The 115,343-nt window shown below is 45.0% G+C and carries 86 protein-coding genes, 1 pseudogene and 1 riboswitch (1 of these 88 running past the window's edge); of the genes and pseudogenes, 76 read left to right on the top strand and 11 right to left on the bottom strand.

Annotated elements, in window-relative coordinates:
- A protein-coding gene (locus HQN88_RS28980) for an aromatic ring-hydroxylating dioxygenase subunit alpha (protein ID WP_173119072.1) crosses the window boundary here: on the top strand, positions 1–464 show its 3' portion. It extends 514 nt beyond the left edge of the window; the window shows 464 of its 978 coding nt (coding positions 515–978); its start codon lies beyond the left edge, outside the window; the stop codon is at positions 462–464.
- A 126-nt stretch (positions 465–590) separates the two neighbouring features.
- Here the strand turns inward: HQN88_RS28980 and HQN88_RS28975 are convergent, their stop codons facing one another.
- The gene (locus tag HQN88_RS28975) at positions 591–791 is read right to left on the bottom strand and encodes a hypothetical protein (protein ID WP_056612737.1); all 201 of its coding nucleotides are present in this window, start codon (positions 789–791) and stop codon (positions 591–593) included.
- Positions 792–868: 77 nt separating this feature from the next.
- Here HQN88_RS28975 and HQN88_RS28970 point away from each other — a divergent pair, with 77 nt between their 5' ends.
- The 11 genes from HQN88_RS28970 to HQN88_RS28920 all read left to right on the top strand — a co-directional run bounded on the left by HQN88_RS28970 (position 869) and on the right by HQN88_RS28920 (position 15,686).
- Positions 869–3,175, top strand: a complete 2,307-nt coding sequence (locus HQN88_RS28970; protein ID WP_173119071.1) for an ATP-binding protein — start codon at positions 869–871, stop codon at positions 3,173–3,175.
- Positions 3,172–3,804 (top strand): response regulator transcription factor, encoded by a 633-nt coding sequence (locus HQN88_RS28965; protein WP_173119070.1) that lies wholly within the window; start codon positions 3,172–3,174, stop codon positions 3,802–3,804. The genes HQN88_RS28970 and HQN88_RS28965 overlap by 4 nt, the downstream gene beginning before the upstream one ends.
- A gap of 15 nt (positions 3,805–3,819) precedes the next feature.
- Complete coding sequence (locus HQN88_RS28960; protein WP_173119069.1) at positions 3,820–4,758, top strand: polyprenyl synthetase family protein; 939 nt, start codon at positions 3,820–3,822, stop codon at positions 4,756–4,758.
- A 640-nt stretch (positions 4,759–5,398) separates the two neighbouring features.
- Positions 5,399–6,895 carry a response regulator transcription factor gene (locus HQN88_RS28955; protein ID WP_173119068.1) on the top strand — a complete coding sequence of 499 codons (1,497 nt, stop codon included), beginning with the start codon at positions 5,399–5,401 and terminating at the stop codon, positions 6,893–6,895.
- 1 nt (position 6,896) lies between these two features.
- Positions 6,897–8,639 (top strand): sensor histidine kinase, encoded by a 1,743-nt coding sequence (locus HQN88_RS28950; RefSeq protein WP_173119066.1) that lies wholly within the window; start codon positions 6,897–6,899, stop codon positions 8,637–8,639.
- A gap of 166 nt (positions 8,640–8,805) precedes the next feature.
- Positions 8,806–9,723 carry an ABC transporter permease gene (locus HQN88_RS28945; protein WP_173119064.1) on the top strand — a complete coding sequence of 306 codons (918 nt, stop codon included), beginning with the start codon at positions 8,806–8,808 and terminating at the stop codon, positions 9,721–9,723.
- Positions 9,724–9,841: 118 nt separating this feature from the next.
- Positions 9,842–10,723: a carbohydrate ABC transporter permease gene (locus HQN88_RS28940; protein ID WP_173119062.1), complete on the top strand. Its 882-nt coding sequence runs from the start codon at positions 9,842–9,844 to the stop codon at positions 10,721–10,723.
- A 56-nt stretch (positions 10,724–10,779) separates the two neighbouring features.
- Positions 10,780–12,408: an extracellular solute-binding protein gene (locus HQN88_RS28935; RefSeq protein ID WP_173119060.1), complete on the top strand. Its 1,629-nt coding sequence runs from the start codon at positions 10,780–10,782 to the stop codon at positions 12,406–12,408.
- A gap of 101 nt (positions 12,409–12,509) precedes the next feature.
- Positions 12,510–14,048 (top strand): ABC transporter substrate-binding protein, encoded by a 1,539-nt coding sequence (locus HQN88_RS28930; RefSeq protein ID WP_173119058.1) that lies wholly within the window; start codon positions 12,510–12,512, stop codon positions 14,046–14,048.
- Entirely contained in the window at positions 14,045–15,013 is a 969-nt protein-coding gene (locus HQN88_RS28925; protein ID WP_173119056.1) for a pectinesterase family protein, read from the top strand. Before HQN88_RS28930 ends, HQN88_RS28925 begins: the two co-directional genes overlap by 4 nt.
- 400 nt (positions 15,014–15,413) lie before the next feature.
- Positions 15,414–15,686, top strand: a complete 273-nt coding sequence (locus tag HQN88_RS28920) for a Fur family transcriptional regulator (RefSeq protein ID WP_173119054.1) — start codon at positions 15,414–15,416, stop codon at positions 15,684–15,686.
- 18 nt (positions 15,687–15,704) lie between these two features.
- Here the strand turns inward: HQN88_RS28920 and HQN88_RS28915 are convergent, their stop codons facing one another.
- Both HQN88_RS28915 and HQN88_RS28910 read right to left on the bottom strand, forming a co-directional pair.
- Positions 15,705–16,265 (bottom strand): YdeI/OmpD-associated family protein, encoded by a 561-nt coding sequence (locus HQN88_RS28915; protein ID WP_173119052.1) that lies wholly within the window; start codon positions 16,263–16,265, stop codon positions 15,705–15,707.
- Between the two features lie 9 nt (positions 16,266–16,274).
- A complete protein-coding gene (locus tag HQN88_RS28910; protein ID WP_173119050.1) occupies positions 16,275–16,724 on the bottom strand; it encodes a VOC family protein in 450 nt (149 codons plus the stop codon).
- 362 nt (positions 16,725–17,086) lie between these two features.
- A riboswitch (purine riboswitch) is annotated at positions 17,087–17,188 on the top strand.
- 134 nt (positions 17,189–17,322) lie between these two features.
- On the opposite strand from HQN88_RS28910, the gene purE reads away from it, so the two are divergent.
- The 12 genes from purE to purD all read left to right on the top strand — a co-directional run bounded on the left by purE (position 17,323) and on the right by purD (position 31,109).
- Positions 17,323–17,808 carry a 5-(carboxyamino)imidazole ribonucleotide mutase gene (gene purE, locus HQN88_RS28905; RefSeq protein WP_056612763.1) on the top strand — a complete coding sequence of 162 codons (486 nt, stop codon included), beginning with the start codon at positions 17,323–17,325 and terminating at the stop codon, positions 17,806–17,808.
- Positions 17,805–18,977, top strand: coding sequence for a 5-(carboxyamino)imidazole ribonucleotide synthase (gene purK / locus HQN88_RS28900; protein WP_173119048.1), 1,173 nt, complete (start codon positions 17,805–17,807; stop codon positions 18,975–18,977). The genes purE and purK overlap by 4 nt, the downstream gene beginning before the upstream one ends.
- Positions 18,978–19,003: 26 nt before the next feature.
- Positions 19,004–20,299, top strand: a complete 1,296-nt coding sequence (gene purB, locus HQN88_RS28895; protein ID WP_056612767.1) for an adenylosuccinate lyase — start codon at positions 19,004–19,006, stop codon at positions 20,297–20,299.
- Positions 20,300–20,363: 64 nt separating this feature from the next.
- On the top strand, positions 20,364–21,245 hold the full coding sequence (locus HQN88_RS28890) for a phosphoribosylaminoimidazolesuccinocarboxamide synthase (RefSeq protein WP_173119090.1): 882 nt from the start codon (positions 20,364–20,366) through the stop codon (positions 21,243–21,245).
- 26 nt (positions 21,246–21,271) lie between these two features.
- Complete coding sequence (purS, locus tag HQN88_RS28885; RefSeq protein ID WP_028556672.1) at positions 21,272–21,511, top strand: phosphoribosylformylglycinamidine synthase subunit PurS; 240 nt, start codon at positions 21,272–21,274, stop codon at positions 21,509–21,511.
- Positions 21,512–21,547: 36 nt separating this feature from the next.
- A complete protein-coding gene (gene purQ, locus HQN88_RS28880; protein ID WP_056612769.1) occupies positions 21,548–22,243 on the top strand; it encodes a phosphoribosylformylglycinamidine synthase subunit PurQ in 696 nt (231 codons plus the stop codon).
- Positions 22,221–24,464 carry a phosphoribosylformylglycinamidine synthase subunit PurL gene (gene purL / locus HQN88_RS28875; RefSeq protein WP_173119046.1) on the top strand — a complete coding sequence of 748 codons (2,244 nt, stop codon included), beginning with the start codon at positions 22,221–22,223 and terminating at the stop codon, positions 24,462–24,464. Before purQ ends, purL begins: the two co-directional genes overlap by 23 nt.
- Positions 24,449–25,981: an amidophosphoribosyltransferase gene (gene purF, locus HQN88_RS28870; RefSeq protein WP_173119044.1), complete on the top strand. Its 1,533-nt coding sequence runs from the start codon at positions 24,449–24,451 to the stop codon at positions 25,979–25,981. The genes purL and purF overlap by 16 nt, the downstream gene beginning before the upstream one ends.
- Positions 25,982–26,050: 69 nt before the next feature.
- Positions 26,051–27,091 (top strand): phosphoribosylformylglycinamidine cyclo-ligase, encoded by a 1,041-nt coding sequence (purM, locus tag HQN88_RS28865; protein ID WP_173119042.1) that lies wholly within the window; start codon positions 26,051–26,053, stop codon positions 27,089–27,091.
- The gene (gene purN, locus HQN88_RS28860; protein WP_173119040.1) at positions 27,091–27,702 is read left to right on the top strand and encodes a phosphoribosylglycinamide formyltransferase; all 612 of its coding nucleotides are present in this window, start codon (positions 27,091–27,093) and stop codon (positions 27,700–27,702) included. The genes purM and purN overlap by 1 nt, the downstream gene beginning before the upstream one ends.
- A gap of 526 nt (positions 27,703–28,228) precedes the next feature.
- Positions 28,229–29,776, top strand: a complete 1,548-nt coding sequence (gene purH, locus HQN88_RS28855) for a bifunctional phosphoribosylaminoimidazolecarboxamide formyltransferase/IMP cyclohydrolase (protein ID WP_173119038.1) — start codon at positions 28,229–28,231, stop codon at positions 29,774–29,776.
- Positions 29,777–29,843: 67 nt separating this feature from the next.
- Positions 29,844–31,109, top strand: a complete 1,266-nt coding sequence (gene purD / locus HQN88_RS28850; RefSeq protein WP_173119036.1) for a phosphoribosylamine--glycine ligase — start codon at positions 29,844–29,846, stop codon at positions 31,107–31,109.
- A 283-nt stretch (positions 31,110–31,392) separates the two neighbouring features.
- On the opposite strand, the gene HQN88_RS38195 is transcribed toward purD, so the two are convergent.
- A complete protein-coding gene (locus tag HQN88_RS38195; RefSeq protein WP_274318906.1) occupies positions 31,393–31,521 on the bottom strand; it encodes a hypothetical protein in 129 nt (42 codons plus the stop codon).
- Positions 31,522–31,615: 94 nt separating this feature from the next.
- On the opposite strand from HQN88_RS38195, the gene HQN88_RS28845 reads away from it, so the two are divergent.
- Both HQN88_RS28845 and HQN88_RS28840 read left to right on the top strand, forming a co-directional pair.
- Complete coding sequence (locus tag HQN88_RS28845) at positions 31,616–32,533, top strand: N-acetylmuramoyl-L-alanine amidase family protein (RefSeq protein WP_173119034.1); 918 nt, start codon at positions 31,616–31,618, stop codon at positions 32,531–32,533.
- 94 nt (positions 32,534–32,627) lie between these two features.
- Positions 32,628–33,425, top strand: a complete 798-nt coding sequence (locus HQN88_RS28840) for a DODA-type extradiol aromatic ring-opening family dioxygenase (RefSeq protein WP_173119031.1) — start codon at positions 32,628–32,630, stop codon at positions 33,423–33,425.
- Between the two features lie 72 nt (positions 33,426–33,497).
- On the opposite strand, the gene HQN88_RS28835 is transcribed toward HQN88_RS28840, so the two are convergent.
- The gene (locus HQN88_RS28835) at positions 33,498–33,911 is read right to left on the bottom strand and encodes a thiol-disulfide oxidoreductase DCC family protein (RefSeq protein ID WP_173119029.1); all 414 of its coding nucleotides are present in this window, start codon (positions 33,909–33,911) and stop codon (positions 33,498–33,500) included.
- Positions 33,912–34,161: 250 nt separating this feature from the next.
- Here HQN88_RS28835 and HQN88_RS28830 point away from each other — a divergent pair.
- The 9 genes and pseudogenes from HQN88_RS28830 to HQN88_RS28795 all read left to right on the top strand — a co-directional run.
- Positions 34,162–35,298 (top strand): annotated as a pseudogene (locus HQN88_RS28830) (MBL fold metallo-hydrolase); the annotation flags it as partial.
- Complete coding sequence (locus tag HQN88_RS37905; RefSeq protein ID WP_338118545.1) at positions 35,272–35,637, top strand: rhodanese-like domain-containing protein; 366 nt, start codon at positions 35,272–35,274, stop codon at positions 35,635–35,637. The pseudogene HQN88_RS28830 and the gene HQN88_RS37905, both read left to right, overlap by 27 nt.
- A 15-nt stretch (positions 35,638–35,652) precedes the next feature.
- Positions 35,653–35,877 (top strand): sulfurtransferase TusA family protein, encoded by a 225-nt coding sequence (locus HQN88_RS28825; RefSeq protein ID WP_173119025.1) that lies wholly within the window; start codon positions 35,653–35,655, stop codon positions 35,875–35,877.
- Between the two features lie 5 nt (positions 35,878–35,882).
- Entirely contained in the window at positions 35,883–36,371 is a 489-nt protein-coding gene (locus HQN88_RS28820; protein ID WP_173119023.1) for a DsrE/DsrF/DrsH-like family protein, read from the top strand.
- Positions 36,372–36,469: 98 nt separating this feature from the next.
- Positions 36,470–36,730 carry a metal-sensitive transcriptional regulator gene (locus tag HQN88_RS28815; protein WP_173119021.1) on the top strand — a complete coding sequence of 87 codons (261 nt, stop codon included), beginning with the start codon at positions 36,470–36,472 and terminating at the stop codon, positions 36,728–36,730.
- Positions 36,731–36,757: 27 nt separating this feature from the next.
- Positions 36,758–37,159, top strand: coding sequence for a rhodanese-like domain-containing protein (locus tag HQN88_RS28810; protein ID WP_173119019.1), 402 nt, complete (start codon positions 36,758–36,760; stop codon positions 37,157–37,159).
- 213 nt (positions 37,160–37,372) lie between these two features.
- Positions 37,373–42,994: a fibronectin type III domain-containing protein gene (locus tag HQN88_RS28805; protein ID WP_173119017.1), complete on the top strand. Its 5,622-nt coding sequence runs from the start codon at positions 37,373–37,375 to the stop codon at positions 42,992–42,994.
- Positions 42,995–43,158: 164 nt separating this feature from the next.
- Complete coding sequence (locus HQN88_RS28800; protein ID WP_173119015.1) at positions 43,159–44,238, top strand: DUF3048 domain-containing protein; 1,080 nt, start codon at positions 43,159–43,161, stop codon at positions 44,236–44,238.
- A gap of 91 nt (positions 44,239–44,329) precedes the next feature.
- Positions 44,330–45,733 carry an ABC transporter substrate-binding protein gene (locus tag HQN88_RS28795; protein ID WP_173119013.1) on the top strand — a complete coding sequence of 468 codons (1,404 nt, stop codon included), beginning with the start codon at positions 44,330–44,332 and terminating at the stop codon, positions 45,731–45,733.
- Positions 45,734–46,985: 1,252 nt separating this feature from the next.
- On the opposite strand, the gene HQN88_RS28790 is transcribed toward HQN88_RS28795, so the two are convergent.
- On the bottom strand, positions 46,986–49,151 hold the full coding sequence (locus HQN88_RS28790; RefSeq protein ID WP_173119011.1) for a helix-turn-helix domain-containing protein: 2,166 nt from the start codon (positions 49,149–49,151) through the stop codon (positions 46,986–46,988).
- A 307-nt stretch (positions 49,152–49,458) separates the two neighbouring features.
- On the opposite strand from HQN88_RS28790, the gene HQN88_RS28785 reads away from it, so the two are divergent.
- Complete coding sequence (locus tag HQN88_RS28785; RefSeq protein ID WP_173119009.1) at positions 49,459–50,628, top strand: HupE/UreJ family protein; 1,170 nt, start codon at positions 49,459–49,461, stop codon at positions 50,626–50,628.
- Positions 50,629–50,674: 46 nt separating this feature from the next.
- A complete protein-coding gene (locus tag HQN88_RS38490) occupies positions 50,675–56,737 on the top strand; it encodes an S-layer homology domain-containing protein (RefSeq protein WP_173119007.1) in 6,063 nt (2,020 codons plus the stop codon).
- A gap of 102 nt (positions 56,738–56,839) precedes the next feature.
- Here HQN88_RS38490 and HQN88_RS37410 read toward each other — a convergent pair whose 3' ends face one another.
- Positions 56,840–57,481 carry an aminotransferase gene (locus tag HQN88_RS37410; RefSeq protein ID WP_216855867.1) on the bottom strand — a complete coding sequence of 214 codons (642 nt, stop codon included), beginning with the start codon at positions 57,479–57,481 and terminating at the stop codon, positions 56,840–56,842.
- A gap of 238 nt (positions 57,482–57,719) precedes the next feature.
- On the opposite strand from HQN88_RS37410, the gene HQN88_RS28770 reads away from it, so the two are divergent.
- The 15 genes from HQN88_RS28770 (at position 57,720) to HQN88_RS28700 (ending at position 81,261) form a co-directional block, all read left to right on the top strand.
- The gene (locus tag HQN88_RS28770) at positions 57,720–58,010 is read left to right on the top strand and encodes a YerC/YecD family TrpR-related protein (protein WP_056612830.1); all 291 of its coding nucleotides are present in this window, start codon (positions 57,720–57,722) and stop codon (positions 58,008–58,010) included.
- A gap of 139 nt (positions 58,011–58,149) precedes the next feature.
- The gene (locus HQN88_RS28765; RefSeq protein ID WP_173119005.1) at positions 58,150–58,932 is read left to right on the top strand and encodes a sirohydrochlorin chelatase; all 783 of its coding nucleotides are present in this window, start codon (positions 58,150–58,152) and stop codon (positions 58,930–58,932) included.
- A 1-nt stretch (position 58,933) separates the two neighbouring features.
- Positions 58,934–59,914 (top strand): diacylglycerol kinase, encoded by a 981-nt coding sequence (locus tag HQN88_RS28760; RefSeq protein ID WP_173119003.1) that lies wholly within the window; start codon positions 58,934–58,936, stop codon positions 59,912–59,914.
- Between the two features lie 203 nt (positions 59,915–60,117).
- Complete coding sequence (rlmD, locus tag HQN88_RS28755) at positions 60,118–61,548, top strand: 23S rRNA (uracil(1939)-C(5))-methyltransferase RlmD (protein ID WP_246320514.1); 1,431 nt, start codon at positions 60,118–60,120, stop codon at positions 61,546–61,548.
- Between the two features lie 246 nt (positions 61,549–61,794).
- The gene (locus tag HQN88_RS28750; RefSeq protein ID WP_173118999.1) at positions 61,795–63,036 is read left to right on the top strand and encodes a DNA cytosine methyltransferase; all 1,242 of its coding nucleotides are present in this window, start codon (positions 61,795–61,797) and stop codon (positions 63,034–63,036) included.
- Positions 63,023–65,233: an ATP-binding protein gene (locus HQN88_RS38190; protein WP_173118997.1), complete on the top strand. Its 2,211-nt coding sequence runs from the start codon at positions 63,023–63,025 to the stop codon at positions 65,231–65,233. Before HQN88_RS28750 ends, HQN88_RS38190 begins: the two co-directional genes overlap by 14 nt.
- 1,560 nt (positions 65,234–66,793) lie before the next feature.
- On the top strand, positions 66,794–68,764 hold the full coding sequence (locus HQN88_RS28740; protein WP_246320513.1) for an McrB family protein: 1,971 nt from the start codon (positions 66,794–66,796) through the stop codon (positions 68,762–68,764).
- A complete protein-coding gene (locus HQN88_RS28735; protein WP_173118995.1) occupies positions 68,736–71,141 on the top strand; it encodes a restriction endonuclease-like protein in 2,406 nt (801 codons plus the stop codon). The genes HQN88_RS28740 and HQN88_RS28735 overlap by 29 nt, the downstream gene beginning before the upstream one ends.
- Positions 71,142–71,157: 16 nt before the next feature.
- A complete protein-coding gene (locus HQN88_RS28730; protein ID WP_173118993.1) occupies positions 71,158–71,487 on the top strand; it encodes a nucleotide pyrophosphohydrolase in 330 nt (109 codons plus the stop codon).
- A 19-nt stretch (positions 71,488–71,506) separates the two neighbouring features.
- Complete coding sequence (locus tag HQN88_RS28725) at positions 71,507–73,474, top strand: DUF2075 domain-containing protein (protein WP_173118991.1); 1,968 nt, start codon at positions 71,507–71,509, stop codon at positions 73,472–73,474.
- Positions 73,475–73,639: 165 nt separating this feature from the next.
- Positions 73,640–76,402 carry an AAA domain-containing protein gene (locus HQN88_RS28720; RefSeq protein WP_173118989.1) on the top strand — a complete coding sequence of 921 codons (2,763 nt, stop codon included), beginning with the start codon at positions 73,640–73,642 and terminating at the stop codon, positions 76,400–76,402.
- Between the two features lie 127 nt (positions 76,403–76,529).
- A complete protein-coding gene (locus tag HQN88_RS28715) occupies positions 76,530–77,426 on the top strand; it encodes a hypothetical protein (RefSeq protein ID WP_173118987.1) in 897 nt (298 codons plus the stop codon).
- Positions 77,427–78,012: 586 nt separating this feature from the next.
- Positions 78,013–79,056, top strand: a complete 1,044-nt coding sequence (locus tag HQN88_RS28710) for a DUF262 domain-containing protein (RefSeq protein WP_173118985.1) — start codon at positions 78,013–78,015, stop codon at positions 79,054–79,056.
- A complete protein-coding gene (locus HQN88_RS28705; RefSeq protein ID WP_173118983.1) occupies positions 79,053–80,357 on the top strand; it encodes a DUF3696 domain-containing protein in 1,305 nt (434 codons plus the stop codon). The genes HQN88_RS28710 and HQN88_RS28705 overlap by 4 nt, the downstream gene beginning before the upstream one ends.
- A 4-nt stretch (positions 80,358–80,361) precedes the next feature.
- Positions 80,362–81,261 (top strand): hypothetical protein, encoded by a 900-nt coding sequence (locus HQN88_RS28700; protein ID WP_173118981.1) that lies wholly within the window; start codon positions 80,362–80,364, stop codon positions 81,259–81,261.
- A 317-nt stretch (positions 81,262–81,578) separates the two neighbouring features.
- Here HQN88_RS28700 and HQN88_RS28695 read toward each other — a convergent pair whose 3' ends face one another.
- Entirely contained in the window at positions 81,579–81,911 is a 333-nt protein-coding gene (locus HQN88_RS28695; protein WP_173118979.1) for a helix-turn-helix domain-containing protein, read from the bottom strand.
- Between the two features lie 255 nt (positions 81,912–82,166).
- Here HQN88_RS28695 and HQN88_RS28690 point away from each other — a divergent pair, with 255 nt between their 5' ends.
- The 19 genes from HQN88_RS28690 (at position 82,167) to HQN88_RS28600 (ending at position 105,668) form a co-directional block, all read left to right on the top strand.
- Positions 82,167–82,457 (top strand): hypothetical protein, encoded by a 291-nt coding sequence (locus HQN88_RS28690; RefSeq protein WP_173118977.1) that lies wholly within the window; start codon positions 82,167–82,169, stop codon positions 82,455–82,457.
- 366 nt (positions 82,458–82,823) lie between these two features.
- Positions 82,824–85,061 carry a hypothetical protein gene (locus HQN88_RS28685; protein ID WP_173118975.1) on the top strand — a complete coding sequence of 746 codons (2,238 nt, stop codon included), beginning with the start codon at positions 82,824–82,826 and terminating at the stop codon, positions 85,059–85,061.
- Between the two features lie 19 nt (positions 85,062–85,080).
- On the top strand, positions 85,081–86,250 hold the full coding sequence (locus tag HQN88_RS28680; RefSeq protein ID WP_173118973.1) for a HEAT repeat domain-containing protein: 1,170 nt from the start codon (positions 85,081–85,083) through the stop codon (positions 86,248–86,250).
- 15 nt (positions 86,251–86,265) lie between these two features.
- Positions 86,266–87,714, top strand: a complete 1,449-nt coding sequence (locus HQN88_RS28675; protein ID WP_173118971.1) for a glycosyltransferase family 2 protein — start codon at positions 86,266–86,268, stop codon at positions 87,712–87,714.
- 18 nt (positions 87,715–87,732) lie between these two features.
- Complete coding sequence (locus HQN88_RS28670) at positions 87,733–88,548, top strand: response regulator (RefSeq protein WP_173118969.1); 816 nt, start codon at positions 87,733–87,735, stop codon at positions 88,546–88,548.
- Positions 88,549–88,579: 31 nt separating this feature from the next.
- Positions 88,580–89,935: a nucleotide sugar dehydrogenase gene (locus HQN88_RS28665; protein ID WP_173118967.1), complete on the top strand. Its 1,356-nt coding sequence runs from the start codon at positions 88,580–88,582 to the stop codon at positions 89,933–89,935.
- A gap of 32 nt (positions 89,936–89,967) precedes the next feature.
- Positions 89,968–91,797 carry a glutamine--fructose-6-phosphate transaminase (isomerizing) gene (gene glmS / locus HQN88_RS28660; RefSeq protein WP_173118965.1) on the top strand — a complete coding sequence of 610 codons (1,830 nt, stop codon included), beginning with the start codon at positions 89,968–89,970 and terminating at the stop codon, positions 91,795–91,797.
- Positions 91,798–91,822: 25 nt separating this feature from the next.
- Positions 91,823–92,584, top strand: coding sequence for an NTP transferase domain-containing protein (locus tag HQN88_RS28655; protein WP_173118963.1), 762 nt, complete (start codon positions 91,823–91,825; stop codon positions 92,582–92,584).
- 24 nt (positions 92,585–92,608) lie between these two features.
- The gene (gene glmM, locus HQN88_RS28650; RefSeq protein WP_173118961.1) at positions 92,609–93,967 is read left to right on the top strand and encodes a phosphoglucosamine mutase; all 1,359 of its coding nucleotides are present in this window, start codon (positions 92,609–92,611) and stop codon (positions 93,965–93,967) included.
- The gene (locus tag HQN88_RS28645) at positions 93,948–95,252 is read left to right on the top strand and encodes a copper amine oxidase N-terminal domain-containing protein (protein WP_173118959.1); all 1,305 of its coding nucleotides are present in this window, start codon (positions 93,948–93,950) and stop codon (positions 95,250–95,252) included. Before glmM ends, HQN88_RS28645 begins: the two co-directional genes overlap by 20 nt.
- Before the next feature lie 17 nt (positions 95,253–95,269).
- Positions 95,270–96,148, top strand: coding sequence for a hypothetical protein (locus tag HQN88_RS28640; RefSeq protein ID WP_173118957.1), 879 nt, complete (start codon positions 95,270–95,272; stop codon positions 96,146–96,148).
- A 524-nt stretch (positions 96,149–96,672) separates the two neighbouring features.
- Positions 96,673–97,374: a response regulator transcription factor gene (locus HQN88_RS28635; RefSeq protein ID WP_173119088.1), complete on the top strand. Its 702-nt coding sequence runs from the start codon at positions 96,673–96,675 to the stop codon at positions 97,372–97,374.
- Entirely contained in the window at positions 97,365–98,837 is a 1,473-nt protein-coding gene (locus HQN88_RS28630) for a sensor histidine kinase (RefSeq protein WP_173118955.1), read from the top strand. The genes HQN88_RS28635 and HQN88_RS28630 overlap by 10 nt, the downstream gene beginning before the upstream one ends.
- Before the next feature lie 146 nt (positions 98,838–98,983).
- On the top strand, positions 98,984–99,724 hold the full coding sequence (locus HQN88_RS28625; protein ID WP_173118953.1) for a Fic family protein: 741 nt from the start codon (positions 98,984–98,986) through the stop codon (positions 99,722–99,724).
- 399 nt (positions 99,725–100,123) lie between these two features.
- On the top strand, positions 100,124–101,047 hold the full coding sequence (gene cysD, locus HQN88_RS28620) for a sulfate adenylyltransferase subunit CysD (RefSeq protein WP_173118951.1): 924 nt from the start codon (positions 100,124–100,126) through the stop codon (positions 101,045–101,047).
- Between the two features lies 1 nt (position 101,048).
- The gene (locus HQN88_RS28615) at positions 101,049–102,788 is read left to right on the top strand and encodes a GTP-binding protein (protein WP_173118949.1); all 1,740 of its coding nucleotides are present in this window, start codon (positions 101,049–101,051) and stop codon (positions 102,786–102,788) included.
- 173 nt (positions 102,789–102,961) lie between these two features.
- The gene (locus HQN88_RS28610) at positions 102,962–104,203 is read left to right on the top strand and encodes a carbohydrate-binding domain-containing protein (protein ID WP_173118947.1); all 1,242 of its coding nucleotides are present in this window, start codon (positions 102,962–102,964) and stop codon (positions 104,201–104,203) included.
- Positions 104,204–104,304: 101 nt separating this feature from the next.
- On the top strand, positions 104,305–105,015 hold the full coding sequence (locus tag HQN88_RS28605; protein ID WP_173118945.1) for an alpha/beta fold hydrolase: 711 nt from the start codon (positions 104,305–104,307) through the stop codon (positions 105,013–105,015).
- The gene (locus tag HQN88_RS28600; protein WP_173118943.1) at positions 105,012–105,668 is read left to right on the top strand and encodes a M48 family metallopeptidase; all 657 of its coding nucleotides are present in this window, start codon (positions 105,012–105,014) and stop codon (positions 105,666–105,668) included. The genes HQN88_RS28605 and HQN88_RS28600 overlap by 4 nt, the downstream gene beginning before the upstream one ends.
- A 79-nt stretch (positions 105,669–105,747) precedes the next feature.
- On the opposite strand, the gene HQN88_RS28595 is transcribed toward HQN88_RS28600, so the two are convergent.
- On the bottom strand, positions 105,748–106,434 hold the full coding sequence (locus HQN88_RS28595; RefSeq protein WP_173118941.1) for a response regulator transcription factor: 687 nt from the start codon (positions 106,432–106,434) through the stop codon (positions 105,748–105,750).
- Positions 106,435–106,452: 18 nt separating this feature from the next.
- Positions 106,453–107,598, bottom strand: coding sequence for a sensor histidine kinase (locus tag HQN88_RS28590; protein ID WP_173118939.1), 1,146 nt, complete (start codon positions 107,596–107,598; stop codon positions 106,453–106,455).
- Positions 107,599–107,896: 298 nt separating this feature from the next.
- On the opposite strand from HQN88_RS28590, the gene HQN88_RS28585 reads away from it, so the two are divergent.
- The 4 genes from HQN88_RS28585 (at position 107,897) to HQN88_RS28570 (ending at position 111,167) form a co-directional block, all read left to right on the top strand.
- Positions 107,897–108,250: a helix-turn-helix transcriptional regulator gene (locus HQN88_RS28585; RefSeq protein WP_173118937.1), complete on the top strand. Its 354-nt coding sequence runs from the start codon at positions 107,897–107,899 to the stop codon at positions 108,248–108,250.
- 179 nt (positions 108,251–108,429) lie between these two features.
- Complete coding sequence (locus tag HQN88_RS28580; RefSeq protein WP_173118935.1) at positions 108,430–110,040, top strand: glycosyl hydrolase family 18 protein; 1,611 nt, start codon at positions 108,430–108,432, stop codon at positions 110,038–110,040.
- Between the two features lie 108 nt (positions 110,041–110,148).
- On the top strand, positions 110,149–110,460 hold the full coding sequence (locus tag HQN88_RS28575) for a DUF1806 family protein (RefSeq protein ID WP_173118933.1): 312 nt from the start codon (positions 110,149–110,151) through the stop codon (positions 110,458–110,460).
- A complete protein-coding gene (locus HQN88_RS28570; RefSeq protein ID WP_173118931.1) occupies positions 110,457–111,167 on the top strand; it encodes a PIG-L family deacetylase in 711 nt (236 codons plus the stop codon). The genes HQN88_RS28575 and HQN88_RS28570 overlap by 4 nt, the downstream gene beginning before the upstream one ends.
- A 21-nt stretch (positions 111,168–111,188) precedes the next feature.
- On the opposite strand, the gene HQN88_RS28565 is transcribed toward HQN88_RS28570, so the two are convergent.
- Positions 111,189–112,349, bottom strand: a complete 1,161-nt coding sequence (locus tag HQN88_RS28565) for an acyl-CoA dehydrogenase family protein (RefSeq protein WP_173118929.1) — start codon at positions 112,347–112,349, stop codon at positions 111,189–111,191.
- Between the two features lie 550 nt (positions 112,350–112,899).
- On the opposite strand from HQN88_RS28565, the gene HQN88_RS28560 reads away from it, so the two are divergent.
- Positions 112,900–115,047, top strand: a complete 2,148-nt coding sequence (locus tag HQN88_RS28560; RefSeq protein ID WP_173118927.1) for an ABC transporter transmembrane domain-containing protein — start codon at positions 112,900–112,902, stop codon at positions 115,045–115,047.
- The last annotated feature ends 296 nt before the right edge of the window (positions 115,048–115,343 follow it).

Genomic DNA, 115,343 nt, shown 5'->3' with positions numbered 1-115,343 from the left:
ATAGTGACTTTGCTGAGATTAATGATTATCGCGTGTTGGAAGAAGACGGCGTTCTGCGTTCCGAAGAAATCATTGTATATCAACCGGATGCGGATGGGACAGGGCGCGGGGTGAACAGTCGTTATGTGTATGAGGTGTTCGGACCTTTATGTGTAGCTTTTACGAAGAGAGACGACGTATCCGATCATATTTTTCGGCTGTTTCTGATGGTGCTGCCGGTTACGGAGCAGACTAGCGTGGCTTATATGCTAAAGCAAAGAAACTATGCGTATGACGAACTCGATGAGGTGTTCATCCAATTCCAAGACAGGCTCATTGAGCAGGATCGGATCATGGTTGAGAACCAGAAGCCGGAGCTGCTGCCGCTAGATTTGCAAGCCGAGCTTCATTTGAAATGCGATCGTTTGAGCATTGCTTACCGCAAACGCCTGCGCGAGTTAGGGGTCACCTTCGGGACGGCCTAGCGAGAATTGTCGGATCTGGGAAGAGTAGTGCGAATGACATGCATACGAATTAAAAAAAGGATTGTATAATTAGCATGTGGCTAATATGCAATCCTTTTTTGTATTTGGTAAAATAAGACTACTAGATTACCACCAATAGTTAGAAGGCTCATTAGCATTTTGTTTTCTTGTGTCTGAAGGGGTTGTGAATGTTTTGATAAGTGCAGCTGTTTCTTCAGCAGATAGAGGTTGAGCCACCATAAAGGAATCTGCCTGCTTGCGCAGTTCTGCGCGCTTCACTGCTTGTACGGAACGTTGCAATTCTGGGTTTAATTGGATAATTGCCATTGTTTTAGCTCCCTCTTTTTTAATAATAGTTTACAAGAGTGATTATAGCAAAATATTGGAATTTAGGGGAGAGTAAATTGAAACTAGCAGCGAAAATATATGTGAGTATTTCTATGGTACTCTTCATTTCCTTGCAAATTTGGTGTTCGTTTGTAACCTTCCATTTTCCCTATAATGGTATCTACTTGGACACGGCTCGTACAGACGAATGGATCGTCAGTAAACTTGAGGCAAATAGCACGAATGATAAGATTCATATCGGCGATAAAGTCGTTGCGATTGATGGGAATCCACCAGGTGAATGGTCGACCGTCAAGCGTTGGAATGTGGTTGAGAAGGCCAACACAGTTGTGATTTGGCGAGATGGCGTTGTAGAATCTATCGATTTAAGGACTAGCCGACCAGCCCTGTTCGATATCGTTTCGCTCGCGGAGGAATTCGTCTGTCTATTCATGTGCGTATTATTATTGGTGAGGGAAAGTCGTTCACCTTCCGCACGATTGCTAGCTTTCTCGTTTCTTAGCGCGGCCCTAATCTTTATGAGTTTAGGCGCATCCATGCGGGGAGATTTAATAGGCAAGTTAATGATTGCTAGTTCGATGATGGTGCTGCCCATTGTTTTCCTACATTTTCTCGTGGTGTTCTTCAAAGAAAAGGGAGATATGGAGCTGCCCAAGGGTCACTTTAAATATTTATACGGGATAGCTTTGCTTGCATTTGTATTGCGAGGTTTATACTTCTTCCCTTCAATGGCATTCGTATATCAGCATGACGGATCGGTCACCATGGGATTCTTCATTATCGTTATTTCCTTAAATATTTCCCTATTGGCAACGTTGTTTGTGAAGGTTAGGAAAGCACAGACACCGCTTGCTGGTATTATCAAAAGTGTGTTTTACTCATTACTCATTTCGTTTCTGCCTATTATCTGTCTCTCCTTCATCCCACAGCTCATTATTGGAGATTGGATATTCGATCCTATTTATACCAGCTGGCTATTATTAATATTTCCGATTACGTTCTCCTATTTAATAGCTTCCGATCAGTTATACGATATTGGCCTTGTCGTACGGCGTGTTGTATTTGCTGCTCTTATGGCGGTTGTGCCCGTCAGCTTGTTTACAGGAGCTTTTGCCATTATTTTTCATGGGGAAACGAATGGGAAGCAAATTTTATTCGTATTCCTCGGCGCAATCTTCCTTCTTTCAGCGATGTTGTATGCAGCCGAATATTGGACGACGAGGTTAGAGCCCTATTTGTTCCCAAGAAAATACATATTGCAGTCGGCGCTCAAAAAGATTTCTAAAAATCTGGGGACCATTTCCAGTTTTCGCGATTTGAAGGATATCATCCTTGTCGATATTGTTGGCACCTTGCAAGTGACGGGCGGTGCGATTGTTTTTCGGCATAAAAACGATATTGAAATTATTTGCGAAGGCGAAGTCGATACGGCAGAAATCCAGCGATTGGTGAATTCATCTGCCATTCTCGATCATCCCTATTACACATTCTTGGAAATGAACTGCCATGAGGAATACACGAGCTATCTCATCGTGACACGGAAGAAGACGAACACGCGAATCGCGAAGGAAGAGTGGCAGTGGTTGCAACTAATCACCTCGTACTTGGAAGTAAGTATGGAAAATGTGTATCTGATTCGTAAGTTAACGGGCAGACTTCAGCAAATGGTTTCCCATCTTCCGCAGGAAGAACATCTCTGGTTACGGAAGGTGATGTTCGAGCTGCAGGAGGAGGAACGTGTTCGCATTGCCACGGATCTTCATGATACGACGATGCAGGATTTATTTTTCCTCAAGCGAAGATTAACTTCATTGGCTGAGAAACCTTCGATGCGTCAAGAGGATCGCGAACAGCTGAACAGCATGAACAACTTTGTGGAAATGATCAATGCCAGCTTGCGTCAGAGCTGCTTCGAATTGAATCCTCATTTATTGAAAGAGGTAGGGTTGAAGCAAACCTTGAAGACGTTCGTTGAGAAGGAATCCTATACGACGCCATTCGAGATTTCCTTCCGGGCTGAGCAAATTTCTGAAATTGAAGGCAAGGATTTATCGGCCAAAAGGCATATTTTCCGAATTGTACAAGAATTACTTAACAATGCTAAGAAACATTCGCAGGCGGCTAATGTCAGCTTTCATCTGTGGGAAGAAGATCATTTCTTTTATTTAAGTTATCGGGATGATGGCGTAGGGTTCCTTGTGAAGGAAGAGGTAGCCGTTGAGATCGCCGCTTCGGGCATGGGGCTTGCTTATATGAGAAGCCGTGTGCTGCATGTAGGCGGAAGCTTTGAACTGGAGACCGCCGAGGGGGAAGGGACCCATATCTTAATCACAATACCAACTGAGGAAGTGATGTCAGCATGAGTGAGATCGTCAAAACATTAGTGGTCGATGACCATCCCTTATTCGCGCGGGCGACGAAAACGTTGCTTGATGAGATAGATCGTATCGAGGTTGTCGGGGTTGTTAGTAATGCTAAGGAATGCTTGGAGTATGTGAAGCTGCATCAGCCTGGGCTCGTATTTCTAGACTATCAGCTTCCGGATCAGACGGGCACAGAGGTTGCCGCACAGCTTAAGCAACTCTATCCGCATATCCATGTTGTTATTTTTACCGGCATCGAGCTAGCAGGTATTTATAATAAACTAATTGAGATGAAAGTAAGCGGTGTACTGTCCAAAGAGTCGACGGAGCGGACGATTAAGAATATGGTGTATTGTATTTTAGATGGGTATACGATGATTCCGCTGTCCTTTTTCAACCAGATGCAATTCCATGAGGCCGATGCGGGAGAAGAATGTGAACTGCAAGAGGAAGAAGTGCTCATGATGAACATGCTGGTGAAAGGGGCTACTCACGAACAAATTGCGGAGCGGATTTTCATGAGCAAGCGTACGGTTGATAATTATTTGCGTAAAATTTATGACAAATGGGGCGCGAAATCAAGGACAGAGGCTTTGGAGAAGTTTATCAAAAGTAAATATTACACCTGAAAGTAGGCACTTTACATGCAGGACATTCAGCAGCACATGGCACGGATGATGGATGATTATATGTTTGATGAGGATTTGAAAACGCTGCTGAGATCATGTATGTCAGATAACGAGACCTCGAGTCTGTCTTGGGCCAAAGTCACGCTGTGCACACACGCTATGCTAGGTGGGGGTTCCCCTGACATCTATCGCCGAGCGGCATTGACGGAGTTAGTTGTTCTTATCCTGGATATCGTTGATGATCTGCAGGATCAGGATAGCGATAGTAAGCCTTGGATGCGCGTGGACACGGCGAGTGCGTTGAATGCTGTTTTAGCGCTAATGATCGGTGTAATAGGTGAATTGGGTAGAATGAATGCAAGCGGAACGATGTTGGTCGAAATTAGCAAAATTATTGCTAGGTCGATTAATGGTCAGCATAAAGATGTGATGAATGCGGTTTCGACTGTCGATGATTACTTATGGATGACCCAAGAGAAATCGGGTTCCTTATTCCGTCTTGCTTGCTTCCTAGGTTATGCAGATACAGCATCTACAGAAGGAACGATAGATCAGCTGCATCAGATCGCCGATTGTGTGGGGCTTCTCCACCAGATTCAGAATGATGTGCGCGATCTCGTTCGCTATGATGAGAAAAGTGACCTAATGGCGAAGAAGCGGACGCTGCCCATTCTGTATCTACTCTCCATTGAAGATGAGGAGTTCTCACCTGTGAAGGCTTACTATAGAGGAGAAATGTCGGCTGTACTTTTTGCGGAAAAGGAAGACGTCGTGAAACAGTTGATTCAGGACTCCGGCTGCTTGGAGTACGCACGTATTGTTCAATCGGTGTGCACGCAGAAGGCGGAGGAGATATGGGCCGATCTGCCTGCGTTGTCCCCATGGAAGGAAGAGTTTCGGTCGCTCACGTGGGGCGATTTCATAAAGCTGGGTGTAGAAGTGGAGCAGGCATAGTGCCTGCTCTTTTCTCATCTACAAAGCAGAATAGCGAGATGCTGTGTGACACGCTAGATACGAGTAAAGAAGTAGGAGTAGGAGTAGAAGTAGAAGTAGAAGTAGAAGTAGAAGTAGAAGTAGAAGTAGAAGGAGTATGAGTAACTGGGATGGATTGCTGAGTCAGAATGTTGAGTAAAATGGGGGCTTTTCTTAATATCTCTTGAGCGACGCTCGAGCCTCAGACGAATAAATGGATTTTATGTAGTTAAATATTTGAATTAACTAATCAAATGCAGTGTAGATGGAAAATATACAGTTAATTACATATATTTTTACTTAAATAAACAAAACAGATGATTTTAACTACATATTTTCCAGTTGAATCGAGATTTTGAGTGAAATTCTCGTAAATAGCTGTATATTTTCCAGTTAATGCACTCTAACAACGCAAGAGCGCTGAGCTTACGAGTACGCGTGTGAGACTATGCGTGTGTGGGGAGCGCCGACACCAAGTACGTATGTAAGAACTGCGTAGGTGAGATGTATGTACGGGTACACCATAAAAATATGATATGGATCGCAAAAATGTTGAATTTTAATCAGAAGCGCTCATCTGATAGAATTTAGATGGAGTTGGTTTTGGAAGGGAGGAAGCGCTTTGTTTCAGATCCTCATCGTGGATGACGAGCATATTGAAAGAGAAGGAATTAAGCGATTAATCCACAAATATAAACTGCCCCTAGCTGTGTTAGAAGCTGAAAATGGGGAAGAAGCCTTAGAGATGCTAGCATCGCATCCAATCGATATTGTATTAACTGATATCAAGATGCCATTTATGGATGGCCTTACTTTGTGTGAGCGGGCACGGGCGCAGTTCCCAGAGTTGAAAATTATAATTTTCAGCGCTTATGGGGAGTTTGAGTATGCACAAAGAGCGATTCATTATCAGATCGCTTCCTACCTGCTGAAGCCCATTGATGTGAGTGACTTCCAAAGAGCCTTTCATGAGGTCATTGCGCTCTGTCATAAGGATCAAGAGCAAGAAAAGGAAGAACTGTTTTTAGAGATCCTTCATACTGGGCAAGCTTCTTCATCGCTCACTCGTAAGTTAGATCTTCTGGGGCTTCATTTTAGTCAGATGTCGGTTCAATTGATTTTAATTGATTACAGTTCGTCGGTGTTTGACGTAGAGCACGATTTGCTGCCAGAGAGGTTCCAGACCGTCATTCAGGGGCCATTCGATTATGTGAATTTGAATGAAAGTCAGAGCTTAGTCTGTATACGATGGGATCATGCGGTGCGTAAGGAAGATCTTGAGTCGTTAGGCAGCAGACTGAAAGCAAGCATTGCGGACTCCTACAACGAAACATTTACGATGGTCATTTCAAGACTAATTCATACAGGAGATGGGTTGGCTCCAGAGTTTAAGCTCATGGAGAGTGTGCTGGACTATAAGTTTTTCTTTCATGAAAGCACAGTGCTATATACGGACGAAAGTCAGGGGCAAGAAGAAATAGCGAGTACAATCCCTAAACTGATGGAAACCCTCTATTGGCATTTGGAAGTCAAAGATGAATTCGGTCTTCGCCAAGGCGTCGAGTTATTCTTTAAGACAATAGATGGGAGTGGGCAGCACTCCGCGATATACGTGAAGTATATGTGTACAGAGCTGGCGAAGAAAATATGGGAAACCGCAGGGAAGACAGACGTCCACGCTTTTAAGTCGATTGTTGAGGTTATATTCGGATGTAAGTCACTAGCGGAGCTGAAGGCACAAATACATGCCGTTCTCGGATTATTGGATGGTGATACGGAAGTTCATAATCCAGAATTCAGTAAGAAAGTGATTAAGGACATCCGGAAATTGATTGAAGACAACTACATGTCGGATATCAGCCTGCAATGGATTGCAGAGAAGGTGTTTCTTACACAAACCTATGTGAGCTACCTGTTTAAGCGGGAAGTCGGGCAAACATTTGTTAAATATATAACGACGATTCGGATGCATAAGGCTGAGGGGCTGTTGAGGGATACGCATTTAACGATTGCGGACATTAGTCAGCAGGTCGGGTATATGAATACATCTTATTTCTGCAAAACGTTTAAACAGGTTCATGGGCAAAGTCCGGCCAAATTCCGAGAAGGAACGAGCTGATATGAGAACTTTCCTAGCTTATTTCCAAAACTTAAGATTTAAGCAAAAGCTGTTTATTTCCTATATGGTCGTTTCCATTATACCGGTTGTCGTATTGGGGATGTTTTCCTATCACCAAGCAAGCTCTTTCCTGCTCCAACAGGCGAAACAGAATTTGGATGGAGCGATTAGTCAAATCGCAGAAACGATTAACTATCGCGCGAAGCAGCATGAAGCGATTATTAATTCCATCACACAAAATGTAGTATTTAAGCGCATCTTTATTAGTAATGACGGTGATTTTCCTGTCTTGTATCGGGATTATGTGGATCCGTTTTTCAGTAACATTCTTGATTTTAATCAGGATATCTTACAAATATCGGTGTTTACCGAGAATCAGTCTATTCTGCGTGGTGAATATATTCTGCCGCTCGAATTGACAGCGGATCTGAAGTGGGCGAATCAGCGAATGAATTCGAAAGGAACACAGTGGAACATTAAGAATGGCAAGCTCTTCGCTACAAGGCCGTTCATAAGTGAAGAGGGAGTGCAGTTAGGGAAGGCACCAGCAGTGTTGTTCCTGAGCATTGATGCCGATAGCTTGTTTCAGGGCTTGGATGATATTCAAACGAAGGCCTATGGCATCTTGGTTTTAGATAAAGATGGTAATCAAATCCTATCAAAAAATATACAAATGAGCCGATCGCTTCCCATTGCTTCGCTGCCATCCAACCAGTTAATGGAGCGTATCGGTTCATTCTCTATGCAGGCAACGGATTACATGTACATCACAGCGGATATGGCTGAGCCAGGCTGGAAGCTTGTCTATTTTACACCTAAGAACGGGATTTCGGTGGATGCAAGAAGCATTGTGAGTGCGACAGCCCTGATCGTCTTGGTTTGTTTAGCTGGACTGCTGCTTATCATCTGGATGTTCTCCAATACCTTCGTCAAACGGATTATTAAGCTCAATAAGAAGATGATGATCGTCGAAAATGGCAATCTGAAGATTGACGTATCTAGTCAGTCAAGAGATGAAATTGGACAATTGACGAATAGGTTCGGCAATATGCTAGTCAATATTAACACCTTAATAGAAGAAGTGTATCAGAGTAAAATCACGCAGAAAGAGGCGGAGCTCAAGGCGCTGCAGACGCAGATTAATCCCCATTTTCTATATAACACCTTATCGATTATTAATTGGAAGGCGTTAGAGATTGATGCGATGGAAATTAGTCAGATCACGAATACGGTTTCACGCTTCTATCGCACGGTTCTGAACAAGGGGAGAGATTTCATCCCTGTCCGAAATGAATTGGAGAATGCCAAAGATTATATGCATATTCAAAGTATCATGCATAATTATCGCTTTGATTTCATTTGCGACGTAGAGGAAGCGTTGTTGCGATACGACATGATTAATCTTATTTTTCAGCCGATACTAGAAAATGCATTAGAGCATGGTATTGATAAGCTCCGTAAGGGGAGTGCGCGAGGCTGTATTACCCTGCGAGGTTACAGGTCGGGGGATGACCTGGAGTTCTGCATCGAGGATAACGGGCCAGGGATGAGTAAGAAGTTGGCGGAAGAAGTTATTCAACTAAGCTCAGTCGGGTATGGGTTAAAAAATGTACACGATCGCATCCAGATTCGCTTTGGTCAAGGCTATGGCTTGCGAATTGAAAGTGAGCTTGGACACGGCACCTGCGTATTTCTGAATTTTCCAGCCTATACGGCGGAGGGATATTCCAGGGTTGAAGAATAGTAGATGAAGCAACACCTATGAAGTCGGCGTGAAGACACCCGAACTGAATAGGTGTTTTTTTTTGCGTAAAAAAGTGTTACATATCGCAAAAATGTTGGATATTTGCAAAGTCAGCCATGCGCTAAAATTACGTTATTGGATGATTGATTGAAAGGAGCTGGAGTTATTGGGGGATAAGAAACCGCCGCTGATCAAGCTGATACGCAGAGATAAACTGCTTCTGCTGATGTTTTTACCGGTATTTCTGTATTATTTCATATTTTGTTACTTGCCAATGCCGGGGATCCTCATTGCTTTTAAAAACTTTACACCGGGACATGGTGTATTCGGAGGCGAGTGGGTTGGCCTTAGATGGTTGGACCAGTTTGTACATTCCCGTTATTTCTGGCGACTGCTGAGGAACACCTTCTTGCTCGCGTTCTATCCGCTAGTCATCGGATTCTCAATTCCTATTCTTTTTGCCATATGTGTTGTTGAAATTAAAAATGGCTTCTTCAAGCGTTTTGCCCAGACGGTGACCTACCTGCCGCACTTTATCTCAACGGTTGTTATCGCAGGGATGATCATTAACTTCCTTTCGCCGACAGACGGTATCGTGAATACGCTATTGGCTTCCATGGGCATGGCCAAAATTAATTTCATGATGGCGCCCGAATGGTTCCGATCCATTTTTACGGTATCAGGTATCTGGCAAAGCTTTGGTTTCAGCTCGATTATCTATATCGCGGCTATTATGGGGATCGACCAAGAAATGTACGATTCCGGAAAGATTGATGGCGTTAACAAATTTCAAGAGGTATGGCATCTCACACTGCCAAGCTTAAAGCCTACGATTGTGATTCTGTTCCTGCTCTCCATCGGCGGCATTATGAGTGTGAACTTCGAAAAGGTGTATCTGCTCTATAACGGTGCCACGTATGAAACCGCTGATGTGATCTCGACCTATGTATACAGGCAAGGGATAGAGTCACAGAACTTTGGTTTTGCTACAGCAGTGGGGCTATTCAATTCCATTATCAGTTTCATTCTAGTATATGCGGCCAACCAAGCGAGTCGTCGTGTGAACGATATGTCTTTGTGGTAGCAGCGGCTTGAAATAAACGGCAACGCCGTCCTCTCAGAACGTGTGCGTTTATCCAAAAATATAGCCGACTTATCATGTGAAACATATAAATTCTTATATTTCAAGAAAGGAGGCCTTCATGGTTAAATCATGGACGGACCGGAGTTTTTATGTCATCGTGTACAGTCTTGTCGCGCTAGCGATAGTTGTGACCTTGTATCCCTTCATTTATGTGGTGAGCATCTCAATGAGCTCGGTAGAAGCCATAGACAATAAGTTAGTCACGTTCTTACCGGTTGATCTGAATTTCGATGGGTACAAAATGGTGCTCGGCTACTCCGAGTTATGGAAGTCTTATTACAACACCATTTGGTATACCGTCGTGGGGACGGTCTTTAATCTGGTGGCCACATGCTTAGCGGCCTATCCGCTTTCGAGGAAGGCATTCTTCCTTCGAAGAAAGCTCAATTTCTACATCGCATTCACGATGTACTTCTCTGGCGGGTTGATTCCCATTTACATGGTGATCACGGAATTAGGGCTCTACAACACGAGATGGGCGATGATTCTGCCTGTACTTGTAAGCACCTTTAACGTCATGATCTTGCGCTCAGCCTTCGAGAATATTCCGAACGAAATATTTGAGAGTGCGAATATGGATGGAGCTAAGGATTTCACCTTACTGTTCCGTATTGCGATACCGCTTACAAAACCGACGCTTGCGGTTCTTACGCTGTATTATGCGATCGCGCACTGGAATGACTTCTTCAATGCCCTTCTGTACCTAGGGAAGGCGGAGTTGCAACCGCTGCAAATTTTTCTCCGAAGGGTGCTCATTATGGCCTCGCCTGAAATTATGCAGAAAATGGGAGGCGAGACAGCGGCGAAGGCACTTGCGGTTTCGACGCTGCAAGTTCGCTATGTTTCCATTGTTGTCAGCATTTTGCCGATTATTACGATCTATCCGTTCATCCAAAAGTATTTCGTTCGTGGTATCACGCTAGGTGCAGTCAAAGGGTAGCGATACTCTAGCTGGATAGATAAGTGGGCTTTATACATTGAGGGAGGTTTTCGTATATGAAAAAAACACTTAAAACAACGGCAAGTTTGTCTCTGATTACGGCCTTATTCGCTATGGTAGCTGCAGGTTGTACAAGTGAGGGGAGTTCAGAACCTACGTCTAGCGCCGGAGTGGCAACGCTTAAACCAGATGCGAGTGCAGCGGCAGCGCCAGCAGGCTTTACCTACACAGGTAAAGGGCCAATCACCGATAAAGCAGGATCGCTCAAAATTCTTGCAACGAACGCCTGGACGAACAATGTCGACCTGAACCAAGCTCCAATTGTCCAAGAATTGAGTAAACGAGCAGGTGTTACAGTCAATTGGGAGCTGCTTCCGCCATCGACCTATCAGGATGCGATTAGTCCGCGACTTGCCGCAGGAGCCGATCTCCCCGATGTGATCTATCAGTTGGATCAGGATCAGACGATGAAGAATATTCAAGGAGGCTTGTTCAAACCTCTGAACGATTATATCGATAAGTATGGGGTCAACATCAAGAAGCTGTTCGAGAAATACCCTGCGTTGAAAGCAAGCTTAACGACACCAGACGGGAAGATTTACTATCTGCCTCAGCTGGCCGTAACCAAGAACTATATGCCTACTTTTATGGTGAACGTAAGATGGCTAGAAAAGCTAAATCTTAAAGAGCCAACAACGCTCGATGAATTTACGGATATGCTGCGTAAGTTCAAAGCGAATGACCCGAATGGCAATGGCAAGCAGGATGAAATCCCATTCTCGGTTGCGCCTAATCAACTAGCGAATGCATTTGGACCCGTATTCGGATTGGATTTAGCCAATAACTTCTATGCAGACAAGGACGGTAAGGTACATTACTCGTACTATGAGCCGAACTATAAGGAATATTTAACCTACTTAAATAGTTTGTACAAAGAGGGATTACTAGAGTCGGATTTCGCCAGCGTCACAGCGGATCAGATTACCTCGAAATTCTCGCAAAACATAACAGGCGTTACATTTAACTTTAGCTGGTATACCTCGATGGTGTACAGTAAGCTGTTCAAGGATTACGATCCTACACAGCCGCTCATAAAAGGGATCGCCCCATTCAAAGGGCCGCATGGTGATCAATTCTATATTGGACGGAACCCCATCACTGGTATATTCGGCGTTTCGAAGAATGCGAAGGATCCGGAGCTGGCGTTCAAATTCTTGGACTATGCGAGCAGTGAAGAATCCAAGGAGATGTATGCGTGGGGACTGCAAGGACAAACGTTTGAGGTAGTTGACGGCAAGAAACAATTTACGGAAAAAGGGAAGGATAATGATTTTATCCAAAAATTCGGTATCAACCCAACGAATTTGCCAATCGAGCAATCTGTCGATGCAACGGATGTACTGGTAGCGCCATGGCATGCTAAGATTGATAAAGAGATGGAGAAGTATATCAAAGCACCGTTCCCATTCGTTTACGCGCTGAAAGCAGAGGCAGACAAAGAGAACACGGTCATGCCGGATATTACGACCTACGTGAATGAAATGAACATTAAGTTTATTACCGGCAAGGAAAGCTTGGATAAATTCGATAGCTATATCAAGTCATTGAAAAGCATGGGTGTTGATGATGTCATAAAAGGTAGACAAGCGCAATATGACCGTTATCTCACGGCCAGTAAGAAATAATAAATAACGATTGTCGTTTGTGTAACTAGCACAGCAGCCGTGGAAATGGCTGCTGTGCTTATCCATTTGCGGCGACGAATCCCAAAAAGGACGGTTTCAGGATGAAAAGATCCACCTATATGTTACTGTTCATCGTGATGTGTACTTCGATTGTTGTGTTCATGATGGTTGGCAGGGAACGAGAGCCAGATTCGACGTCGGCAACGTCACACACGAACAACGCGGGGCAAGGTCTAGCGCCCACCACCTTACATATATTGTTTCCTTTGGAGAAACCCGTTGCCCAAGATGAAGTTATTCAAGCAGTGGAGACTAAGCTAGCAAAGGATGGCTTGCCGATCAAGCTTAAATTTACCTATATCCCGTATGATCAGTACTGGAATAAGCTGTGGCTGAATGCGGCAAGCGGTGAGCCTTATGATATTGCTTTATCGGCGTATTCAAATATAGCGGATTTAGTTTCCAAGAAAGTCTTAGCACCCTTGGATGATGCGCTACGCGATTATGGTCATGCAATAGTAAACAGCACACCGGATTATGCATTTCAAGGGGTAACGATTAACGGGCATATCTATGGTATCCCCCGTGTGATGCCTATTGCTGAGTTTCAGAGCTTCCTGCAAATAAGAGGCGATCTAAGAAAGAAATATGGTTTACCGGAGATTAGAACGGTGGCCGATATGGATACGTATTTGGAGACGATTCATCAAAAAGAACGGATGATTACGCCCTATTTTTATGACACGGGTCGGTTTTTGCTTCGAGAATATGGGGATGTCGCTTTTTTTGCGGGAGGTTACTTGAATGCTCCTGTGTATATTGATCCGGCGGATCCACAACTTAAGGTCAGAAATACGTATGAGTCTGATTTCTTCGTTCACATCATGGAGAAGATGCATGAATGGCAAGAGAAGGGCTACATTCCCTATGGTCCATCAGACACCTCGAAGTATCCGGATCCAGAGCTTGCTTTTAACTCAGGTAAAGTGGCGGCAACGTGGAGCGTTGTCATGAAGCAAACCGAGCGAATTGATGCGTTCAAAGCGATGCTTCCAGAGGGGGAACTGGAGAATGTGTATTTGCATCCCGAGAAGCCGAAGTACTTATACACAGGTGCTGACAATATACTTTCTGTATTTTCAACAAGCCAGCATGTGAATGAGTCCGTTGCCTTCCTAAATTGGCTGAGAAGCAGCCAAGAGAACTACGATCTGTTCACCTATGGGATCAAGGATGTCAATTACAAACTGAAGGACGACGCCATCGTCTATGACGGTATTGCGCCAGAGCATCAATATAATCCGATTAGCTGGACCTGGAATGACATTCGGTTTGCTCGGTTTAGTACGCATATATCGCCTGCATATAGGAAAGTGCTGCGAGACTGGGATAAGGAAGCTATCGTTTCCCCGACGCTCGGCTTTGTTCCTGATCTGGCTCCAATTAAATCGGAGATTGCTCAACTCAATGTCATCATTACGGAGTATTTACCGATTTTGTATGATGCCAAAGTGGATTGGACAACAACGATGGCCAGCTTCAGAACCAAATTAAAGGATGCGGGCATGAATCATGTTATGTCGGAAATTCAACGTCAGTTTGATACTTACCGCGCTAGTAGAAAGGGTGAAAAGTCATGATTACCGTTGCAGCAGATGGGAGCGGCGACTTCCTTAGTATCCAAGAGGCTGTGGATCAAATCCCCATGGAGAAACGAGAGCCCACAATCATTCACATTAAGAGTGGTGTTTATAAAGAGAAGTTATATATCGATAAGCCATGGATAACGTTGGTTGGCGAAGGAGCGGAAACGACCGTAATCTCATATGACGATTATGCGAAAAAGGTGTTTCCGAGCGGAGAACCTTACCACACGTTTCATTCTTACACGGCTTACATAGGCGGGGATCATGTGACGGTTGAGGGCGTTACGATCGAGAATACAGCGGGAAGCGGGGAGATTGTGGGACAGGCCTTGGCAGCTTATGTCGATGGGGACTGCGTCGCCTTTCGCGATTGCCGATTTCTCGGGCATCAGGACACGCTGTTCACAGGGCCTTTGCCACCGAAACCGCGAGATCGCGCCAGTTTTGGCGGTCCAAGGGAGGATGCCCCGAGACGCCCAGTGAGGCAGTATTACGAACGCTGCTATGTGGAGGGGGACGTTGATTTCATTTTTGGCTCGGCGACTGCTGTGTTTCAGGATTGTGAGATTGTCTCCTTGGGACGCGGCTGGATTACAGCTGCCTCTACCCCGGAGGATGTTCAGTATGGTTATGTGTTTCTCAGATGTAAGCTGACCGGTGATGCGCCTGAGCAGTCCGTTGGTTTAGGAAGGCCGTGGCGGAATTATGCGAAGACAGCGTTCGTAGATTGCTGGGTAGGAGCGCATATTAAAGCAGCGGGTTGGGATCGATGGAATGAACAGGAACCTGTAGATGAGGTTAGGTACATGGAGTATGGAAGTGTGGGTCCGGGGGCTGTAACTAGCGGGCGCGCTGAGTGGGAAAGCGAGTTGAACGTACAGGAAGCGGGTAGACTGACAGCTCAGCGAGTTCTTGCAGGCGATGATGGTTGGGATCCGGCAATCCGCAGCGGGGGATAAGACAATCCAAGTGGCTTATTGATCGTTTAGCTGCCGATTCGGATTAATTAAGCAAGATTGGGGTGCTTATTCTTTGTTAACACAGTTGAAACTTCACGTTATTGATGGAATAAGCACGCTTGAAGGTCTTATCTCGCCAAATAAGCACATAGTTGAATAAATTAGCAAGTTTAGCTTGTTTATTGCCGTCAGGAGGATAGCTCTTGGCGGTTTTTCATTGTATAAGAAAGGTTGTTGATAACGATTCTCGACAAAATGAAATAAATACTATATAATAATAATTACAAATAAGGAGCATGACTTACGGCGAGCATGAACGCGATATTACATTTATGTTCAGCAATCGAACCGTAAGTGGCTGCACATCATACAATGAAAAATGAAAGAGGAGGTTACCCTAATGGTCAAACATGATCTGAATCAAGCTTTACAACGGATGCGGGCTAGAAATATCCCTTTAACTCCGCAGCGGCAAGCGTTACTTACGTATCTTTATGCGCAGGAAAGTTACACGACGGTGAAAGACATTTGCGAGGCAATGGTCGGTGAGTATCCGCATGTGAACGCGATGACAGTGAACAGCTCTCTGCACGTTTTTAAACAGCTGGGATTAGTGAATGAGTTGACAGTTGGCGGAGCTTCCTTACGATATGAAGCAGCTATTTGCTCGTAAGTGAATTCTAGTACGGGATTAGTACGCGAGTAGTCGGCCATTATCATGCCATTGTCCATATATTTTATTGAGACGGGTATGTTCAATGAACTTGGTTAATCGATTCTGATATAACGTTACATCGTTCCGTACAGATTGAATATTGTCGAGTTTCACTCTCACGTAGAGATCTGGCAAGGACTGAAAATGGCCATACAGCACTTCGTCCTGACGTAGTTGGTTTAAGATATCTTCATCTATGACGAATGATGCGGTGTTCATATCGGGCAGTACTCGATGCCCTGATTCAGTCATGAACCCTAATTTATCTAAACGTCGGACTCGTTCTTTATTGAGCTCTGTCCATTTACTCTTTTTTTTCCTAGGCGAGAATCGTTGCGCAGTGTGGGTGTCATCTACTTTTTTAGTTGTGCTATCGATCCAGCCGAAGCATAAGGCCTCTTCAACGAAATCAATGTAACTCATGGAAGTGCGATGAGTAGGAACTAACCAACAATAATTTTCAGTGCTGTGATGGTTGGCTAGCCACTCCCGCCATTCTTGTCGCGTCTGTACGTGTACTATGTTATCTATAATCATAATGACTAGTCACTCCCGATTTGTGGCATTCATTATTTTGGCATTCACTATTTCTAAATAGTGAGCATTGTACATAATGCCCAACACGTTTCCAAAGGGATCTGTGACGGAGGCTGTGATGAATCCCTCCCCGCGGTGTACAAGTGGTTCGTACTCGACTGCTCCCATAGCTTTCAAATTCGTAAGCGTGGCTTCAATATTATCAACATGCCAGTACATGATAGCTCCACCAAGGCTGGTCGATGCATGCGGATGGGCAAAGCGGCGATCGATCAGACCTAGTTCATGCTGGTAGTCGCCAAGACGAAATTCGGCATAGACCAGTTGACCATCGGGTCCCGATTTTTCGAAGTAAGGTTTAATGCCCAACAGCTCAGAGTACCATGCCTGTGCAGCCCCCACATCATCAGCCCAATAACTAATGGTTGCAAAACCTCTTAATGTTTGCTTTGTATTCATTGTATAATCCCTCCTCATATATGAAGTATTGGTGCTATATGAGTATTGTAAACGGTACACACTGACAACTATATGTCAGTGTGTTTATTTCATTTTTAAATATTCAAAGTGCGTGATTGTCGAAAAATATGAAAGTTCGTTAACGAAGTGATTTGGATGTCTAGGAACAACGGAGGATTTCATATAGAAGTGTTGAGAAACGGTTGAGAAACGCATCTTTCCTCATGAACAGGTAAAAGCTAGAAAATGTGCCTAAAAAGCGAACTATTTAAAAGAAATAAGAGAAAATCGTTCGTTTTTTCAAATTGACATGGCACGTTAGTTGGTAGTAAACTAGGAAAGCGGGAAATGAAGCCGCACTAATTGAAAATGTCGAAACAACTCGTATAAAATCAGGAATAAGGCCTGGAAGTATCTACCCAAAAACCATGAATTTTTGGACTACGAGGAAGCGAATGAGGGGAACCATAGGAAATGATGGTCTTTTTGCATTCGGTTCTTTTGCTGTCCAGCGTATAGAATCGTGAATTCTAGCTCTGGGCATTTTTTATTATTAAATGAAGATTTTAAAAAGTCGGCTTTCAGAAAGAGGTTTGTGATGACGGTACGTGTTGGTGTAATTATGGGAAGCCAGTCGGATTGGGAAACGATGAAGCACGCTTGTGATATGTTGGACGAACTGGGTATAGCGTATGAGAAGAAGGTTGTCTCCGCGCATAGAACGCCCGATCTAATGTTTGACTATGCAGCATCGGCTATCGAACGCGGGCTACAAGTCATTATTGCTGGAGCAGGCGGTGCGGCGCATTTACCAGGAATGGTAGCTGCCAAAACTGAGCTACCGGTTATTGGTGTTCCAGTCAAAACGTCCACGTTGAATGGTATGGACTCTCTGCTCTCTATTGTACAAATGCCAGGCGGCATTCCGGTTGCTACAGTTGCGATCGGCCATGCGGGTGCTACGAACGCAGGCTTGCTCGCTGCGCAGATTCTGGGCGCTTTTGATCCAGAGATCCAAGCGAAAGTGAAAGCACGCCGCGCGCGTATTACGCAAACGGTGCTAGAAAGCAGTGACCAGCTATGAGCGAGGTATCCAGCGGTAAGGTAATCCAGCCAGGAGGCACAATCGGCATTCTTGGCGGCGGGCAATTAGGGCGCATGCTTACGCTAGCCGGACGCAACATGGGATATCGCTTCGTAGCGCTCGATCCGACAGAGGACGCACCTTGCGGCCAAGTCGCGGATCAGATTCAAGCGGACTTCGACGATGTGGAAGCAGCCAGAAGGCTTGCCGCACGTTCGGACGTAATCACATACGAATTCGAAAACGTCGACGCACACGTCACCAACATCTTGATGGAAGAGTCCTATGTTCCACAAGGCAGTCAACTTTTATACACGACTCAGCACCGTCTTCGCGAGAAAAGAGCGATTGAAGCGGCAGGCGTTCCAGTAGCGCCTTATGCAGAGATCACAAGCGAAGCGGAGCTGCGGGAAGCAGCCGAGCGCTTCGGTACGCCATGCGTACTCAAAACCGCTACAGGCGGTTATGACGGCAAAGGGCAATGGGTGCTTCGCTCCTTAGATGAGGTCGCCGAAGCTTATGAAACCTTAAGCCGGGCCAAAACCGAGCTGGTTCTCGAACAATTCATTCATTTTGACAAGGAATTATCCGTTATTGCAGCTAGAAGTCCACGCGGCGAGGTAAAGGCATTTCCTGCTGCTGAAAATATACATGTACATAATATTCTGCACGAATCCATCGTGCCGGCACGTATTCCTGTGCCCGTGCAGAAGGCAGCCGAAGAACTCGCGATTCGCATCGCGGAGTCGCTCGGTGTGATTGGGTTGATCGCGGTTGAGCTATTCCTGACGAAGGATGGCCAGTTATACGTCAATGAGTTGGCGCCGCGCCCTCACAATTCCGGCCACTATACGATGGAAGCTTGCCGGACTTCTCAGTTCGAGCAGCACGTACGCGCAATCTGCAATTTGCCGCTAGGTTCAACAGAACTGATTACACCTGTGGTCATGGTCAACTTGCTAGGTGAGCACATTGCGCCGCTGCATGATCAACTTGCTGAGCCGGGCTTCTTAGAAAATGAAGCATTAGGCGTCTCTGCCAAACTTCATTTGTACGGCAAGAAAGAGGCGAAAGTGAAACGCAAGATGGGTCATATCAACCTTTTAACAGATGATGTTGAGAAAGCATTGACTTGGATAGAACAGACAGGCATTTGGGAAAGTAAGTAAATGAAACTCATTGGAGGAACGGAAACATGATTGAACGTTATACACGCCCTGAAATGGCACGCATTTGGACAGAAGAAAATAAATTTAACGCTTGGTTGGAAGTTGAAATTCTTTCTTGCGAAGCTTGGTCAGAGCTAGGTGTTATTCCGAAAGAAGATGTAAAAGTATTGCGCGAAAAAGCAAGCTTTAACATCGATCGTATTTATGAAATCGAGCAAGAGACGCGTCATGACGTGATCGCCTTCACAAGAGCGGTTTCCGAGACATTAGGGCCTGAGCGTAAATGGGTTCACTACGGCTTAACATCAACGGACGTTGTAGATACAGCACTTGGTTACTTGCTGCGTCAAGCGAACGAAATTTTGGACAAAGACATCCAGAACTTCATCGAAATCCTTCGCAATAAAGCGATTGAGCATAGAGATACAGCGATGATGGGTAGAACGCATGGTGTTCATGCAGAGCCAACGACGTTTGGTTTGAAAATGGCGCTATGGTACGAGGAAATGAAGCGTAACCTGGAGCGTTTCCGCTTTGCCGCTGATGGCGTGCAATTCGGTAAAATCTCTGGAGCAGTAGGAACATATGCAAACATCGATCCGTTCGTTGAAGAGTATGTATGTGGCAAGCTTGGAACAAAAGCAGCGCCAATCTCCACACAAACATTGCAACGTGACCGTCACGCTGAATACATGGCTACATTGGCACTAGTAGCAACATCCCTTGATAAATTTGCTACGGAAATTCGCGCACTTCAAAAGAGTGAGTTCCGCGAAGTTGAAGAGCCGTTTGCTAAGGGTCAAAAAGGCTCCTCCGCAATGCCGCACAAACGTAACCCAATCGGTTGCGAAAGCATTTCCGGTCTATCTCGCGTAATTCGTGGACACATGGTGTCGGCTTACGAGAACGTAACGCTTTGGCATGAGCGCGACATTTCGCACTCCTCCGTAGAGCGTATTATTTTACCGGATGCAACACAGTTGTTGAACTACATGTTGAACCGTCTGGGTAACATCATCAAGAACCTGACAGTGTTCCCAGAGAACATGAAACGCAACATGCGCAGCACGTACGATGTTCCATTCTCCGGCCGCGTCATGACGAAGCTGATCGACAAAGGCTTTGCTCGTGAGCAAGCGTACGATACCGTACAGCCGAGAGCGATGCAAGCATGGGAAGAGCAACGCTCCTTCCGCGAAATCGTTGAGAATGCATCGGTGATCACCGAGGTGTTAAGCCCAGAAGAAATCGCAGATTGCTTCGATCCAAGCTGGCATTTGAAACATGTAAGCACGATCTTTGACCGTCTTGGTTTGAACTAGAAGTTAGTGAACGAACAGATAGATTTGAAGGGGAAAGGGTGTGGAATTCGTGGCAAACGCAAGCGTGATCGTAGATACAGCTGAGGAAATGATTAATGCGCCTCTGGTGCACAAAGGCAAAGTACGTGAGTTGTATGATCTTGGCGATAGTTTTTTGATCGTGGTAACGGATCGGATTTCGGCTTTTGATTACATTTTGAAGCCTGGCGTTCCAGATAAAGGGTATGTACTCAATGCCCTGAGCAAGTACTGGTTCGGCATTACTAGCGGTTATATGAACAATCACATCATTCATACAGATGTTGAGAAGCTTCATGCCATTATTCCAAGTGCAGCGGATCGGGAGCTTTTGAAAGAGCGTATCATCGTGGCGAAAAAGGCAGAGCGTATCTCCATCGAGTGCGTGGTACGCGGCTACATTACGGGGAATGGCTGGAGACAGTACGCAAGTACTGGCGAAATCAATGGCCGCAAATTGCCTGAAGGATTGCGCAAGAACGAGCGTTTGAACGATCCGATTTTCACACCTGCAGCGAAAAACGATGTGGGTCACGATGAGGATATTTCTATTGAACAAATGATCGAGCTTGTTGGCGAAGAGCTGACGTATGCTCTGCAAGAGCGCAGCATTATGCTGTACACGTTGGCGCATAGCATCTGCGAGCAAAAAGGCATCATTTTGGCCGATACGAAGTTTGAATTCGGTTTTTATGCGGGTGAACTTATTATTATTGATGAGATCTTTACGCCGGATTCTTCCCGTTACTGGTCACAAGATAAATACGCCTTGGATGTCGAGATCGATTCCATGGACAAAGAGCCTGTTCGCACGTACTTAGCGGGATCAGGTTGGGATAAAAATAGTGAACCGGACGAGCTTCCAGCCTCTGTTGTGGAAGAGACTTCGAACCGATATAAAGAAATTTTGCACCGCTTGGTTGATTAAAAATAACGCTGAGGAGCGATTTCACGATGAAAGCAACAGTCTATGTAACGATTAAACAGAACGTATTGGACGTGCAAGGAACGGCAGTACAAGGAGCACTTCACTCCATGGGCTTCGAAGAAGTTGGCAAAGTGCGCATCGGTAAATACTTGGAGCTTGAACTTGGTACAACAGACAGAGCAGAAGCAGAAGCACGCGTGAAAGCAATGTGCGAGAAGTTACTAGCAAACACAGTTATCGAAGACTACCGTTACGAATTGGTGTAATCAACCATTAACGCACAACTTTTAGGAGGAAAAACCATGAATTTTGCGGTTCTTGTGTTCCCGGGATCGAATTGCGATATCGACTTGTACAAAGCGATTGAAGACACAATTGGTCAACCTGTTGACTATGTATGGCATACGGACGGTGACTTGTCCAAATACGATTGTATCCTAGTACCAGGAGGATTCTCTTACGGGGATTACCTGCGTTGTGGAGCAATTGCTCAGTTCACAAACGTAATGAAAGCTGTCGTGAAAGCTGCGGAAGAAGGCAAATACATTCTAGGTATTTGTAACGGATTCCAAGTGTTGACGGAAGCTCGCTTATTGCCAGGCGCATTGCTTCGCAATAACGGCATGAAATTCCGCTGTCACCAAGCGGTTCTGAAAGTTGAAAACAACACAACGGCGTTCACACGTGATTATGCCGAAGGTGAATTGATCAACATTCCGATCGCTCACGGTGAAGGCAACTACTACTGTGACGATGCTACACTAAAAGAATTGCAAGAAAACAACCAAATCGTGTTCCGTTATGAAGCGGGCAACAACCCGAACGGATCACTTGATGATATCGCAGGAATCAGCAACAAAGCAGGGAACGTAGTGGGTATGATGCCCCATCCAGAGCGCGCCATTCATGAGATTCTAGGCTCCGCAGACGGTAAGAAAATGTTCACATCAATTCTAAGTGCTTGGAGGGAAAAACATGACGCAGCAGCTATCCGCTAAGGAACCATCTCCGGAACAAATCGCGGAACAGAAGATTTACAAGCAAATGGGCGTAACCGACGAGGAGTTTGCTAAGATTTGTGGTTTCCTTGGACGTACTCCGAACTATGTAGAAATCGGCGTATTCAGCGTAATGTGGTCCGAGCATTGTTCTTACAAAAATTCCAAACCTGTTCTTCGCAAATTCCCAGTTACAGGACCTCGCGTTCTCATGGGACCTGGTGAAGGTGCAGGGATTGTAGATATCGGGGACAACCAAGCGGTTGTTTTCAAAATCGAAAGTCATAACCACCCTTCCGCTATCGAGCCTTACCAAGGCGCAGCGACAGGTGTGGGCGGTATTATTCGTGATATTTTCTCCATGGGTGCACGACCAGTTGCTCTACTTAACTCCTTGCGTTTCGGTAAATTGGAAAATGACCGCGTGAAGTACTTGTTCGAGCACGTTGTTTCCGGTATCGCTGGATACGGTAACTGTATCGGGATTCCGACAGTTGGCGGCGAAGTGATGTTCGACGAGAGTTACGAAGGAAACCCGCTTGTTAACGCAATGTGCGTGGGTCTTATCGACCACGACATGATCCAACGCGGTGTTGCCAAAGGTGTTGGCAACCCAGTCTTCTACGTAGGCCCAGCAACAGGCCGCGACGGTATCCACGGTGCGACATTCGCATCCGAGGAATTGACAGCTGAATCCGAAGCGAAGCGTCCAGCGGTACAAGTTGGCGATCCGTTCATGGAAAAGCTAGTGCTAGAAGCTTGTTTAGAGTTAATCGATTCCGGCATCGTGCTTGGAATTCAAGATATGGGTGCAGCGGGACTTACTTGTTCCTCCGCTGAGATGGCAAGTAAAGCAGGTAACGGCATGGAGTTGTACCTGGATGAAGTTCCACAACGTGAAGAAGGCATGACAGCGTATGAAATGATGTTGTCTGAGTCCCAAGAGCGTATGCTATTCGTTGTTGAGCCGAAGGATGAGGCGCAAGCTAAGGGCATCTTCGAACGTTGGGGCTTGCACTGTGCGAAAGTCGGTAAAGTTACTGACGACGGCTTCTTGAAGCTAATCCACCACGGTGAAGTCGTGGCGAACATGCCTGTAGGCGCACTCGTTGACGAGTGCCCAGTTTACAATAAGCCAAGCAAAGTGCCGGCTTATTATGAAGCAAGCGCAGCGATTGACACAACGCGTTACCCAGAGGTAACGAAGTTGACGGAAGCGCTGAAATCCGTACTCGCATCCCCGACGGTAGCGAGCAAAGAGTGGGTTTACAACCAATATGACTACATGGTTCGTACAGAAACAGCTGTGCGTCCAGGTTCAGACGCAGCAGTAGTAACAATCCGCGGCACGCGCAAAGGTCTTGCGATGACAACGGACTGTAACGGACGCTACGTGTACTTGGATCCAGAAGTGGGCGGACGTATCGCCGTATCCGAAGCAGCGCGTAACGTTGTTTGTTCCGGTGCTGAGCCGCTTGCTGTGACAGACAACCTGAATTTCGGTTCCCCGGACAAGCCAGAAATATTCTGGCAGTTGGAGAAATCCACTGACGGTATGGCAGAAGCTTGCCGCTTCTTGGATACGCCGGTTATCGGCGGTAACGTTTCTCTTTACAACGAGAACGCCAAAGGCGCGATCTACCCTACACCAGTTATCGGGATGGTTGGACTTGTTCATGACATCGATCACATCACGACACAGAATTTCAAAAACGAAGGCGACATCATTATCCTGCTAGGCGAGACGAAAGCTGAGCTCGGCGGCAGTGAATTCCAATATGTGATTCACGGTGTAACCGAAGGCCGTCCTCCTGAGTTGGACTTGGCAACTGAAAAACGCCTGCAAAACGCAGTACTCAAAGCGATTCAAGAAGGTCTTGTTGCATCTGCGCATGACTTGTCTGAAGGCGGATTGGCTGTAGCACTTGCAGAAAGCTGTATTAGCGGAAACATCGGCGCAGAAGTTAATGTAGCGTCCGATCTTCGTCCAGATTTCGCATTGTTCAGTGAATCGCAATCACGTATCGTACTTAGCGCTACACCAGACAAAGCCGATGCCCTTAAGCATTGGATCGCTTCCCAAGGTGTACCTTATCAAGAAATCGGAAAAGTAACAGGTTCTTACCTCACTGTGAAAATCAATGACGAACAGCGTCTCCAGTCTCCTGTAAACGAGCTGGCGAAAGTCTGGAAGGATGCGATTCCATGTCTAATGGCGTGAAACAATCCAAGGCCCTGAAGCTTCCTGTTGCACCATTGGAACAACTTGCGAATGGTCAGCATGAGCTTTGGACAGGTGACTATTACAACGAAGGTATTGGCGGCCAAGGCGGATTGTTCGATAAGCTGAACGAAGAGTGCGGGGTGTTCGGGGTGTACGGTCATCCCGACGCTTCCTCCCTGTGTTATTACGGATTGCATGCTCTTCAGCATCGTGGACAGGAAAGTGCCGGCATTTGTACAGTGGATGAAGGCAAATTTAATTATTACCGTGGCATGGGACTTGCGAAGGAAGTTTTTACAAATGATAATTTGCATCCACTTACGGGTTCAACGGCTATCGCTCATGTTCGTTACTCAACAGCAGGCGAAAGCAAGTTGGCGAATGCACAGCCGCTCGTGTTCAAATACCGTGAGGGCGATCTAGCGATTGCGACGAACGGGAACCTTGATAATGCCAACATTATCAAACGTGAGCTGGAGCGTAAGGGTTCCATTTTCCAAACAACAAGTGATACTGAGGTTATGGCGCATCTGATTGCTCGTTCCGAGCATGATGATATCGTTGACGCTGTGAAAGATGCGATGAATCAAGTCATCGGCGGCTTTGCATTCCTTATTATTACGAAAGATAAATTGATTGCTGCGCTTGATCCGAACGGCTTACGTCCGTTCATGATCGGCCGACTCGGAGATGCTTACTTATTCGCGTCCGAGACATGTGCATTTGATGCGGTTGGGGCAACCTATTTCCGTGATGTACAGCCTGGGGAGATCATTGTAATTGATCGTGACGGCTTCCGTTCCGAGCAGTTTACAGAAGGCGGCAAGCGCGCGATTTGTGCGATGGAATACATCTACTTTGCTCGTCCAGACAGCGACATCGACACGGTCAATATTCACTCCGCTCGTAAACGGATGGGTAAACGCTTGGCGATGGAAGCCTTCGTGGATGCGGACATTGTAACCGGCGTGCCGGATTCCAGTATTTCAGCTGCGATTGGCTTTGCGGAACAAACGGGAATTCCTTATGAGTTGGGTCTGATCAAGAACCGCTACACAGGCCGGACGTTCATCATTCCAAGCCAAGAGCTTCGTGAGCAAGGTGTCAAAATGAAACTGAGCGCCGTTCGGAAAGTGGTCGAAGGCAAGCGTGTCGTGATGATCGATGACTCCATCGTTCGTGGGACAACGTCCTTACGCATCGTCAACCTGCTTCGTGAAGCAGGAGCAACGGAAGTTCACGTGCGGATTTCTTCGCCGCCTTTTATGAACCCTTGTTACTACGGGATTGATACACCGGACCGCAAAGAGCTTATCGCGGCGATGAATTCGATCGAGGAAATTCGCAAGGCAATCAACGCGGATTCGCTTCATTTTTTAACGAAAGATGGATTGTTGGATTCAATCGGTCAAGGTTCCGCAGGGAAAGCAAGCGGATATTGTACAGCTTGCTTCGACAACAGCTACCCAACGGAAATCGTTGATGTGACGAAGGTTGGCTGTGCTTGTGATTAACAGCAAAAGAGAGAAAACGGGGGTCTAACGACCTCCCCCATATATAGACAAACTAAGGAGTGTTGGTCAGTGTCGGATGCTTATAAAAAGGCTGGCGTCGATATCGCGGCGGGGAACGAAGCAGTAGAACGGATGAAAAAGCACGTTAAACGGACATTCCGTCCTGAAGTGTTAACAGATCTCGGTGGCTTCGGCGGGCTGTTCAGCTTGAACAAAGACAAGTATGAGGAGCCTGTACTCGTATCGGGTACGGACGGCGTGGGCACGAAGCTGAAGATTGCTTTTGCCATGGATAAGCATGATACGATTGGGATCGACGCGGTTGCCATGTGTGTGAACGATATTATCGTTCAAGGCGCAGAGCCATTGTTTTTCCTCGACTATCTCGCTTGTGACAAAGTCATTCCAGAGAAAATTGAAGCGATTATTAAAGGGATCGCCGACGGTTGTGCGCAATCAGGTTGCTCACTAATCGGTGGTGAAACGGCGGAAATGCCGGGCATGTATGCTGAAGGGGAGTATGACATTGCTGGCTTTACGGTTGGAATCGTCGACAAGAAAAAGATTATCGACGGAACAACGATCCGTCCTGGAGATGTCGTGCTAGGGCTAGCTTCAAGCGGTGTGCACAGTAACGGGTTCTCGCTTGTGCGTAAGCTTTTGCTTGAAGATAACGGTTATACCCTTCAAGGGCATGTAGAAGAGCTTGGCGATAAGCTTGGTAACGTGTTGCTTGAACCAACGAAGCTGTATGTGAAGCCTGTCCTAGCTATGTTGGAAGACGTAGCGATCAAAGGTATGGCGCATATCACAGGCGGCGGTTTCATCGAAAATATCCCGCGCGTTCTGCCAGATGGCGTAAACGTGGATATCCAATACGGATCATGGCCGATCCTTCCGATTTTCTCCTTGATGCAGCGTGTAGGCAACATCACGAACAATGATATGTTCCGCACGTTCAACATGGGAATCGGGATGGTTGTCATTGTAGCGGCTGACGATGCTGAGAAAGCCATTGCTGCAGCGGAAGCGCAAGGCGAGAAAGCTTACCGTTTAGGTGTTGTTACTGAAGGCGAGCGTGTAGTTACGTTCCAAGGAGCTGACGTCTAATGCAGCCTTATCGCATTGCGGTTATGGCTTCAGGCAGCGGCTCGAATTTTCAGGCTATTGTGGATCAGGTACAGAAGGGGAAGCTTGATGTCAGCATCGAGCTTCTTGTCTGTGATCGCCCAAAGGCATTCGTTGTTGAGCGTGCCAAGGAAGCAAAGGTGCCTGTGTTTGCCTTCAACCCGAAGGAGTACGAAAGCCGCGAGGCGTATGAGACGCTGATCTTGAAAGAGCTGCAGGACCGCCAGGTTGATCTGGTCGTGATGGCAGGCTACATGCGGATTATTACGAATGTGCTGGTTGAGCCTTACTTTGGGCGGATGATTAACATTCATCCATCTTTGTTGCCATCGTTCCCCGGCGTCCGCGCTGTGGAACAGGCGGTTGAGTATGGCGTGAAGCAGACAGGCGTCACGGTGCATTTTGTTGATGGCGGGCTGGACTCCGGCCCGATCATTGCCCAGCGTGCCGTGGAGATCCACGAGCACGAGACGGCGGATTCGCTCACGGAGCGAATCCATGCGGCTGAGCACGTGCTGCTGCCGCAGGTTGTGCGGTGGCTGCGCGAGGGCCGCGTGAGCTTGGACGGCCGCAGGGTTAGCGTGCGGAAGTAGGGGGTTAGCGTAGCCTCCCGCGAAGCTGTAGCGGTGAAAAACACGCTTACAGCGTCGTGCCGAACCGAATAGTGCCGTTGACCGAGCTGTAGCGGTGAAAAACACGCTTACAGCGTCGTGCCGAACCGAATAGTGCCGTTGACCGAGCTGTAGCGGTGAAAAACGCGCTTACAGCGTCGTGCCGAGCCGAATAGTGCCGTTGACCGAGCTGTAGCGGTGAAAAACGCGCTTACAGCGTCGTGCCGAGCCGAATAGTGCCGTTGACCGAGCTGTAGCGGTGAAAAACGCGCTTGCAGCGTCGCGAAGAACTGAGCCGTTCAAGGGGAAGGTTTAATCCCCCGAGGGTTTAACTTGTCGCGTTCCTTCAACTGTTGCTTTTTAGGACAATCGTTGTTCGTCGAGGAACTTGGAGTAGCTGATGATCTGAAATCCCTCATTGAAGGATTCAATTTTGCACTCATTTTTATATTTTTTTCAGCCTTTTCACTCATTCACATACAATCCCATTCCCTAAGGAGGAAGCATAGTGGCAATCAAAAGAGCACTGATCTCCGTTTTCGATAAAACGGGCATCGTTGAATTCGCGAGCGAGCTGTCAAAGCTGGGCGTTGAGATCATTTCCACAGGTGGTACGCTTAGTTTGTTAAAGGATAAAGGGGTACCGGTTATCGGTATTTCGGAGGTTACAGGGTTCCCGGAAATCATGGACGGCCGTGTGAAAACACTTCACCCGAACGTGCATGGCGGACTTTTGGCTGTTCGTGACAACGAAGAGCACCAAGCGAGCATGAAAGAGCTTGGCCTGGAGTACATTGATCTTGTTGTCGTGAATTTGTATCCTTTTGCAGAGACGATTGCGAAGCCTGACGTGACTTACGAAGATGCGATCGAGAACATCGATATCGGTGGACCTACCATGCTTCGTTCCGCAGCGAAAAACCATGCTTTCGTTTCCGTTATCGTTGACACTAACGACTACGCGAAAGTTCTGGAAGAAGTGCAAGAGACTGGTGACACAACGCTGGCAACGCGTAAACGTCTTGCAGCAAAAGTGTTCCGTCACACAGGCGCTTACGATGCTTTGATTGGTGACTATTTGACTGGCCTCCAAGGCGAGCCTTACCCAGAGCGTTACACAGTAACGTATGAAAAAATGCAAGAGCTTCGCTACGGCGAGAACCCGCACCAAAGCGCAGCGTTTTACCGCACGCCGAATGCGGCTGCTGGCAACATCACAACGGCTGAACAATTACACGGTAAAGAATTATCGTACAACAATATTAATGACGCTAACACAGCGCTACAGATCGTAAAAGAGTTCAGCGAGCCTGCAGTTGTTGCCGTTAAGCACATGAACCCTTGCGGCGTAGGTATCGGTACGAATGTGCTTGAAGCTTACACGAAAGCGTACAATGCAGATCCGACTTCCATCTTCGGTGGGATCGTGGCTGCAAACCGTGCGATCGACGAAGCGACTGCACAATTGTTGCATGAGATCTTCTTGGAGATCGTTATCGCGCCAGATTTTACACCAGAAGCCCTTGAGATTCTGGCTAAAAAGAAAAACATCCGCTTACTCAAAGTAGCCGGTTTGGATACCATTGCTGGTCGTGAGTCCCAGCCCGTGATTACAACTGTTGAAGGCGGCATGCTAGTACAAGCTAGCGACGCTCGTCAACTGACAGAAGCTGATCTGAAAGTCGTTTCCGAGCGTCAACCGACAGCGGAAGAGATGAAGCAATTGCTTTTCGCATGGAAAGTCGTTAAGCACGTTAAATCTAACGCCATCGTACTTGTGGCTGACGATATGACTGTGGGCGTAGGTGCGGGTCAAATGAACCGTGTCGGCGCAGCGAAAATCGCGATCGAGCAAGCTGGCGACAAGTCGAAGGGTTCCGTCCTTTCGTCCGATGCGTTCTTCCCGATGGGCGATACACTCGAAATGGCAGCAAAAGCAGGCATCACAGCAGTGATTCAGCCAGGCGGCTCCATCAAAGACGAAGAATCTATTCGTGTAGCGAACGAAAATGGCATTGCAATGGTCATGACAGGCGTTCGTCACTTTAAACACTAAAACAATTGAGAATGCTCACGATTCGTAAGTGGACCGTGGGCATTCCCCATGAGAGGGGTTTCCAAAGATGCGTGTATTAGTTATTGGACGTGGCGGACGCGAGCATGCCATTGTATGGGCACTAAGCAAAAGCCCAAAAATCAGCAAACTGTTCTGCGCACCAGGAAACGGCGGGATTGCCGGTTTAGCGGAATGCGTGCCGATCACGGAGCTTCAATTCGAAGAGATCAGCTCATTTGCGAAGGAGCAAGCGATTGACTTGGTTATGGTTGCGCCTGATGATCCATTAGCGGCAGGTTTGGTCGATCATTTGGAGTCAAAAGGAATCGAAGCATTCGGCCCTCGCGCCAACGCAGCGATCATTGAAGGCAGCAAAGTGTTCATGAAGCAGCTGCTCAAAAAATACAGCATTCCTACGGCGACTTACGAGTCATTCGACGCGTATGAGCCGGCACTTGCTTACTTGCGCTCGCAAACGGCGCCAATCGTGATTAAAGCAGACGGCTTAGCCGCTGGTAAAGGTGTTACGGTTGCCCAAACGATGGAAGAAGCGGAAGCTGCGTTGAAAGACATCATGGTTGGGCAGGTTTTTGGGGCATCGGCAGGCGCGAGCGTCGTGATCGAGGAGTTCCTGACAGGACAAGAGATGTCCTTGTTGGCTTTCGTTGATGGTTCGACTGTGCGTTTGATGGTGCCTTCGCAGGATCATAAGCCGGTTTTTGATAACGATAAAGGACCGAACACAGGCGGAATGGGAACATACTCCCCACTTCCACATATTCCTGAGTCCATCGTGCAAGAAGCACTTGTGAACATCGTTCAGCCTACGGCTGATGCGATGGTGGCAGAAGGCCGTCCGTTCAAAGGCGTGCTGTATGCGGGTCTGATTTTGACGCCTAACGGTGTGAAAACAATTGAGTTCAACGCACGCTTCGGTGACCCGGAGACGCAGGTGATTTTGCCGCGATTGAAAACGGATTTGCTGGATATTTTCCTAGCGATCAACAACGGCACGTTGGCTGAGCAGTCGATCGAGTGGAGCGAACAAGCGGCAGTATGCGTGATCGTAGCTTCACCTGGTTACCCTGGACCGTATCCGAAAGGATTGCCGATTACTGGCTTAGATCAAGTGCAGGATGCGCTTGTGTTCCACGCGGGTACAGCAGTTGATGAGAACGGGCAAATCGTCACCAATGGTGGACGTGTGCTTGGTATCACGGGCCTTGGCAAGGACATCGTAGAAGCTCGTCAGAAGGCTTATGCGGACGCGGATCGGATTCATTTTGAAGGTAAGCATTACCGGACGGATATTGCGATGAAGGCATTGAAATAGATTGTAGGAACAACAAAACACAGTCCTCTTAGAAGCGAATACCCGATTGTGGGCGTGCGCGTGGGGGCTGTGTTTATTTCATGTCAGGGGGATTGGCGGGATAACTGGATTTCATGCAGCTGATTTGGTAGGAATCTCGCATTTTAGACGAATAGCTGGATTTCCTCCATCTAATTTAAGCAGTTTCAGCCTAATTGGGCAAAATGATCAGAAATAACTGTAGATTTTCCATCTAAGTCCGATAATAAGAGGGATGGCTGAGAAATAGCTGTAGGTTATCCAGTTACTTCTTATCCCAACCGCGAATATATTTACTCCTGTTCTTGTAGACGAAATAACACGCCAATAAAGCAAGAACAATTAATGAAATGGACAGCCAGTGATCAGTGAAATATTGCCAAAGTGCTTGCATAAAGAACCTCCCAAATGTGGAGAAGCATGGTAGGTTTAGTTTCGTGAATGAGGGCTGTTTTTATACAGAGCATAGATAAGAAGGGGAATTGCCGATGTTTGATAAAAGAATGCTGATACTCTCCACGATCATATCGCTGGTTGGGGTATTGGCTGGATGTGGAGATAAGCAGCCAGTACCTGTGGCGTTGCCTACAACGGAGGCTGTGCAAAGTGATTCGCCGCAGGCAACAGCAGCGCAGGCAACGGCTGCGCCCTTGGAGGTGAAAGCAACAGCTACGCCTTCGCCAACAGCGGCTCCGACACCTGTCGCAACGCCAGAAACGAAGCCAACACCAACGAAGACGCCAGCTCCAACCACGTTGCCGAGTGTCTCTAAGAGCAATAAGCTTGTGATGATCGACCCTGGACATCAACGGGTTGGTAATAACGCACCTGAGCAAGTCGGGCCAGATACGCGGGAAACGAAGGCTAAGGTCAGCTCCGGCACAGTTGGGGTACGTACGAAGAAACCAGAGTATGTACTCAATCTGGAGGTGTCCGTGTTGCTTAAAGCAGAGCTAGCTCGACGGGGAATCAACGTTACAATGACGCGCGAGACGCATGATGTGGATATTAGCAACAAGCAGCGTGCGGATATGGCGAATGAGGCAGGAGCGGCGCTGGTTGTACGGATTCATGCAGATGGTGACGCCTCGGCAAGTACGAAGGGGTTTTCGGTGCTGTATCCGTCAGCTGCGCAACCAGCTGTGAAGCCTATCGCAGCGGAAAGTAAGCAGGCCGCTAGTTTGCTCCTAGCCGGCTTGCAGCAAGCGACAGGCCAGAAGGGACGCGGGCTTTCGGCGCGAGATGATCTGAGCGGCTTCAATTGGTCGAAGGTACCCGTCGTGCTCGTGGAGATAGGGTTCATGACGAATCCGGAAGAGGACGAGCTCATGTCGGAAGCGGCGTATCAGCAGAAGCTTGCATTCGGGATCGCGGATGGGATTGAGCAGTTTGTGAACGGTAAGTGAGAGTTGTAACGGATCGCAACATGGTTTTATTTTCACAGATTCGAGAATAATGTAGATAATTGGCACTGATTAGGTTGTGAGAGGAGGTGTTGCTGTGCTGCCGGCATTTTTTATTGCGCATGGCTCACCGAGTTTGGCGATTGAGCAGCATGCGTATACGGAGTTTTTGCACAGACTTGTGATGTCGCTTCCAAAGCCAAAAGCTATCGTTGTGTTCAGTGCACACTGGGAAAGCGCTGTTCAGAAGATCAGCTCGGCTGTCGAGCCTGAGATGATGTACGATTTCTCAGGTTACCCCGAAGAACTTTATGACATTAACTATCCGGCCAAAGGAGATCTTACCTTAAGCCTTCATATCCAGCAGTTGTTTCAGCAAGAAGGCATACGCTGTGAGCTGAATGACAGGCGAGGCTTGGATCACGGAGCGTGGGCGCCGCTCTCCATTATGTATCCCCATGCGCAGATCCCGGTTGTGACACTTTCGGTTAACCCACGGTTAACACCTGAGGAGCATTACCGAATTGGTGCCGCTTTAAGCTCTTTGCGGGATGAGCAGGTGCTGATCATTGGCAGTGGCGGAACGGTTCACAATCTACGAAAGCTGGATGATAATAATCCAGTACCGCAACTGTGGGCCGTGGAGTTCGATGAGTGGCTAGAGGAGCAGCTCGAAACGTGGAACTTGGAGGCGCTGATTCGCTACGACGAGCGAGCGCCGCATGCGCGGGAGGCGGTGCCGACGCCGGAGCATTTTGTGCCATTGCTAGTCGCGATGGGAGCAGGAGATGCTACACGAAGCGCGAAGCTGTTGCACCATAGCTTCCAGATGGGCACCCTGAGCCTATGCTGCTGGATGTTCGGCAGTCTACGTATACGTAAGCAAGAGACATAAGTTCGTTGTTGTTCGAAGGCCTGCGAATGCTGCAGGTTTTTTTGTCGTTATGGTTGATGGCATGAGGCCGGATCAATCCAGAAACCGCCCCTTATGCTCCGGCTTCGGCAGCATGCAATGGTCAGTCTTGCCGAACCAGCGATAGCGGTTGCGTGCGACGAAGCTGTATCCGAGATTGCGGATCGGAGCTGGAATCACAATCGCCGCGTAGGCGAGTGGCCATGCACCTCGCAAGCGCCGTGCAATGCGCAAAGCAGCTGAGCTGCGCGTATAAGTGCGGCCGTTTTCAATCAGCACAATGGTGCTGAGTTGATCTAGCGGCAGCTTGTGCTCGGCGAGCAGGCGTTGTCCCGTCTCCGACTGAAGAGAAGCGAAGTGAAACACGCCCTTCGGGTCGTTTCGCAGGATGAATTGCACCGCGCTGCTGCAGAGCAGGCAAACCCCGTCGAACAAAATGACAGCGTGACGATCAATATGAATAGACATAGGTGTCTCCTTTGGTCCACACATTTGTTGGAGGAAGCTACTCCTAATTATACGACGTTCAGACGAATGAGCAACAGAGACGAGGCGGGGTTGACGAAAAGTGGATGAGGTTGTATAGTCTATAGATACCCATAGGGGTATGGGTAATTAGACGTGTATGGGTTATGTGTTAGATTCTTTTTTTGCTCATTTATATACCCTATAGGGTATCGGTTTTAGCGTAAAGATACTCACTAACGGAGGGATTACGATGGATCAAACCCAATTGCAAGGCATAGAAGCCGCTCAACTAGCTCTTAAAGTACTGAATCAGGAACCTATTTTTATTCTGGATGTTCGGAATGAAAGCGACTTTGCGGATTGGCGCGTGGAAGGCAAGGATGTTCAGACGCTGAACAAACCTTATTACGAACTGATCGATGGCGTGGATGATATTCTCGATACAATCCCGAGCGAACGAGAGGTGCTGGTCGTCTGTGCGAAAGAAGGATCTTCCATTTTCGTAGCGGAGCAATTGATCGAGGCAGGCAGGACCAACGTTTCGTACCTCATCGGTGGTATGAAGTCATGGAGTGAGCAGCTCACACCTGTGAAAATCGGAGATCTGAACGATGGCGGAGAGATTTATCAATTCATCCGTATAGGCAAGGGCTGCTTGTCTTACATGGTCCTTTCACAAGGAGAAGCCGCGGTGATTGATGCGGTTCGGATGACGGATGTATTTGAACAATTTGCCCAGGAAAAGAACGTAACGATTACACATACCCTTGATACCCATCTCCATGCGGATCATATATCAGGCGGGCGACAGCTGGCGGCGGCAACTAACGGTTCCTATTGGCTCCCAGCTAAGGATGCGACAGAGGTAGAATTCCATTACGAAAAGCTCGAAGAAGGCAACAATTTGATCATTGGCCAAACGGAAATCAGCATCCAGCCGATCTACTCGCCAGGCCATACCATCGGAAGCACATCATTCTTAATTGATGGTCAGTACTTGTTGTCGGGGGATATTTTATTCGTGAACTCCATTGGCCGGCCTGATCTAGCTGGTAAAGCAGAAGATTGGGTCTCCGATCTGAGAACAACGCTATATGAGCGTTATCGAGCACTATCCGAAGATTTGATCGTGCTTCCCGCCCATTTTGGCAAGGTGACAGAATTAGGTGAAGGTGGGCGCGTATCCGCGCGGCTTGGTGATTTGTTTAGGCAGAATCCAGGACTCCAAATCGAAGATGCAGCGGTATTTAGACGCATGGTTACGGAGAACTTGCCACCACAGCCGAATGCGTATGTGGAGATCAGACAGGCCAATATGGGCAAAATCCATCCGACACAGGAAGAGCAGCGGGAGATGGAGATAGGGCCGAATCGTTGTGCTGTTCATGATGGCGTATCAGATGCCCAGGAGAAATTCCCTTTTACCATCACGAATGATGAGATTGGAGCCAAGCTTGCTGCTGGGGAGAAACTTCATATCCTAGATGTCCGTGAGCCGGCTGAATTTGCTAGTGGTCATATGCCTGGTGCGATGTCGATGCCGCTTGGCGAGCTAGAGAAGAGACTGTCGCAGCTCGAAACGGATCGCACATATTATCTGATTTGCCGAACAGGAAGTCGCAGCGATAGAGCCTGCCATATCTTAGCGGAGCGAGGCTTTCCAAACATAAAAAACGTAACGCCTGGCATGTTGCAATGGACTTTTGATATCGAAACTAAAAATTAAATGGAGGTTATTAAGATGGTTAATATAATTGTGGATGCGAAAGGTTTGGCATGTCCGATGCCGATTGTGAAAGCCAAAAAAGGGATGGATACGCTGGAAGCAGGACAAATTATGGAGCTGTTGACGACGGATAAGGGATCGATGAAGGATTTTCAGGCATGGGTAGGCAAAACCAAACATGAGCTGTTGGAAGCGAAAGAAGATCAGGGTGTATTTACGTTTATCGTGAGGAAAGGATGAGCAGAATGGCGGATAGGGACACCAAGGAAAAAACAACGATTGTGCTCTTTAGCGGGGAACTGGACAAAGCGATTGCTGCTTTTATCATTGCAAATGGGGCGGCCGCCTATGATCACGAGGTTACGATTTTCTTCACCTTCTGGGGGCTCAACACACTGCGTAAAGATCAGAAAATAGCTGTAAAGAAAGGTTTTATCGAGCGAATGTTCGGTAAAATGATGCCACGCGGTGCAGATAAACTAGGTTTGTCCAAAATGAACTTCGGCGGCATGGGGCCGCAAATGATCAAGCATGTGATGAAAAAGCATAATGCACTTTCGCTTCCTCAATTGATTGAGCTAGCCCAAGAGCAAGGCATCCGTTTAGTCGCGTGCACGATGACGATGGATTTACTCGGGTTGCAGGAGGAGGAGCTGCTGGATGGGGTTGAACATGCGGGAGTTGCTGCTTATTTAGGCGATGCGACGGATGCGAAAGTGAACTTATTTATTTAGTTGGCGGGGCAGAATACCGGGACAGGATTTCATATTGTTTTCAACGGAAACATGGGCAATAATATACCTATACAGGTATAGGGAAGGGAAGGCTGTCTATGCAATACGATGATGATGTGAAAAAGCGTTTAAAACGCATGGAAGGCCAGATTCGTGGTATTTTACGGATGATGGAGGAAGAACAGGACTGTAAAGATGTCGTGAGTCAAATTTCTGCTGTCCGCAGCGCTGCCGATAAAGCGATCGCCACCATCGTGGCTGTCAACTTGGAGAACTGTATTAAAGAGGAACAGGAAGCGGGCAGAGACACAAGTAAGATCGTGAAGCAAGCTGTAGAATTGTTAGTTAAAAGCAGATAAAGACATGCTACAGGAAAGAGGCAGATTATGGATAGTAATATGATTTTCAATATCGTGGCACTCGGTTTTATCGTGTTTTTCTTCTATTCCCGGTTTGCAGGTGTCAAAGGGCTGCGCAATCTATCATCCGATCAATTTCAAGAGGCCATGGACAAGGACAAGCATGTTCTCATTGACGTGCGTGAGCCCGGTGAAGTGAAGCAAGGCTACATCCCAGGAGCGGTGAATATCCCATTGTCCTCGATGGGAAGAAGATTAAGCGAGATTCCGAAGGATCGTCCCATCTATTTGTATTGCCGAAGTGGCATGAGGAGTAAACAAGCTGCGAGAGTTCTTCGGAAAAATGGGTTCAGCGAGTTGTCCCATCTGAAGGGCGGTATGATGGCGTGGAAGGGCAGTTTGACGCAGCAAAGCAGCGGTGGGGCATAAAAAGGAATAGCATAGGGTAAAGCTGGCAGCGATAAATTCGTTGTCGGCTTTTTTTTTGCCAAAATAGATAAAATCGGATAACGATGTATAAATCGTCTCGTATCTTTGACGACCGGATTCGTCCTATATTTATCCATGTAATCCATCCATAAAGGGAAGTGAGTAACGAGTAGCGCAGTGGTTAGGCAAAATGAAATCGAGGAGGATATATTTATGAGGAAAACCGTTATATGGTTGTTACTTTGCACCATGTTGGTTGCATTGTTTCCAACGATGTCAACGCGCGTTCAGGCAGCAAGTTTTCTTAATGTGCTTAATCCCGGGTTCGAAGAAACAACGGTGAGTCAATCGAAACTGATACCGACGAATTGGACCACATCCTTATGGAGTAGAACGACACCCGTGGATACAAGCGTAACGACAGCCGTGTACAGCAGCGGGACAAAATCACTTTCAATTAGTGCAACGGATGCTGGAGCTGCTGGTTGGACATCCAAAGCGATTCCGGTTGACGGCAGTGCTCAAACGATCAAAACCACAGTGAAAGTGAAGAAGTCGGGAGATTATGCCGGCAATAATCCTTGGGTTTTTATCAGCTATGGAAATAGTGGTACTTTCCTGGGAATAAGCTCATCCAACATGACCACCGTAAGCAGCACAGAATGGACAGAGATCACGTTAACGGTCAACAGCAGTCAGTTTCCTGCGGGGACGAATATGCTCTGGTTGAACTTGGCGACATCGAAAGCAGGCAGTGCAAGCAACGCCGGAACACTCTATTACGACGATGTAACGATGGAACTGCTGGATATGGAGGCGCCAACAGCTCCAACTAATCTTGCCATTACGGGTCAAACGGCGACGAGTGTTACTCTTGCATGGAACGCCTCAACGGATAACGTTGGCATTCAAGGGTACGAAGTTTACAACGGTACAACGCTGATTGGATCCACGACAGGGTTAACGTATTCCGTAAGCGCTCTCAACGCGGGTACCAATTATACGTTTACTGTAAAAGGGAAAGATGCGGCGGGCAATCTATCTGTGTCCAGCAACGCTGTAAGTCTGAGCACGCCGATTGTAGTAAGCATCGCCAATCCTGGGTTTGAGATCACGACGCCAAGTGGAAATAAGCTTGTTCCTGTCAATTGGAATTCGAACTTATGGTCGCGAACGACGCCGGTGGATACAGGGGTAACGACGCTTGAGGCCAATAGCGGAACTAACGCCATGTATATCAGCGCAGTGGATGCAGGAGCCGCAGGTTGGGTATCCAAGACGATGACAATTGATAATAACATGCAAATCAAAGCGACGGTGAAGGTCAAGAAGTCGGCCGATTATGTCGGCAATGATCCGTGGGTTTTCTTCAGTTATGCGAAAAATGGATCCTTTCTTGGCACCGTAGTTGCGCCAAGTGTGGCACTGAGCAGTACGGAATGGAGAGAGATTTCAGTGACTTTGAATACGGCTACCCTGCCGACAGGCACGAATAACTTGCAGTTGAATCTAGCGACGCTGCGTGGCGGCAGTGCTAGCCAACAAGGGACGCTGTATTATGATGACGCTACGATTGAATTAATTCCAGACACGGCAGCGCCAAGCGCGCCAACGAATCTCCACGCCGTAGGTCAGACGGCAGGAAGTGTTGATTTGGCTTGGAACGCCTCGACCGATAATATCGGGGTGACGGGTTACAATATTTATAAAGACACGGCGTTGGTGGGGACTGTGACTGGTTTAACTTTTACGGCAAGTGGCCTGATCGCAGCCAATAGTTATACGTTTACGGTGAAAGCCTTCGATGCTGCGGGGAATGTGTCCCCAGCAAGTCAGGCCTTTGTGACTAACGATACGCAGCCGCCGACAGTGCCAACTAACTTAACGGCATCCGACATTAAGATGAAGAGTATCACGCTCACCTGGGACCCGTCAACCGACAATGGGGGCGTAACAGGCTACGAGATTAACGATGGTACGAAGCTAGTAGCAACCGTCACCGGGGTGACCTATACGGTTACAGGCCTCGAAGCCTATAGTGGATATGCGTTTACGGTGAAAGCGAGAGATGGTTCGGGCAATGCATCGTCTGCGAGCAATGCTGTCAATGTGCTTACGTCGAGCTATTATGATGTAGCGAATCCTGGTTTCGAAGAAACGAAGACAAGCGGAATGAAACTTGTTCCTGTTAGTTGGAGTTCTACCTCATGGAGCGGGGCAAGCGGAGTCGATATGGGCAGTACTTCGGCAACGGTCAATAGCGGTTCGAACGCGGTATATATCAACTCGACAAGTACGGGAGCAGCAGGGTTTTCATCCAAAATGATCCCGATTGACAGCGGAATGCAAACCATTAAGATTTCGGTAAAAGCCAAGAAATCGGCTGAATATGCAGGGAATGGCTCTTGGGTGTTCATCAGCTACTTTAAGGATGGTACCTTCCTCGGCACGGCTGAGGCTAACACGCCAACTTTGAGCAGCACGGTGTGGACGGATATTTCATTTACGATAGATAATAGTCAGTTTCCGGTAGGAACGAATCAAGTTCAGTTGAATGTAGCGACAACGAAATTAAAGGACGTCCCGAATACAGGAACAATTTATTACGACGACGTCAGCATGCAGTCCGTTGAATATTTCCCGCTGAAGGCAGAAGCTTATGCAAACTGGTGGAAGATCGGCCAGAATGTGGTGTTCAAGGCGGTCCCAGATCAGTTGCCCCTTTCCGTGCAAACGTTGACGGGGACGGTTTATGATACGGATAACCAGGTTGTTGGGCAAGTTACGGTAGATCGATCAACGTTACTGACAACGGGATGGAGTTGGACACCTAGCCACGAAGGGTACTACGAAATCGCCTTTGACTATACGAAACAAGGGATTACGGGAACGCTTCCGCTCCAACAATCGTACCGGATCTTTTCTAATCCGAAGAAAACGGCAGCAGAATTTGTACGTAATCGAACGTCCGTGGCTGTCGTAGAAAGTCAGTCCATAAGCAAAGCGGATCGTAATCCGCTGTTTGGATTCAGTAATGGTTTTAGTGATTTAAGGGCGATAGAACTCGCAGATTTAATTGGTTTTGACTTTGCGAGAATTCATACGATCCCATGGGGAGGGCAATTCGGCGATACGAACATGGCCATTGAAAAGAGTCGTGGTGTGTTTAATTGGGCAGGACTTGATGAACATGTCAATAAATTGCAAAGCGTTGGCATGGACATCATCGGCAACATTGTATTTACACCGAAGTGGGCATCTTCCTCGGAAGATACAACCATTTATATCGGCGTTCCTGGTTATGCTGCTTATGCCCCAACCGACATGAATGATTTTGCTAATTTCCTGCGGGCGCTTGTCGCGCGGTATGGCGATCGGATTTCCACATGGGAAATATGGAATGAACCTCATTTGAAAGGCGGAAGTATTTTCTGGCATGATACACCAGAGAAGTTCGTGGAGTTACTACGTACGGGTTATGAGACGATTAAAAGTGTTCAGCCGAATTCCGAGATTTGGATCGGAGGCATGGGAGGCCATCGCTATTTGCCTTTCTATAATGAATTGCTGCGTCTTGGCGGAGCTAATTATTTTGATAAGTTGGCGCTTCATGGGAAGCTACCGGATCCCAAAGAGTACCAAGCTTATGATCAAAGGTACAATGTACCTTCAAAGACGTGGGTGTCTTCGGAGAGCCATGCAGGGCTCATCAATGCTTCGGAAACAACATCTATCCAATCAGAGCCGGTAATTGCAAGAAAGATGCTGTACGACTATATGTACCAGATGAAGAATGGGGTCGAACAAATCGCTTACTTTGACATGGTTAATAATACGGAAATCGAAGCGATCCCATTCGCCAATGCCGAAGGTTGGTTTACGGAATCCTCTGGATTATTCCGTAAGAAACCGAAGCTTGAACCAAGACTCGGTTCTGTGGTCATGCATCGATTTATCGAGACATTGGGGAATGATATTGTCTACAAAGGTGAGTATGCGCTAAGCGGAAATCAGAAAGCCGTCTATTTCGAAAGTGAAGGATCGCCGATTCTCGTCGTATGGTCCGAGGATGAGAATGCGGGTGCAATTGCTCCAGCACTTGCCAGTGCTTTTACAAGCAACACTGTCGTTCGCGATTGGACCGGCGGTACAGAGGCAGCAGATCCTACGCTGCAAGTGAAACCGAACAAAATGTATTACATCAGTAACGTGAATGCCTCTTATCTTGCTGGATTGACTTCGACGCAAGATGTCCTATTGTCTGACTATGAAAAAGCCGAACAAAACACCAATGTTCCCATCGCAGCTGGCAGTAAGAGCAATTTGTTTGACCGTACCACAGGTGCGTTGAGCACGGATATCCATTGGATTAACGACAATTGGGAATTCAAAAGCTTGACTTCCGAACAACCCACAGGGTTTGCAGCTCGAGCTGCCGTGGGGGCAGCCAATGATGGATTCGATCTCGTCATAGAAGTATCGGACGCCACCTTCGTACCTAACGATTCCAAAGGTAATTATTATATCGGTGACAGTATTCAATTTGGCCTTGATACATCAGGCGTCGGCATGGTCGGGGCGCAAGTGGAATTCCAAGCCGCATTGACGGCTAACGGTCCTGTCGTCTACAAGGGGACTGCGCCTTATATTGGCGGAGATTTGCCATCCAACTGGACGCCAGCGGGTCAGTTCGTTCAGAACGGAAGCATGCTCGTCGACAGTTCCCAAAGCGGCAAGAAAATCTATAAGGTTCATCTTGCTTGGTCAGAACTATATCCCTACATGCTAGATACGACGAAACCAATCTTTGTCTCGCTGCTTGTCAATAATAACAATGGCAACGGTCGACTCGGATATTTGGAGTGGGCTAGTGGGATTGGCGGTACGAAAAACGTAAGTCAATACGGTAAAATCGTGTTGCAGGATCCGCCACCCGTGGATGATGAGGTACGTGTCCAATTTAAAAACAGCAGCGGAAATGCTATCAGTGGCGGTGTCGTATCCTACTATGACGAGGGATGGAAAGAGTTCGGCGTCACGAATGCTTCTGGAATCGTAAGCAAGTCGTTGCCGGATAAAGCGTATACGTTTGCTATGACCTATGAAGGCACGTATACAGAGAAAGTTCAAAACACAGGAACAGATCCCGTGGTCGCCTTTCAGACCGTTAATGTGAAGGTGCAGTTAAAGGATAGTCTCGGCAATCCGCTGAATAGTGGTGCGGCGAGTTATTATGCAGGGAGTTGGCGGACCTTCGGGAACATAGCTGGCGGGGAAATTCGTAAGGAATTGCTACCGGGCTCGTATACCTTTTCCATGAATTACGAGGGAACGATCAAGGAAAAGGTGCAAAATATCGGAGCAGACCCTGTGGTTATTTTCCAGACGGTTAGCGCGAATGTACAGTTGAAGGATAGTCTGGGTAATCCGCTGGATGGAGGTGCCGTTAGCTACTACGCAGGGAGTTGGCGGACCTTCGGTACTACGGTTGGCGGCGAGATTCACAAGGAATTGCTGCCTGGCTCTTATACCTTTTCAATGACTTATGAGGGAGGGATTAAGGAAAAGCTGCAAAACATCGGAGCCGACCCCGTGGTTACCTTCCAGACGGTCAACGTGAATGTTCAGTTAAAAGATAGTCTGGGTAATCCGCTTAATGGTGGTGCTGTTAGTTATTATGCAGGGAGTTGGCGGACCTTCGGTACTACGGTTGGCGGCGAGATTCACAAGGAGCTACTTCCTGGCGTTTATACGTTCGGCCTGTCCTATGGTGGCGTGTATAAGGAAATTGTAGGGAACACCTCGTTGAACCCGGCTGTAAGTTTCCAAATGTGATTATGAAAAACTGGACCACGCGAAAGCGTAGGTTCAGTTTTTTGCTTGGTGGTTAATTTTAGATATAGACGAACTCGAGTCACTCTGCTAGCTTCTATTCCCTAACTATCTAGCATATACTTCTCAGAGATCGATAGTCCACGAGAAGAAGAGGTGCAGCCCCTTTGAAAACACTTCCGTTAATCCGTAAAAGAACACTTAGCACATGGCTCATACTTGGATGCTCTGTCCTGACCTTTGCTGGTTGTAGTGATGCGACTCCTGTGATATCAACGGCCACCCCGGAAACCGTCCCCGTGACGACTACGGTCAGCCCAACGTCTGCGACGCAGCCTACTCCAACGGTGGAAGCGCAGCTCCCTTTCAAATTCCCGTTAACGGGCTTGCCAGCCGATCACGAAGTGAAGACCCGTCCTTATATGGTTATGGTCGAAAATGCGCCGCAAGCCCGGCCTCAAACCGGCCTCGATCAGGCTGACATCGTCTATGAAATCCTTGCCGAGGGCGAAATCACTAGATTCGTCTCGGTGTTCCAGAGCCAAGCTGCTGAAGCGATCGGTCCCGTGCGCAGCATTCGCCCTTATTTTGTAGAGATCGGGGATGCGCTGGATGCTATTATTGTACATGCTGGCTGGAGCCAGGATGCGATGGATATGATGGCAGGCCGCAATCTGGCCCATCTTGATGAGGTCTATGGCGATGGCGCCTACTATTGGCGCTCGACGGAACGCAAGGCACCGCACAATCTCTATACCTCTGTGGATAAAATGAAAAAAGGTGCCGAGGCGCGCAAGTTCCGCACCGAGTGGAACGGGCCTTTGCTCACATTCGCCAAGGCAGGACAAGGCAAACTTGCGGGCGCAGCCGTTCATTATATTCAAATTCCTTATCTCATGGGGTATTTTGCTTCGTATGATTATGATGCTGCCAAGGGTGTTTATATGCGTTCGATGGAAGGGAAACAGCATCTCGACAAGGAAACGGGCAAGCAGCTGCAGACCAAGAACCTGCTTGTCTTAGAGAGCAAGCATCAGATCATCGACAAAGAAGGGCGCCGGATTGTAGATGTCTTCGGGCCGAACAAGGGGATGATCTTCCAAGAGGGCATGTCCCAAGCGATCACGTGGGAACGCAAGAACGGTATGCTCCGCGCCTATGCCAGCGATGGCAAGGAAGTGCCGTTGCTGCCAGGCAACACGTGGGTGCAGATCGTGCCGGAGGGGACGAAACTGAAGGTGGAGTAGTCATGTTTAATATGTTTAACAATCCCTTTACATTCCCTTAATCACAGGCAAACATTGAGATCCTATGATTACAAGTCATAGGAGGGATAAGATGAAGCTATTTCAACGTAAAATTTCGATCCCCGCTTATTTCATCATCCTTGTGCTGGTGTTCGGCCTATTAGGCGTGTATTCGGTGTGGGGGCAACAAAATGTGGTGAAAGGCACGGTGGCAGGGAATGCCGCTCAAGCTGCTGAAATTGGTGGCGTTGAACCATTGGTTAATGGCGTTAAGAAAGTTGTCTGGTGGCACTCCATGAGCGGCGAGAACGGTCAAGTGGTGGACAGGCTCGTAACAAGCTTCAATGCTGCACATAAGGATATTAAGGTGGAGGCTGTCTTTCAGGGCTCCTACTTCGATAGTTTAACCAAGTTGAAAGCGTCCATTGGTTCCAATTTGGGACCAACCATGATGCAGGTGTACGATATCGGTACGCGATACATGATTGATTCTAAGGCGATCACGCCGATTCAGAGCTTCGTAGATAAGGACAAGTATGATGTGTCCCAAATGGACGAAGCCATACTCAATTATTATCGGGTGGCGAATACATTGTATTCTATGCCTTTTAACACATCTAATCCGATTCTGTATTACAACAAAGATCTGTTCAAAGCAGCAGGATTAAACCCAGATAAACCACCAGTTCTCTATACAGACCTTGCGCAAGTGGCGAAAAAGGTAACAAAAGACGGTGTGGCCGGTGCTTATTTCGGCACGCACAGTTGGTACATGGAACAGCTTATTGCCAATCAGGGCGCTGAGCTGGTCAACTTGGGCAACGGTCGCGATGGCATAGCAACGGAGTGGCAGTTGAATGGTGAAGCGGGCGTCAAGGCGCTTACTTGGTGGAAGGGGTTAATTGACAGCAAGGCTGCCATTCACTCAGCGGGTAAGAGCGATGAATCCAAGAAGATGTTCGCCGAAGGGAAGGTTGCTATGATCTTCGATACAACGGCAGGACTGCGAGATATTCTTGATTCCGTAGATGGCAAGTTCGAAGTTGGAACGGGCTTCTTCCCCAAGCCAGCCGATGACGTTGGCGGTGTGGTGGTAAGCGGGGCAAGCAACTGGATCCTGAACAACAAGTCGGATGCGGAGCAGCAGGCGGCATGGGCATTCATGAAGTATTTGTCCGAACCTGAGCAGCAGGCGTTCTTCCATGTCAACACAGGCTATTTCCCCATTACAGAGAAGGCGTATGAGCTGCCGATCGTACAAGACAATATGAAACAGTTTCCACAGTTCAAGACGGCCATTGATCAGCATAACGCTGCCAAGCAGAATCAAGCGACACAAGGTGGGGTTCTGGGGGTCTATCCAGAAGCGAGAAAGCTGACGGAGAATGCCATCGGGCAGGCATTAAGCGGGCAGAAAACGCCGCAGGAAGCACTCGATGCAGCTGCCTTGGAAATTAACGCTAAAATCGATGCGTATAATAAGACGTTGAAATGAAGTCATGGAGGCCGGGTGAGAACCGGCTTCATTGGGGTTTTCCCATCCGTGCTACAGTGCGCTACACAAAAGAACCTGAGGCAGAGCCTCGGGTTCTTTCTCACTATATTAAAGAGTATAAGTTTCTGGGCACCATAAACTGCTTTCATATTGGTGTTAAAACCTTAGGTACCTCCGTCGTCCGACGGACGCTAGCGCACAAATATTGTGCGCTAGGGAAGTACCTCCGTCGTCCGACGGACGCTAGCGCACAAATATTGTGCGGAAGGGAAGTACCTCCGTCGTCCGACGGACGCTAGCGCACAAATCATGTGCGCAAGGGAGGTGCCTCCGTCGTCCGACGGACGCTAGCGCACAAATATTGTGCGCAAGGGAGGTACCTCCGTCGTCCGACGGACGCTAGCGCACAAATCATGTGCGCAAGGGAGGTACCTCCGTCGTCCGACGGAAGCTAGCGCACAAATATTGTGCGCAAGGGAGGTACCTCCGTCGTCCGACGGATGCTAGCGCACAAATATTGTGCGCAAGGGTGGTACCTCCGTCGTCCGACGGACGCTAGCGCACAAATCATGTGCGCAAGGGAGGTACCTCCGTCGTCCGACGGACGCTAGCGCACAAATATTGTGCGCAAGGGAGGTACCTCCGTCGTCCGACGGATGCTAGCGCACAAATATTGTGCGCAAGGGTGGTACCTCCGTCGTCCGACGGATGCTAGCGCACAAATATTGTGCGCAAGGGAGGTACCTCCGTCGTCCGACGGACGCTAGCGCACAAATCATGTGCGCAAGGGGGGTACCTCCGTCGTCCGACGGACGCTAGCGCACAAATCATGTGCGCAAGGGGGGTACCTCCGTCGTCCGACGGATGCTAGCGCACAAATATTGTGCGCAAGGGAGGTACTTCCGTCGTCCGACGGATGCTAGCGCACAAATATTGTGGGCAAGGGTGGTACCTCCGTCGTTCGACGGATGCTAGCGCACAAATCATGTGCGCAAGAGAGGTACCTCCGTCGTCCGACGGACGCTAGCGCACAAATATTGTACGCAAGGGGGGGACCTCCGTCGTCCGACGGACGCTAGCGCACAAATATTGTGCGCAAGGGTGGTACCTCCGTCGTTCGACGGACGCTAGCGCACAAATATTGTGCGCAAGGGAGGTACCTCCGTCGTCCGACGGACGCTAGCGCACAAATATTGTGCGCAAGGGAGGTACCTCCGTCGTTCGACCCCTGAGGCAAAGCCTCAGGTTCTTTTCATGCTCTTTTATCCAGCAAATGTGTCCTACGGTACTCGCCAGGCGAAGAGCCTGTGCGGCTCTTGAACATGCGATTAAACGAAGAGATGTTACGGTAGCCGACTTGAATGCCAATGTCTTGAATGTTCGAGTCGGTAAGGACCAGGAGCTCTTGTGCGTAACCTACGCGTCGATCATGCAAATGTTCCATGAAATTGGCTCCGGTTTTCTCTTTGATATACGTAGAGAGGTAGGAACTGCTCAGGGTGAGTTGATCAGCGAGAACATCGAGTGAAAGATCCTCCGCATACTGATCCTTTATGACGTTAAGCACATGATCAATGATGGGATCATTGGTCTCCTTTTTCTCACGGATGAGCTGAGTGACGATTCGGAAATACGTTTCAAATGTTCTCTTATACTCGTCCAACGTACAGCATTCCTCTAATTGAAGCAGGATGGACCTCAGCTGTAAGGTATCGTCAGTGAGAACTTTGTAATGGTCTAGTACCATTTTGGCCTTATCGGTTACAGCAAGCACCATGTGCTTAAACATATCCACAGAAGCTTCCTTCTGGTCAAGATCATCCAACCACGGAAGGAAGAGATCCAGCGTTTCCTGTTCTTTGCCCGATTTCAGTGCTGTGGTCAATTCTTGCTCCTGTGTGAGTGTAAGGAAGTACGTAGCGCGATCTGAACGATACTCAACGACAATTTGGGTTTCATCCAGTAAACGGGCTTGCGCAGCTAATTCATTCACCTGTCGGTAGGCGTGACCGAACTGCAGAGAATGCTCGAATGCCGAACTGATGGCCGCAGTCACTAGGCAGTATTGACGGTCTTCGTTTAGAACATGCTTCAACTCTTCGAGCATCCCAAGGATACGTTCACGTTCATTGCCCGGGAACACGGTTAGGAACTGATGATGTTCCATCTGCAGTGTATGGGAATCAGGAAACCGATCATTGGTTACACGTTTGAGCTGCTCACCGATCGTTTGCGAGATGTGTTCTCTGCTCATTGGGACTTCTATAAAAGCGGGCGAGCGGAAGCGCAGCTCGTACAGCACGATAGTGTAAGTTCCCTCGGTGCCTTGAATATGCTGCCATTCATCAGGGTCAGGATGGATATTCTTCAGCTTATTCATGAAATGATAGTTGATTAACTCCGATTGTTGATCCTGCAGCTCCTGTTGAATTTCGCCTTTTTCTTGAATCAATTGGCGGACGGGTCTATGGATTCGTTTGCTGAAAAAGACAGAGACGATGAAGGCGATGGCAATAGAAACACCCAACAGAATCATCATGAGATTGTCTAAACGAAGGATTCTGGATGTGAATTCGGGACTCGTCATTTTCATGACGTAACGTAAACCGTCTTCATCTTGGTATTCAATAGCAACCGGATCTTGGAGCTGGTTGGAATCCTTATCTGTTTTATCTGCCTTATTTGCCTTATCTGTCTCATTTGTCGTATTAGTCGCATAAATAATGGTTTGATTCGGTCCTAATATCGTGATGTCCATATCGGAATATTCCTTCAGAATCGCGTCACGCAAGCGGTTGCCGTCGATCATCGCAATCATCATATTGTCAGCAAGAGCAGGCTTAATGGAATAAGGAATTAACATTCTTCCCGATGATTCTCCTGATGATGATGGGCTCCCAAATACAGCCGCCGGATGAAGCACATAATTGTCACTGCGATCAAACTGTGATTGCCAGTAAGAGAGCGGATATAGGGAGCTTTGGTAGATGCTGCTGAATAAATCGGCCGTTGTGCCAGGACCGAGCTTGCTCAAAGCTAGATTCGTGGATCGGAACATAAGGATTAAATTATCGACATAAAGCTCCGAATCACTGGCGATGCTCTGCATGTCCAGCACAATAGGACGGGTAGAAAGGGACTCGGGATCCTTCTTTAAAATAACTTGATTGTTAAGTGTAATGACCGTCTTTTCTGTAAATTGCTTATACAAAGCTTCTCGCACTTTATCCAATTGAAATTGATAACGCTCAGCCACTTTCTGCAGGGTAAGACGATTCTGTGCCATCATCTCGCTGCGGAGGTGGTTTTTGACGAGCCAAAAAATCAAGAGATTAAACGAGCAGAAGATGAGAATCAAGATCATAAAGCTGGCTAGGATGTTTCGAAATAGGGATCTCTGTATGGAGAAAAGTTTCATAAGTCGCAGGCTCCTTCTGATTGTTCCGCTGCCATGCTTCCGGCGAGTTATATACCTCAATTGTAGATGAAATCTAGCATGAAGGGTATGGGCTTTTTATTGGAAGCTGGGCACTTTTATGTATTTTTCGCTTTATAAAAGCTTAAAAGAAGAATCGTAACAATCGCGCAGGAACGCAAATCATGTGTATAGGCAAGCTGTGGGGGGCTGGATATGATAGGCATGTAACAACGGAAGCTCATAGGAAGGAGAGCCAAGTATGGCGGTAAAAAAGTAAGTGCAAATGAATCAATAAGGGGAAGAACACATGCGCAGTAGAACAGAGTTGAACATTAGGAAGAGCTTCTTCGTGTTCGTTTTGGCGGTCATCGTTAGCATAAGTGTAGCTAGTACGGTAGGAGCGCATGCTTCTTCGAGCGGTTACTCCGATATACAAGTAGGCTCAGATACGATGCAGTATCATCTATCTTTAGTCGAACACGACCTTCTACAAATCTTTCCTGACAAGGCAGATGGCGGAGACAAGATAAGTGATAAACAATTATCAGCCTCCTTGGAAGCATTAACAAAGCTGGTGGATGACGGCATTATTGTGACGGGGGATGGCAAGGTCGGAACGGCGGTCGTTGTTAGCGCTAAGCATGAGAAGCGCGCCAGCATGGATATGATTGGCATTGATATCCGGTATAAATTCGCCGCTCCAGTGAAGCAGTATCTCGTGCAATATAACTTCTTCTGGTACAGCGGGGTTGATCCAGCCCATAGCAACTATGCCACGATTCAAGTGGGGGGCCAGACGATTCAGCAAGTACTCGGCAGTCAGAATTATATTGTGCAGATCCAAGGTCCTGGGGCTGGGGCAGGTAATCCGACCATGGCGTCAGCGCCAGGGAGTAAGCCTGCGGTCGATATTACTGCTGCTAATTCTTGGCAGAATACGCTAAAGACTTATGTCCTTATGGGGATGGAGCATATCTGGTCAGGGCTTGATCACATGCTGTTTCTATTCGGGTTGCTGCTGGCTTCTGAACAAAAAGTGTCCAAAATTGTGAAGTTGATTACGGCTTTTACGGTAGGTCATTGCATCACGCTGGTCCTATCCTCGCTGGAGATCGCCTATCTGTCACCCAAAATTGTTGAGCCTTTAATTGCGCTTAGCATTTTGTATATTGCCTTTGAAAACATATGGAAGAAAAAAGAAAGCGCACGTGTAACGGTGACCATGCTGTTTGGGTTAATCCACGGCTTTGGATTCGCTGAAGTGCTGCGAGGCACACTGTCTGGGCAAATGGCGCTGCCGTTATTCTCCTTTAATCTAGGCGTCGAAATTGGACAGCTTGTCGTCGTAGCGATTGTAATTCCAGTTCTTCTGTTGCTTCGCCGCGTGCCGCTCAAAATCAATTGGAATTTATATGCTTCAGGCATCATTGGCGTATTCGGACTGTACTGGTTGATTGAGCGAATTATTTCCCAATAGATAGAGATAGATTAACAATCATTTGATAATGAGAGGGCGTTACTACGTGTATAAAAAAGATTTAAAACGATTGGTATCCGGGATGACTGTATTCGGAATGATGTTCAGCATGCTGGCGCCTATGGCAGTTGCAGCGGACAACGGCGTTCAAGTTAGCGCTGTGGACTATTCGAAGGTGCCGAAGCTGCTGATTACAGAGCTGGTGCCAGATACGACAAATGTCACTGGCGTTTCTTCAGATGCTTATGAGTTTGTTGAGGTGTACAACAATTCAGACAGAACGCTGGACTTCAAAGATTACAACTTGGTATACCGTAATGCAGGTGCAGATACAATTTGGCCAGCTTCGTATAAACAAGTACCTTACGGGAGTATGCCGATTCCAGCGCAATCCTCTATCGTATTTTGGGTAACGAATGCAGATAATGTGGAAGAAACACCAGCAAAGTTTAATAGTACCTATAGTTCCAACCTCCAAGAAGGTGTGAACCTCTTCCGTGTGGAAGGCGGGGGCGGAATGAGTAATGCAGGTCCTCGAGATTTGGTTATCCAAGAGAAAACCGGCAGCGATATTTCCATTGCGAGTTATCAAAATGATAATCAAACGAAACCCAATAAAGGTATTTTCTATAAGTCTCCTGCAAATGGCTCGAAAAATATGGTGATGTACGGTTCAGGTGAAGATACAACTCCAGCTAATGCAACACCAGGCGTTATCGATCCCACTCAAGTACCACCAATCCCGCGGACGTATTCGGAGCCTCCTGTAATTAACCATACGCCGGTTACGCAAGCGGATCAAAAATTGGATGTAACGCTGCAAGCGCAAATCTCCAATCTTGAGCAGAGTGAATCCGTATCCGCGGCTGTTTATTTTAAAACAGGTTCTCAGGCTGCATATGATTCTGTACCTATGACGGTACTAGGCTCCACACAGTATCAAGCAACGATACCTAAGGAAAAGCTGATCGACACGCCATTGAAGTATTACGTTCAGGCAGATGACGGTTATAGTACGATACGATCCAACGTGTATAGTGCGACCGTGGCTATCGATAAAACGGATTTCACCAAGATCCCATCGCTTCTGGTAACGGAAATTGTACCCGATTCTAAGAATGTGGGCACCGCGGATGGTTATGAGTTTATTGAAGTATACAATAATACGGATAAAGCCATGAATTTCAAAGATTATCAATTGATTTACCGTTATCCAGATACGGGACCTGATGCAGATGTCATTTGGCCAGCAGACAAAGAAGACACGATCATTCCTTCGAAAGGGACACTAGTCTTCTGGGTAATCAATGCTCAAAATGAGGGTACTCCTGTGGATGCCTTCAATGCGAACTACCATTCTAATTTGGTTGAGGGTACCAATCTTGTACGCATACATACGGATGGTATGGCAAATAGCGGAAATCGAGGAATCGTAATTGCTACAAATACAGGTGTTGAAGTCTCATCCGCGTACTACGTATCAGGCGATGCCAAGCCAGATATGGGGATATTGTATAAATACCCGGTTAATGGCAGTACAACGATGACGAAATATAGCTCGGGAGGAGTAGTGGCGGCAACGCCTGGAACCCTTGACCCGATTCAAGCTCCGATCCAAAGCGTAATTGTAAAGCAAGATACGATCAAGCCGACGTTAACCGATTTAACAAAAGAGACCAGTATGGATCAATCCAAGGATCTTGAGATTATCGGCGATGCCAAAGATGAAACATCGATAAAGACCGTAGCGCTCTATTATAAAACCGAAAAACAGTCGAATTATACGAAGAAGTATTTGAAAGAAAGCTTTGCAGATACGTTATATCATTATACGGTTTTCTCACCTGAACTTATTGGTAATGCTTACTTAGATTATTACTTTGTTACTTCAGATGGTCAGAATGAGAGCACATCGAATACGAAGCGCGTTGCCATTACAGGTGGCTCAGATCACTCAGCCCTGCGTCTGAATGTGAAAGACGGCGATGTGATTGCCAAACCCAAAGTGATTAGAGGAACAGGCGAAGGGTTAAGTGCAGATGATCTGCAGCTTGCCATTGATGGCAAAGCACTAACACAATCGACCTATCATGCGGTTGAACATGACGCGTATATTGCCTTCGAAGTGACGGGTGTAAATTATTATTTTAAAAATGCTATCACACAAGATAAGGACATTCTCTTTACATTCCAAGACACTGTGAATAGCTATACAACACTGTCTACGAAGATTCAAGCGGACAGATTGAAGGAAGGCAGCAACGTATTTTCGATCCGAGCGGGTTCGAAGGCTTCGCCTTTCGATGACCGACCAGCGGAGAATAAAGATAATTTTGACGTGAAGAACGTACGTTTAGTACTGGCTGATGGTACGGTGATTTATGATGCGAAGAACAATGATCCGGCCAAGGTTATTAAAATGGGAGATTCTTCAGGGAAACCTCCAGTAGTCGATTTCGACTTCAACATTCCTGCAGATAAGTTGGCATCCAAAGCTTATGTTTGGGATACTGCAGCTACAAATGATGGTCAACATCAGATTACAGTGAGCCATGGTAATGACAAGGCTACATCAACAGTGACAGTCGATAATACAGCTCCAGTGATCCAACCTTCCGTTGAAGAAGGCGTCATGTACCGTGGCGACTTCAGCCTGGATGCCGTTATAACTGACGCATTTGCTGGCGTGGACAAGGTAGAGACTACCCTCGACACCCTGCCAATCACGTTGCCATATGCCACATCATCTGCAAAGCTTCCAGGTGGGATGCATGTATTCAGCATCAAGGCTGTGGATAAAGTAGGTAACGTGCAAAATGTGACGATTAATTTCGAAGTGCCGAATGAAAACCCGAATTTGCCTGAACAATTGACACCAGGGCAAGGCGCTGTAGGCGTAGATCGTAATGCTCCGTTGAGCGTTACAGTTTCCGATCCCATGAATGATGAAATGAACGTAAACTTTAACCAAGGTTTTAAATACGATGCCAGCGTGCAGGGGCAATTTGCCGGGTTCCGCAACGCCGTAGACACCGAGCCTCCTAGACAGGCAAAGCCGGACGGTGAGACCGCCTTTACGCAAGATGATTACACGAAAATTAGTGCGTTAGATGGCCAATATCTGGTCGATGATTCTGACGAGAAATTCCCGTATCAGCGATTTGAAATCTCGTTGGACGATGCGGTCAAGAGCACGGATAAAGTGGAAATTAACTGGAAAGGCAAGTCGCTGGAAGGCCGGAAAGTTACTTTATATGCATGGAGTCCTAGCGGTCAAAAATGGAACGCACTAAAAACAGTTATAGCGGGCACAGCTGATTTTGAGCTGCAAGCTACGGTAGATGCAGGTACGTATGCCAACAACAAGAAGATTCAAGTGATGGTTCAGGATGAAATTGCAGCAACGCAAGTTCAAACGAATGCAGAAGCGACAGCGGATTATGATTTTTCATTTGTATGGATGTCGGATACGCAGTATTACTCGAGGACTTATCCGTATATCTATCAAGAGATCGTGAAATGGATTGCGGATCACAAAGTAGATAACAAGATTAAATATGTCATTCATACCGGTGATATCGTAGATATCGCAGACCAAGAATATCAATGGATAGAAGCAGATAAAGATATGAAGGTTTTGGAGAAGGCCAACATTCCTTATGGGGTACTGGCGGGTAACCATGACGTGGGTCATCAAAACAATGATTACAGTTACTATTCCAAATGGTTCGGGGAAGATCGCTTCAAGGATCAGCCAACGTACGGCGAATCTTACGAAAATAACAAAGGCCATTATGACCTTGTATCCTCGAACGGTAATGATTTTATCATCGTTTACATGGGGTGGGGTTATGGTGACAAGGAGATTGACTGGATTAACGAGGTTTTGAAAAAGTACCCGAATCGGAAGGCGATTTTGAACTTCCATGAGTTCATGCTGGTTTCCAATAACCGTGCACCGATGGCGGAAAAAGTATTCGAACGTGTGATCAAACCGAATAAGAACGTTATTGCGGCGCTTTCTGGCCATTATCACGATGCGGAGTTGAAAGTCGACGCGATTGATGATAACAACGACGGAGTAGCCGATCGTAACGTGTATCAAATGCTTGCTGACTACCAAGGGGCACCAGAAGGTGGACTTGGATATATCAGACTCATGCAGTTTGACATGGCACATGGCAAAATAAACATGAAAACTTATTCACCGCATTTGGATGATTACAATTACTATGATCCAGCCGAGTATCCTGGCAAAGATGAGTTTTCCATTGATTTGAATTTACAGCCTGTTACGAAACGTGTTGCTACGGACTATTTCGGAGTGAACGTGTATACGGATCATGTAATCGGCAGCATGAATCATGTGAAGAGCGGTGAGGTTGCAGGGGCCATTTGGAAAAATCTAGCGCCACTGACTAGTTACCAATGGTATGCTGCAGCCACAGATATGTATGGCGGGGTGAAGAAGTCAGATATTTGGAAATTTACTACGGGGACAACATCGACTGAATATATGACCGGTCTAAGTCTCAGCAGCGGAGATCTGAACGAGCCCTTCTACTTCTCAAGAACAAGCTATACGCAAAGTGTGGTTAACAGTGTTGATAGCTTGACAGTCACGCCAACGCTTACCAACGAACAAGCAAGCGTAACGGTGAACGGAAAGACGGTACGAAATGGTCAAGCGAGTGAAGAGATTCCGTTAAGCCTAGGAGACAATACGATTACGATTGTCCATACAGCAGCGGACAGTTCGACTAGAACCTATACAATCCATGTTACAAGGATGAGTAACAATGTCTTGCTTTCCAACATCGCTGTTAATCAAGGCAGCTTGAATCCGGCATTCTCTGCGTCCCAACGTGATTATGCGGTAGGCGTATCTAATTCTGTCTCTGAAGTTAATCTATCCATAACCAAAGAGGAACGCGATCAAAAGCTTACAGTAACAGGTGCCGAGTATACAGCTGTCACAGACAATGTATATGCCTACAAAGCGGCTAATCTAAAGGTCGGGGCTAACCCAATTGAAATTATGGTCGAAGCGCAAGATGGTACGAAGAAGCCGTATAACCTGACGGTTTACCGTGCTGAAGATTCATCGTCGGAACCCTATTATCCAACACCACCAACGACACCGATTGACGATAAAGTGACCTCGACAGATGGTACGCTTACACTTCCAATTGGAAAAACGGGCGAAGTGAGTTATAAGGATGAGGTTTCTATCTCGATTCCGGCGAATGCTTCAACGAAAGAATTGAAGTTAACCATTGAAAAATTGTCAGGAACAGATAAGTTATTAACGAATCATGAGGTTCTAGCAAGTCCAATCTATGAGATTCTCAAAAACTTTACAGAGAACTTCAGTAAACCGGTTACGTTGACGTTTGCTTTCGATCCTACAAGTGTGAAAGCCGATCAACGAGCATCTGTCTTCTACTTCGATGAAGTCAATCAGAAATGGGTGGAAGTCAAGGGTGGTAAAGTCAATGGTAATCATATTACTGTAGACGTTAATCACTTCACCAAATATGCGGTCATGGCTACTTCCAAAGAAGATGGTAAGCCTGAATCAGATGGATCGAATCTGACTGATATCAAAGGACATTGGGCAGAGGCTAGCATCCGTGAATTGATTGGGCAAGGAGCGATCAATGGCTATCCAGACGGTAGCTTTAAACCGGAAGGCCGCATTACAAGAGCAGAATTCGTCTCTATCGTTGTCAAATTCTTAAAGCTCGGCGATCAGGGCGGTAAAGCATTCAGCGATACGACAAACCATTGGGCTAAGAATGCCATTGCCACAGCGGCAGCCAATGGGATCATCTCAGGGTACACAGATACGACATTTGGTCCGGATGATACGATTACCCGAGAACAAATGGCTGTCATAATTGTACGGGCAGCACATATGAATGATAAAGGCACAGATGGCATGGAATTCACCGACAACTCAGCTATATCGGAGTGGGCGCAGGCGGCAGTAGCTGTCTTGACTTCGAAGGGGTTATTGAATGGTTACCAAGACGGCACCTTGAAACCGCAAGGGATCTCAACGCGTGCAGAAGCTTCAGCAATTATTTTAAGATCATTGAAAAAATAGCAACATGTAAAGAGGCTCCTCCGTCTATGAAGACGGGGAGCCTTTTACGAATGTATTGGCTTAGATGAGATGAAAAGATGAGAAGAGATGGGACGAATAAAACTATCTGCGCTTGCGCTTAGCCGTGCCGGATGTGGAGCGGCCTTTGCGCCTTTTGCCTGAGCCGGATTTCTTACGGCGCTTGCGTTTCGGACGGAAGACCTCTTCTACGTCTCCGGAGGCGACCTTTCCTTTGCCGATAGAGCCAAAGAGGGTCTTCACCATCGGTGCCATTTGCTGAAACGTCGACATGAACTTTTGAACCTTACCCATCGTGCCGATGATGCCGTCAATACCACCCATCCGCTCAACGAAGCCGGAGATTTGCTTAATATTTAAGCCGCTCAGCGGGTTCGAAGAACCTCCAGCGGCACCACCGCCGCCGCCGCCAAGGAGATTGCTCAGGAAGTTACCACCGCCACCGCCACCACCACCACCACCGGCGTTTCCTCCGCCACCGCCAAATAAACCACCGCCTGCATTGCCGCCACCGCCGCCGCCGAAGAAGCCTCCACCGGTATTGCCGCCAGCAGGAGGGCCGCCGAAGAAGCCACCTCCGCCTTCAAAGCCGCCGCCACCGAAGGGATTGCCAGCGCCTAAGCCTGGGTATTGACCAAAGCCCTCCCCGGGAAGGGTTAAGCTCCTTGTTTCTACTTCAGGACGATTTCCGCCATTACCAATAATTTGTTGTCTTGGGTTGGTCACTAGGATTCACGATCCTTTTTATCAGATTTGTCTCCTACAGGATATGTCACTTGCCTACCTTTGGTATGGACGAATGTCACGGGTCTTGGGGATTTGTTGCTATTTAGCCAATTAACGCATAGAAATTTTAACGTTCTGCAATCCTAAAGGAAGGAATTGCTTAGGACGTGTCGAATGATACACAGGAGCTTAGAGAACCATGAAGCCAACATGCTTTTTGACCGGGAGTTGACAGCAGATGCAATTAAAAAAATTAAATGATAAAGCCATAGACCAGCTTTTCGAAGCTGTACTAACGTTGAAAGATATTGAAGAGTGTTACGTCTTTTTTGACGACTTGTGTACCGTGAATGAGATTCAGTCGCTGTCCCAGCGCCTTGAAGTGGCTCGTATGCTGCGCAAAGGATGCACGTATAACCAGATCGAAGCGGAAACAGGGGCGTCAACAGCAACCATTTCGCGGGTCAAGAGGTGCCTGAATTACGGGAACGATGGTTATGTGTTGACATTGGATCGTTTGAATCGTTAAATAATACCTTGCAGAATCCTGTATTACCTCGTGTAATGCGGGGTTTTTCTCTGTTTAAGCAGGCTTCAAATTGACATAGGTGACCACTTTCGTTAGCATAGGAAGATAGGCTTAGTACGTACGGGTGGGGGAAGTTAGAATGAGGTTATATGGTGTGCTGGTCATTAGCCATGGATCCCGTGATGAGGGCTGGGTTCAGCTGGTCGAGGATGCCGTGAATACGGTTCAAGTACCTGATGCCATGCCCATTTATGCGTCATATTTGGAACTCGTCGAGGGTAAATTGATACAAGATGGCATTTATAGCTTAGAGGCGCAAGGCGTGACCGATATTATCGTAGTTCCGTTGTTCGTGTCCTCTGGGAGTACACATATTGATGAGATCAGCTACGCGTTAGGGGTTATTGCCGAGCCTGTGCTCGAAACCGACATGGAGCTCTTAGACATACGTGCGCGGATTCACTTCACATCGCCGATTGATGATCATCCCGATATTGCAGCTATTCTTTATGGCAAAATCGCAGAGCTTTCCGAGTCGCCAGAGGAAGAGATTCTGCTATTGGTAGGGCATGGGAGTAAGGAAGATGGCTTCCACCAGAAGTGGCGCCAAGGACTTGCGCAGCTCGCGGAGCGGGTTAGAACGCTGGGCGGCTTCGCCGAGGCGGATATTGCTATGCTTTTGCCGGATCAATTAGCAGAGAAGATGGCCTGGTGGGCCCGTGAGAAGCCAGCGTATAAGGTGATTGTTGCACCGCTTTTTCTGAGCGAAGGGTATTTTACACAGAAAGTGATTCCTTCCCGTTTGGAAGGGTTAACCTATAAGTATCATGGACGGGCCTTGTTGCCGAGTCCGCAAATTTCCAAATGGATGGAGGGGCAGATTGCCTCCGTATTCCCATACGATGAACAGGGGATGAAATAGAGTGGTCAAACGAGCACGATTGATCTATAATCCGACTTCAGGCCGGGAAGAGATGAAAAAAAGATTGCCTGAAATTCTCCAACGCTTAGAGCGCGGCGGGTTCGAGACCTCCGCTCACGCGACTATCGGTGAAGGAGATGCCACACTCGCAGCGGCAGAGGCCGTGAGTCGCGGGTTCGACCTAATCATCGCAGCGGGCGGTGATGGTACGATTTGCGAAGTCGTCAACGGCATGGCCGAAAGAGAAGGCAGACCGCCACTCGGCATTTTGCCGCTCGGGACGACGAATGATTTTGCGCGTGCGCTCGGTATCCCCAAGAACTTGGAGTATGCCTGCGACCTCATCATTCAGCAGTATTCAACCTCGATCGATGTAGGCAAAATCAACAACCGCTACTTCATCAACATCGCTGGGGGCGGCTCGATGACCGAGCTGACGTATGAAGTCCCGAGCAAGCTCAAAACCATGATCGGCCAGTTGGCCTATTATATGAAGGGACTCGAGAAGCTGCCTAGGCTCAAGCCAATCGAGCTCTATATCAAAGCCGGTGATCGCGAGATGCATGAAGAAGTCATGCTCTTCCTCGTGGGCAACACCAACTCCGTAGGCGGTTTCGAGAAGTTAGCACCGGAAGCCAACATTAACGATGGTATGTTCGACGTCATTATTTTGAAGAAATGCAACCTGGCAGAATTCATCCGTATCGTATCACTGGCACTGCGCGGCGAGCATTTGAGTGATCCGAATCTGATCTATTTTCAGACCAATCATATCGAAATTAATTCCCCGGACTACGTTCAGTTGAACCTCGATGGAGAGTTCGGCGGGACATTGCCTTGCGTAATGACGAATTTGCAGAGCCATTTGCAGGTGATCGTGGATGAGTCCGGTCAGTCCATTTATAAAAAGAAATTTCTTGAGGCTTTGACCACGCCGTTTCATTTGAAGGGGCATGGAAATGGGCATGATGAGCATGAGTAGGGGAAAAGGCTAGTGCCAACCCTCCCACTTGGAAGGTTAAAAGATGAAGTGAGGTTATTATGAAAACAAAAGGTACATCTGGCTCCGCGCCAGGTAAACATAGAGGTAGTGGCAGGTCGGGATCTGCTGGAAGAGCGGGGAATTCGGCGGCTGGTAACAGAGGGAATGGAAATAGCAAAGGGAAAAAAGAAGTGCCAGCTTGGATGGCAGGCTTGCCTGTGCAAATCGGACAGCAATACGAGGCTGAGATCATCGGAATCAGCCATGATGGCGAAGGGGTGGGCCGTGTGAACGGCTTTACCCTTTTTGTCGCGGGGGCGCTGCCGGGTGAGCGTGCATTGGTTAAGGTAGGGCATCTGAAAAAGCAGTATGGGTATGCTTCTTTGGTAGAGCTGCTTTCGGTGAGTTCGGATCGCATTGCTCCCGACTGTGTGATTTATGATGAATGTGGCGGCTGTCAGCTGCAGCATTTGAGCTATGAGGCGCAGTTGCGCGTGAAGCGGCAGCAGGTTGTGGATAATTTGGTGCGGATTGGGAAGTTGGCGGTGGCGGGAGAGCCGACTAGCGGCCAAGCTACTAATAATGAAGATCAAGATCAAGGGATTGTTGTTCATCCTACGCTTGGGATGACCGATCCGTGGAGATATCGGAACAAGGCTCAGGTTCCTTTTGGGGAAGAACAGGGTGGCCTCATCGGCGGATTCTATGCGCAGGGCAGCCATCGCATTATCGACATGGAAGAGTGCCTGATTCAGCATGCGGCTAACGACGAAGTCGTGGCACGTGTGAAAGAGATCGGCTCACGCTTAGGGATTCGTGCGTACAGTGAAGAGACAGGGACTGGGCTGCTGCGCCATGTCGTCGTTAAAGTCGGCTTCCGCACGGGCGAGGTCATGGTCGTTTTGGTTACCAATGGTGCGGAGATTCCGCGTGCGGATGAGTGGATTGCTGGCATTCGCGAGGCTCTGCCTGCGGTGAAGAGCATTTGTCATAACATTAATGTGAGACAGACGAATGTTATTTTTGGGGATGAGACGCGCGTCCTGTGGGGCAGCGAGGTCATCTATGACTATATCGGCGAAGTGAAATTTGCTATTTCCGCGCGATCCTTCTTTCAAGTGAACCCCGTCCAGACGGAAGTCTTGTACGGGAAGGCAGTGGAGTACGCCGCGTTGACAGGCGATGAGGTTGTGGTCGATGCCTACTGCGGCATCGGCACGATTTCCCTGTTCCTGGCGCAGCGCGCGGGACAGGTGTACGGCGTCGAGATCGTCGAAGAGGCGATCTCCGATGCACGTAAGAATGCCGAGTTAAACGGCATGACGAACGTGCACTTCGAGGCAGGACCTGCCGAGGTCGTCCTGCCGGAGTGGACACGTCAGGGCGTTCGGCCTGACGTGATCGTGGTCGACCCGCCGCGCAAGGGCTGCGACCCGGCGCTGCTGGCGACCATCCTCGAGCTGCGGCCGCGGCGCGTGGTGTACGTGTCGTGCTCCGCATCGACACTCGCGCGCGACCTGCGCGTGCTGGTCGATGGCGGGTACGGCGTCGCGGAGGTGACGCCGGTGGATATGTTTCCTTGGACGGTGCATGTGGAGAGTGTTTGTTCATTAATATATAAGGGGTTCGAGTAATCAAGGAATTTAGTTTGGGACGAGATGGGGATACGTGATATTCTTGTCCTCAATTTCTTTTGCTGGCGAGGGAATATTTTGATTTGCTGTTTTAGATTATCCGCGATGAAGTGTATCACCAGTAGGGCGGAAAATTAACTAGATTAACTGATTATAGAGTCAAGAGGCATATTGAAAGGGAAAAGAAAAAATAAGTCGAATTATATCAAATATAATTCAATAACTACTATGTTATTAATGAGGTGCATGGAAATTAGCATTAAAAAACCAATTGCAATTGATCTTTTTTCTGGAGCAGGTGGGTTAACTTTAGGTTTTGAAATGGCAGGTTTTTCAGTGAACGCGGCAGTTGAAATGGATGAGTTTGCTATTAAGGCGCATTTAAAGAATTTCCCTCATTGTGAAGTTGTTGATGAAGACATCAATCAAGTAAGTGGTGAAGATTTATTAAAAATATTGAAAGTTAATCAGGGCGAAGTAGATGTAATAATCGGTGGTCCCCCATGCCAAGGATTTTCATTGGCAGGAAAGAGATCACTAGACGATGTGAGAAACGAGTTACTAAGTCAATACGCTCGAATTGTGTTGGAAGTTATGCCTAAATTTTTTGTAATGGAGAATGTAAAAGGCTTACTTTCATATAAATCAGGCGAAGTCCTACAATCTTTTATTAGCAATATGTCAAAACACTATTCGATTATATCTCCAGTCAAGGTTCTTAATTCGGCAGATTTTGGAGTGCCACAAAGCAGAGAAAGGCTTTTTATTATAGGTGTTCGATTGGATTTAAACTATAAAATAGAGTACCCTTCAGCTACTCATATTAGACCATCAGATGCAAGATATCTATTTCATCCAATCTATAAGAATCATGCAAGTGAAGAAAAATCAGGAGAGTTACTTTATTGTCCTACTGTAGCTGATGCGATTAATGATTTACCCAATCCTGATTTATATTCTGAACTAATTGAGGGAGATACCATAGAGAACATAATAGAAGGAGAATATCTCTCAAGCTATGCCCAAGTAATGAGGAAGTCTATTCAGCTAGAAGACGATCAGTCCACCCCTAGGTCAGATTGGCAAATGAATCTAATTACAAATACCAAAAGAACAAAACATGATCAAAGAATTATTAAAGAGTTCATGGAGCTAAAACAAGGCGAATTGCATAAAAGCCGAAGAAAGAGATTAGAAGCAAATGGACTATCTCCCACAATTCGAGCTGGAACGAAAAGCGACAAGGGTTCGTATACTGCATTAAGACCGATTCACTATAAACTACCTCGTGTGATAACCGTAAGAGAGGCAGCTAGATTAATGAGTTTTCCTGATTGGATGATTTTTCACGAAACAAAGTGGCATGGCTTTAGACTCGTAGGTAATGCTGTCCCTCCGTTATTGGCAAGGGCAGTAGCAAAAATTATATATGATGTAATACAAAAAGGGACTACCACAAGAAAGGAATTAGTCTATGAAGGTACATAAAATTGAGCTTCCTATTTCTTCTAAACTTTTTTGGACAATGGGAAATCAGAATCTTACTATAGGCAGAGCTATCGCAGAGTTTATTGATAATTCAATAGATGCTAGAATGGGCACTACCAAAGTAATTGTGGAACTCTTAGAAAAAGAAATTATTGTTACTGATAACTCATGTGGCATGGATCTGACTAGTTTAGTTAGTGCACTTACACCAGCAGAAAGTAGTAAAACTTCAGATTTAACAGTCGGAGGATATGGCTTTGGTTTAAAAACTGCATCTGCTTTTTTAGGGAATAGTTTAGAAATAATTACTGCTACAAATGATATGGAAACTGCGTTGCATGTTAGACTTGAGAATAACAATGGAGAATTGAGTGCCACTGATTACTCCACCGTTTGGGAAATTGAAGTGATGGAAGTCCCGAAATCCTTTGTACAGGGAACGATAATTAAGATAACAAATTTAACTCGACCAAGATATAAAAATGATGTAGAAAACGTTAAAGCCCATTTTTCGAAAACGTTTTCAAGATTTTTACAAAGTGAAGAGCTTGAACTAGTTATTGAAGACTATCGAATAAAATCATATATCTTCGATCCTTACTGGAGCGAAGAGTTTAGTTTCTCAGTTAATAACATGTCTGGACAAAATTGCAATGTGTCCGGTTGGGTTGGCGTTTCAAAGTCACCTGAAAATTCCACAACATCCAAAACAGATAATGGATTCCATTTATATCTTAATGGACGCCTTCTAAATTATGGTATTTGGATCGGTTTGGATAGACATCCTGAGATGCGACTATTAGTTGGAGTAATTAACTTACAAAATTTTAAATCAAATGTAACCAAAACAGAAATTATCAGTGACTCGCAGGAATATATAATGTTTGAAGAAACATTTAATGAGTGGTTGAAGAAGAACAATATTAGAAAGCTTATTGATAAACATACTAAAGAGTTAATTAAAAGCAGGAAGAATAGCGCAGGGGGACCAGGTGTAGGAGCCGCCACAGGAGGACCAAGTGTAGGAACCGCCACAGGAGGACCAAGTGTAGGAACCGCCGTAGGAGGACGACCAGATGTAGGAGACGCAGGAGGACCAGGTGTAGGAGCTGCAGGAGGACCAGATATAGGAACCGCAGGAGGACCAGGTGTAGGAGCTGCAGGAGGACCAGATATAGGAACCGCAGGAGGACCAGGTGTAGGAGCCGCAGGAGGACCAGGTGTAGGAGCCGCAGGAGGTCCAGGTGTAGGAGCTGCAGGAGGACCAGGTGTAGGAGCCGCAGGAGGACCAGATGTAGGAGTCGCAGGAGGACCAGGTGTAGGAGCCGCAGGAGAACCAGGTGTAGGAGTCGCAGGAGGACCAGGTGTAGGAGCCGCTGCAGGAGGACCAAGCGTTACGGGGCAAGCTAACCCCAAAAAACCGCCAGAAATTAAACTCATAAATGGGGCTGAAAACGGTACTGTTGTTTTAAATATCTCAAGCTACTTTAATGCAAAGGATTTTGTAGAAGCAAGAGACTACATTGGCAATCTACTTCCGTTGACAATTTCTCATAATTCAAAAGCAATGGATATTAATAAAGAAGGAGAATATATATTAATTTATACTGCAATAGATAACTTATCGCAAAAATCAAATAAAGAGTTAATGTTTATTATAGTAGACCCCAACAAAGTCCATAGCAATCAAGAAACAAAAAAGTATAATGTGAATGTAGCCGCGCACTATTTTAGATTTTCTAAACAAGAGTTTGATAGTTTTCACTTTCCTACGGGGGAATTATCCACTAAGTTACAAGAGGTTATTAGGGAATTAAATAATCTAGAATTTAATGAGAACAAAATCGCTGTAGTATCACTATTTAGAATACTTATAGAACTTTGCAGTAGAAAAGCATGTATATTTTACAATATAACATTCAATGAAAAAAGTGGATTGTCATCGAATGTCCACATGATCTTAGATCGGTTAAGAAATAAACTTCCACAAAATAAAGTTGGTGACTCGAAATTTCAAAATGATATACCACTAAACGATAAATTAGCCAAAGAATTTAATAACTTTATTAAAAAGGACTCAATAATAGATATGCTTAATTTATATATGCATACTGAAAGGCGTATATCTGATCAAGTTAAAGATTACTGGGACGGAATGAAGCCTTATATGGTAGCATGTTTAATGTTATCTAGCTGATTTTTAAAAATAACTAAGGTGGGTTAGTAAAGTTTTAGTATATTTTTTTATTTATTAGGACTGCGGAAATTTCATTGACAGCTCACGCATAAGAAGTTTTTGGGAACCTGTTCCAATAGGGTCTTTAGAGTACCATGATTGTAAGAAAAATAGAACTGACAAATCAACGCATATGTATCTCACTCAGAACGCGTGGAGTGCGATACACTTTTAAGAATTAGTTAGATTAACAACATCAAGAACAAGTACTATCTAAAAGTAGTGCTTGTTTTTTTATATTCCTCAGTACAAATTCTTACCAAAAAGAATAATGTTAATGATACAATTACCTATGCTATTTCATATCTTTTAATGTTATTAAACGTCTCGCTCACTTCAATACATATCCTTCTAATCGAAAAGTGAACATACAAATGGAATCAATACTTAATAAAATCATCCAATTTCGTGATTATCGGGATTGGAAGCAATTCCATAACTGAATAGATTTCTGTAACACTAGAGCCAGTGAATGAATTGCAAATTTCCAAGGGAAAGAAAGTTCTGAGGCTTTAAATAAGAATATTAAAAATATGAATTGGTTGATGTTTTGATTTCTAGAGGGATAGACTTCATTCTAACTGGACTAGATGAAAATACATCATTGAATTGTTCCACAAATTAACTACGTTAATGCCCTACCACATTACTTATATAGTGAATTTGATGTTCTAATTGTCGATATAGGTTGAACGGAAAAATCAGGTCTATTCAAAGATAAAGACGAGAATTAAATTAAAGAAATCATTTATGCTCTTCGATTCTCTTTTTTTACAGACTAACATAGTGTTGTTTACAAGATAAAGGTAATAAGGATCTGATCAAGAAATTTGCGGAACAATTTTGCGCAGAGATTGTTGAAATGGAATTAGAGTCACAATTTCGCTGTAACGGTTAAATGGTTACTTGGCTTGGTTGGATGATGGACTAGAGATACGTGAAAGAGCTAACTATGATGGTTTTGCCTTTGAGTTTGATTTTCAAATCTTTGATGACCCCAACGTACTTAGGGAAAGATCATCGAAAAAAATCAAATTGATAATAAAGCGAGAGTTGTTAGGGGGATCTAATCTAGAGGGATGGAAAGGTTGTAACTGATCCATTTAAGCGAGCCAAGACGGATAAGTCATTGTTAGAATTCAAGTAGTTGTATAAAGAAGACAAGGAGCAAGGAATTAAGTCAGCAGATCAGATTATAAAGTATACATACCATGCTTTGATGACAAGCGGATTAGAAGGTTGTTATGATTTTACTGCATGTATCAACAACTGAGACTTTATCTTGCCAATAGAATGAATAGAGCCACGGAGAATATCTATAGATTAAACTATCATGACTTATCAATGGCTGCAAGAACAACTGACTTATCAATTATTGCGATAAAAATGGATATACAAATATCTATGACGGTTCAGGAGTATAGACAGAGTCAGAGTATGGAAGTCGAAGGAGCTTAAATAATCTTGAAAAGTCAAAATTATAGGCCAAATAAGATGATTAATGTAGTGGGGGAAATATAATTGAGATTTGACGATTTAATAACTAGAGATTTCTTTCAAACCTATGAGGATATTTCTACAGCAATTAACGGAATTCAAAGAAGCGATGTAACTCTTGAAGAGAAGCGGGAACAAATGAAAGTATTACGTCATAAGTACGAAAGTGTTTTGGTTAATTTTAATAAGTTAGCATTAAAGTTTGGTGAATTCTTTCTGGACAAATATAGACTGGCTGATCATTTAATTACAGCGAGAATCGGTAGTCCCACGCCATACGGAAACCAGCCAAAGGATTACCTATGGTCTGGGATTTCAATAGATAAAGATAAGTCTTACAGTTTTCAATACTCTTGGGTGTTCCAAAAAGGAACCTTTGAGATTACATTCTGCTTTGGTTCTGGTGGTTCTTCGTCAGGTAGAATTGAAGCTTGGAAAAAAGAAGCGAAAGAAAAAAGAATGCGGCTATTAGAAAATAGATTCTTAGATTTACTTTCTCAGCCTTCCAATCGTGAAATAGTAGAAAAGTTAATTAATGAAGAGAACTTTGTTCTAACAGCAGAGTGGTTAAATACTAGTAGTAAAGATATATCCAATATAGATGAATTCCTAATGCGAATAAGAAGCAAAACAGGTGCCAAATGTGGAATTACACGCTATTTTAAGGAAGAGGAGCTTCTATCGAGCGGATTTGAACTTGAAAAGAAAATAAGTGACTATTTTGAAATTTTCCTTCCAATTTGGGAGCAAATGCACGATGTTAATACAAATTATAAGATCTCTGATATTGAAGAACTTGAAGAGGAGTATGAAGAAGAAGGGTCTCAGCTGGTGGATTCACTAACGGTAATAGAGCGAGTTGCCACAATTAAAAATTTCATCGCCAACAAAGGCTTCATGTATCCTGACCATTGGATAGAGAATTTCTTCCTATCTCTAAAAACGAAACCATTCGTCATCCTTGCAGGGGTGTCAGGTACTGGTAAAACGAAGCTAGTGAAGCTGTTCGCTGAGGCTGTTGGAGCAACGGCGAGTAATGGCCAATTCTCATTAGTACCTGTTCGTCCAGATTGGAGCGATCCTTCGGATCTGTTGGGGTACAAGGATTTATCAGGGACTTTTCGTCCGGGGAAGTTAACGGAGATATTGGTTGAGGCTTCTAAGCCGGGTAACCAACATAAGCCATATTTTATCTGCTTGGATGAGATGAATTTGGCTAGGGTTGAGCATTATTTTAGTGATTTATTGAGTGTACTTGAGACGCAGGAGTGGCGTAATCAAAGGATTGTAACAACGCCACTTATACATAGAGACTCCTTACAAAATGAGTCAGATAAACAGATGTACGGCAATCTCTATTTGCCAGACAATGTGTACATCGTAGGAACGGTAAATATGGATGAGACTACGCATCCTTTTAGCAAAAAGGTATTAGATCGTGCGAACACAATCGAGTTCAATTACATTGAGCTTGGTCAATATCCTTCGTTGGAGGATCTCGCAGATCGTACGGATGCTCCCATTCCTCCTAATTCATTATTACGGAGCGAGTATTTGCAGCTTGTTGATGTGTACAGGGACTATAAGCAGCTAACGGAAGATACGACTGAGTTATTGGTTAAAATCAACGGGATTTTGGAGCAAATTCATTCACATGTAGGGTTTCGTATTCGGGATGCGATATGTTTTTATATGATTTATAACGAACGATTTGGACTGCTAAGTAAGGAGGCTGCGTTCGATATGCAGTTGCTTCAGAAGATTTTGCCTCGTATACAAGGTAGTAATGCTTCTGTGAAAAATGCTTTGCTACAATTAATGCAAGTGGCTCAGGATCGTAGCCTACCTCTTTCGGAATACAGAGAAGATGCTTCTAAGCTTTATCTTTCGATGGAGACATTGGCAGCGTCCAAATATCCACATAGTGCACGGAAAATTGCCTTCATGCTACGGAGGTTAGAAGAAGATGGATTTACCTCATACTGGATCTCTTAATCAGAGTAGGGAATTGCTGCGGATTGAGACGAATCTGTTTAATCTCTATATTCAGGGCAAACCGTTTCATCCTACTGTTGAGACTTTGAATCTTCATCGTAATGTGGATCAGGAATGGGTGGATGCGCATTTTCATGCTGCTTCGCTTACAGATACACTTACAATTGAGACGATTGCTGTTTTCAACCATGAGGATGGGGGTGTAAGGAGCTGGAGCTCGGGGGATGTGTGTACGCCAACTTTTTATGAGACGCAGTCCTATGAGCTGGTGATCGAAAAGAAAACGGATGTTTCTTTATCCTTTTTCCATGATAATGTTCATTTGAGGCAGGCTGTTAAACCGCTAGGGAAGATGATTCTGTCGGGGATTCTTAATTTTCAAAATGAAGTCGGTCAGTCCGAACTTGAGCTTCGTTTGAACGGGGAAGCTATTTTTCGCCTTCAGCTAGAGATTTTCCCAGCGAAAATTGATTATAAGAACGACTATCAAATGATACTTAATGACGTTAATGCACAGATTTATAATTTATCTTTTGATTTTTTGCGCAAAACATTTAACATGACTGGTCTGAAAGAGACGAACCATCAGAGTTTGACGGAGTATTTTACGATCCTTCAGCATATCTTTACGCAACTTGTTCAAGCTGTTGAACGCATTAAGCTCTCGCCACATTCCAAGCTTCAAAGCGAGAATCGCCTGGTAGACGCTGCACGTGTCAAAAGAGCTGGTAAAGAGAACATCAGCTTTCTAGCAAAACGTCCTCATCTATTAATGAAAGATTTGAGTAACGGGGTTATTTCAGTAAATGGAGAGCGATATACCCCGACTCACTTGCTAGAGAGCAGGCGCCACGTTAATTATGATACGGCTGAGAATCGTTTTGTGAAATGGGTGCTTTTACGTATTGGGCAAAAGCTTAAGGACATTAAAACACGTTTGGCGCAGAAAAGCCGCGTGGAAGATCCTGAACTTACGAAGAAATTGAATCTAATGATGAGTCATGTACAACGGCTGTTGCAGCATGATTTTCTAAATGTGGGTGAGATGAGACAACTGTCGATATCCTTGGTCTTGCAAATGGCATCGGGGTACCGAGAGGTTTATCGTTATTATTTAATGCTATTAAAAGGTTTGTCGATCCAGAATGATCTATTCCGACTATCGATGAAAGATCTGGCTCAACTCTATGAATATTGGTGCTTCTTGAAGATTCACCACCTTTTAAGCAAAAAATATGAACTACTGAAACAAGATATTATTAAACTTAATCGGAGTGGGCTATTCGTCACACTGGATAAGTCGCAGCAGGCTAAAATGGAGTATAGGAATCCTGTGAATGGCGAGATTTTCACGCTGTTTTATAATGCGCTGCCTAAGGGAGATAAGAGTCCGACGCTTTCTCAGCGGCCAGATAATGTCCTGACTTTGAAGAAGAACGATGCCGCGGCAGAGTATAAATATATTTTCGATGCGAAATACCGGATTAATCCGGCATATGAGGGGACTCCGTATTTTGAAAGGTACCGGATGCCGGGACCGGAAGAAGATGATATTAACACGATGCATCGTTATCGGGATGCAATTGTGTATTCGGAGGGGCAAGGCCAAGAGTACGAGCGGAGCATGTTTGGGGCTTATGTGTTGTTTCCCTATCATGATGAAGAGCAGTTCCAGCAGCATAAGTTTTATAAAAGTGTAGAGCTTATCAACATTGGTGCTTTTCCCTTTTTGCCGAATTCAACGAGCTTGATGGAGAAGTTTTTGGACGAGATCATTATGGATAGTCCCGAGAAGGCTTACGAACGTACGACTAGGCCCAGGGGTACGAAGGAGTATTACAAAGATAAGATGTCTGGTAAGAATGTTTTGGTAGGTGCATTGAGTAAAAAGCCTCAGCTGGAGGCTGCTTTGGAGCATGGTTTTTATCATACGCCTTTGCGTAATATAACGGACCATAAGGTGTTGACTCACATAGAGTACGTGGCGTTGTATCAGTCTGCTCGTTTTTTTAGTAAAGAGGAAGCGGGTATATCTTGGTATGGTAGAGTGAAGGGTTGGAAAGTTGTTCCACGTTCTGCGATAACTGAAATTCCCTCAAGTCGAGGTGCGACGAATGATTTATATGTCGTTTTTGAAGTGGATAAGTGGGTCCAAAGAGAGACGGCCATTGTTCCCGCAGGACATGGAATTTATCGGATTTTATATACATCGGATTATATATTTAATAGGGCTAAGGAAGTGTCGGAGTTACGTTTGGAGACGGAAGAACAGCTTCGCGATTGGCGAGAGAAACGGCGTTTGGGTAAGGTTCGAGTGACGTTGGATCGGGAGCATGTGGATCAGGGGAGTTTGGTTGTGGGGATTGATGTGGAGTAGGATGGAGGATAAAGATATGGATGCTATCATAAAGAATATCATTGAATTTCGCGATGAGAGAGATTGGAAACAATTTCATAACGCCAAAGATTTAGCTATTTCGCTAACCTTGGAAGCAAGTGAACTACTTGAGAATTTCCAATGGAAAGAAAGCGGCGAAGCTGTAGATAGAAATAAAGAGCAGATTCAAGATGAGCTGGCTGATGTACTGATCTACGCCCTTATGATTGCTCATGATCTAGAGATTGATGTCAAACAAGCCATTCTACATAAATTAAAGAAAAATGCTGAGAAATATCCCATTGAGAAATTTAAAGGTACATCTAAGAAATATACTGAGGGATGAGAATAGAGGGCATGATTCTATGATTATTTATGAGGCTACCAAGGAAGAGTTTATGAATCATGTGACCGAAGATAGTATCGCGTTAAGGATTCATGATGTGTTAGTAGAAAAGATTGGCGGAACTTCTGCTAGTGAGATTAACTCTTGGAATAATTCAATGAATTATATGTATAAAGTACTTAATACGACAGATATTCCAGATGATATTACAATTGCAATTGAGTATAAGGTTCCTGCTAACTCTAGAAGAATAGACTTCATACTCACTGGATTAGACGCAGATAATCAGAGTTCAGTCGTCATTATTGAGTTAAAACAATGGCAGAATTTAAGTAGTGTTGATAAAAAGGATGGCATTGTGCAAACGTATCTTGGTCGTCGTTTAAGGGAAACGACACATCCATCCTATCAGGCCTGGTCCTATGCCAAGTTAATCACAGAATATAATGAGTCGGTAAGGAACGAACAAATCTCTATTTATCCTTGTGCTTATTTGCATAACTATGTAAAACCAACCCAAGATCCATTAACAAATGAGCAGTACGAAAAATATGTGACAGAAGCACCCGTTTTTACTAAAGGAGATGCCTTAAAACTAAGGAGCTTTATTTCTCTCTATATCAAGAAGACAGATCGAAAGAAACTGTTGTATCTTATTGAACACGGGAAAATTAAGCCATCGAAATCACTTCAAGACGCCTTAGTAGGAATGTTAGCTGGCAATGACGAGTTTACGATGATTGACGAGCAAAAAGTCGTATATGAAACAGCTATTCAAATGGCTGTTGAAGCTCAAGATAGCAATAAGAAGCAAGTACTTATCGTTGAGGGTGGACCGGGAACAGGCAAATCTGTTCTTGGAATTAACCTTCTAGTTGAGCTCACTTCTCGCGGACTCTTATGTCAATATGTGACTAAAAACAGCGCTCCTAGAGAAGTGTACACCAAGAAACTCCAAGGAAACCATAAGAAATCATATATCAATAATATGTTTAAGGGATCTGGTGTATATTACGAGTCATTACATAACGAACTTGATGTACTAATTGTGGATGAAGCTCACAGGCTGAATGAAAAATCAGGGCTTTTCAAGAATAAAGGTGAAAACCAAATGAAAGAAATTATTCATGCGTCAAAGTTTTCTGTCTTTTTTATTGATGAGTATCAAAAGATTTCAATACATGATATTGGCAATAAGGAGCAAATAAAAAGGTTTGCCACCGAGTATGCTGCAGAGGTCATTGAGATGGAGTTAGAATCGCAATTCCGTTGTAATGGCTCGGATGGATATTTAGCTTGGTTAGATGATGTATTAGGCATTCGTGAGACAGCGAACTTTGATGGGTTTGATTTTGAGTATGATTTTCAAATCTTCGATGACCCTAACGAACTCAGAAGACAAATAATTGAGAAGAATCAAATTGATAATAAAGCGAGAATTGTTGCAGGTTACTGTTGGGATTGGAAATCCAACGGGAAAAGTAATAGTGATATTCACGACATAGTTATTGCAGAGCATAATTTTAATATAAGTTGGAACTTGGATAATACGACAACGTGGGCAATTGATCCAGAATCGGTGGAACAAGCTGGGTGCATTCATACTTCACAAGGGCTTGAATTTAATTATGTTGGTGTCATTATCGGAGAAGACTTACGCTATGTGAATGGCGTATTAATAACAGATCCGTTTAAGCGTGCAAAGACGGATAAGTCACTTTCAGGATTTAAGAAAATGTACAAAGAAGATAACGATCGTGCGATAGGAATAGCTGATCAGATCATAAAGAATACATATCGTACTTTAATGACTAGAGGGCAAAAGGGATGCTACATTTACTGCGTTGATCCAGAGCTGAAAGCTTATTTGAATCAGAGAATGAAGAAAAAGCAAGAGTTAGTATATATGCCTTACACAGGTGGTCTGTTGCTTGCTGCTGAAGAAGCTGCGGGGTATCAGTCAAAAGATTATGAGGGAAATGAATGAATATCTAAAAAGATCATCTGGATAACAGGTGATCTTTTGTTTTGTGACCTTTGTCGTTTTTTTGAGGATATTGGAGAAAAAAGGGATATTAAGTTTAATTGTGGAATTAAACATTAATAATGTTAGGATATTTTTTCCAAAACAATGAAAAAGGATTTGGCATATATGGATTCGCAAAAATACTTAATCTTAATTGATGATGAAGATAAGACATCAGGGATCGAATCATTTATTGATGAAGGCTCGAGAGTTAAAGTGAAATACCAAGGTAAGAGTATGGAGTATCCCTATAATAAAGAAAGAATTACTGTTCTAGAGAATCCATTCCATGTGGACGTTTCGGATAAGTTTTTTTATTACAAAGAAAGTCAACTATTTGAAATCAAGGAAATGTTAGTTTTCGGTGAAAAAGCTAAAGTCATATTCAAAGCTGGTCACGCACAAGTATTTGATTATAGAAATATTGTAGTAGATAGTTCAAATCGTGGACCTACTAAATTTCAGAGGCTCTTACATTACTGGTCCGAAATCTCACAATATACGAAGACAGATGACGAAAAAGATGCTTTCCTGATGAAAGAATTTGCAAAACTTAATTATATAAATCCGCAAAGTATACTGTTCAGCTATATGAACCAGAGCAAAATCAAAATTGAGCATTCTCCTGATAGAAATACCATATTCCCATTCAGGTTTAATTTAAGTCAAAAAAAAGCCCTCGAAAATGCTTTGGAAAGTAACTTATCCGTTATTGAAGGTCCACCTGGCACTGGGAAAACACAAACCATTCTTAATATCATAGCAAATCTGGTGATGCTCAATAAAACAGTTGCTGTAGTATCTGGAAATAACGCAGCTGTTCAGAACGTTAAGGATAAGTTAGTAAAGGATGGCTATGAGTTTTTCGTAGCTTCATTAGGGAAAAGCGAAAATAAGAAGAAATTTTTTCAGGAAACACCTAAATTTAGGGATTTAAGCTGGGAAAGCGACATTGAAGAATTGGAGTTAGTTACGACACTAAGAGAACTGAACGATCGAATTAATCATTTGCTAGAGTTGAATAATAAAAAAGCGATATTACAGCAGAAGCTGTCTGCTTACCGGTTGGAGCAAGAGCATTTCGAGAGTTATTACAGTAATCAAAATCTTGAAGCTATTCATAAACTCCCTTTCTACCGTAAGAGCCCAGAAGGTATTATATCTTTTTTGGCTGATCATCATATTGCAGTAGAAAAAGAGAATTCAGAGCATTTTTTCTATAAACTAAAGATGCTCTGGAAGCATGGTTTTAGGGATTTCAAAGCATTAAAAGAACAAGAAGTGGGTTACATCATCAATTTGCAGAAATATTATTATAGGTTAAAAATAGAAAAGGTAGAGCACGAAATCGCAACTATTCAAAAGGAGTTAGATGGAGGCTCATTTGAACCGTTGCTGAAGAGACACGAGGAATTGTCTATTAAGCTATTTAGACATAAATTGAATCAGAAATATTCACACATCAAGCAAGTGAAAATGAATGAAAAATCATATAGAAACAAAGGTAACTTTGAAGATTTTATTGCGCACTTTCCCGTAATTTTGAGCACAACACATTCGTTAAGAAATTGTATTCCTGAGGGTTTTTTATTCGATTACGTAATTATTGATGAATCTTCACAAGTTGACTTGCTTACGGGTGCTTTAGCTTTATCATGTTGTAAAAATGCTATTGTAGTTGGAGATATGAAACAACTCCCACAAATTGTTGATATGGACATAAAACAGAAAATCACCTCTGACGAAGTAGAAGAGTCCTATGATTATTTTAAGCAAAATGTTCTATCATCTGTGATGAGAGTATTCGAAAGCTCAGTACCAAAAGAGTTGCTGAAGGAACATTACAGATGTCATCCTCAGATTATAAATTTCTGCAATAAGAAGTATTATAACGAGGAGTTAATTCCTTTTACTTATGGGAATGAGAGTCAGAGCCCACTAGTCCTTATTCGTACGGAAAAAGGAAATCACATGAGAAGGGTAACTCGCGGTGCGGATAAAGGTAATTTTAACCAAAGAGAGTTAGATGTAATTGTACAGTTCTTAGAGAATCCACAGAGGTTTGTAGAAAATTCAGAAGATATAGGGTTTGCTGCACCTTATCGTAAACAAGTAAAGACAGCTGTTTCCCTACTAGAATCACATATTGAAGCGGATACGGTACACAAGTATCAGGGCAGGGAAAAGTCAGTCATGTTATTTTCTACTGTCTTGGATCACTCATTTATGGGTAGGTTTGGCATCCCTTTTGTCGACGATCCTTGTATAATTAATGTTGCTGTATCAAGAGCTAGAGACCGATTCATCCTTGTTACTGATCACACTTTATTTGAAAATGAAAGTAAGGAAGTCAGTGATTTAATTCGATATATGGAATACAGTGCACTGGATGAAAACATTATTCAAAGCGATGTTATTTCTGTATTTGACTTGTTATATAAGGACTTTTCAGAGAAACTGATAGACTTACAAAGCAGATTATTAAATGCATCTAGATTCAAATCAGAAAATATTATGTGGACTTGTATTCAAGATTTATTAGTGGATTCAGAGTTCAAATGCTTTAGAGCGGGAACACAGATTTTGTTGAAAAATCTATTTAGTGATACAGATCTACTTACGGATAGAGAAAAGAGTTATGTGAAATATAATGCTTCTGTTGATTTTGTTATCTATCACACTCTGAATAACAAACCTGTTCTTCTTATAGAGGTTGATGGGTTTGCTTCTCATGCCAATAACCCGGAACAGTTAGTGAGAGACGAAATGAAAGATAGCATCATTAAGAAACATGATGTAGCTTTTATTAGATTTCCGACAACTGGCAGCGGTGAGATAGAGAAGCTTAGATTAAAATTTAAAGAGGTAAAGGATAGCATTTACGGATAATCTATTTTACGAATTTGACGAGCGTGATGAGAATTTTTCAGTCTAGATTAATATAGATAAACTGTGGATCAGGGGAGTTTACTTGTAGGGGATTAAAGTGGAATAGTATAGGGGAGAGGGTTTTATCTTGTCTGAGTCATTGAAAAAGACGCTTGTTATTATGTCATGGCTTCTCGTAGGTTGTTTGAATTACTTTATTTTTATATTAACCAAGCTTGAATTGACTTCATATATTAGTTTGATGCTTTACGTTGGTTACTTATTTATTCGTAAGAGGCTTAACAAGAGAGACAAAATAATATTACTAGTTTTAATTTTCCCTTCTCTAGTTAAGATGTGTGCATTCTTTTTATATGGTTATTACCAATTACTAAAAAACCACAATAAAATGTTAATCTTGTTAACACGGAAATGGAATCCGGGAGTTTATGAATATGGTCTAATAAGATATTTATCGGTATTTTTTTTATTTTTTATTTTTCTTTTTTTGGCACTTGCTTTAATGAATCCAGTGATTAATTTATATTATCATGGTGACTTAAAGGCCATTTTAGATAATGGATTGACCATCTACTTTCTAGGCACATTAACATTCTTTATTATTTGGCTATTAATTTCAATCTGCATATATTTAGTAAAATCAGCAATCTCAATCAGTACTAGTGCCGAAAATGATATTTTCAAAATAGTTGGTTCTTATATTTTTATTATTATTTTGTTTTTAGTTGTACCTGACTTCTTATATGCAATTATATATTCTTCGACAATGACAATGTTATTAGATCAGCACCAAATCATTGATATGTTTTATTTTTCCTTTATGTTGCATCACCAGATTCCGATGAATGAGTATTATTCTAATATAGGAGATATGCTTCAACAAAAGTATGTATATGGTCTAATTAGTGGAGTTCACGTATTAACAGTAAAGGTACTAGATGGCACAATTGTAGCTGCAGTCATTGTTACATTATTTTCAGATAAGTTAATGAGAATTCTGCGCAGTCGTGAAAGTGAGCAATAAATAAGCTAAAACCCTAGACATAAATTGCTCTGAACCTCTGTCAAGGACACTTAAATAAAACCTAATTTATTTCGAGGCAACTAACAATAGATGATTTATGTAATGCACAGGGTCATCTTTTTTAATCTCCATTGATATCGAGTATTGCTATTAGCGAATGTAACTGTCAATTTTACGTTGTAGTTCTGCTAATGCTGGGCGGCTATGATGGTTAACATGGCCCCTTATGGCCTGCATTAAAAATTACTCCTGTGGCTTATTGTCCTAGGCATTTCCTCGTCTCGACATCGATAGCCCATTACAATGATTGGTCGTACTTTAGATTTTTTAATGATCTGGTGTTAGACTGGTGTTAAAATAAAGATGGCTAAAATTCCGAGCTTATTTGCTTTATATTTCCATTAATTAGTTGAATATATTATAAGGATTTGATTTTTTAGAGGGAATCAAAAATTTATGAAGAAATTAATGATTGAGTTTGATCTAATTTATTTAATTTATTTAATTTCATTACGACTCATTACTTTAAAAGATACTACATATCACTAATATTGGAAATAGTTATAAGGAGAGGAGGATATCACAATTGAACAATTCTTATAATAACTTACCTTTTATTAATATGGATAGGGGACAATACACATTATTTGATTTAGTTAATCGATTCAAACGAGGTGATATTGAATTACAACCAGTATATCAACGTGGTGAGGTTTGGAATGTTGAGAAAAAAAGCCATTTAATTGAATCAATACTAATGAATTTCCCTATACCCCCTCTTTATTTTGCTGAGAGAGAGCGGGGGAAATGGGAAGTTATCGATGGGCAACAACGATTAAGAGCAATTATTGATTTTATTGAAGGTAAATTTGGCCTTAGAAGGGCATCAATAACTGGTATTGAAGGTGTATTTTTTTCTCAACTGGAAGTTTCACAACAAAGGAAAGTCCAAGAATATCCTTTCTTTGTTAATATATTAAAGAAGAGTTCGGACTCAAGCATTAAGTTCGAGATTTTCCAAAGAATAAATACTACTAGCATAAATTTAACCGGATATGAGATAGCTTTTTCAAAGCTGGGAGATAAAAGGTTATGGTTAAAAGAATTATCCACAGTGAAGGAGTTTCTGAATTTAACGGGAAATAACATTCAGCCAAATGGTTACATCGCTGAGGAGATGATTTTGAGATTTCTGGCATTTTATTTTCTAGGATACAATCAATATAAGGGTAAAATGAATTCATTTATAAATCAATTCGTTGATAGTAATATTATTAACAAATTATCATACAACCAAATTCGAGAGACATTTCAAATAACAATGTATAATTTGTTACTAGTTTTTGGAGAAAATGCTTTTTGTAAAAGCAATGATATTGCGAAAATTAATATGGCGTTATTTGATATTCTAACGTATTCTTTTGCAAGGTGCATTAAAAATGAACTATCTAATGGTGAACAAATTGAACTAATCAACAACCATTTACTATTTTTGTTGAATACCGACAATGAGTTCCAAAATTCTTTGAAAAAGAACACTTCAAATAAAAAAATGGTATTGTATAGATTTGAAACTTGGATGAAATTTATGAATAGTATATATTTAAATGATGATGGAGGCTCTTTATGATTAATGAGTTTAACATTAAAGATTTCAAAGGGTACGAAGGTTATAATAATTTTCGCTTTCCTGGTTTAACAATTGTGTCTGGAACAAACAACTCTGGAAAGTCTTCTTTATTACAAGCTATATATCTTATTACCCAAAACAGAAGTGAGAGTTATACTGTACTATCACTAAACGAACAGCTAAACATGGGGAAATTTTCAGATATATTATTTAAAGACAAGGCATTGGATGAAACAATAGAATTTTCCGTACGTTTTTCAACTGTGTTATTAAATAAGTATGGATTTAAAGAATTAGAAATATCTTTTATATATCATAGTCCAAGTAAATTTGAACACTTACCTGTTAGTCAAAACCCGGTACTTTCTTCAATTGAAGTAAATTATAAATTGAATCATCCCAATAACGATAATGAAGTCCACTCAATATCATTTACTTTACTTGATGATGAACATGATATTTTTTATCAGGTAAAAAGTACGAAAGATAATGGTTTTGTGAGATTCCAAGGTGTTGTCCCAGAACCCGTAATATATAATTCTCGAGATAGAGATTACCAAAAGCTCTGTAGTGCTGAATATGGTAATGTTCGTCAATTATTAGAGCTATTATCAACTAATAACAAAATAAAGTATATTAAAGCATTTCGGTTAGATAAATTAGGAGAAAAAAATAATCTTGTATCTTCACAGATTGGATTATCTGGAGAATTTACAGCAGAGATAATTCATTTAAATTGGAATAATAATGTACAGTTTGAATTAGATGGCCAGAATTATCAAGTATTTTCGGATATTTTTGATGCATGGATAAAAAAAATATTAGGTGAATCTTATAAAGTTACTTGTGATTTTATCGAAGACCACTTCAAATTATTAGTTGAAGATATTGGTGGAAGAAAGTATACATTAAACCAAGTAGGTTTTGGGATTTCTCAAATACTTCCAGTTTTAACCTTGATTTTGAGTAGCCAACCAGGTGATATGTTATTAATTGAAAATCCAGAAGTTCATCTTCATCCTAGGCTGCAAGGGATTCTTGGTGACTTATGTATATTTGCGATTAAACATGGTCGTAAATTATTGATTGAAACACATAGTGAACATATTATTAATAGAATTAGATTAAGGATAAAGCAAAATCCTGATCTTTTAGAGCATATAAATATATATTTTTTTGAAAAAAAAGAGGATGTTGTAACGTACGAGGAGATTATTATTACTAAAGATGGAAGATTAGAATTTTGGCCAGAAGATTTTTTTGACCAAACTTATAACGATATGTTGGGGTTAATAAAATAAAATTATGAATAATTTCTATTTAAACCACAACTATTTAACAATGACATCTACATATAATATTGAATGTCATCTTGGAGAAATTGCTAGATTTATACCAATTCTTCGAATAAACAATTTCGGATTTAAAATAAGAGAGGATATTTGGAGCACAGAGTTAATCGAAGGTGGGACCTTACAGCATTATCTTCATAAACACTCGGGAGTAAATGAAGTAGCAACTTTTATCATAGGTATTATGAACAGTGGGCCTTATTTTTCCTCTACACCAACATTACAACCAACAATAAAGCCAACGTTTCAGTCTAAGTTATGTGAAGAACTATTAGCCATATGTTTTGAGGATGGTCAAAGCTATATACTTTCTCTTGAGAATGAAAATTGCCTTATAGAATCGAACTATAAAGTTAGTACTAACTCGAAATCATTAGAAATTATTAATTGCATAGGGATCCCATCTCTGGAAAGTTTTTTTGAGAAGAATCTAATATTAAAAAATATATTTGATGTTTTTAATGAAATTACTAAGCGTATTAGTAAAATTATTATTTTACCTAGTGCAATAAAAAGCGCAAGACAACATAATTTTCATGGTAGATATTCTGAAGTCCTGTATACCATACTAGCTCTAGAGATTGATTTGAAATTGCTTGAAGATAATGTAAATGATAAAGAGAGAATGAAGTTTTACAAAATGGAAACTGGATTTGACATATCGGGAGAATCTAATGAAACCTTGAATAGAAAGCGGTATGAAGCTCAACGACTATTTGTAGTTCCTGGATTAGGGAAAAAATTGTTTGAATGGCATATTAAAATAGGGCCATTTATTCGAATTCATTATTATATTGATGTTGTCTCGCATATTATTTATATAGGTCATTGTGGCAAACATCTCGATATATAGATTAATTAGGAGTGTGTTGAATACAACATGCGACTTTTATATTTGCATTTAGAGAGATAAGTATTTAAGAAGTTATAGAAGTAATTTGTATTTCTTACCATTTAGGTAATAGAGATGGTGCCGCGGCACCTCTTCTATTATTGAATGAAACACAATCAGATTATGTATAAATGAACGTAAAGGTAATGTCAAAAACCTAAAAAAATCCAGGCTTTAGCGGACTATTACAGTCTCTATTAACTCGTTTCCTATCTCACATACATATAGAATTAAATTATGATATTGAAGAAATAAACACACCTGAGGTTCAGGTGTGTTTATTTCTTGATCTTCAACTGAGACTCATATTTCCGCAGTGATATTAAACTCTCTTTTAAAAAGTCTGCTTCCTCAATTGTTAGCTTCTCTTTATTTCCACTAAGATAAGCAATATTATCTAACTCCTCGTTTACTGTCCAACCTCTACCGAGAAGTGAATCCAAACTTACCTCAAAAAAATCAGCCAATGCTATCAGAGTAGCAAAGTCAGGTTCACGGGTACCTTGTTCATAATTAGCGATTTGTCCGCGTGAAAGGTTCATCTGTGATGCTAGTTCATATTGGCTAATCCCTTTACTATTTCTAAGCTCTGCCAGACGTTTGCCGAACACGGTTAATCACCTCAACAACCATTATAAGGAACTCAGCATCTTTGCTACTATAATGGACACGATAAGTTTCCTTTATGCTTGAAGAATTTAGTGAAATAATTTATATTTAAATAGTTAAGACACATTTTGTGTCTGTATGCCTTTGGCTTAACTATTTAATGCTAGTAATCTTCCTTAATAAGTGTAGGACGGGGTTTACTTCAGACACAAAGTGTCCTAGAACCCACCAATCTATTTACTCCCGGAGGCGATCCAATGCACCCCATCCAAACCCAATACCAATCCACCATCCAAGAGGAAGCCACGCTCACACAAAGAATCACCCTCTGCAAAGTTTCCATCGACATCTTACTTGAATATATCTCCCACCATGCTGATTCGATTCACATCCTCACCGCTGAGGATATCGTAACGACGATTCACACAATGGCACAGGATCTCGATACGGAGCTACTTCACGTCAGATTCGAGAAACGGATCCTCGAGAATAAGCTCCGCGGGTTGCAGCTGCAAGCCGTTCTCCCCACCGCCATACAATCCAGTTAATCTCCTCAAATCATGTGGTGGGAGAAAGTTCGAAAAACACCTGATACCCAAATCAGGTGTTCTTCGCTTTTTATTCAGGCATTCTCATTAAGCATCAATAATTTTAACTCATCATTCTCCACACTCCCCCAATATCCGCCAAATCTCTCCTTACATTCCCCCTAAACTTTCCCATTTACACAAAATTATCCCCTTTTAACAATCCTCTCACAATCTTTTAACTCTTTGATAACAAAGTTCCAACAACGAACACAATCATGTTCAATTGATCATAATGTTTAACACTTTGAAAACAGACATTTGTACTTTCCTGTCGTACCATGGCAATAGACAGACGAACTCAGCAAATAATCGAAGGTGAATAGGATGCGAAAGTGGCTCAAATTGTTTGTAAGGATAAGTCTTGTTCTTGTGATTGTAGCCGGTGCGATTTATTATTGGCTGCGTCCGCTTTTGGTCAGAATCGAAAGCACGACGCTGGCTAGCGGCATACATGTGAAGTTTAAGACTGTAGGAACGAATGTAGAAGAATACACGAATGAAGCCTGGCAGCCCTATTTTGCCAAGGGGATTAATATGGGGGCGACGATCCCAGGACATTTTCCTGGTGAGCTGGTCATTTCGGAGAACGAATATGAGAGATGGTTTGGCATGATTCAGGACATGGGAGCGAATGTGATTCGGGTGTATACGATCATGATGCCCGAGTTTTACGAGGCGCTTTCCAAATACAACATGAAACATCAGAGGGATCCGCTTTTCTTTCTTCAGGGCGTATGGAGCCCCGAGGAACAGCTGATTGAAGGGCAGGATGCCTTCGATCCCAAGATCAAGACGAAGTTCGAGCAAGAGATTAAAGACGCGGTTGCGGCGGTTTATGGCAAAACGACGCTTACACCCGAGCCGCACTCGGGGAAAGCCGGAGGTACCTATAAATACAATGCAGGTCCTTATCTCATGGGCTGGATTATCGGGACGGAATGGGATCCGAAGATGGTGAAGGGGACCAATGATTTGCATAAGGACACCCCAGACTATGACGGGAAATATTTCCGAAATAAACCGGGAGCGAGCGCTTTTGAAAAGTGGCTGGCCTTGATGGTCGACACGGCGGCACAAACGGAAATTCAATATGGCTGGCAGCATCCGATGGCCTTCGCCAATTGGGTGACGACGGATCCGCTCGCACATCCGGGCGAGCCCCTCATCGAAGAAGATCTGGTTAGTGTTGATCCAACGCATATTGAAGCAGTGAATTGGGATGCGGGCTATTTTGCATCGTATCATGTGTACCCGTATTATCCGGATTTCTTTGCCTTTGATAAGTCATTCCAAGAAATGACCAACAACAAGGGGGAGCCAGATAGTTACCTCACCTACCTCAATAAGTTAAAAGCAGCGCATCCCAATATGCCGGTGATGGTCACCGAGTATGGTGTGCCGGCTTCCTTGGGCGTAGCCCACTTGGGCACCCTTGGCCGCAATCAAGGCGGTCATAGCGAGAAGGGGCAGGGAGAGATTGATGCGGAATTACTGGGGCAGATTCATGAGTCTGGCTATGCCGGGGCGATTTTGTTCACGTGGCAGGATGAATGGTTTAAGAAGACGTGGAACACGCAACGCTACGATGAAGCGGATCGCCGGGCGTATTGGTATAACACGCTGACGAACGAATCCTTCTTCGGGGTGCTTGGGATGTTCCCGGGCAAAGACGAATCGATTCACATCGATGGGGACGCCTCGGATTGGAACAAGCTAAAGGATAAGACGAAGCTTGACGTGCCCACTCCTGGCTTTGAGGAGATTTGGGCCACACATGACGAAGGCTACCTGTACTTACAGGCCAAGCTATCTGAGCCATTTGATCCGTCCAAGGAAAGCATCTATTTCGGGGCTGATACGCTGCCTGGTGGTAATCGCCACGGGCCGGAGCTTCACGGCATGACATTAGATGAAGGATTGGAAACATTAATCGAGTTGTCGGATGACAATAAAAGCCGCATGACGATCGCTTCCAATTACGATATCCACGCTAGATTGTACGAGCGTTCAGGGCTGCCGGACATCGATCCGAAGGAAAAGCTGGATGACTCGGGGATTTTCAAACCTTGGAAGCTGGCGGTTAATTATCTGCTGGAACATCCCGACTCCCGAGTGGATCACCCTTTCGGAGATGTGGAGGTTGGCCTTTTAGAGAGAGGCTACAGCGATCCGTCGCGTGCCGAATACAATTCGAAGGCGATGTGGCAAGTGCAAGGGCAGGTGCTCGAAATACGTATACCGTGGATGCTGCTGGGATTCAACGATCCAAGCTCGCTGAGCGTTATCAACTACAAACAGCCGAGTAACAATAAATTTGAAATGACGCACGTGAAAGGTGTTCGCTTTGTTCCATGGATTGTGAAGAATGATAGCGTTGTTGGCCGAGACAGCTCAGCTGCGGCGCAGCCGGTGCAGGTGTCCACGATGCCGCTATACACATGGCAGGGCTGGGAATATAAGGTGAATTACGTGGAACGGCCGAAACAAAGTTACTACATCTTGAAAGAGGCGTTGCATAAGATCAACGGACCCGTTACCAGTACCGTTCCATCGAGCAGTTAAAGAAGAGGAGAGTGCAGGTGTGTACACCAATCTTAATGCAGCCGTACAAGCGTTGTATATCATTTTGGCTTTTAATCTAGTTTGTGTGGTCATCATTTATGCCATCAAAGTGAGAAGTATAAGAAGGAGAAAGCTGAACGACCGATTCCAAATAAAGTCTAAGGATTACCTAACTTATGTGCAAGCAAATCTGGATGGGGCAGACACGTTAAGAGTCCCTCCCTGGAAGATGAATCCGGTGGAAAGGGACGCCATGCAAGAGAAGCTGAATGATATGATGGAAATCTTCTCAGGTGAACAGCGGCACAAGCTGGCTCAGCTTTGCGTAGATCTGGGGCTCGTGCAGCACCATATGGAGCGCTTTAACAGCCGAACATATCGGGTGAAGTTGGATGCCGCGTATCATTTGGGATGCATGCGGGTGAAGGAGGCGGTACCGAATTTACTGGATATGTTAAAAGAGCATCCGCTCGATTCGTCGCTGTTTGTGGTAGCCCGAGCTGTTGCCAAGTGTGCCCGCAGTCAGCAAGAGCTCGGAGCCATGGTTCAGACGCTGCTTCAGCACAACAAGAAATGCTACGAGCTGATTGTGGATATGATCGCCGATTCGGACGTGGATGCCGGTTCCTTGTACACGGGCTATGTAAGTCGTCAGGATCCAGCTTACGTTCGAATTGGGCTGATTGGGCTCAATGTCTACACCGATCCGGCAGCAGCTTCTGCGGTTTATCGTCTTATGGATTCCAAGCACGAAGACATTCAAATCAAAGCGGTGGAGTTGTACCTGAAAAGCTCCCGTTTGCTGCCTAAAAACGTTGTCAGCAAGTTGCTGAGTCATCCCAATCTGGGCATTCGTCGATTGACGATCGAGGCTTTGGCCAACATCAAGAATACAGCTTACGTCGAACTGATGAAAACAAGTCTGAGCGACGCTGATCAGCGAATCGTGTACTCGTCGGCCAAAGGATTGCTCCATTTGGGAGAAGCAGGTATGGTGGCGCTTTGTGAAAGTGCAGCAGCGGTTCAAGGGATGGAACGCGGGCAGTTCATGCAGCAGCTGATTGATGATGAGCTCAAGCATCTGTCGATGGGGCTGCATAATTGGGATAAGCTCATGCAATATAACCTACTTATGTACACCTATGACAAAGTATTTCACAGGTCAAAACGTATCTATCGTGTCGTATAGGAGGGTAGTGTAAACATGTGGGTTTTTGGATATCAAGTGGTGTTGGATTCATTTCTGAGCGGATTAAGGGAGTTTTTGCTCTATTACAGCTATGTCGCGCTCTTTTACGTTGTTCTCGTTACCCTGCTCTATTATTTCATCTTCGGATTTTCGATTCGGCATATTTTCTCCATCAAGCGGGGAATCCAGTACAATCGGATCAATAAGCTATCCAGTTCCAGTCAGCTCCCGCCGGTTTCCCTGTTGGTACCGGCTTATAACGAGGAGTTAACCATTATCGAAAACGTAAGGTCGCTGCTGGCGCTCAATTATGCGGAATATGAGGTGATCGTCGTCAATGACGGTTCACAGGATGGGACCTTGAAGTGCATGATTGAAGAATTCAAAATGGAGCTCCTCCATCCGGTGCTGTCCAGCTCCATTAAGACCGGAAAAGTCAGAGGGGTGTACCATAATTCCGAGTATCCCAATCTATATTTGGTAGATAAAGTGAATGGCGGGAAGGCAGATTCGTTAAACGCAGGAATTAATCTTTCCCACTATGCGTTGATCTCAACGATTGATGCCGACTCTTTGCTTGAAAAGGATGCCTTAACGCGGATTGCCCGGGTCTACATGGAGAACCCCGAGGAGACGGTCGCCGTTGGGGGCAATGTTCGAATCGTGAACAGTTGCACGGTAGAAGATGGCATTGTGAAGGATGTTCAATTTCCTCGTAAGCTGTTGCCGGCATTGCAACACGTCGAATATACGAAAGCTTTCCTAGGCGGCAGGATCGGCTGGAGCGCCGTTAATGGACTCATTATTATTTCAGGAGCTTTCGGTGTGTTTCAAAAAGAAAAGATCATCGCCGTCGGCGGTTACCGTGGGGGCTACCCCGGTGAGGATATGAACATTGTCATCAAGCTTCACCGTTACTGTTTGGATAATAAAATTCCCTACCGGGTAGCGTTTTGCCCAGATGCTGTTTGCTGGACACAAGCTCCTGATTCGTACCGGATCTTGAGCAGTCAACGCAAGCGCTGGGGGCGGGGAAATCTGAAAAATATGATTGAAGAAGGTATTCACATGGTGCTGCGCCCGAAATACAAAATATTTGGGCTGCTGACACTTCCCTATAACATTGTGTTTGAAACACTGAATCCATATTTCCGCCTCAGCGGCCTATTGGCTATTTTGGGTTACTGGATGCTGAATATGACGGATTGGTACACCGTCGTTATCTTTTCGTTAGTCAATTTATTCTCCTGTTTTGCCTTAAGCCTGGGAGCCTTATTTATTGAAGAAACGGCCTTCAGCCGATATCCCAAGCTGCGTGACCTGAACAAAATGATCTTGTATTCACTCTTGATGTTTGCCGGTTATCGACAAATTGGTGTGTGGTGGAGATTAAGCGGACATGTCCAATTCCTGCGAAATAACAACTCGTGGGGAACGATGGTCCGAACTAATTTTAATAAATAGATAAGAGGAGTGGAGAAGATGGCGGTACTAGTTCATGATCCGATTCAAGAAGCAATGTTCCAATTAGCAGAAAAAGTTCAGGTTTCCTATGAAAAGGGTGCTCCCTGCGGGATGATTCTTGCGCCGTGCGCAGCGGTGGGCCAGAAGGTGCTGGAACAAATGCAGTCCTATGTGAGCGGCTTTGAGCCGGAGGCATCTCTTCATTGTTTCTACTTGGATCCAAGCGGCCTTCTCGGAATCGTTCTGTCTGGGCAAAAGCTTATGAATACCCACTATGCCTCGCTCGTGCTCAAAGAGTTTCTAGACCAGCAAGATTTGCTCGAAGGTCAGACGGTCGTTGCCAGCTTCCCGGAGAGTGGGGAACTGACGGAACAATCGATGTCACAGATGCTCCAGACGACGCTGCTAGGGAAAGGGGAGAGCCGAGATATTCACCTGTTCATGAATCATGGGGTTCAGCAGGGAATTACCTCGATTCTCATCGCCGATCCGGACGAGGTGAGCAGAGAGTTCGTCAAGCTGCGGCTTGAGATCAACGGTTACAAGGTAGAAGAGGCTAGGGACGGCAGTGAAGCCCTAGAGAAATTTGAGAAAACGATGCCGAACTTGGTGATTACGGAGCTGAACCTGCCGATTCTTGATGGTTACCAGTTGATCGACAAAATCAAGAGGGATTATGACGGTGAAGGACAAGTCATCGTTCTTACCGATAAGCAGCTGCCGAAAAGTATGGATCGTGCCTTTGAATTAGGCGCATCCGACTATGTGACGAAGCCCTTCTCCATTTCGGAGCTGGAGTGGAGAATCAAAAAACTAAGTTCCCGTCTGAGCTAATAAACGAGAAACACGAGAGGGTGGAATCATAATGAACGCATATAACCAATTAAAATATAAATTTCAGACAAAAACGGCCGAAATCGGGGTCATCGGTCTCGGCTATGTAGGGCTGCCTTTATGCATGGAGATGGCAAAGGGCGGGTTTACGGTATACGGCATCGATCTCGATTTCCGGAAGGTAGAGTCCCTTCAAAGCGGCCAGTCGTATATTCAAGACGTTCCGAGCGAAGAAGTGGTGAAAGCCATCGAGTCTGGTCGATTTATTCCGACGGACGACTACCATACGGTTCAAAGGCTGGATGCTATCTCCATCTGCGTACCGACGCCACTCAGTGAAAACCAAGATCCAGATACCTCTTATATTCAGAGTGTCGTCCGGGAAATCAAGAAAAATCTCAAGCGCGGAGCCTTGATCATCCTGGAAAGCACCACTTATCCGGGAACGACGGAGGAGCTTATCCAGTTCGAATTGGAAGCGCAAGGACTCAAGGTAGGCAAGGATTTCTTCCTCTGCTTCTCGCCGGAGCGGGTCGATCCGGGTAATCCCAAATTCAACACCTATAATACGCCAAAAGTTATCGGGGGTACGACGGAAGCGTGTATCGACCTCGGTGTAACCTTATACGGCCACGTAGTGAAGGACGTTGTACCTGTCTCCTCGCCGAAAGTAGCGGAGATGTCCAAATTGCTGGAAAATACGTTCCGCAGTATTAACATTGCGTTCATTAACGAAATGGCCATGATGTGCGACAAAATGGACATTGACGTCTGGGAAGTCATCAAAGCTGCGTCGACGAAGCCGTTTGGCTTTATGCCGTTCCATCCGGGGCCTGGCATCGGCGGTCACTGCATTCCGCTGGATCCGATGTATTTATCGTGGAAAGCGAAGGAATTCCGTTTTTACAGTAAGTTCATTGAACTCGCACAATCTATTAATGATAATATGCCGGAGTATGTCCGATATAAAGCTTCGCAGATTCTCAATATGTATGCCAAATCCATCCGCAATTCGAAGATTCTTATTCTAGGTATGGCGTATAAGCCGGATGTGGATGATCTTCGTGAATCGCCGGGGCTGGAGTTGTACGAGCTTCTTCGAGAGAGCGGAGCTAAAGTGGACTATTACGATCCACATGCCGTTTCCTTCCTCGATAAAGATGGTGAGACGGTACAATCTGTGAACTACGATCTATCTGCTTTTGCCGAATATGACGGCATGGTGCTCATCACGAATCACCGCTGCTTCAACAACCGTGAACTTGCGGAGCTTGGCGTGCCGATTATCGATACGCGCAATGCTTTTGTAGATATTCCAGGGGACAATATTTATCGATTGGGTACGGGGATTCGCAAGAGCGAAGTGAGGCTCGCTGTAGGCGTTTAAACGCATTTTAGAAGAGAGAGGGGAAAACAAAGATGTGTGGCATTGTAGGATATATTGGAAAGCGAGATGTACAGCCGATTCTGCTCAGCGGATTAAGCAAGCTGGAGTACAGAGGGTATGATTCCGCGGGGATCGCGGTACTAGAGCAGGACCAAGTCAAGATTAGCAAAGCGGAAGGACGTCTGGCGAACTTATCGGGTCAGCTGGATAAGCAGCCGTTGAAAGGATCGATGGGCATCGGGCATACGCGATGGGCTACGCACGGCAGACCATCGGATGTCAACTCTCATCCCCATACGGATATGTCGGGTAAATTCACGGTCGTGCATAACGGTATTGTGGAAAACTATATGGAGCTGAAAATAGAGCTGGAGCAAAAAGGCATCACTTTTGCTTCCGAGACCGACACCGAGGTAATTGCTCACTTGCTGGCCGAGCATTACGAAGGCGACCTCTTCACCGCCATGCTTGCGGTCATTCAGAGACTTCAGGGCTCTTATTCCCTTGGTGTCATGACAGAGTATGAGCCGGATAAACTTGTCGCGGTTAGACAAGCAAGTCCGCTTGTGATTGGTGCGGGTCAGGGAGAATACTTCATGGCTTCGGACATCTCTGCACTTATTGAGCATACCCGTGAGGTCTATATCTTGGAGGATGGCGATTTGGCCATCCTTACACGGGAGGGTGTCTCCATCACGAAGATTGAGACAGGAGAGCCAGCGACGTGTAAGCTGATGCATATCGATTGGAGTGCAGATCAGGTCGAGAAGGGGCCGTTTGAGCACTTCATGCTGAAGGAAATTCACGAACAGCCGTTAACGCTGCGCAATACGATGCTCGGGCGTATCAACGATGGGAACGAAGTGATTTTTCCAGAATTGGCGCATGCAGCAGGGGCGTTTCAACATGTGGATAAAATCTTTATCGTAGCTTGCGGCACCGCCTACCATGCCGGACTAGTCGGCAGCGCGGTCCTGGAGAAGCTAACGCGAATCCCGGTGCAATGCGATATTGCTTCGGAATTCAGATATCGGGACCCAATCATCACGGAGCGAACGCTCGTCATCGTTGTGAGCCAATCTGGGGAGACAGCGGATACGCTAGCTGCGCTGCAAGAGAGCAGAAGGCAAGGAGCTAAAGTACTGGCGATTACGAATGTGCCAACCAGTTCGGTTGCGCGAGATGCGGATTATGTCATCGCAACGAAGGCCGGTCCGGAAATTGCCGTGGCATCGACCAAAGCATATACCGCTCAACTGCTCGCCTTCTATTTATTCAGCATTTACTTGGCCCAGGAAAGGCAGACGCTGCCTACCGAGCTTCATACGAGGCTGATCCAAGGCTTGAAGGCCCTCCCGGTTCAAGTGGAGAAGGTTCTGGAAAACGCCAACGAAGTGAAGCTGTATGCGGAATCGATCAAAGATGCGGAAAGCTTATTCTTTATCGGAAGAGGCTTGGACTACGCGGTTGCGCTGGAGGGCTCACTAAAATTAAAGGAAATCTCTTATATCCACTCGGAGGCTTATGCAGCCGGAGAGCTCAAGCACGGCACATTGGCGCTGATCGAAAAGGATACGCCGGTGATTGCCCTCGCTACACATATGGACCTGTACGAGAAAACAGTTAGCAACATTAAAGAAGTTAAGGCCCGTGGCGCCCATGTCATGGGGATTACGGTGGAAGGCAATGTGGGGCTGCTGAATAGCGTCGATGAAATCTGCTTTATCCCGCCGTCCCACCATCTCCTGGCACCGATATTGGCCGTCGTGCCGCTTCAGTTAATCTCCTATTACGCCTCCCTGGCTCTGGAGAATGATATTGATAAACCGCGCAACTTGGCCAAAAGTGTGACGGTTGAATAAACCATCCGGAGAGGAGCTGAACCACATGGAAGCATTCGCTATTCTGTTAGCTGCAGGGAAAGGCACACGGATGAAGTCGGAGCTACCCAAGGTGCTTCATCCCGTCGGAGGCGTACCGATGATCGCCCGTTTGGTGGGCAAGCTGGAAGCGATGCCGATCACTAAGATTTTGGCCGTGATCGGGCATCGGGGAGAGCTAGTCAAGAAGTGCTTGGGAGCGCGGGTTACCTACGTCCAGCAGGAGGACCAACTTGGAACGGCACATGCCGTTCAGCAGACAGAGCGACTGCTCAGTAACCGCAGCGGATCGACCTTGGTGCTGACGGGCGATACGCCGCTCATCAGGCAATCCACCATCGAAATGCTGCTGGCGGCACAGCGGGCAAACACGAGCGCTGGTGTGGTGTTGACCGCGATCGTTCCCGATCCAACCGGCTATGGAAGAATTATCCGAGATTCTGCAAGCGGCGCAGTTGTCGATATCATTGAAGAGAAAGACGCAACGGCTGAGCAGAAATTGATTAACGAAATTAACACGGGGATTTTCTGTTTCGATAATGAAAGCTTGTTTCAAGCGCTCCTTGGCATTACCAATGACAATGCGCAGGGGGAGTACTACTTGACCGATATCGTGAAGGTCATGCGACAGACGGGTATCTCTGGTAGCCATAAGAAATTCGAGGCGATGATTCTTGACGATCCGACAGAGGTGATGGGGATTAACACCCCTGAACAATTGGAGGAGGCGAATCGAGCCTTCTATGAACACATGGGGATTTTTGCCTAACAAGTGATAGAGAGGAGAGCTGATATGGGAGCGATTTTCGGTACAGATGGTGTTAGAGGGGTTGCTAATCGCGAGTTAACGCCAGAGCTGGCTTTTGAATTAGGGCTTATTGTTGGCTATATGCTGACGCGCAGCTGTGAAGATAAACGGCCCACCGTCGTCATAGGACGGGATACCCGTATCTCCGGGCACATGCTAGAAGCAGCTTTGGCTGCCGGGTTATTATCCGCAGGGGCGGATGCCGTAAGGCTAGGCGTATTGCCGACGCCAGGTGTGGCTTATGTCACACGGCAATCAGGCATGGATGCAGGGGTGATGATCTCCGCATCTCATAATCCGGTGGAGGATAACGGGATCAAATTTTTTGGCAGGGACGGCTTCAAAATGCCGGATGCATGGGAAGCGGAAGTCGAGAGCCGCTTGCAGGGTGACGAGCATCGGATTTCACGACCTACGGGAGCGGGTATTGGTACCCTGCTTGATGATCCGCAGGGCGCTCAGGATTATTTGAGCTACGTGAAGTCGACGGTTGCGACACCACTGTCAGGATGCAAAATCGTGCTCGATTGTGCGAATGGAGCGGCTTCCTATCTAGCTCCGCAGCTATTCGCGGAATTGGGTGCGGAGACGATTCTATTGCATCATCAGCCAGACGGTTTAAATATTAATAAGGATTGCGGCTCAACGCATCCCGAACATCTGCGTAAGGCTGTGCTTGAACATGGTGCCCATGCGGGACTTTCATTCGATGGTGATGCGGACCGGCTGATTGCGGTTGACGAACGAGGCGAAATTCTGGACGGGGATCACATCCTCTATATCCTTGCCGCTCGACTGGCCAAGCAGGGACGTTTAAGTCACAACACCGTCGTATCTACCGTCATGAGCAACCTTGGTTTTCATCAAGCGCTGCAAACCATTCGTCTCGACTCGTTAAAAAGCAAGGTCGGAGATCGTCATGTCATGGAAACGATGCGGAATGGTGGGTACAACTTAGGCGGAGAGTCCTCTGGACATATCATTTTACTGGATCATTCAACGACAGGTGATGGCTTGTTATCGGCCGTTCAACTGCTGCAGGTTATGTTGCAAGAAGGGAAGCCTTTGTCTGAGCTCGTGGCCCCCGTAGTCAAATACCCTCAGTTGGTAGTTAATGTACGCGTGATGAATAAGTACAAGCTGGAAGGCAATCGTCGAATCGATGCTGTCATCCGTCAGGTGGAAAGCGAGATGGCCGGGCGCGGCCGTGTATTGGTGCGGCCTTCGGGCACGGAAGCACTCGTGCGTGTGATGGCGGAAGGACCGGATGAAAGGGAACTGTCCGGTTATGTGGAAGGTATCGTAGAGGTGGTTAAGGAAGAGCTTGAATATAGTATGGTTTAATCTGTTAGTCCCTCTGAGAAAGACGATTGTATGCTTGGTCCTTATTCAAATGTTAACAAGTATTCCTTTATTTTTTCCGGTGTACTCGATAAACACGGAGCTTGGGGTGTCGGTCAACGGGGAAAAGATCGTCTATACGGATGCTCAGCCCTACATTGATCAATCGACAGGTAGCACGATGGTACCGGTAAGGGAGATTGCCGAGAAGTTAGGTGCTGAAGTGGCATGGAATCGTTCCCTGGAACAGGTAACCTTTCGCAGTCAGCACGCAACTGCAATATTGACCATCGGTCAAAATGTTGCATCGGTTGACGACAAGCAGGTGGAATTAGACGCTCCGGCTGTCCTGAAAAATGATCGAACCATGGTTCCGCTGAGAGCGGTTAGTGAGAGCCTCGGGGCCGATGTCGATTGGGTGGGAGAACGGAATTTGGTATTGATCACTTCGGCGGGCAAAGCGCAAAGGTCCACTTGGATCTGGGACAGCAAGCTGATTGAGACGGATGGTGATAGCATCCTCGCGTTTGCTGCAAAGCAAAAACTGACTGCTATCTATCTGCGCTATGTAAAAACATATCCGTCTCAGGATGTTTATCGAAATTTCATCCGCAGAGCGAATGATCAGGGTATCAAAGTAGAGGCGCTGGCTGGCCAATCGGATTGGATCTATGACAATAACCATATCTATATCGGGCAATGGATGGCAGCGGTCACACAATATAATGCTTCAGTAGGTGCTCCCGAACGCTTCCAAGGCTTCCATTTTGATATTGAACCCTACACATTGGGCATGTGGAAGACGAATCAGACCTGGGTGCTCGGACAGTGGATGGCTACGATCAGATTCATTGAATCCCAAGTAAAAAGCACGGATCGCAGCATGAAGCTGGCCTTTGATATTCCCTTTTGGATAAATACGATTAACGTGCCGGGATCTAGTTATTCCTTTAGCGCGTGGCTGTTGGAGAAGGCGGATAGTGTCGTCATTATGGCTTATCGGAATACGGCACTTGGCAGCAACGGCATCATTGCCAGAGCCAAATCCATCATTTTAGAAGCAGCTACACTGAAGAAACAGGCCGTTATTGCCGTGGATACGCTGCCCAGTAAGGAAGCCGATTATACGACCTTTTATAAGTCGAATTCTTCGTTAATGGAGTCGGAATTGAAACAGGTCAAGGAAAGCCTCTCCCCTTATCCGAGCTATATCGGCATCGCTATCCATGATTACGTGAGGTGGATCGAACTATTGAACGCTAATCGCCAACCGGGTTCGATGAACTAGAAGGAGGAGGATGCAAAATGAAAAAAATAGGCTTAATGATCTCTCTGTTGGCTGGTGCGGCAATTGGTGTCTCAGGAATGGCTTTCGCTTTCACAGGCGGCCATGAGACGGCTGGCACCTTTCAGGAATCGTCTTTACCGGGTGGGGGCCTTGAGGTTCCTCATAATGATCGCATTCATCTTTCTACCGATAAGCAGTGGATCTCTTCAGAAGGCCACTTGTCGGATCTGATTCGACTACAGTGGACGAAAGACCGAGCGAAGCCGGCCATCGCATGGCTGGACGAGAAGGGAAAAGACAAGGCGGCTATCATCGCGCATGCCAAAGCGAATAACCCGGAGCAGCACGATCATAATCATATGTCATTCGAAACAACAATGGCACCTGATGGCAAAAATCCGAATGAACTGTTTACGCGTTTGGAAATTCCATTTGATCAGGATGTAGCTGAAATTCGGACGCATTCCTCTAATTTCAATGTGATGGATGGGATTTTAAGAGTTGCGGGAACCAGTGGTGTCAATCGCGATCTGACTTGGGCCAAAGCGGATGCTGGGAACGTGACGACGCCACGCTGGGCAATGCGTGCAGATAACTCCGAAGAAACCGGAGGAAATGCCGGCTCCAATCTGCAAATTATCCGATATTCGAATGATGGTAAAGCACTGGACAATCCGTTAACGATTAACCGCAGCAGCGGCAATATCGGTATTGGCAACTCGGACGCCAAGACCAAGCTGGACGTCAGCGATGACAGCATTCGTATCCGCAAATCGATGACGCCAGCCTCAGCTACAGCCCCCGGAGAAGTGGGGGAGATGGCGTGGGATGACGGGTATGTCTATGTGTGTGTGGCACCCAATACATGGAAGAGAACGGCACTCTCTTCGTGGTGAAAAGCTCCTTCCCGTGGTGGTCTGACGGCCGATTCGCGTTTAGATGTATAAACTACAGCTAATTTGCTCGAATTTGGGGTAGTTTCGTGATTAGATGGAAAAAGTACATGTAGTTTCTATGAAATTTGGAGAAATGAACCAATTGAAGGAATTTACCTACAGGAAATACAGTTAATCTTTCGAATTGGAGAAATCGACTTCAAATAGATGGAGAAAATCCAGTTATTCTGCGGAGAAGCAGGTTCATTATTCAGCCGCCATTAACGAAAAAAAAGAGGTTATTTCAAAAAGTCTAAAACTGACTTTTGAGATAGCCTCTTTTTGTGAGGGATAAGCGGAGAACGCCTTGTGCAACGCGGGATCTGGCGGCATGAAGTGCGCTTACTCGGCTGCTTTCTGTCACTTTTTGTAAGCGGTGTCATGCGATTCCTATTATGTAATATAAGCAACACAAGTTCGGTTACCCCCTTAAAATGGAAAAAGTTGTAGAAATCTATGAGAGGATCATAGAAAGGTGTGAACCGATTGTGACTTGGAAAGTGTTGATTGCAGATGATGACCCGAACGTAAGAGAAATCATCCGGCTCTATTTCCGTCAGCAGCTCATCGAAGTAATTGAAGCCCCTGACGGCGTCTCGGCCCTGACCATGTTGGCAGAAGTTAATCCTGATATCGTGATACTAGATGTGATGATGCCCGGACTCGACGGGTATGAAACGTGCCGAGAGATTACCAAGCGCTCTGATGTGCCGGTCATTATGCTGACGGCGAAGAATGATGAGTTTGATCGGGTGCTTGGCCTTGAGTTGGGCGCCGACGATTATATGACAAAGCCCTTCAGTCCGAGGGAGCTGGTGGCGCGCATTAAAGCGATTTTTCGTAGAATGCAGAAGGGACAGCCGGTTATTGAGGTGGAACCCGTCCAATATGAATTTGATAATTTAGTCATCCATGTGACCCGCCGAGAGGTGCTCGCGGGAAATACGAAAATCGACATGCGCCCCAAGGAGTTTGAACTGCTCGCCTTTTTTGCGAAATCTCCGGGCGACGTGTTTACGAGAGAACAACTGCTGGAGCAGGTGTGGGGATATGATTTTTTAGGCGATATGAGAACTGTGGACGTACATATTAAAAAGCTTCGTGAAAGATTAAGCCCGTGTCATCAGGTTTTTATTCATACGGTTTGGGGCGTGGGCTATAAATTTGAGGTAGCCGCATGTACTTAAATAAAAGCATTCTCCGCAAAATGTTGACCAGCTCCATGGTTACGGTGCTTGTTGGGCTGTGTGCGGTAGGGCTCGTTATTTCGTTGTTTGCCAAGGATTATATTGTGGACTCCAAAAGTAATGAGATGATCCGGCAAGCCAAGCAGGTGAATCTCGCCATTCAAAACCAGACAGAACCCAATGATCGATTTAAGGAGCAGCTACGCTTTTTCGATGAAGCCTTTGATTCCCGTATTTGGATATTTGACTTGGACGGAAATATCGTAACCACATCGTCAAAGGATGAGGTGAACAAAGGTAAGGTCGTCAGCACGGAAGTAATCAATGGCGTCCTGAATGGTGAACCTGCCATATGGCATCAATCTGAAGGTTTTAAAGAAGGCATGCTTTCAGTTGCCGTCCCATGGGGAAAAGACAACAACGTGTACGGTGGTATTGTCCTGCATGCGCCGCTTAAAGGGATGAATGAGACCATTGCGCAGCTTAGAGAAACGATCCTTTGGGTTACCCTGCTCGGTATCTTCTTTTCATCTGCGGTATCCTTCTATTTATCCTGGTCCATATCTCGACCTATCCAACAGATCGATAAGGCGGCAGCCAAGATTGCCATAGGTGATTACAGTGAGCGCATTCAAATCGATTCCAAGGATGAGATTGGTGACCTGGCAACGACCATTAACCACATGGTGGAGCAGCTTGCGCGTGTTGATTTGGAAAAGAGACAGTTGAATCAGATGCGGCATGATTTTTTGGCTAATGTATCCCATGAGTTGCGAACGCCACTTACGGCGATGCAGGGTTTTTTGGAGGCACTGCAGGATGGTTTGATTGAAGATGTAGCACGGGAAAAATATTACGAAATCATGTATAACGAAACCCTCCATATGAATCGGCTAGTCGATGATATTACTGATTTAATGAAGTTGGAAAATAAGGAAATCGATCTCGTGTGGTTGGCGGTCGATGTTCAGGCGATGCTGGCCAAGCTGAGCTTTAAATTCCAACAGGAGGCCGAACTCCGCGGGACGATTATTCATTGCCTCGTGGATGAAAATTCGCCACAGGCTCACGCCGATCCGGATCGTTTGGAACAAATTTTAAACAATTTGATCAAAAATGCCGTTAAGTTCACCGAGAACGGAACGATCGAATTGAAGGCGATGGCCGTTCCATCGGAAGGGTGTGTCCTCATCACGGTAACCGATACGGGAATCGGTATAACACCGGAGGATCAAGGGCTCATCTGGGAGCGCTTCTTCAAAGTGGAGAGAGGCAGACCCGTGAAACATAAAGGCTCATCCGGCCTGGGGCTTGCCATAGTGCGAGAGCTCGTCGAGCTTCACAATGGAAGTATTCGTGTGCGAAGCGAGTTGGGGATCGGAAGTGCCTTTGAAGTTAGAATTCCGCTTTATGAGAGTCGTCCGTATGTGCAGCCGATGGTGAGTTTGGCTAGTGTTGGGTAGATTGTGTATATAGAAGAAATGCCGCAGAGAAGGGAGATTCCTTTTCTGCGGTTTTTTTTAGCTCGTTACTGTACACTCATCCGCCACTGAGAAATTATGGCTAGCTGTGATATAATGGTAATAATAGTTAGGAAGGGTGGGGCACAATGACCTTTGATAAAATAGATCTTTTAAAAAATGAATTGGATACTTTACGCCCTTTACCAGCGGCTGCTGTAAGAAATTTGGAACAAGTTTATCGGGTCGAATGGACGTACAACTCTAATGCAATTGAAGGTAACACATTAACACTTTTAGAAACTAAATTGGTTTTAGAAGAAGGTTTAACAATTGGTGGTAAAAAGCTGCGTGAGCATTTTGAAGTTGTTAACCATTCAGAAGCCATTTATTACGTGCAAGATGTAGTAAATAGAAACATGGAATTGACTGAGTATGTCATAAAATCAATTCATCATCTCGTACTTAAAAATATTGACGATGAGAATGCAGGGCGATATCGGATGATCAACGTTTTGATATCTGGTTCTGAGCATACCCATCCAAATTTCTCAGTGCTCTCAGAAAAAATGGAACAGTTGATACAATGGTACAATAAACACGAAAATATATTGCACCCTGTTGAACTAGCCGCGGAATTTCATTTCCGTTTCGTTTACATTCATCCTTTTTCTGATGGTAATGGGCGTACAGCACGGCTTATAATGAATTTAATCTTAATGCAATTTGGATTTCCACCAGCTATTGTAAAAGCAGAAAACAATGCTTGGTTGAAGTATTATGAGTCTTTAGAGTTAGCAAGTATGGAAAATGAGTTAAAACCATTCGTGCAGTTAATTACCGATTGTGTGGAAGATAGTTTGCAAAAGTACATTGGTTCGGTAAAGTGAATTGTGTTAATTGATTTATTTAAATAATATTAACATCCTAAGAAGAATTCTCAGGATGTTTTTTATATTTCATTTTCTCCGCGCGTTTTAATCTGAGTAGCAACTTTATTTCATTATGAGCAGAATATTTAATCTTCGCATGGATAAAATGAACAAATGTTCGACTTTAGCGCTTTTCTGACCCCTTTCCTTCTAGGCGTGACAAAGAGGACTTTACTTGCATACAGTTAGTATTGTGCTAAAGAAAGTGATGCTCTCCGAAAAGTACGACAATATTCGACCCGAAATCATAGAAATCTCAAGTTTTTTACTTTCTTCCACTTTGCATAAAAGCCGGAATCTGTTAGTATATAAAGAAAGACGATAGATTTAGTAAGGATTAAAAGGAGGCACCTTTCCATGGAAAAATTGATGCTTGATTCTATAGATGAAATGACGCATCTGGATCAACTCGAGGCTGAAGCGATTTATATTATTCGAGAAGTAGCGGCGGAATGTGAAAATCCCGTAATGCTGTATTCGATCGGGAAGGATAGTTCCGTGATGCTGCATTTGGCGCTGAAAGCTTTTTATCCGGAGAAGCCGCCATTTCCTTTCATGCATATTGATACAACGTGGAAGTTCAAAGAAATGATTGAATTCCGCGATCGCAAAGCCCAAGAATTCGGAATTAAGATGATTGTTCACTCCAATCAGGAAGGGATTGATCAAGGGATCAACCCGTTCGATCATGGTTCCGCGTATACGGATATTATGAAAACCCAAGCCTTGAAAGAAGGATTGGACAAATACGGATTTACAGCTGCGTTCGGCGGCGGAAGACGTGACGAGGAGAAGTCGCGTGCGAAGGAGCGGATTTTCTCTTTCCGTAATAAAAACCATGCCTGGGATCCGAAAAACCAACGACCAGAAATGTGGAAGCTTTTTAATACAAGAATCAATAAGGGCGAAAGCACCCGCGTATTCCCAATATCCAACTGGACGGAAAAAGACATTTGGCAATATATTCGCAGAGAAAACATTGATATTGTGCCTCTTTATTTTGCAAAAGAAAGACCTGTACTCGAACGCGATGGACATCTCATTATGGTTGACGATGATCGCATGAAACTTGCACCTCATGAGAAAATTGAAATGAAAAAGATGCGCTTTCGCACATTAGGTTGCTACCCTCTTACAGGTGGAGCCGAGTCGGAAGCGGATACGATAGATGCCATTATTGAAGAAACGCTTGGTGCGGTCTCATCGGAACGGACAACACGGGTCATTGACCAAGAAGCGGCGGGAAGTATGGAAAGACGTAAACGGGAGGGTTATTTCTAAGATGAAAAGTCTGCTTAAATTTATTACTTGCGGAAGTGTAGACGACGGAAAATCCACCTTAATCGGACATATGCTATATGAGGCTAAGCTATTATTCGCCGATCAGGAAAGAGCGTTAGAACTAGACAGTAGACTTGGCAGCCGCGGCGGCAAAATTGACTATTCCTTGCTTCTTGATGGGTTACTTGCGGAACGCGAACAAGGGATTACGATTGATGTGGCTTATCGGTATTTTACGACGGACCACCGTTCGTTCATCGTAGCGGATACTCCTGGACACGAAGAATATACTCGTAACATGGCCGTAGGCGCATCTTTTGCGGATTTGGCTATCATTCTTGTGGATGCAAAAAAAGGGGTTATCACCCAAACTAAGCGCCACACTCGGATTTGCGCACTTATGGGTATTAAACATCTCGTTTTAGCTGTAAATAAAATGGATTTAGTGGGTTTTGATCCTAAAATATTCGATGCAATCAAACAAGAATTTTTGCAGTTGACTGCTGAGTTCAATTTTGAAAGCATTCAGGTGATTCCTGTTTCTGCCACAGAAGGGGATAACATAACGAAAAAATCGCCAAATACGCCATGGTACGAAGGCCTTGCCTTGCTGCCATATTTGGAAAATGTGGACGTACATCAGAACGACAATGCGAAGCAATTTATGATGCCGATTCAACGTGTATGCCGTCCGGATCATACATTCCGCGGTTTCCAAGGCCAAATTGAGGCTGGGCGTATCGCGGTTGGCGATGAGCTGACAACGTTGCCAAGTCATGAGAAGGCGAAAGTTAAACGGATCCTCGTGGGAGACCAAGATCGTGATTACGCCTATGCGGGACAGCCCGTAACCATTCAATTGGATCGGGAAGTCGACGTTTCGCGGGGCTGTGTATTCACGAAGGATAGTCAGCTTCAAGAGGCAGACAGTTTTAGTGCTACGATTCTTTGGATGGATGATTCTGTACTGACGCCAGGCAAGAACTATCTGGTCAAAGTCGGAACGAAAATTCTGCCAGGTACCGTAATAGCCATTACGCATAAAATTGATGTTAATACGGGAAAAACGGTGCCAACCGATCATATTGTCAAAAATGAATTGGCCAAATGTGAGTTCTCATTATCTGACGCTATCGTTATTGATTCTTTCGAACAAAATAAAAGCATCGGCGGATTTATTCTGATCGATCGTGTCACCAATATGACATCAGCTTGCGGAGTGATTGAGCAAATCCTTCAAAGCTCCGATAATGCTGTACAGTTAGATTCGGAAATCACCAGAGATGTTCGTGCACAGCAAAAAGGTCAGAATCCTTTGACCCTTTGGTTCACTGGTTCGGTTTCAGACCAATCGGCTCTTGCGAAAGAAGTCGAGAAACGTTTGGTATCGACAGGCCATCATACGATGTTACTTAAGAATGGTCAGGGAGAATCGTTGCAGCGATTAGCAGAAGTTGCGAAATTGATGAACGATGCTGGACTTATTGCTTTGGTATCAAATGATTCTCTGAAAACTAACGGCCAAGAAACCGCGCGTGAGATCATTGGTAAAGAATATATTGAAGTTTATGTAAACGGATCGTTTGCAGGCAATTCGAGCACAGAGGGTTCATCTAATAACCCGGAAATCGAAATCGATGCAAGCAAGTCTTCCATTAGTGAAGCCGCTAATTATGTCGTGAAACGAATTATCAAGTATTTAATTAATGAGAGTAGTCGCGGACAATTCCTTAACTTCTAGATTAATTCAAAAAAATCCCTACATCACTGGAATAGTGACGTAGGGATTTTTTTGTCCGTTATTTCAGTTTGATTTAAGCTAGCTGTCTTATGATCTAACTAAGCTAGGAAGCGATAATACTTTTGGATGCTTAAACAGATGATGACTACTTAATATACGAGGAGTGTTAATTCATGAAAAACAAGAAACTGAGAAGTCTAAGTGTTATAACTTTAGCCGCATTACTTAGCGTAGCCGCTGTGGGCTGCTCTAACTCACAAGTAGGTAGCGAGGATGCTGCTGCAACTACCAAACCGGCAACTTCGACCGTGACGGCAGGCTCGGCGCCAACAGCAGTGTCAACAGCAACGTCAACAACGAAAGTTTCCACATCGGAGTTGTTCAGTGATCGGGATTTAAAACAGTCGGCAGATCTTGCAACGGCCACAACAATGAAATTGGTAAGCAATCAAGATGTGACTTTGAATAAGGAAGGCATTTATGTTTTAAGCGGAGAGGTAGACAATGTGACGGTAGTGATCGATGCTGCCGATGATGCCAAAGTTCAAATCGTTCTTGATGGCGTTAGCATAACGAATGAAGATTCACCCGCCATTTATGTGAAAGGAGCGGATAAAGTATTCGTGACAACCACTGGCAGTAAGAACCATATGGAGGTTTCGGGAAGCTATGTGGCGGATGGAGAGACCAATCTGGATGCAGTCATTTTCTCGAAAGCAGATATGACCCTCAATGGAACCGGAACCTTAGACATTGTATCGAAATCAGGCAATGGTATTTCTTCTAAAGATGACCTCAAAATTACTGGCGGCGTATATACCATTCAGTCATCTGCGGATGCTATAGAGGCAAATGATGCGATTCTTATCAATGATGGCACGATTACAATCAATTCCGCTAAGGATGGCCTGCACAGCGAAAATGATGAGGATGCTTCCAAGGGGTATATCTACATTGAAGGCGGCACATTAAAGATCAACGCTGCCGATGATGCCATCCGTGGCAACAGTTTTGTTCAAATCGATGGCGGCATCATCAATATTGAGAGCAGTGAAGAAGGCATTGAGGCCAACTCTATCAAAATCAATGATGGTCAGATTACGTTGTATGCGAAAAATGATGGCATCAATGCCTCATCCAAAGTTAATTCTGACGTGGTGATCGAAGTCAATGGCGGTACCATCCATGTGAAAATGGCTAGCGGTGATACAGATGCATTTGATTCAAACGGTAATCTTTATATTAATGGAGGAACCATTGATGTAGAAGCAGTTTCCGCCTTTGATGCGGATGGTACAGCTCAATTAAATGGCGGCAATGTGACGGTCAATGGAGAGAAAATCACTCAGATTACCCAATCGCGCGGTGGTGGTGGTCGAGGCGGAGCCGGTGGCGGTATGGGAACGCGTAAATAGTTGCATGATAAAGATTAAAAGCACCCGTTTATTGGGTGCTTTTTTTATATATACTTTGATACAATAGGAAACGCTGATACCTATAAAACGGAGGCCAACACATGAAAAAATGGCTCAAAACAACGCTTATTTCAATTCTTTCCCTTGTTCTTATACTCGCAGTGGCATTTCTAATTTATGCATCCAATTATTATCATGCCGTTGACGTGTCCAAGGACGCCTTGATCAATGAAAAGACGATCACAACAGATGGAAAACTCACCATTCTTTCGCCATCAACGCCGAGCGAGACGGGTTTCATTTTCTATCCTGGCGGAAAGGTTGAACATATTGCTTATCTCCCCATGCTGGAGAAATTACGTCAAAACGGGATAACCTGTGTGCTGGTTGATATGCCGTTTAACCTTGCGTTTTTGAATAGCAATGCTGCGGATAACGTGTTTGGAAAACTTCCCGAAATCAAAAACTGGTATATCGGTGGACATTCACTAGGCGGAGCAATGGCAAGCAATTATGCTTCTAAGCATCAAGAACAGATTAAGGGGTTAATCTTACTAGGCGCCTACATCTACGGTGATATTCCACCGAGTAATGCACTAACCGTGTATGGCTCGCTGGATGGTGTATTGGACAAATCTAAGATAACCTACCAAGAGAATGTGTTCGTTGTCGAAGGTGGCAACCATGCGCAATTTGGAAATTACGGTCCTCAAAAAGGCGATGGAACAGCGACGATCTCAACTGAACAACAGCAGAAGGAAACCGTTGAACACATTATTGAATTTATAAAAAGGAAAGATAAGTCCTTATGAAAATCGAACTCGATAACACAACCATAGACGTCAACATCCAATATGCCATCCGTAAGAAGCTCTACATTCACATCGATGACACGGGCTTTATCACGGTTAAAGTTCCCAACGACACCAGTCAGGAGCAAATCATCAACGCTGTGCAACAACACAGCAAGTCGATCCTAGACAAGCTAAACGCCATCGCGAAAGCGCGGCAACCCATCCCCAAAGTCAGAGAATATGAAGACGAAGGCAAGTTCCTTCATCTTGGGAAATATTATTTCCTCCAGGAGTTAATTGAAACGAATGGTCTCTCGCAGGACGAGTTGAAAATTAACCTGAAGAAGTTCTATTTCGCGAGCTGCAAGAAGGTTGTTACGGAGCGCATTAAAACCTATCAAACCCAGCTGAAAGTCAAACCCAAGACGATCGAGATCGATGAGTCGAGAACGAAGTGGGGGAGCTGCAGCTCGGATAAAAAGCTAACGTTCAACTATCGTCTAGCCATGGCGCCGGTCGAAGTGATCGATTATGTCATCATTCACGAACTATGCCATCTCCTGCATATGAATCATGATCGTTCTTTCTGGCGACGCGTAGGCAGCATCATGCCGGATTTTAAAGAAAAGGAAGCCTTTCTAGCTCGGTACGGACAAGCGATGACCCTCTAATGTTTGATATCACTGTTTTTCTTACAACAAAAAGGAGCAAGGTTCACGGAACCTTACTCCTTTTTCATCTTTTGATCTCCTACAAATCATTCTCATGCAAATAAGCAATCGTCTCCGACCGTCCTGTGACATTTAGTTTCTTATAAATAGCACTCAAATAATTCTTCACAGTCCCCGTGGTCAAAAACATATCAGAAGCGATAGCTTGATTCGACTTCCCTTGTTTCAAATTCCTCAGAATGTTCCGTTCCTGAACAGATAGGCCAGACAGCTTCTTATCTTGTGGTTGTGATCCAATCGGTTGGAGGTTTTCCTCCAATGCCCGTTCTTCATGCGCCTCTGAGGAACGTAGTGCTTGGACAAGGCGCGGCTGAATACTTAGCGGGTATGTAATGCCACCATCTAAGCATACCTGGATCGTTGAAAGTATTTTTTTCGTCTCGACGCCTTTCACTAAATAACCGCTGGCACCGTGACGTATTGCTTCCCATATGTAGGCTTCATCCTCGAATGAGGTCAAAATAAGTACCTTAATCTCAGGGAACTCGGCTTTGATTTGTTTGGTAGCCTCTAAGCCATCAAGCTTGGGCATATGGATATCCATCATAACGAGCTGAGGACGATGCAACTGTACTTGTTCTATGGTGGCTATGCCATCCCCCGTTGTAGCTACCACTTTATATCCTTCTTCCATACCTAGAATAGCTGCTAATCCATCGCGGATGAGGGGTTGGTCGTCTGCGATAAGAATGGTTGTTTGAGACAATTCGATCATTCCTTCCGATCATTTTCGACTGAAGGGTATGGCTATATCCAGCGTTACTCCGTCAGATACGCGATTGTTACGTATGGATAACGTTCCTCCAACATCTTCCACTCGTTCTTTCATCGCATGGAGTCCGTAGCCATAAACAATGTGGGTCGGTGTATGACCATTATTGGATAAAACGAAGCGAAGGACTTCATCGTGATAAGAGAGAGAGAAGTGGAAATAAGTACTTAAGCCATGGCGAATGCCATTCGTCAAACCTTCTTGTAGTGCACGGTAAATCGTGATCTCAATAATGGGTGTCAAATCAGGAGTCATTGTGTCGATTATATAGGCGATTTCCACGTTCGTTTGCTTTTTGGTATCATCGATCAGCTTAATAAGATCAGGTATGAAGCAGTGATCGGGAGAGCTTTCTCGCAACAAATGGACTGAGCTTCGTACGTCATTTAACCCTCTGAGAATACTTTCTTTTGTTCTATCAATCATCTCTTGAGCCAGAAGATATCTGTGTTTCTCTAAAGCATGAGCGGCAGTCTGTAATCCGGTTAACGCCGATGTCAGCGTATGTCCAACGGAATCATGAATATCGCGGGAAATTCGCGTTCGTTCTTGTAACTTGGCCTTTTGCTCCAGCGCAATAGAGGCTATTCGTAGTTGTTCATTATCGATTGCTAATTGATTCTTTTGTTGAAATGCAATCCTAGCAAGCAAGCTCATCCCGTAGATCGCAAAGAAATCAATCACTCTAGGAATAAGTAAATAGATATCCTCAAAAGGCGGAAACTGACGATAGATCATTACGCCTAGCAGAATACAGACATAATTGACGATCGTAAAGATGATGGCATGCTTTCTTCCGTGATGAAAGGTGAACTCGCCAATGAGAATTAAGAGGAAAATTTGTGAGAAATAACTTTCCGACCATACACAGATAACAAGCGCCAAAGCGAGTTGAGCGTATAAAAATTGGAAACCGCTCTTACTATGCAGAGCAATCTTTAGGATGTAATCCCGCATAAGGACAGCAGCCACATAGCTACAAGCCAATAGCAGAAGTCCTACCGAAAATTTACTTGTATGAAACAATAGTGAGAGTGTTGTGCCCATCACGATGATATTCAAGGTGAGAGTCATGTTTTTATTTAAATGTACGTCCATATCTTTACCCTCAAATACAAAGCATTATTTACTATTCATTTTAGCATAAACATGACTTAAGTCATACATAGAACGCATAAAGTGTCGAAAATGTTGCATTTCTAGTGAACTTCTTCATCTTGGATAGGTCTTTGGTAGCATCTATAATGTAGATAGAGGAATTATGGAATTTCAAGGAGGCATGTCCAGATGTTGATGATTTTATGGAATTTACTAGGTGGCATTCTTCTAATCTTAAGCTTATATTTTCCGCTGAAACAATTATTGGAACGTAACCCTGAGTAGGAGGGAGTACGACTTGAAAGAAGACTTGCTTGATAAGAACAATGGGGACATGCATGCCTCCTGTAGCACGGATTACGAGCGTATGAATGAGTTTCTAATTCAGGAAACAGGTAACTCGATGGATGTATTTTCGAATAGGTATCAAATTACGAAGCGAGAGTCGGAAATTTTCCTGATGGTCGCTATCTATGGTTTTTCTAATCATGAAATTGCCGAACGTTGTAGAATCAGCGAAAAAACGGTCAAAATTCATCTTGCTAATATAATGAACAAAGCAGGCATCAAATCAATGCGAAAATTACTTTCGCTGTTATTTAATCATGTACTTTACTTTCAGGAAGCTAACTCGTTAGTGGAGAAAAAGTAGCAATATCACATCTTTATCAGAGGGTCCCAGGAAGCAAGCCGTCCATAATCACAACATGTGATAGGACGGTTTTTTCATTTTGACGTAACTAAACACCAGCCCAAAGCGTCTATTACTATGTTGCTATTAGTACCAATTCTAGCAATCGCAGATATAGAGGGAGAGGGAAGACGAAGTTTATGATGAAAAAGACAATCTTATTCGGCACGCTGTTTGTGCTATTGTTTGCAAATACCGCTTTTGCCTATGATGTACAACTCCAGCCCTTCAAGGATGAGGAACGAGACTATGCCAAGGATCCGATTTACACCTTATCCGCATTAGGTATTATTAACGGCTACGAGGATCAGACTTATCGTCCCAATGATGACCTGTCTAGAGAGGCTTTCATTAAGTTGCTCGTGATGGCAGGTAAAATAGAGAATAAAACCTCCGTGGGGACAATACCCGTAGATGTAACGAAGGACCGTTGGTCGGCATCTTATATTTCGGCTGTCCACGAACGGAAATGGCTTGATAGTTTGCTAGATCAGCAGGGCTTGCTGCATCCAGCACAAACGATTACGAGAGAAGAAGTTGCAATGCTCGTAGGGAAATCTTTGCTAGAGTCTGAAAGTGAAACGGCTCGTCAACAATGGCTGACCACGGATTGGAAGAAAGAGCAGGTTGTTAGAAGTTTTAAGGATAGTTCCTCTATGAATGAGGCAATGAAACCTTATGTGTATTACGCGGCACATCGTGGCATTATGGAGGGAGATCAGGCGGGTTTTAACCCGAAAGAGCCTTTGATTCGTAAGCAGGCTGCAGCCGTTATTTATCGCTTGATTGATAAGCGTATCGCTGAGAAAAAGATCGATTTCACAGGTTATTATGCTCTGCTATCCTACCCTGCAATTAAGCAGATGGATAAGCTCTCTCATGTCATTTTTGGTTGGTCAAACTTGTCCTACACCGCCGCTGGAACAGCTTCATTGAATATTAGCTCAACAGTTAATCGCGTGCCGGATGGTTATGAAGAGGTCATTGCTGCTGCGGATGCTGCCCAAATCACGAAGGAACTAATGGTTTTTTATGATGGCGCTAATTTAAAAGACTTCCTTAAGGATGAGTCTGCCAAAAAGGCCTTCATCGCTTCATTACTCAGTACGTTGAAAGATCCAGCCTACTCATTTACAGGGGTCAGTATTGATTTTGAAGGGCTGAGGGATGCGGCAAGTGCGGCTGACTACACCCAATTTCTTCAGGAGTTACAAAGTCAGTTAGGCTCGCTTACATTGTCTGTAGCTGTTCCTCCAATTTATTATTATAAGGGTTATGATTTAAAAGAGATCGGTAAGCTAGCCGATACAGTTATCCTTATGGCTTATGACTTCACACATGATGATAACATGTTGCCATCGGCTCCGTTACCCTTAGTGAACGATACAGTCCTTGCAGCTCTTCAATCGATACCGAAAGAGAAGCTGGTACTAGGCATATCCAAACAGGCTAACCAGTGGATCACCAAATCTGGCATAACCGGAACTGCTCTTAAACCAGCCATTGCTGATGTTGAGAAAAGGCTGGCGATGCCAGGTGTGGATGCTACGTGGGCCATGCCGTATTTCTTAAAGAAAGCTACGTTCGCCGACGAGCGGGGCAGCCATGTGTTGTACTACGAAGATTCGCAGAGCATTGCCAAGAAAATTTGGCTCGCCAAATTCTATGATCTGCAAGCTGTCTCCTTATGGTTTATGGGCAACTATACACCATCGGATTGGGAGCAAGTTGCAGCGCAGGCAGTTAAATAATAGTGAGTATAGAAGGAGCTGGGACCATGAACCCAGCTTTTTTTGACTATGAAGCTGTGATACGATTATGAAGTCATGCATTCCTTTTAGAAAAGAGAGACCAACAAGATGATCCCAATAGTCAAGTCAAAAGTTGAAACCAAGCTTCAGTCCTTTATCGGGATTGAAGCCTATATCCATAGCGAAGCGACTTCGTTTGTCTTCGTTCGTAATTTTAAGATCAAGGTTACCCATGCCTTTATAGCAGGGGAAGGACCATTTCGTACTGCACTCCGATTCGATGGGCATGGTTGGCTGCGCATGGAGGCGATCACGCATTATGAAATTGATGAGAACGGCTTTCTTTTACTGGCTGGATATGATGATCGAGGTCGGATGAACGTTGCGCTGCACATTGGAAAGGAGCCGTTTCCAGAATGAATACTACCCATAGAGGCAGAGTGAACAAGCTTCTCGCCGTATTTGCGCATCCTGACGATGAGTCCTTTATTTGTGGAGGTACTCTTGCCAAATACGCCAGTGATGGTGTCAATATTACGTTGGTGAGTGCCACGCGGGGTGATATGGGACGCCGAATGGGCAATCCGCCTTATCTTAATCGGGAAACGATGGCGGCTGCTCGTGAAATTGAACTACGAGATGCCTGCAAATGTTTGGGCATCCAGCAGCTCCTATTTTTCGATATCCGCGACAAGACGGTTGAGTTTATCGATGAGGAAAGCCTGACTTCAAGAGTTGAGGCTCTAATCCGTGATGTGAATCCCGATGTCGTGCTCACGTTTCACGAAACGTTAGGTGGACACCCCGATCATTGCGCTATTGGGAAGGCTACGACGGCTGCATGTCAACGAACAGGACATCTGGACTCGTTATATTTCATAACGTTCGGTAATGCGATGGAGCGTCCGGAAAGGTTTGGGTATTCCCATAAGGATGTCATGAGAATTGATGTAGAAGCTCATTTGAAAGCTAAACTGGCAGCATTCCGGGCTCACCGATGCCAGACGGAAATGGATGAATGGGTATGGCTGCCAGACCATGAAGCGTTAGCGAAATTCGGCCGATATGAATATTTTTTGAAAGCGGACAGGGAGTCTTCGGCAAAGAAACGCGATGATTTGTTCTAGTATTTCTTCAGTTCCCTCGTATCACAAGGACTTCTCAACTAGGGCAGCACTGGCTAAGTTATGAAGCACTGTACTATCCATTGGTGGATTGTGCAGTCCTGCGCGAACATCCCGATAGTACCTTTCCAAGGGCAGCTTACGGGACAAACTAGCGGCACCGACGATTCTCATCGCGAGGTCCACGACTTTGATCGCATTGTTGCTAGCAACATACTTGGCCAAGCCTAGCTCTGGTTTTAATGCTGGTCGGTTGACCTTCTCTTGATCCCAACGATCCGCCGTTGCATAAAGGAGTGCACGTGCAGTTCGAAGTTCGATTTCCATCTCGCCGATGGCATGCTGGACAGATGGGAGCGAAGAGATCGGTTCAATCATATGGTTCGGTCGATAGGTATGAGCGAATTCAAGGGCATAATCACGTGCCGCCAAGGCAATGCCCAAGTAACAAGCTGGAATATGTAAAAGCCAGCCTCCGCCATCATCCACGCCTTTTCCAGAAAGCCTCATGGTTTTATCCACGAAAACCCGATCCAAAACCACATCATGACTACCTGTCGCTCGCATCCCGAGTGTATCCCAAGTTTCCACGATAGTTACCTGGTCTGTTCGATGAACGAGGAAGTCGGCTGTTCCGTCTTCATCCGGGATAAAAGCCGATACCACAAAACGATCTAGGATCGGTGAAAGGGTACTAAACGTTTTACGCCCCGTAATCAGCCATCCGTCGGCTGTTGGGAGCGCTGTCGTTTCGGGTTTCCCGCCTCGGCTTGGACTACCGGATGCTGCTTCGCTTGCAAAGGTATTGATCATCGTCCCGTCGCTTACGACGGAGCGGCACAAATCAGCGAAAATAGCCTCTGGCCATTTTCGAGTTGTTCCAAGATGTAAGACCTGACCAATGTGCCAGCCTACGGCTAATGCGGTCGAACCATCCCCATAAGCAAGCCGCTCTTGCAGCATAACGAGCTCATAAAGCGAGATGCCATTCCCGCCGAATTCTTGTGGGACAGTTAGCTTTAAGTACCCAGCCTCTCGCAAATCTGCGAAATTTTCAAATGGAAAAGATCCCTCTTGGTCATGTAACGCGGCTCTCTTTGCAAAAAGGGATGCCAACCCTTCTGCTTTTCTAGCTAAAGTGCGCTCTTTCTCATTCCGAATATATTGATCAATCATTTTGTTCATCCCATTCACACTCCTATCTTTAATTATTATATCAGCTAGGGGATTCTCCTGTCGTTTCGGAACGTTATTCAGATATCTTTAAGGTCCGTATAGACAGCTGTTGTTTTCTCTATATTTCTACCAAATATAAATTTGGTATTCACTCATTCAAGAATAGATTCCCGTCTAGCACAACCCACCATCCTCTATCATTTAATATAATGAAATAGTAGTAGGAGGTAATCCTGATATCATCAGATAAGGATAAAGATAAGGATGAATGTGAGACACCATCTTTGGGGACAGGATCCAACTTGTACTCTCTCAACCGGCCCCAATTCCTAGTGGTTCTGTACTACGTATAGATTTTGCAAGTTTAACATTGATCGCGTTTTCATAGGCATGGAAGTAGAGAGAAGGAGGCTTCGTCCCAGTGGACGAGGTCTTTTTTCATTAGTAAGGTTAATTAAAGCGTTCCCGAGCACAAATCAGATGTGGTAAACTATAGGTAAAATGAACTAATTCCTAACATCCTATTGACTGACTCTACGAAAAGGCGCTGAAACCCTCGATGCTTTATTTATACCGATCCGTCCTACGATATCTAGCGAATAGCAAAAAAATATTCACCGTGTTCATCATTGCACTCTTATTTGAACTCAGCTTCGAGTACTTTACGTCATTAAGTATCAAATATCTAATTGACGATGCGATTACGCCTCGGAACATGACCATATTCTTTGGTCTGCTCTTAGCACTTCTCATTGGCGGTGTCTTGAACTTATTAATTGGTGTCGGCGGCGATTATGCGATGTCCAAATTAAACGAAACGATTCTCATCGGGCTGCGCAAAGATCTCTACGAACAGACGCAGAAACTTTCTGCGCATTTCTTCTCACGCTATCGAATCGGGGATATTGTTGCGCGGTTCACTATGGACATTCCAGCGGTTGAGCATGCAATGATGCAGACGTTTTCGACACTTATTTTGGCTAGCCTTAGCATGGTGGTGGGGACGGTAATTTTGTTTGTATTAGAGTGGAAATTGGCGCTGGTGGCGTTCGTCGGAATTATCTTCATGTTCGTTCCACAAAAACTACTGAATAAACGCGCGCAGCGCTACAACGAGGAGTACGTTGGGATTGTAGAGTCATTTTCAAATAATATGGATGAGGAAATGAAGGCGTTTAAAGTCATTCGAGGCTTTCAATTGCAGGAATCGATGAAAAATAGGTTCACGAAGCAATTACAAGTCTGGTTTCGGCTAGGGGTGAAGAGAAGCTTCATTAACTCTAATCTGGAGCGACTTCCAATCATGGTGTTATCCGTAATTAACGTGATTATCCTTGGTTTAGGGGGCTATTTTACGTTCCAAGGAACAATGACCATCGGGGATTTAATTGCTTTTTATTCAGTTTTTGATACAGTTGGCGTGTCTGTGATTCAATTTATGGAGGTCGTACCTGATCTAATTGAGGGTGAAGTCGGCATAAGACGGATTAACGAAGTACTCGAGATTAAGCCGGATTTGGAGGATGATGAGCAAGCTTCACAGAATCCCTCTTTGACTAACGAGATTAAGTTCGACAATGTTACTTTCGGCTATACGGAGGCGCACCCTGTTATTCATGATCTAACCTTATCCATTCCAGTGGGGAGTTATGTAGCTTTGGTGGGTCCTAGTGGTTCAGGCAAAAGCACGTTGCTCCAACTGCTCATGCGTTTCTATGATCCGCAAAAAGGCTCTATTCAAGTAGATGATCTTGATCTCCGTAAAATTCAACTGTCTTCGCTGCTTACGCAAGCTGGTGTTATTTTTCAAGAACCTTATCTATTCAATACGACAATACGCGAAAATCTACTGATTGGTCATCCGGGTGCCACCGAGGAAGAGCTTTTCGAAGCCACGCTTGCGGTCGGTGTTCATGAGGCGATTATGCAAATGGCGAATGGCTACGATACCTGGATCGAAAATGATGGGGCTAATCTGTCCGTCAGCCAACGGCATCGAATTTCGATCGCGCGCGCGTTACTGCGTTCGAACGAGCTCACGTTCATGGATGAAGTCGCAGCATCCTTAGATCCCGAATCAGAAATTGCACTGAATGAGACCATTTCCCGAGCAAATCAAGGTCGTACGGTAGTTGCTGTTTCGCATCGTTTGAAGACCGTTTCTCATGCAGATCTGATCTATTTCATCCATCAGGGGAAAGTCATCGAATACGGAACGCATCAGGAACTGTTAGAGCGCCAAGGAGCTTATCACCGACTATGGCAAAAGCAGCAAGGCTTCCAATTATCCCAAACCGGAGAAGTTGTTATTGAAGTCGATCGTTTAAGGCAGATGCCTTTCTTTGCTTATATGAATGAGGATCTGCTGCACGAAATCAAGGATTTACTGATGACGGAGAAAATCACAAGCGGCCAAGATGTTTTCCGGCAAGGTGAAGCGGGACATAAATTGTATATCATTGCACGTGGTAAAGTGGAAGTATCTAAAAGGAATGCACAAGGCGAGAACATACGAGTAGCAGTTCTTCAAGATGGGGATCATTTCGGTGAAATTGCGCTGCTGAAGGATGCACCTCGTAATGCCAACATTACGGCGCTAACGGAATGCACCTTGTTGTCGTTAACACGTAACCAACTGCTGCCTTTATTGGATCGCTATGAGGATATGAAGGCGAAGTTGAATCAGTCGTTGAGTGAGAGAAGTTAATGTAGGTGAAGGAGTAGATGAATGTGATTTTGAAAAGGGAAAATAAAAACTTGCATTATTTGTCGAAACCATGCTATATTATCACTCCGGCCGCAAGACAGGCTGGCGAGAGTAACTGAAAGTAACTCGAAAAAAAGTAGTTGCACATTAAAAGTATACATGGTATATTACTTCACGCTGCTTCGGTAACACGGTAGCGAACGAAAGAAATTGATCTTTGAAAACTGAACAACGAGTGAGTAAGCACAGTCGAGTAATCGACTATAAAAGAGATTGCAAAATCTCGCTAGCTTCAA

This window comes from Paenibacillus qinlingensis (assembly GCF_013204845.1).
GTDB lineage: Bacteria > Bacillota > Bacilli > Paenibacillales > NBRC-103111 > Paenibacillus_E > Paenibacillus_E qinlingensis.
The sequence above is the reverse complement of the archived record's forward strand: the minus strand, read 5'-3'. Positions and strand labels throughout refer to the sequence as shown.

Coding starts and splice junctions, on each gene's coding strand:
- HQN88_RS28580 (WP_173118935.1), top strand. CDS start 108,430: ATGATGAAAAAGACAATCTTATTCGGCACGCTGTTTGTGCTATTGTTT.
- HQN88_RS28845 (WP_173119034.1), top strand. CDS start 31,616: ATGTTTGATAAAAGAATGCTGATACTCTCCACGATCATATCGCTGGTT.
- HQN88_RS28575 (WP_173118933.1), top strand. CDS start 110,149: ATGATCCCAATAGTCAAGTCAAAAGTTGAAACCAAGCTTCAGTCCTTT.
- HQN88_RS28810 (WP_173119019.1), top strand. CDS start 36,758: ATGGATAGTAATATGATTTTCAATATCGTGGCACTCGGTTTTATCGTG.
- HQN88_RS28750 (WP_173118999.1), top strand. CDS start 61,795: ATGGAAATTAGCATTAAAAAACCAATTGCAATTGATCTTTTTTCTGGA.
- purB (WP_056612767.1), top strand. CDS start 19,004: ATGATTGAACGTTATACACGCCCTGAAATGGCACGCATTTGGACAGAA.
- HQN88_RS28605 (WP_173118945.1), top strand. CDS start 104,305: ATGAAAAAATGGCTCAAAACAACGCTTATTTCAATTCTTTCCCTTGTT.
- HQN88_RS28640 (WP_173118957.1), top strand. CDS start 95,270: ATGAAAAAAATAGGCTTAATGATCTCTCTGTTGGCTGGTGCGGCAATT.
- HQN88_RS28590 (WP_173118939.1), bottom strand. CDS start 107,598: ATGGACGTACATTTAAATAAAAACATGACTCTCACCTTGAATATCATC.
- HQN88_RS28690 (WP_173118977.1), top strand. CDS start 82,167: ATGCACCCCATCCAAACCCAATACCAATCCACCATCCAAGAGGAAGCC.
- HQN88_RS28940 (WP_173119062.1), top strand. CDS start 9,842: ATGGTTAAATCATGGACGGACCGGAGTTTTTATGTCATCGTGTACAGT.
- purF (WP_173119044.1), top strand. CDS start 24,449: ATGTCTAATGGCGTGAAACAATCCAAGGCCCTGAAGCTTCCTGTTGCA.
- HQN88_RS28950 (WP_173119066.1), top strand. CDS start 6,897: ATGAGAACTTTCCTAGCTTATTTCCAAAACTTAAGATTTAAGCAAAAG.
- HQN88_RS28735 (WP_173118995.1), top strand. CDS start 68,736: ATGGATTTACCTCATACTGGATCTCTTAATCAGAGTAGGGAATTGCTG.
- HQN88_RS28795 (WP_173119013.1), top strand. CDS start 44,330: ATGAAGCTATTTCAACGTAAAATTTCGATCCCCGCTTATTTCATCATC.
- HQN88_RS38195 (WP_274318906.1), bottom strand. CDS start 31,521: ATGCAAGCACTTTGGCAATATTTCACTGATCACTGGCTGTCCATTTCA.
- HQN88_RS28610 (WP_173118947.1), top strand. CDS start 102,962: ATGAAAAACAAGAAACTGAGAAGTCTAAGTGTTATAACTTTAGCCGCA.
- HQN88_RS28785 (WP_173119009.1), top strand. CDS start 49,459: ATGCGCAGTAGAACAGAGTTGAACATTAGGAAGAGCTTCTTCGTGTTC.
- HQN88_RS28915 (WP_173119052.1), bottom strand. CDS start 16,265: ATGATTATAGATAACATAGTACACGTACAGACGCGACAAGAATGGCGG.
- glmS (WP_173118965.1), top strand. CDS start 89,968: ATGTGTGGCATTGTAGGATATATTGGAAAGCGAGATGTACAGCCGATT.
- HQN88_RS28565 (WP_173118929.1), bottom strand. CDS start 112,349: ATGAACAAAATGATTGATCAATATATTCGGAATGAGAAAGAGCGCACT.
- purS (WP_028556672.1), top strand. CDS start 21,272: ATGAAAGCAACAGTCTATGTAACGATTAAACAGAACGTATTGGACGTG.
- HQN88_RS28770 (WP_056612830.1), top strand. CDS start 57,720: ATGCAATTAAAAAAATTAAATGATAAAGCCATAGACCAGCTTTTCGAA.
- HQN88_RS28815 (WP_173119021.1), top strand. CDS start 36,470: ATGCAATACGATGATGATGTGAAAAAGCGTTTAAAACGCATGGAAGGC.
- HQN88_RS28960 (WP_173119069.1), top strand. CDS start 3,820: ATGCAGGACATTCAGCAGCACATGGCACGGATGATGGATGATTATATG.
- HQN88_RS28920 (WP_173119054.1), top strand. CDS start 15,414: ATGGTCAAACATGATCTGAATCAAGCTTTACAACGGATGCGGGCTAGA.
- purN (WP_173119040.1), top strand. CDS start 27,091: ATGCAGCCTTATCGCATTGCGGTTATGGCTTCAGGCAGCGGCTCGAAT.
- HQN88_RS28975 (WP_056612737.1), bottom strand. CDS start 791: ATGGCAATTATCCAATTAAACCCAGAATTGCAACGTTCCGTACAAGCA.
- HQN88_RS28600 (WP_173118943.1), top strand. CDS start 105,012: ATGAAAATCGAACTCGATAACACAACCATAGACGTCAACATCCAATAT.
- HQN88_RS28965 (WP_173119070.1), top strand. CDS start 3,172: ATGAGTGAGATCGTCAAAACATTAGTGGTCGATGACCATCCCTTATTC.
- HQN88_RS28835 (WP_173119029.1), bottom strand. CDS start 33,911: ATGTCTATTCATATTGATCGTCACGCTGTCATTTTGTTCGACGGGGTT.
- HQN88_RS28705 (WP_173118983.1), top strand. CDS start 79,053: ATGATTAATGAGTTTAACATTAAAGATTTCAAAGGGTACGAAGGTTAT.
- purE (WP_056612763.1), top strand. CDS start 17,323: ATGACGGTACGTGTTGGTGTAATTATGGGAAGCCAGTCGGATTGGGAA.
- HQN88_RS28655 (WP_173118963.1), top strand. CDS start 91,823: ATGGAAGCATTCGCTATTCTGTTAGCTGCAGGGAAAGGCACACGGATG.
- purD (WP_173119036.1), top strand. CDS start 29,844: ATGCGTGTATTAGTTATTGGACGTGGCGGACGCGAGCATGCCATTGTA.
- HQN88_RS28930 (WP_173119058.1), top strand. CDS start 12,510: ATGAAAAGATCCACCTATATGTTACTGTTCATCGTGATGTGTACTTCG.
- HQN88_RS28685 (WP_173118975.1), top strand. CDS start 82,824: ATGCGAAAGTGGCTCAAATTGTTTGTAAGGATAAGTCTTGTTCTTGTG.
- HQN88_RS28925 (WP_173119056.1), top strand. CDS start 14,045: ATGATTACCGTTGCAGCAGATGGGAGCGGCGACTTCCTTAGTATCCAA.
- HQN88_RS28700 (WP_173118981.1), top strand. CDS start 80,362: ATGAATAATTTCTATTTAAACCACAACTATTTAACAATGACATCTACA.
- HQN88_RS28625 (WP_173118953.1), top strand. CDS start 98,984: ATGACCTTTGATAAAATAGATCTTTTAAAAAATGAATTGGATACTTTA.
- HQN88_RS28730 (WP_173118993.1), top strand. CDS start 71,158: ATGGATGCTATCATAAAGAATATCATTGAATTTCGCGATGAGAGAGAT.
- HQN88_RS28665 (WP_173118967.1), top strand. CDS start 88,580: ATGAACGCATATAACCAATTAAAATATAAATTTCAGACAAAAACGGCC.
- HQN88_RS28615 (WP_173118949.1), top strand. CDS start 101,049: ATGAAAAGTCTGCTTAAATTTATTACTTGCGGAAGTGTAGACGACGGA.
- glmM (WP_173118961.1), top strand. CDS start 92,609: ATGGGAGCGATTTTCGGTACAGATGGTGTTAGAGGGGTTGCTAATCGC.
- HQN88_RS28820 (WP_173119023.1), top strand. CDS start 35,883: ATGGCGGATAGGGACACCAAGGAAAAAACAACGATTGTGCTCTTTAGC.
- HQN88_RS28570 (WP_173118931.1), top strand. CDS start 110,457: ATGAATACTACCCATAGAGGCAGAGTGAACAAGCTTCTCGCCGTATTT.
- HQN88_RS28725 (WP_173118991.1), top strand. CDS start 71,507: ATGATTATTTATGAGGCTACCAAGGAAGAGTTTATGAATCATGTGACC.
- HQN88_RS38190 (WP_173118997.1), top strand. CDS start 63,023: ATGAAGGTACATAAAATTGAGCTTCCTATTTCTTCTAAACTTTTTTGG.
- HQN88_RS28935 (WP_173119060.1), top strand. CDS start 10,780: ATGAAAAAAACACTTAAAACAACGGCAAGTTTGTCTCTGATTACGGCC.
- purK (WP_173119048.1), top strand. CDS start 17,805: ATGAGCGAGGTATCCAGCGGTAAGGTAATCCAGCCAGGAGGCACAATC.
- purL (WP_173119046.1), top strand. CDS start 22,221: ATGACGCAGCAGCTATCCGCTAAGGAACCATCTCCGGAACAAATCGCG.
- HQN88_RS28720 (WP_173118989.1), top strand. CDS start 73,640: ATGGATTCGCAAAAATACTTAATCTTAATTGATGATGAAGATAAGACA.
- cysD (WP_173118951.1), top strand. CDS start 100,124: ATGGAAAAATTGATGCTTGATTCTATAGATGAAATGACGCATCTGGAT.
- HQN88_RS28790 (WP_173119011.1), bottom strand. CDS start 49,151: ATGAAACTTTTCTCCATACAGAGATCCCTATTTCGAAACATCCTAGCC.
- HQN88_RS28765 (WP_173119005.1), top strand. CDS start 58,150: ATGAGGTTATATGGTGTGCTGGTCATTAGCCATGGATCCCGTGATGAG.
- HQN88_RS28825 (WP_173119025.1), top strand. CDS start 35,653: ATGGTTAATATAATTGTGGATGCGAAAGGTTTGGCATGTCCGATGCCG.
- purQ (WP_056612769.1), top strand. CDS start 21,548: ATGAATTTTGCGGTTCTTGTGTTCCCGGGATCGAATTGCGATATCGAC.
- HQN88_RS28560 (WP_173118927.1), top strand. CDS start 112,900: ATGCTTTATTTATACCGATCCGTCCTACGATATCTAGCGAATAGCAAA.
- HQN88_RS28675 (WP_173118971.1), top strand. CDS start 86,266: ATGTGGGTTTTTGGATATCAAGTGGTGTTGGATTCATTTCTGAGCGGA.
- HQN88_RS28805 (WP_173119017.1), top strand. CDS start 37,373: ATGAGGAAAACCGTTATATGGTTGTTACTTTGCACCATGTTGGTTGCA.
- rlmD (WP_246320514.1), top strand. CDS start 60,118: ATGGCAGGCTTGCCTGTGCAAATCGGACAGCAATACGAGGCTGAGATC.
- HQN88_RS28910 (WP_173119050.1), bottom strand. CDS start 16,724: ATGAATACAAAGCAAACATTAAGAGGTTTTGCAACCATTAGTTATTGG.
- HQN88_RS28630 (WP_173118955.1), top strand. CDS start 97,365: ATGTACTTAAATAAAAGCATTCTCCGCAAAATGTTGACCAGCTCCATG.
- HQN88_RS28670 (WP_173118969.1), top strand. CDS start 87,733: ATGGCGGTACTAGTTCATGATCCGATTCAAGAAGCAATGTTCCAATTA.